The sequence below is a fragment of the Fodinicurvata halophila genome (genome assembly GCF_042651425.1).
Classification (GTDB): domain Bacteria; phylum Pseudomonadota; class Alphaproteobacteria; order Kiloniellales; family DSM-21159; genus Fodinicurvata; species Fodinicurvata halophila.
In genome coordinates, this window is record NZ_JBHSCW010000002.1 from 56,680 (window position 1) to 169,657 (window position 112,978).

At 61.8% G+C, this 112,978-nt stretch carries 110 protein-coding genes, 2 tRNA genes and 1 riboswitch (1 of these 113 cut by a window edge); of the genes, 52 read left to right on the forward strand and 60 right to left on the reverse strand.

The features are described from left to right. Together phnC and phnD are read right to left on the reverse strand one after the other, a co-directional pair. Positions 1–815, reverse strand: the 5' portion of a protein-coding gene (phnC, locus tag ACFOW6_RS04070; RefSeq protein ID WP_382421062.1) for a phosphonate ABC transporter ATP-binding protein. It extends 25 nt beyond the left edge of the window; the window shows 815 of its 840 coding nt (coding positions 1–815); the start codon lies at positions 813–815; its stop codon lies off the left edge, out of view. A 79-nt stretch (positions 816–894) separates the two neighbouring features. Further along, positions 895–1,842, reverse strand: coding sequence for a phosphate/phosphite/phosphonate ABC transporter substrate-binding protein (phnD, locus tag ACFOW6_RS04075; protein WP_382421063.1), 948 nt, complete (start codon positions 1,840–1,842; stop codon positions 895–897). 295 nt (positions 1,843–2,137) lie between these two features. Here phnD and ACFOW6_RS04080 point away from each other — a divergent pair. After that, positions 2,138–2,213, forward strand: a tRNA-Thr gene (locus ACFOW6_RS04080). A gap of 9 nt (positions 2,214–2,222) precedes the next feature. Here ACFOW6_RS04080 and ACFOW6_RS04085 read toward each other — a convergent pair. The 13 genes from ACFOW6_RS04085 to ACFOW6_RS04145 all read right to left on the reverse strand — a co-directional run bounded on the left by ACFOW6_RS04085 (position 2,223) and on the right by ACFOW6_RS04145 (position 15,292). Then, a complete protein-coding gene (locus ACFOW6_RS04085) occupies positions 2,223–3,032 on the reverse strand; it encodes an IclR family transcriptional regulator (RefSeq protein WP_382421064.1) in 810 nt (269 codons plus the stop codon). Between the two features lie 34 nt (positions 3,033–3,066). Then, a complete protein-coding gene (locus ACFOW6_RS04090) occupies positions 3,067–4,404 on the reverse strand; it encodes an NAD(P)/FAD-dependent oxidoreductase (protein WP_382421065.1) in 1,338 nt (445 codons plus the stop codon). 3 nt (positions 4,405–4,407) lie between these two features. Continuing rightward, positions 4,408–5,409, reverse strand: coding sequence for an ABC transporter ATP-binding protein (locus tag ACFOW6_RS04095; RefSeq protein ID WP_382421066.1), 1,002 nt, complete (start codon positions 5,407–5,409; stop codon positions 4,408–4,410). Further along, the gene (locus ACFOW6_RS04100; protein ID WP_382421067.1) at positions 5,406–6,419 is read right to left on the reverse strand and encodes an ABC transporter ATP-binding protein; all 1,014 of its coding nucleotides are present in this window, start codon (positions 6,417–6,419) and stop codon (positions 5,406–5,408) included. The genes ACFOW6_RS04095 and ACFOW6_RS04100 overlap by 4 nt, the downstream gene beginning before the upstream one ends. Then, on the reverse strand, positions 6,416–7,309 hold the full coding sequence (locus ACFOW6_RS04105) for an ABC transporter permease (protein WP_382421068.1): 894 nt from the start codon (positions 7,307–7,309) through the stop codon (positions 6,416–6,418). The genes ACFOW6_RS04100 and ACFOW6_RS04105 overlap by 4 nt, the downstream gene beginning before the upstream one ends. Next, entirely contained in the window at positions 7,306–8,247 is a 942-nt protein-coding gene (locus tag ACFOW6_RS04110) for an ABC transporter permease (protein ID WP_382421069.1), read from the reverse strand. The genes ACFOW6_RS04105 and ACFOW6_RS04110 overlap by 4 nt, the downstream gene beginning before the upstream one ends. Before the next feature lie 80 nt (positions 8,248–8,327). After that, positions 8,328–9,902 (reverse strand): ABC transporter substrate-binding protein, encoded by a 1,575-nt coding sequence (locus ACFOW6_RS04115; RefSeq protein ID WP_382421070.1) that lies wholly within the window; start codon positions 9,900–9,902, stop codon positions 8,328–8,330. Positions 9,903–9,905: 3 nt separating this feature from the next. Next, positions 9,906–11,099, reverse strand: a complete 1,194-nt coding sequence (locus ACFOW6_RS04120) for an NAD(P)/FAD-dependent oxidoreductase (RefSeq protein WP_382421071.1) — start codon at positions 11,097–11,099, stop codon at positions 9,906–9,908. Beyond that, a complete protein-coding gene (locus ACFOW6_RS04125) occupies positions 11,096–12,499 on the reverse strand; it encodes an FAD/NAD(P)-dependent oxidoreductase (protein WP_382421072.1) in 1,404 nt (467 codons plus the stop codon). Before ACFOW6_RS04125 ends, ACFOW6_RS04120 begins: the two co-directional genes overlap by 4 nt. A 14-nt stretch (positions 12,500–12,513) precedes the next feature. After that, complete coding sequence (locus ACFOW6_RS04130; protein WP_382421073.1) at positions 12,514–12,807, reverse strand: (2Fe-2S)-binding protein; 294 nt, start codon at positions 12,805–12,807, stop codon at positions 12,514–12,516. Next, entirely contained in the window at positions 12,807–13,514 is a 708-nt protein-coding gene (locus ACFOW6_RS04135; protein WP_382421074.1) for an SDR family NAD(P)-dependent oxidoreductase, read from the reverse strand. Before ACFOW6_RS04135 ends, ACFOW6_RS04130 begins: the two co-directional genes overlap by 1 nt. Before the next feature lie 150 nt (positions 13,515–13,664). Further along, entirely contained in the window at positions 13,665–14,618 is a 954-nt protein-coding gene (locus tag ACFOW6_RS04140) for a DMT family transporter (protein WP_382421075.1), read from the reverse strand. Positions 14,619–14,869: 251 nt separating this feature from the next. Next, positions 14,870–15,292, reverse strand: a complete 423-nt coding sequence (locus ACFOW6_RS04145) for a response regulator transcription factor (RefSeq protein WP_382421076.1) — start codon at positions 15,290–15,292, stop codon at positions 14,870–14,872. 559 nt (positions 15,293–15,851) lie between these two features. Here ACFOW6_RS04145 and ACFOW6_RS04150 point away from each other — a divergent pair. Continuing rightward, entirely contained in the window at positions 15,852–16,958 is a 1,107-nt protein-coding gene (locus tag ACFOW6_RS04150; protein ID WP_382421077.1) for a CapA family protein, read from the forward strand. A gap of 37 nt (positions 16,959–16,995) precedes the next feature. Here the strand turns inward: ACFOW6_RS04150 and ACFOW6_RS04155 are convergent, their stop codons facing one another. Next, on the reverse strand, positions 16,996–18,030 hold the full coding sequence (locus tag ACFOW6_RS04155; RefSeq protein WP_382421078.1) for an adenosine deaminase: 1,035 nt from the start codon (positions 18,028–18,030) through the stop codon (positions 16,996–16,998). A gap of 168 nt (positions 18,031–18,198) precedes the next feature. Between ACFOW6_RS04155 and ACFOW6_RS04160 the strand changes: the two genes are divergently transcribed. The 8 genes from ACFOW6_RS04160 (at position 18,199) to ACFOW6_RS04195 (ending at position 24,708) form a co-directional block, all read left to right on the forward strand. Then, complete coding sequence (locus ACFOW6_RS04160; protein ID WP_382421079.1) at positions 18,199–18,702, forward strand: hypothetical protein; 504 nt, start codon at positions 18,199–18,201, stop codon at positions 18,700–18,702. 36 nt (positions 18,703–18,738) lie between these two features. Beyond that, on the forward strand, positions 18,739–19,722 hold the full coding sequence (locus ACFOW6_RS04165) for an NAD-dependent epimerase/dehydratase family protein (protein ID WP_382421080.1): 984 nt from the start codon (positions 18,739–18,741) through the stop codon (positions 19,720–19,722). A gap of 317 nt (positions 19,723–20,039) precedes the next feature. Continuing rightward, a complete protein-coding gene (locus ACFOW6_RS04170) occupies positions 20,040–20,831 on the forward strand; it encodes a transporter substrate-binding domain-containing protein (RefSeq protein WP_382421081.1) in 792 nt (263 codons plus the stop codon). Positions 20,832–20,846: 15 nt separating this feature from the next. Further along, entirely contained in the window at positions 20,847–21,593 is a 747-nt protein-coding gene (locus tag ACFOW6_RS04175) for an amino acid ABC transporter permease (RefSeq protein ID WP_382421082.1), read from the forward strand. Between the two features lie 9 nt (positions 21,594–21,602). Then, the gene (locus ACFOW6_RS04180) at positions 21,603–22,268 is read left to right on the forward strand and encodes an amino acid ABC transporter permease (RefSeq protein WP_382421083.1); all 666 of its coding nucleotides are present in this window, start codon (positions 21,603–21,605) and stop codon (positions 22,266–22,268) included. A gap of 4 nt (positions 22,269–22,272) precedes the next feature. Beyond that, complete coding sequence (locus ACFOW6_RS04185) at positions 22,273–23,058, forward strand: amino acid ABC transporter ATP-binding protein (RefSeq protein WP_382421084.1); 786 nt, start codon at positions 22,273–22,275, stop codon at positions 23,056–23,058. Positions 23,059–23,076: 18 nt separating this feature from the next. Beyond that, complete coding sequence (locus ACFOW6_RS04190) at positions 23,077–24,009, forward strand: D-amino acid aminotransferase (RefSeq protein WP_382421085.1); 933 nt, start codon at positions 23,077–23,079, stop codon at positions 24,007–24,009. Positions 24,010–24,024: 15 nt separating this feature from the next. After that, entirely contained in the window at positions 24,025–24,708 is a 684-nt protein-coding gene (locus ACFOW6_RS04195) for a GntR family transcriptional regulator (protein WP_382421086.1), read from the forward strand. 70 nt (positions 24,709–24,778) lie between these two features. On the opposite strand, the gene ACFOW6_RS04200 is transcribed toward ACFOW6_RS04195, so the two are convergent. Continuing rightward, the gene (locus ACFOW6_RS04200) at positions 24,779–25,639 is read right to left on the reverse strand and encodes a helix-turn-helix transcriptional regulator (protein ID WP_382421087.1); all 861 of its coding nucleotides are present in this window, start codon (positions 25,637–25,639) and stop codon (positions 24,779–24,781) included. A gap of 344 nt (positions 25,640–25,983) precedes the next feature. Here ACFOW6_RS04200 and ACFOW6_RS04205 point away from each other — a divergent pair, with 344 nt between their 5' ends. The 7 genes from ACFOW6_RS04205 (at position 25,984) to ACFOW6_RS04235 (ending at position 32,699) form a co-directional block, all read left to right on the forward strand. Then, the gene (locus tag ACFOW6_RS04205) at positions 25,984–26,823 is read left to right on the forward strand and encodes a phosphoenolpyruvate hydrolase family protein (RefSeq protein ID WP_382421088.1); all 840 of its coding nucleotides are present in this window, start codon (positions 25,984–25,986) and stop codon (positions 26,821–26,823) included. A gap of 23 nt (positions 26,824–26,846) precedes the next feature. Continuing rightward, positions 26,847–28,052, forward strand: coding sequence for a Tm-1-like ATP-binding domain-containing protein (locus tag ACFOW6_RS04210; protein ID WP_382421089.1), 1,206 nt, complete (start codon positions 26,847–26,849; stop codon positions 28,050–28,052). A gap of 36 nt (positions 28,053–28,088) precedes the next feature. Beyond that, positions 28,089–28,952 carry a branched-chain amino acid ABC transporter permease gene (locus ACFOW6_RS04215; RefSeq protein WP_382421090.1) on the forward strand — a complete coding sequence of 288 codons (864 nt, stop codon included), beginning with the start codon at positions 28,089–28,091 and terminating at the stop codon, positions 28,950–28,952. 78 nt (positions 28,953–29,030) lie between these two features. Further along, positions 29,031–29,942: a branched-chain amino acid ABC transporter permease gene (locus ACFOW6_RS04220; protein WP_382421091.1), complete on the forward strand. Its 912-nt coding sequence runs from the start codon at positions 29,031–29,033 to the stop codon at positions 29,940–29,942. After that, positions 29,939–31,177 (forward strand): ABC transporter substrate-binding protein, encoded by a 1,239-nt coding sequence (locus ACFOW6_RS04225; RefSeq protein ID WP_382421092.1) that lies wholly within the window; start codon positions 29,939–29,941, stop codon positions 31,175–31,177. The genes ACFOW6_RS04220 and ACFOW6_RS04225 overlap by 4 nt, the downstream gene beginning before the upstream one ends. Positions 31,178–31,204: 27 nt before the next feature. Then, positions 31,205–31,975 carry an ABC transporter ATP-binding protein gene (locus ACFOW6_RS04230; RefSeq protein ID WP_382421093.1) on the forward strand — a complete coding sequence of 257 codons (771 nt, stop codon included), beginning with the start codon at positions 31,205–31,207 and terminating at the stop codon, positions 31,973–31,975. Continuing rightward, entirely contained in the window at positions 31,968–32,699 is a 732-nt protein-coding gene (locus ACFOW6_RS04235) for an ABC transporter ATP-binding protein (RefSeq protein WP_382421094.1), read from the forward strand. Before ACFOW6_RS04230 ends, ACFOW6_RS04235 begins: the two co-directional genes overlap by 8 nt. 83 nt (positions 32,700–32,782) lie before the next feature. Here the strand turns inward: ACFOW6_RS04235 and ACFOW6_RS04240 are convergent, their stop codons facing one another. Genes ACFOW6_RS04240 through ACFOW6_RS04250 form a run of 3 tightly spaced genes read right to left on the reverse strand, consistent with a single transcriptional unit; the run spans position 32,783 to position 36,886 of the window. Then, entirely contained in the window at positions 32,783–34,219 is a 1,437-nt protein-coding gene (locus ACFOW6_RS04240) for an FGGY family carbohydrate kinase (protein WP_382421095.1), read from the reverse strand. Further along, positions 34,216–35,469, reverse strand: coding sequence for an NAD(P)/FAD-dependent oxidoreductase (locus ACFOW6_RS04245; RefSeq protein WP_382421096.1), 1,254 nt, complete (start codon positions 35,467–35,469; stop codon positions 34,216–34,218). Before ACFOW6_RS04245 ends, ACFOW6_RS04240 begins: the two co-directional genes overlap by 4 nt. Further along, on the reverse strand, positions 35,462–36,886 hold the full coding sequence (locus ACFOW6_RS04250; RefSeq protein ID WP_382421097.1) for an NAD(P)/FAD-dependent oxidoreductase: 1,425 nt from the start codon (positions 36,884–36,886) through the stop codon (positions 35,462–35,464). The genes ACFOW6_RS04245 and ACFOW6_RS04250 overlap by 8 nt, the downstream gene beginning before the upstream one ends. 249 nt (positions 36,887–37,135) lie before the next feature. On the opposite strand from ACFOW6_RS04250, the gene ACFOW6_RS04255 reads away from it, so the two are divergent. From ACFOW6_RS04255 to ACFOW6_RS04270, 4 genes are all read left to right on the forward strand, one after another. Further along, on the forward strand, positions 37,136–37,921 hold the full coding sequence (locus ACFOW6_RS04255) for a DeoR/GlpR family DNA-binding transcription regulator (RefSeq protein ID WP_382421098.1): 786 nt from the start codon (positions 37,136–37,138) through the stop codon (positions 37,919–37,921). Between the two features lie 72 nt (positions 37,922–37,993). Continuing rightward, positions 37,994–38,569, forward strand: a complete 576-nt coding sequence (locus tag ACFOW6_RS04260; RefSeq protein ID WP_382421099.1) for a TRAP transporter small permease subunit — start codon at positions 37,994–37,996, stop codon at positions 38,567–38,569. Next, positions 38,566–39,885, forward strand: a complete 1,320-nt coding sequence (locus tag ACFOW6_RS04265) for a TRAP transporter large permease (RefSeq protein WP_382421100.1) — start codon at positions 38,566–38,568, stop codon at positions 39,883–39,885. The genes ACFOW6_RS04260 and ACFOW6_RS04265 overlap by 4 nt, the downstream gene beginning before the upstream one ends. Before the next feature lie 38 nt (positions 39,886–39,923). Beyond that, the gene (locus ACFOW6_RS04270; protein ID WP_382421101.1) at positions 39,924–41,018 is read left to right on the forward strand and encodes a TRAP transporter substrate-binding protein; all 1,095 of its coding nucleotides are present in this window, start codon (positions 39,924–39,926) and stop codon (positions 41,016–41,018) included. 81 nt (positions 41,019–41,099) lie between these two features. Here the strand turns inward: ACFOW6_RS04270 and ACFOW6_RS04275 are convergent, their stop codons facing one another. Both ACFOW6_RS04275 and ACFOW6_RS04280 read right to left on the reverse strand, forming a co-directional pair. After that, positions 41,100–44,099, reverse strand: coding sequence for an ATP-binding protein (locus ACFOW6_RS04275; RefSeq protein WP_382421102.1), 3,000 nt, complete (start codon positions 44,097–44,099; stop codon positions 41,100–41,102). A 206-nt stretch (positions 44,100–44,305) separates the two neighbouring features. After that, positions 44,306–45,499: an EAL domain-containing response regulator gene (locus tag ACFOW6_RS04280; RefSeq protein WP_382421103.1), complete on the reverse strand. Its 1,194-nt coding sequence runs from the start codon at positions 45,497–45,499 to the stop codon at positions 44,306–44,308. Positions 45,500–46,144: 645 nt separating this feature from the next. Here ACFOW6_RS04280 and hpaI point away from each other — a divergent pair. Further along, a complete protein-coding gene (gene hpaI / locus ACFOW6_RS04285) occupies positions 46,145–46,927 on the forward strand; it encodes a 4-hydroxy-2-oxoheptanedioate aldolase (protein WP_382421104.1) in 783 nt (260 codons plus the stop codon). Between the two features lie 3 nt (positions 46,928–46,930). On the opposite strand, the gene ACFOW6_RS04290 is transcribed toward hpaI, so the two are convergent. From ACFOW6_RS04290 to ACFOW6_RS04300, 3 genes are all read right to left on the reverse strand, one after another. Beyond that, positions 46,931–47,890, reverse strand: coding sequence for a calcium/sodium antiporter (locus ACFOW6_RS04290; protein ID WP_382421105.1), 960 nt, complete (start codon positions 47,888–47,890; stop codon positions 46,931–46,933). 156 nt (positions 47,891–48,046) lie between these two features. After that, positions 48,047–48,619 (reverse strand): PAS domain-containing protein, encoded by a 573-nt coding sequence (locus ACFOW6_RS04295; protein ID WP_382421106.1) that lies wholly within the window; start codon positions 48,617–48,619, stop codon positions 48,047–48,049. 93 nt (positions 48,620–48,712) lie between these two features. Beyond that, a complete protein-coding gene (locus tag ACFOW6_RS04300; protein ID WP_382421107.1) occupies positions 48,713–49,117 on the reverse strand; it encodes a hypothetical protein in 405 nt (134 codons plus the stop codon). Positions 49,118–49,270: 153 nt separating this feature from the next. On the opposite strand from ACFOW6_RS04300, the gene ACFOW6_RS04305 reads away from it, so the two are divergent. Then, positions 49,271–50,563, forward strand: a complete 1,293-nt coding sequence (locus ACFOW6_RS04305) for an NCS2 family permease (protein ID WP_382421108.1) — start codon at positions 49,271–49,273, stop codon at positions 50,561–50,563. A gap of 315 nt (positions 50,564–50,878) precedes the next feature. Here ACFOW6_RS04305 and ACFOW6_RS04310 read toward each other — a convergent pair whose 3' ends face one another. From ACFOW6_RS04310 to ACFOW6_RS04410, 21 genes are all read right to left on the reverse strand, one after another. Continuing rightward, entirely contained in the window at positions 50,879–51,133 is a 255-nt protein-coding gene (locus ACFOW6_RS04310; RefSeq protein ID WP_382421109.1) for a DUF1467 family protein, read from the reverse strand. 64 nt (positions 51,134–51,197) lie between these two features. Then, positions 51,198–51,602, reverse strand: a complete 405-nt coding sequence (mce, locus tag ACFOW6_RS04315; protein ID WP_382421110.1) for a methylmalonyl-CoA epimerase — start codon at positions 51,600–51,602, stop codon at positions 51,198–51,200. 62 nt (positions 51,603–51,664) lie between these two features. Next, entirely contained in the window at positions 51,665–53,359 is a 1,695-nt protein-coding gene (locus ACFOW6_RS04320; RefSeq protein ID WP_382421111.1) for a ribonuclease J, read from the reverse strand. After that, the gene (locus ACFOW6_RS04325; RefSeq protein WP_382421112.1) at positions 53,356–54,135 is read right to left on the reverse strand and encodes a type III pantothenate kinase; all 780 of its coding nucleotides are present in this window, start codon (positions 54,133–54,135) and stop codon (positions 53,356–53,358) included. The genes ACFOW6_RS04320 and ACFOW6_RS04325 overlap by 4 nt, the downstream gene beginning before the upstream one ends. Positions 54,136–54,138: 3 nt before the next feature. Next, positions 54,139–54,909: a biotin--[acetyl-CoA-carboxylase] ligase gene (locus tag ACFOW6_RS04330; protein ID WP_382421113.1), complete on the reverse strand. Its 771-nt coding sequence runs from the start codon at positions 54,907–54,909 to the stop codon at positions 54,139–54,141. Continuing rightward, a complete protein-coding gene (gene nuoN / locus ACFOW6_RS04335; protein ID WP_382421114.1) occupies positions 54,906–56,357 on the reverse strand; it encodes an NADH-quinone oxidoreductase subunit NuoN in 1,452 nt (483 codons plus the stop codon). Before nuoN ends, ACFOW6_RS04330 begins: the two co-directional genes overlap by 4 nt. 12 nt (positions 56,358–56,369) lie before the next feature. Then, positions 56,370–57,896, reverse strand: coding sequence for an NADH-quinone oxidoreductase subunit M (locus tag ACFOW6_RS04340; RefSeq protein ID WP_382421193.1), 1,527 nt, complete (start codon positions 57,894–57,896; stop codon positions 56,370–56,372). Between the two features lie 10 nt (positions 57,897–57,906). Next, positions 57,907–59,847: an NADH-quinone oxidoreductase subunit L gene (nuoL, locus tag ACFOW6_RS04345; protein WP_382421115.1), complete on the reverse strand. Its 1,941-nt coding sequence runs from the start codon at positions 59,845–59,847 to the stop codon at positions 57,907–57,909. Positions 59,848–59,856: 9 nt separating this feature from the next. Further along, positions 59,857–60,165, reverse strand: a complete 309-nt coding sequence (nuoK, locus tag ACFOW6_RS04350; RefSeq protein ID WP_382421194.1) for an NADH-quinone oxidoreductase subunit NuoK — start codon at positions 60,163–60,165, stop codon at positions 59,857–59,859. Between the two features lie 2 nt (positions 60,166–60,167). After that, a complete protein-coding gene (locus ACFOW6_RS04355; protein WP_382421116.1) occupies positions 60,168–60,782 on the reverse strand; it encodes an NADH-quinone oxidoreductase subunit J in 615 nt (204 codons plus the stop codon). Positions 60,783–60,890: 108 nt separating this feature from the next. Beyond that, positions 60,891–61,379 (reverse strand): NADH-quinone oxidoreductase subunit NuoI, encoded by a 489-nt coding sequence (nuoI, locus tag ACFOW6_RS04360; RefSeq protein WP_382421195.1) that lies wholly within the window; start codon positions 61,377–61,379, stop codon positions 60,891–60,893. A gap of 148 nt (positions 61,380–61,527) precedes the next feature. After that, positions 61,528–62,538 (reverse strand): NADH-quinone oxidoreductase subunit NuoH, encoded by a 1,011-nt coding sequence (gene nuoH, locus ACFOW6_RS04365; protein WP_382421117.1) that lies wholly within the window; start codon positions 62,536–62,538, stop codon positions 61,528–61,530. Positions 62,539–62,589: 51 nt separating this feature from the next. After that, the gene (gene nuoG / locus ACFOW6_RS04370) at positions 62,590–64,668 is read right to left on the reverse strand and encodes an NADH-quinone oxidoreductase subunit NuoG (protein ID WP_382421118.1); all 2,079 of its coding nucleotides are present in this window, start codon (positions 64,666–64,668) and stop codon (positions 62,590–62,592) included. A 36-nt stretch (positions 64,669–64,704) separates the two neighbouring features. After that, positions 64,705–65,994, reverse strand: a complete 1,290-nt coding sequence (gene nuoF / locus ACFOW6_RS04375) for an NADH-quinone oxidoreductase subunit NuoF (RefSeq protein ID WP_382421119.1) — start codon at positions 65,992–65,994, stop codon at positions 64,705–64,707. Continuing rightward, positions 65,994–66,620: an NADH-quinone oxidoreductase subunit NuoE gene (gene nuoE / locus ACFOW6_RS04380; RefSeq protein ID WP_382421120.1), complete on the reverse strand. Its 627-nt coding sequence runs from the start codon at positions 66,618–66,620 to the stop codon at positions 65,994–65,996. The genes nuoF and nuoE overlap by 1 nt, the downstream gene beginning before the upstream one ends. Continuing rightward, on the reverse strand, positions 66,617–67,795 hold the full coding sequence (locus ACFOW6_RS04385; protein ID WP_382421121.1) for an NADH-quinone oxidoreductase subunit D: 1,179 nt from the start codon (positions 67,793–67,795) through the stop codon (positions 66,617–66,619). The genes nuoE and ACFOW6_RS04385 overlap by 4 nt, the downstream gene beginning before the upstream one ends. Then, on the reverse strand, positions 67,795–68,421 hold the full coding sequence (locus ACFOW6_RS04390) for an NADH-quinone oxidoreductase subunit C (RefSeq protein ID WP_382421122.1): 627 nt from the start codon (positions 68,419–68,421) through the stop codon (positions 67,795–67,797). Before ACFOW6_RS04390 ends, ACFOW6_RS04385 begins: the two co-directional genes overlap by 1 nt. A gap of 30 nt (positions 68,422–68,451) precedes the next feature. Beyond that, complete coding sequence (locus ACFOW6_RS04395) at positions 68,452–69,000, reverse strand: NuoB/complex I 20 kDa subunit family protein (RefSeq protein ID WP_382421123.1); 549 nt, start codon at positions 68,998–69,000, stop codon at positions 68,452–68,454. Beyond that, a complete protein-coding gene (locus ACFOW6_RS04400) occupies positions 68,991–69,356 on the reverse strand; it encodes an NADH-quinone oxidoreductase subunit A (RefSeq protein ID WP_382421124.1) in 366 nt (121 codons plus the stop codon). The genes ACFOW6_RS04395 and ACFOW6_RS04400 overlap by 10 nt, the downstream gene beginning before the upstream one ends. A 319-nt stretch (positions 69,357–69,675) precedes the next feature. Beyond that, a tRNA-Asp gene (locus ACFOW6_RS04405) sits at positions 69,676–69,752 on the reverse strand. A 74-nt stretch (positions 69,753–69,826) separates the two neighbouring features. Further along, on the reverse strand, positions 69,827–70,822 hold the full coding sequence (locus tag ACFOW6_RS04410; protein WP_382421125.1) for a lysophospholipid acyltransferase family protein: 996 nt from the start codon (positions 70,820–70,822) through the stop codon (positions 69,827–69,829). Between the two features lie 262 nt (positions 70,823–71,084). On the opposite strand from ACFOW6_RS04410, the gene ACFOW6_RS04415 reads away from it, so the two are divergent. The 8 genes from ACFOW6_RS04415 (at position 71,085) to ACFOW6_RS04450 (ending at position 79,104) form a co-directional block, all read left to right on the forward strand. Next, on the forward strand, positions 71,085–71,846 hold the full coding sequence (locus ACFOW6_RS04415) for a sterol desaturase family protein (RefSeq protein WP_449267350.1): 762 nt from the start codon (positions 71,085–71,087) through the stop codon (positions 71,844–71,846). Between the two features lie 18 nt (positions 71,847–71,864). Continuing rightward, positions 71,865–73,034, forward strand: a complete 1,170-nt coding sequence (locus ACFOW6_RS04420) for a dATP pyrophosphohydrolase (protein WP_382421126.1) — start codon at positions 71,865–71,867, stop codon at positions 73,032–73,034. Beyond that, the gene (locus tag ACFOW6_RS04425) at positions 73,031–73,843 is read left to right on the forward strand and encodes an NTP transferase domain-containing protein (RefSeq protein ID WP_382421127.1); all 813 of its coding nucleotides are present in this window, start codon (positions 73,031–73,033) and stop codon (positions 73,841–73,843) included. Before ACFOW6_RS04420 ends, ACFOW6_RS04425 begins: the two co-directional genes overlap by 4 nt. Before the next feature lie 48 nt (positions 73,844–73,891). Next, positions 73,892–74,782 (forward strand): metallophosphoesterase family protein, encoded by an 891-nt coding sequence (locus ACFOW6_RS04430; RefSeq protein ID WP_382421197.1) that lies wholly within the window; start codon positions 73,892–73,894, stop codon positions 74,780–74,782. Between the two features lie 12 nt (positions 74,783–74,794). After that, positions 74,795–76,024 (forward strand): LPS export ABC transporter permease LptF, encoded by a 1,230-nt coding sequence (gene lptF, locus ACFOW6_RS04435; protein WP_382421128.1) that lies wholly within the window; start codon positions 74,795–74,797, stop codon positions 76,022–76,024. Next, entirely contained in the window at positions 76,021–77,145 is a 1,125-nt protein-coding gene (locus ACFOW6_RS04440) for an LptF/LptG family permease (protein ID WP_382421129.1), read from the forward strand. The genes lptF and ACFOW6_RS04440 overlap by 4 nt, the downstream gene beginning before the upstream one ends. Before the next feature lie 70 nt (positions 77,146–77,215). Beyond that, positions 77,216–78,175 (forward strand): diacylglycerol kinase family protein, encoded by a 960-nt coding sequence (locus ACFOW6_RS04445; protein WP_382421130.1) that lies wholly within the window; start codon positions 77,216–77,218, stop codon positions 78,173–78,175. An 8-nt stretch (positions 78,176–78,183) separates the two neighbouring features. Next, on the forward strand, positions 78,184–79,104 hold the full coding sequence (locus ACFOW6_RS04450) for a hypothetical protein (RefSeq protein WP_382421131.1): 921 nt from the start codon (positions 78,184–78,186) through the stop codon (positions 79,102–79,104). A gap of 10 nt (positions 79,105–79,114) precedes the next feature. Here ACFOW6_RS04450 and spt read toward each other — a convergent pair whose 3' ends face one another. Genes spt through ACFOW6_RS04470 form a run of 4 tightly spaced genes read right to left on the reverse strand, consistent with a single transcriptional unit; the run spans position 79,115 to position 83,464 of the window. Further along, positions 79,115–80,344, reverse strand: a complete 1,230-nt coding sequence (spt, locus tag ACFOW6_RS04455; RefSeq protein WP_449267351.1) for a serine palmitoyltransferase — start codon at positions 80,342–80,344, stop codon at positions 79,115–79,117. Continuing rightward, on the reverse strand, positions 80,334–80,594 hold the full coding sequence (locus ACFOW6_RS04460; protein WP_382421132.1) for an acyl carrier protein: 261 nt from the start codon (positions 80,592–80,594) through the stop codon (positions 80,334–80,336). Before ACFOW6_RS04460 ends, spt begins: the two co-directional genes overlap by 11 nt. Positions 80,595–80,639: 45 nt before the next feature. Next, positions 80,640–81,629: an NAD-dependent epimerase/dehydratase family protein gene (locus ACFOW6_RS04465; protein WP_382421133.1), complete on the reverse strand. Its 990-nt coding sequence runs from the start codon at positions 81,627–81,629 to the stop codon at positions 80,640–80,642. A 38-nt stretch (positions 81,630–81,667) separates the two neighbouring features. Next, positions 81,668–83,464, reverse strand: coding sequence for a fatty acyl-AMP ligase (locus tag ACFOW6_RS04470; RefSeq protein WP_382421134.1), 1,797 nt, complete (start codon positions 83,462–83,464; stop codon positions 81,668–81,670). A gap of 554 nt (positions 83,465–84,018) precedes the next feature. Here ACFOW6_RS04470 and ACFOW6_RS04475 point away from each other — a divergent pair. After that, positions 84,019–84,669: a DsbA family oxidoreductase gene (locus ACFOW6_RS04475; RefSeq protein WP_382421135.1), complete on the forward strand. Its 651-nt coding sequence runs from the start codon at positions 84,019–84,021 to the stop codon at positions 84,667–84,669. A 33-nt stretch (positions 84,670–84,702) separates the two neighbouring features. Here ACFOW6_RS04475 and ACFOW6_RS04480 read toward each other — a convergent pair whose 3' ends face one another. The 3 genes from ACFOW6_RS04480 to ACFOW6_RS04490 all read right to left on the reverse strand — a co-directional run bounded on the left by ACFOW6_RS04480 (position 84,703) and on the right by ACFOW6_RS04490 (position 87,623). Continuing rightward, on the reverse strand, positions 84,703–85,167 hold the full coding sequence (locus ACFOW6_RS04480) for a hypothetical protein (RefSeq protein ID WP_382421136.1): 465 nt from the start codon (positions 85,165–85,167) through the stop codon (positions 84,703–84,705). Next, positions 85,164–86,837 carry an EAL domain-containing protein gene (locus tag ACFOW6_RS04485; protein ID WP_382421137.1) on the reverse strand — a complete coding sequence of 558 codons (1,674 nt, stop codon included), beginning with the start codon at positions 86,835–86,837 and terminating at the stop codon, positions 85,164–85,166. The genes ACFOW6_RS04480 and ACFOW6_RS04485 overlap by 4 nt, the downstream gene beginning before the upstream one ends. A gap of 147 nt (positions 86,838–86,984) precedes the next feature. Next, positions 86,985–87,623, reverse strand: a complete 639-nt coding sequence (locus tag ACFOW6_RS04490; protein ID WP_382421138.1) for a TetR/AcrR family transcriptional regulator — start codon at positions 87,621–87,623, stop codon at positions 86,985–86,987. 388 nt (positions 87,624–88,011) lie between these two features. Here ACFOW6_RS04490 and ACFOW6_RS04495 point away from each other — a divergent pair, with 388 nt between their 5' ends. Continuing rightward, complete coding sequence (locus ACFOW6_RS04495; protein ID WP_382421139.1) at positions 88,012–89,175, forward strand: tetratricopeptide repeat protein; 1,164 nt, start codon at positions 88,012–88,014, stop codon at positions 89,173–89,175. Between the two features lie 12 nt (positions 89,176–89,187). Here the strand turns inward: ACFOW6_RS04495 and ACFOW6_RS04500 are convergent, their stop codons facing one another. The 3 genes from ACFOW6_RS04500 to ACFOW6_RS04510 are packed head-to-tail and all read right to left on the reverse strand — an operon-like array spanning position 89,188 to position 91,103. Next, complete coding sequence (locus tag ACFOW6_RS04500; protein WP_382421140.1) at positions 89,188–89,853, reverse strand: hypothetical protein; 666 nt, start codon at positions 89,851–89,853, stop codon at positions 89,188–89,190. Then, entirely contained in the window at positions 89,838–90,545 is a 708-nt protein-coding gene (locus tag ACFOW6_RS04505) for an RluA family pseudouridine synthase (RefSeq protein ID WP_382421141.1), read from the reverse strand. The genes ACFOW6_RS04500 and ACFOW6_RS04505 overlap by 16 nt, the downstream gene beginning before the upstream one ends. Before the next feature lie 3 nt (positions 90,546–90,548). After that, entirely contained in the window at positions 90,549–91,103 is a 555-nt protein-coding gene (locus ACFOW6_RS04510) for a PAS domain-containing protein (RefSeq protein WP_382421142.1), read from the reverse strand. A 153-nt stretch (positions 91,104–91,256) separates the two neighbouring features. Here ACFOW6_RS04510 and ACFOW6_RS04515 point away from each other — a divergent pair, with 153 nt between their 5' ends. Next, positions 91,257–91,511, forward strand: a complete 255-nt coding sequence (locus ACFOW6_RS04515) for a hypothetical protein (RefSeq protein ID WP_382421143.1) — start codon at positions 91,257–91,259, stop codon at positions 91,509–91,511. Between the two features lie 60 nt (positions 91,512–91,571). Here ACFOW6_RS04515 and ACFOW6_RS04520 read toward each other — a convergent pair whose 3' ends face one another. After that, positions 91,572–91,772 carry a hypothetical protein gene (locus tag ACFOW6_RS04520; protein ID WP_382421144.1) on the reverse strand — a complete coding sequence of 67 codons (201 nt, stop codon included), beginning with the start codon at positions 91,770–91,772 and terminating at the stop codon, positions 91,572–91,574. Between the two features lie 135 nt (positions 91,773–91,907). Between ACFOW6_RS04520 and ACFOW6_RS04525 the strand changes: the two genes are divergently transcribed. The 13 genes from ACFOW6_RS04525 (at position 91,908) to ACFOW6_RS04585 (ending at position 105,911) form a co-directional block, all read left to right on the forward strand. Next, positions 91,908–93,260, forward strand: a complete 1,353-nt coding sequence (locus ACFOW6_RS04525) for a DUF2254 domain-containing protein (protein ID WP_382421145.1) — start codon at positions 91,908–91,910, stop codon at positions 93,258–93,260. Between the two features lie 38 nt (positions 93,261–93,298). Further along, a riboswitch (yybP-ykoY riboswitch) is annotated at positions 93,299–93,416 on the forward strand. Between the two features lie 97 nt (positions 93,417–93,513). Further along, a complete protein-coding gene (locus ACFOW6_RS04530; RefSeq protein ID WP_382421146.1) occupies positions 93,514–94,080 on the forward strand; it encodes a TMEM165/GDT1 family protein in 567 nt (188 codons plus the stop codon). A gap of 93 nt (positions 94,081–94,173) precedes the next feature. After that, positions 94,174–95,628 carry a sigma-54-dependent transcriptional regulator gene (locus ACFOW6_RS04535; protein ID WP_382421147.1) on the forward strand — a complete coding sequence of 485 codons (1,455 nt, stop codon included), beginning with the start codon at positions 94,174–94,176 and terminating at the stop codon, positions 95,626–95,628. Between the two features lie 39 nt (positions 95,629–95,667). Next, a complete protein-coding gene (locus ACFOW6_RS04540; protein WP_382421148.1) occupies positions 95,668–98,082 on the forward strand; it encodes a sensor domain-containing phosphodiesterase in 2,415 nt (804 codons plus the stop codon). 121 nt (positions 98,083–98,203) lie between these two features. Further along, positions 98,204–98,518, forward strand: a complete 315-nt coding sequence (locus ACFOW6_RS04545) for an ArsR/SmtB family transcription factor (protein WP_382421149.1) — start codon at positions 98,204–98,206, stop codon at positions 98,516–98,518. Positions 98,519–98,563: 45 nt separating this feature from the next. After that, entirely contained in the window at positions 98,564–99,598 is a 1,035-nt protein-coding gene (locus ACFOW6_RS04550; RefSeq protein ID WP_382421150.1) for a permease, read from the forward strand. 75 nt (positions 99,599–99,673) lie between these two features. After that, positions 99,674–100,318 (forward strand): LysE family translocator, encoded by a 645-nt coding sequence (locus tag ACFOW6_RS04555; protein WP_382421151.1) that lies wholly within the window; start codon positions 99,674–99,676, stop codon positions 100,316–100,318. 65 nt (positions 100,319–100,383) lie between these two features. Further along, complete coding sequence (locus tag ACFOW6_RS04560) at positions 100,384–101,310, forward strand: LysR family transcriptional regulator (RefSeq protein ID WP_382421152.1); 927 nt, start codon at positions 100,384–100,386, stop codon at positions 101,308–101,310. A gap of 66 nt (positions 101,311–101,376) precedes the next feature. Then, positions 101,377–102,258 carry a putative hydro-lyase gene (locus ACFOW6_RS04565; protein WP_382421153.1) on the forward strand — a complete coding sequence of 294 codons (882 nt, stop codon included), beginning with the start codon at positions 101,377–101,379 and terminating at the stop codon, positions 102,256–102,258. Positions 102,259–102,284: 26 nt separating this feature from the next. Beyond that, a complete protein-coding gene (locus tag ACFOW6_RS04570; protein WP_382421154.1) occupies positions 102,285–103,331 on the forward strand; it encodes a TRAP transporter substrate-binding protein in 1,047 nt (348 codons plus the stop codon). Positions 103,332–103,374: 43 nt separating this feature from the next. After that, positions 103,375–103,947 carry a TRAP transporter small permease subunit gene (locus ACFOW6_RS04575; protein ID WP_382421155.1) on the forward strand — a complete coding sequence of 191 codons (573 nt, stop codon included), beginning with the start codon at positions 103,375–103,377 and terminating at the stop codon, positions 103,945–103,947. Beyond that, complete coding sequence (locus tag ACFOW6_RS04580; RefSeq protein WP_382421156.1) at positions 103,944–105,224, forward strand: TRAP transporter large permease; 1,281 nt, start codon at positions 103,944–103,946, stop codon at positions 105,222–105,224. The genes ACFOW6_RS04575 and ACFOW6_RS04580 overlap by 4 nt, the downstream gene beginning before the upstream one ends. An 18-nt stretch (positions 105,225–105,242) precedes the next feature. Continuing rightward, a complete protein-coding gene (locus ACFOW6_RS04585; protein ID WP_382421157.1) occupies positions 105,243–105,911 on the forward strand; it encodes a DUF2848 domain-containing protein in 669 nt (222 codons plus the stop codon). Between the two features lie 21 nt (positions 105,912–105,932). On the opposite strand, the gene ACFOW6_RS04590 is transcribed toward ACFOW6_RS04585, so the two are convergent. The 3 genes from ACFOW6_RS04590 to ACFOW6_RS04600 are packed head-to-tail and all read right to left on the reverse strand — an operon-like array spanning position 105,933 to position 107,797. Further along, a complete protein-coding gene (locus ACFOW6_RS04590) occupies positions 105,933–106,475 on the reverse strand; it encodes a biotin transporter BioY (protein ID WP_382421158.1) in 543 nt (180 codons plus the stop codon). 18 nt (positions 106,476–106,493) lie between these two features. Then, entirely contained in the window at positions 106,494–107,087 is a 594-nt protein-coding gene (locus ACFOW6_RS04595) for a CbiQ family ECF transporter T component (protein ID WP_382421159.1), read from the reverse strand. Beyond that, positions 107,081–107,797, reverse strand: coding sequence for an energy-coupling factor ABC transporter ATP-binding protein (locus ACFOW6_RS04600; RefSeq protein WP_382421160.1), 717 nt, complete (start codon positions 107,795–107,797; stop codon positions 107,081–107,083). Before ACFOW6_RS04600 ends, ACFOW6_RS04595 begins: the two co-directional genes overlap by 7 nt. Before the next feature lie 150 nt (positions 107,798–107,947). On the opposite strand from ACFOW6_RS04600, the gene ACFOW6_RS04605 reads away from it, so the two are divergent. From ACFOW6_RS04605 to ACFOW6_RS04625, 5 genes are all read left to right on the forward strand, one after another. Continuing rightward, positions 107,948–108,241 carry a cupin domain-containing protein gene (locus ACFOW6_RS04605; RefSeq protein ID WP_382421161.1) on the forward strand — a complete coding sequence of 98 codons (294 nt, stop codon included), beginning with the start codon at positions 107,948–107,950 and terminating at the stop codon, positions 108,239–108,241. 176 nt (positions 108,242–108,417) lie between these two features. Further along, positions 108,418–110,226: an IlvD/Edd family dehydratase gene (locus ACFOW6_RS04610; RefSeq protein ID WP_382421162.1), complete on the forward strand. Its 1,809-nt coding sequence runs from the start codon at positions 108,418–108,420 to the stop codon at positions 110,224–110,226. 11 nt (positions 110,227–110,237) lie between these two features. Next, the gene (locus ACFOW6_RS04615) at positions 110,238–110,984 is read left to right on the forward strand and encodes an SDR family oxidoreductase (protein WP_382421163.1); all 747 of its coding nucleotides are present in this window, start codon (positions 110,238–110,240) and stop codon (positions 110,982–110,984) included. A 101-nt stretch (positions 110,985–111,085) separates the two neighbouring features. Then, positions 111,086–111,829: an SDR family NAD(P)-dependent oxidoreductase gene (locus ACFOW6_RS04620; protein WP_382421164.1), complete on the forward strand. Its 744-nt coding sequence runs from the start codon at positions 111,086–111,088 to the stop codon at positions 111,827–111,829. 17 nt (positions 111,830–111,846) lie between these two features. Further along, entirely contained in the window at positions 111,847–112,689 is an 843-nt protein-coding gene (locus tag ACFOW6_RS04625) for a fumarylacetoacetate hydrolase family protein (protein WP_382421165.1), read from the forward strand. Positions 112,690–112,978: the final 289 nt, after the last annotated feature.

Sequence of the window (112,978 nt, forward strand, 5' to 3'; positions counted from 1 at the left end):
TCCTCGGCGGCCTTGAATGCGGCCGCGTCGGACGCATCTTGCGCCGCCTCGTCGGCGGCCTTGCGCATCTCGCGCCAGTCCTCCTCGCCGTAGATCCGGGTCAGCGCCGCATGATCCAGCTCGGCAGGCGGACCGTCGAACACCACCTCGCCCGCGGTCAGGCCGATGACCCGGTCGACGAACATCTGGGCCAGCATGACATCGTGGATGTTGATGATGGCGGGCAGGTCACGCTCGCGACAGATCTCGCAGATCAGGCGCATGATCTGGCGCGAGGTCTTGGGGTCCAGCGAGGCGGTGGGCTCGTCCACCAGCAGCAGTTCCGGATCCTGCTCCAGGGCCCGGGCGATGCCGACGCGCTGGCGCTGCCCGCCGGACAGCTCGTCCGCCCGCTTGTCCACGTGGTCCGACAGCCCGACCCGCTCGAGCAGCCCGAAGGCCTTGTCCACGTCCTTCTGGGCATAGCGCCGGGCCAGCGAGCGCCAGAAGGACACATAGCCCAGGCGCCCCGACAGCACGTTCTCCATGACGGTCAGGCGTTCCACCAGGGCGTATTCCTGGTAGATCATGCCGATGCGCCGGCGCATCGTCTTCAGCTGTGTACGGCCCAGCTTCGAGATATCCACGTCGGAGAGCCGGATTGCCCCCGCCGTCGGCTCGACCAGGCGGTTGATGCAGCGGATCAGCGTCGACTTGCCGGCCCCGGAGGGACCGATCAGGCCCACGACCTGTCCGCGCTCGATGGAGAAGGACACCTCCTTGAGCGCGAGATCCCCGGTCTTGTAGCGCTTGGTCAGCGCCTCGATCGACAGCATTGCAACTCCTCACTCTCCTCGATCCCGTGGGCGGGAGCCGCGCCGTGGCGGCCCCCGCCGGATCCGTTCCGGGACCGGATCAGCTGCAGGTGTAGGACACCTCGTTCGCGTCGTCGATCTGGCGGATCACCGCCCAGTCCTTCTTGAAGGAGATCTCGATGAACTGGGCTTCACCGGATTTCTTGAACTCTTCCTCCAGGGCCGAGCCTTCCCAGGGGAAGGAGAAGAAGGCCTCGCGGATATTGTCCTGCAACTCCGGCGTCAGGTTGTAGACGGTGCCATAGCCCGTGGTCGGGAAGGTCTGGGACTGATAGATCGTGCGCACCTGGTCGGCGGAGATGACCTCGCGCTCGATCATGCGTTTCATGACGGAATTGGCGATGGACGCTGCCTCGTAGTCGCCGTTGGCCACGCCCAGGACCGAGGTGTCGTGGGAGCCCGAGAACCCGGCCTCGAAATCCTCGCCGGCCTCCATGCCGAATTCCCCCTTCAGGATGGCAGAGGGCGCCTTGAAGCCGGAATTGGAGGTTTCCTGGGTGAAGGTGATCTCGCCGCCGCGCAGGTCCTCGATCTCCTGGGCCTCGGAGTCGGCCGGCACGATGATCTCCATCTCGTAGCCGTACGAGCCATCCTCGGCGGCCATCATGGCAAAGGGCCGGAAACCGGCGCAGGCCACCGCGATGGGGTTGGAGCCGGTGTTGAAGCCGGCGACATGCAGGCGCCCGGCGCGCATGGCTTCCAGCTGGGCGGCGTTGGACTGGACGGGGAAGAACTCCACCTCCTTGCCTGTCACCTCGGACATGTGCTCCATGAAGCCCTGCCAGACATCCTCGTAGACGGCCGGGTCTTCCACCGGGGTATAGGTGAAGATCAGGGTGTCGGGATCGACCAGTTCGTCTTCGTTTGTGGGGATGTCGGCAACCAGGTCGCCATCCTCGTCGGAATAGCGGCTGTCGAGGTTGAAGTCGGCATAGGCGGGTGCAGCAAACAATACCGCGAACACGGACGCGGCCAGAAGCGTTTTCATTATTGCCTCCTCGAGTTATGAAAAATCAGTGGAACCGAGTGTCAGACATCCCGCTTATGGTCGCCCTGTGTTAAGCTTTCGTGATGGCGATGTGAAACTAATATAAAGGCAAATGATGTCGCTGTCACTTTACGCTTGCAGGCAGGCAGCATTGCAATTGTGCGGCGAACAAATGACAGGGATTGCCGGAACCGGGCAAAAAACGGCGCCAAGAGAATTGACAGACGCGCCCGGATCACGCAGTTGTAACGCCAAGAGGAATGGCACCCGGCATCCAGGGCGCCAGGACAAGGTGGCCGGCTTAGCTCAGTTGGTAGAGCAACTGATTTGTAATCAGTAGGTCGCGGGTTCGACTCCTGCAGCCGGCACCATTTTTTCTTTCAGCTCAACGCATTACTGAGAAAATTGACTGAGGCCCGCCCGACCATGGGGTCAAGTGGGTTGACCCCTCGCATGATAACCATCGCCTCTTCCGCCAGCTTTGACTTCATCAATTCGCGTTTGTTTTCCGACAGCCGACTGGTCAGGACGCAGCAGCTGATGGCGGCCACAGGGTGATCGTTGCGATCACGCACGGCAACACCCAGGCCTGTATACTCCGGAAGCACGCGACTGCCGGTTCCGCGTGCAAAACCGCTCTCGGAGACCTGCTGCAACTCGGTCAGCAATCGTTCTCGCTCTATCCCGTATTCCTTTTCCAGGATGGGGAGATTATGTGAGATAATCTCGTCCTGTTCCGCCCTACTCATGTGGGCCAGAATGGCAATAGAGGCTTGGCCAAGTCCCAATGGCACTCTTCCCCCAATACCGCGGGTATAGCTTCGCACCGGGTAGTCGCCGTCACATATCTCAATACAGACCACGTCATATCCATCCGGAACGAATAGGAAGAAACTGTCGCCAAACTGGCCTGCAAGACGGAGCAGGCTCGGTCGGGCCAGCTCTCTCAGATGAGAGCGGTTGCTGGCTGTCGCGCCCCATGTAAGGAAGGTAAGTCCCAGATAATAGCTGCGCTTGTCTTCGCCCATGGCCAAAAGGCCCTGATCCACCAGGGTGCGCACGATGCGATAGGCCGTCGCCCTGTTCAGGCCGGTCCGCGCAACAATCTCGCGCAAGCGACAGGGAGCCCCCTCGGCCGCGGCCACGGTATCAAGTACCGCGACGGCCCGCTCTATTACCTGAACAGACACCTGATTTGCCCCTACAGTTTCCGGCCCTATGAACTCACCCGAAAGTCTCGCCTCCGTGCAGGCGATCCGCAAGCCAGTCTTTCGTCCGGTTCCAGGTCATGAAGGCGGCGTGCAGGGACGCAAGCCGCCCGGAGAAGCGGTTCACCCCCTTGCGTACCGGCAGGGCAATGTCATCCGCCGGAGTTCCGGTCAACAGGCGCGCCAGCTCCACCCCGGCAGCGCTTGCAGTGGGCACCCCTCGCCCTGAAAACCCGATACAGGCCCATAAGTCCTCGTCCAGCCAATGGATCTGCGGCAAGGTCAAGGGCTGGGCATCCAGCCGGCCCGACCAGGGATGCTGGAACCGGATCGACTCAATCTGCGGGAACAGCCAACTGGTACGCTCCTCCAGCCACCTTGCTGTCACCTCTGGGTCGCGGCCGATACGTCCCTTTGGGTAGGCTGTCGTGACCAGCCTGTTATCGTCTGTCCACTTGTAGAGGATCGGATCCTTGTGCGTATCAACGAGAGTCTGATCCCCTGGAAGAACGGTGTGCCGCGTTTCCGCAGGCAGCGGGGCGCTCGCAAAGCCCATGATCGGAACGGGATAGGTTGCGCCCTGCAACAACTCTTTGGCAGGCCCTACGGCATAGGCTCCCGTTGCCAGAAGGACTTTTCGTGCAACGACACCCCCATTCGGTGTCTGCAGTTTCCAACCTTCGGCCTGGCGCGCAAGATTTGTAATAGGCGAGTCCTGAAAGAGTTGCGCACCTTCCTGAAGGGCCGCACGCGCCAACCCCCGTGCATAGGCAGTGGGGTTCAGGTGTCCTGCACCTTTCAGAAGCCAGCCGCCATGTGCTCGTGGCGATCCCGACAGTTCCCGTGCTGCAGCCGCGTCAAGAATCTCGCCTTCCAGGCCCAAGGACACGTAGAGTTCCTTTTTCTCCGATAGCTCCGAAAGTCGGTGGGGGCCATGAGCGATGCGCAGATAGCCGTTGCGCTTTGCTTCACAGGATATCTGGTAACGCTCAATCAAAGAGAAGACCCGTTCCGCCCCGGATACCTGCAGGTGCGTCAACTGATCCGCCTTTGCCTTTCCCAATCGCTTTCTGAGTTTATCGGGCGAGGTGAGGTGAAAGGTTGGTGTACAATGCCCGGCATTGCGGCCTGAAGCTCCGAACCCGATATGCCTGGCTTCCAGCACGACACACTCAACACCTGTGCGCGCTAGGTCGATCGCCGTACTCAGTCCAGTATAACCACCGCCAACAATGGCAACTTCACAAGTAACTGTTTCTTGCAGGGGCTGGAGGTCCGGCCCTGTGGAAGCAGAGCGCCACCATATGCAATCTTCCTGCTCCCAAGGAATGTGCCCCAAATCATCCGCACCCATGCCTCAGTTCCCCTCCATCTGTTCACCCATCACTGAAGGATCATGCAGGTGACAGGCAACGTGCCGACCGGGTTCCACCTCTCGCATTTCGGGATAGACTTCGCGGCAATGCGGCATTGCCTTCGGGCAGCGTGGGTGGAAATGGCATCCCTTGGGTGGGTCGAGCGGAGATGGCACCTCTCCGGCAACCTTGACCGTGGCCCGCGCCGTTTTGGGATCGGGTGAGGGAGAAGCTTCCCTCAACATCTGGGTATAGGGGTGCAGCGGTCGGTCCAGCATGTCCCGGGTCGGGCCGCTCTCCACCAGGCGCCCCAGATACATGACGCTGCCGCGTTGGCAGAAGTAGCGCAGGACGCCCAGGTCATGGGTAATGAACAGGAAGCTGAGATTGCGTTCGGCCTGCAGCTTCTGGAGCAAAAGCAGAATTTGCGCCTGGATGGAAACATCCAGTGCGGAAACCGCTTCGTCGGCGACGATGAACTCGGGTTCCAGGGCCAGGGCACGTGCGATACCGATACGCTGCCTCTGCCCACCACTGAACTCATGCGGGAACTTCGTTGCCGCTTCGATTGGCAGGCCAACGCTTGTGAGGAGGCTTGCGACACGTTCGGGAATCTCGGCATCGGACACAATCCTGTGAACCTTAAGAGGCTCCGCCAGCAGGTCGCCGACCAGCTGTTTCGGATTGAGCGATGCATAGGGATCCTGGAAGATCATCTGTATATGCCGCCTCAATTCACGCAGGCGTCGCTTCGATGCGGAGATTACGGACTGGCCCTTGAACTCGACCTCGCCGGAATCGGGTTCGATCAGGCGCAGGAGCGCACGCCCAGCTGTCGACTTCCCACAACCTGACTCCCCGACAAGACCATAGGCCTCTCCAGCCTGCACCTCGAAGGAGATACCATCCAGGGCATGCAGCTTGGCCTTGCGCCCCAGGAAGCCGCTTCGACTGTCAAAGGCCTTCCGCAACTGGCTGACCTTCAGGATTGCTGGCTCACTCATTGCCCCGCCTCCACTGTATCGACATCGTAGAGCCAGCAACGCACCTCTGTGGAGCCAACCTGGAAGCGGGGTGGTGCCTCCTGGCGGCAACGGGGCATCACATGGGGACATCGATCTGCAAAACGGCAGGCTTCCGGAAAGTTGGCAATGGAGGGCACCTGTCCCGGAATGACCTGGAGTTCTTCCTTGTCGCTCTCCACAGAGGGAATGCTGTGAAGCAGGGCCTGGGTATAAGGGTGGCGCGGTTCCTCGAAGATCGTTGCCACCTGCGCAATCTCCACCACTTCACCCGCATACATGACAGCCACCCGATCCGCGACCGCCGCCACGACGCCCATACTGTGGGTAATGAAGATGACGGACATCTGGTTGCGCTCTCTAAGTTCCCGCAATTCCGAGAGAACCTGGGCCTGGATCGTCACATCCAGGGCCGTTGTCGGCTCGTCGGCCAAGAGGACGCTGGGCTGACAGGCCAAAGCCATTGCAATGACAACGCGCTGGCGCATACCGCCGCTAAACTGATGGGGATAGGCTCGATAGCGCTGCTCGGGGGCTGGTATCCTCACGGACTCCATCAGTTCCAATGTCCTGCGCCGCGCCTCGGCGCTAGAGACCTGCATGTGACTGGTGATGGCCTCGGAAATCTGGTCTCCCACCCTCATGACCGGGTTGAGTGCGGTCTGTGGTTCCTGAAAGATCATCGCAACATCCTGGCCGCGGATATGCTGGAACTTCCTGTCCGGCAGCCCAACCAGTTCCTGGCCCTTGAACTTGATGGACCCCTTTGTGCGCGCCCCCGGCCCATCCACCAGGCCAAGAATTGATCGGCAGGTGATGGACTTCCCGCAGCCGGACTCACCAACCAGGGCCAAGGTTTCATCAGCTTTGAGCTCGAAATCAATGTTCCGGGTCGCCGCCCGCCATTTCCCTCCGATGCGAAACTCAATGCGCAAGTCGTCGACTTGCAGGAGGGTTTCCCTTGAAGTGGTTTCTGCACTTTCAAGCATCATTTCTCACCCTTCAGCCGGGGATCCACAGTGTCACGCAATCCGTCGCCCAGCATGTTCAATGCAAACACGAGGATCAGGATTGCCAGGCTTGGGAAAATCGCGAGCCATGGAGAATCCAGGATGTTCTTGAAACCGTCCCTGATCATGCCGCCCCAGGTCGGCGTAGGGGGACGCACACCCAGGCCGATGAACGCCAGTGAGGCTTCGACACGAATGGCCGTGGCCAACCACAAAGACCCCATCACCAGGACTTCGGGAAAGATATTAGGCAAGACATGGCGATACATGATGCGCAGGTCCGAGTATCCAAGCGCGCGGCCTGCCTGGATGAAATCCCGTTCACGCAGTGAAAGCGTGGGCGCCCGCGCGACGCGCGCGAACTGCGGTACCGTGGTCAGCGCGATCGCAACAATCAGGTTCGGCATGGTTGGGCCCAAAATGGCAACGATCATGAGACCCAGGATCAGGGAGGGAAAGGCCAGCAGCACGTCCGTTATCTGTGTCACGAGCTGATCGATCTTTCCTCCATAGTAACCCGCCAGAACGCCCATGGCGGTTCCGACAATCATGGCCAGTCCAACGGAAACCAGTCCGATGATCAGCGAGATGCGTGCCCCGTAGAGAATCCGTGAATAGATGTCACGGCCGGCCGCATCTGTTCCCATCCAGTGCTCCCCCGATGGCCCTTGCAGGCGAAAGAGGATGTTCTGTTGTACCGGATCATGAGTTGCAAAGATCGGTGCCAGCAGTGCCGCAATCACGATCAAAAGGAATACGCTCATTCCAATCAGGGAATTGGTATTTCCCACGATAGCCCCAAGCGCACTGTTGGCGGTGTGTCGCAGGCGTGCCGCGCGGCTCGTCGCCGGATTGTAGGGCATTGAACTCATTGGTATTTCACCCTTGGATCAAGCAGTCCGTAAATCAGGTCAGTCGCCAGGTTCACCAGAATGACGAGCAGGGTATAGAGCACCATCAAGCCTTGGAGCATCGGATAGTCCCGCTGATTCATCGAACCGACGATCAACTTGCCGATCCCCGGGCGATTGAAGACGATCTCTGTCAGTACGGAATTTCCAATCAGGATTCCCACGTACAGGCCGATCACCGTGACAACCGGTATTATGGCGTTGCGCAAGGCATGGCGCCTGATGATCAGATGCCGTGCGACCCCCTTTGCCCGGGCTGTCTGGACATAATCCTCACCCAGGACTGCAAGCATCGAAGAGCGCGTCATGCGCGCGATGTAAGCAGCCATCAAGATACCAAGGTTCACGGTGGGAAGAGCAAGACTGAGCAGGCGATCCTCGAAACTGCCACCGCGCGCCGTGCTCAGCACAGGGAACCAACCGAGCCAGATCCCGAATACCAGTAGAAGCATGATCCCCGATACGAAGGCCGGAAAGGACAGCCCCAGCAAGGAGCCGATGCGCGTCGCATAGTCTATGAATCGATTCCGGTGAAGCGCCGCCCAAATACCAAAGGGAATCCCCACAACGGCACCAAACAAGAGGGAAGCGGCCGTGAGTTCAAGGGTGTAGGGTAACACCTCAAGTATGGAGTTCAGCACAGGTTCACGCGTATAAAGCGATGTTCCCCAGTCCCCTTGGGTCAAACCCGTCAGGAAATCCAGAAACTGAAGATAGAGGGGCTGATCCAGGCCCAATCGCTCACGCAATGCGTCAATGGCACTCTGGCTCGCCTGATCGCCCAACATCAACTGGGCCGGGTCTCCGGGGATAACCCTGGCAAGCATGAACACGAGCAACATCACTGAAAACAGAGTGACCATTGCATAGGATAGCTTGATCGTAACGTAGCGAAGCATGTTTGGAATCCTCCAGAACAGCCCGGGCACCTGCCTGTAAGTGCAGGTGCCCGGGTTCTGTCAATCTGGATACCTAGAGCTTAGTTGACCTGACTGTTTTCAGTCAGGGCAGGACCAAGACTGAGGGACCCCTCAAGATCTTCGTATCCAAGATCCACGCGATCGTTGATGACCCACATCTGCAAGGCTTCGTAGACAGGAACCGAGCAGACTTCATCCGCAATCAGTTCCTGTGCTTCCTGCCAAAGCTCGATCTGCCGATCTGGATCAGTTTCAACCCGAGCCTGTTCGATCTGTTCGTCAGCAACGTCACAATGGGAGAAGTTGGTAACAGCCCCTTCACGCCCGACAATGCTGTCCGAATGATAGAACTGTGTCAGGTAGACATCGGCAATCGGAAAGCGGGCAGCAGCATAGAGAACGACCTGACTGCGATCGTCACGAATCTGGCTGTGGAAGGTTGCGTGCTCGACAATATCGAGTTCCAGATTGATCCCGGCCTCGGCAAGCTGTCCCTGAATGATTTCCATGGCTTCCTGCATCGTTCCCAGGGAGGTCTGGATAGCCGTCAACTCAATTCCATCCGGATGTCCGGCTTCCTCGAGCAGCTCACGCGCACGTTCGGGGTCGTAGCTGTACTTGTCATCCAGATTGATGTGCCCGAGATACCCCTGCGGCACTGGCGAAACACCTGGCCGCACGACCTCTTCACCGCGGAACTCGACCATCAGGTCGCGCGGAATGGCATGCATGACGGCTTGCCGCACTTTCGGGTCATCCAGAGGCGGTTCGGTCATATTGAGGTGAATTGTATAGAGTTCTGCCGGCTCCATGGCGACCACCGTGGTCTCCGGCAACTCGTTCATCCTGTTGTACCACTTCTGATCGGAATTGCCGTAAGCCATATCCAGTTCGCCGGCCTCATAGGCCAGATCCCGCGAAGAAGTCTCAGGAATGAAGCGGTAGTCAATACGATCGATCTTGGGCTTGCCACGGAAATAATCCGGGTTCGCAACCAATGTGACCGATTCCTGTTCGGCGTAGTCCGAGAACATGAAAGGGCCGGTGCCGATCGGGTTCAGTGCGAAGTCTTCCCCCATTTCCTCTGCGGCATCCTTGCAAACCATGTTGCCGGCATGGACATTGATAAGCATGCCCAGAAGGCTGGGAACGGGCTCATTCAGATCAATCTGAAGCGTGTAGTCATCGAGAGCTTCTACACTTTCGAAAGCATCGAGGTCGGATGCAAAGGCAGATAAATCCGGATCCTGGGCACGACGAAGAGAATAAACCGCGTCCTCGGCGGTGAACTCACCATACTCGCCATGACACTGAACCCCTTCACGCAGATTAAAGGTCCATGTCAGTCCGTCCTCGGAACTTTCCCAGCTCTCAGCCAGGTCAGGTTCGATGAACTCCGGGTTGGCCTTTCCCGGCTGAATGCGGACAAGGCCGTTGAACATCCAGCCAAAAAGCGCTTTCTCCGGCGTACCGGTTGAGACATGTGGGTCGAGACGGCCTGCATCGGAAGTTGCCATACCGATCCGCAGGACCTTCTCGTCATCCTGTGCATTGGCCGACAGACTGGTGCCGACACCAGCCGCCAGTATGGCCGCAAGGGATGCGGCCTTCATGTATCTGGAAGAAAGTTTCATTCTTCACTCTCCCTGTTCTGAAGGATTAAGTTGATTTGAGGTTGTCCTCACGCCTGCCCCGTCCTGGGTGAAACGCGTGATGGATAGCTCCTCGATGGATGTATCCGTACGTCCATCGAGAATCAGGTCGCCGAGTACGGCGCCTATGGCGGGTCCTAGCTGGAACCCGTGACCGGAAAAACCGAAGGCATGGAAAAGACCGGCTGTCGTGCTGCTGGGGCCGACGACCGGAATCTTGTCCGGCATCAGGCCGTCTATACCGCTCCAACTGCGGATGATCCTGGCCTCCGCTAGGAAGGGCATGGCATGGATCAGGTTCCGTGTTGCCAACTGGCTGGATGAAGTCCTGGGGCGTGTGCGATTCTTCTCGAAATCGGTAATGGCGCGCGTCCCACCGCCAAAAATCACATTCCCTCGGGGTATCTGGCGCGCATAGATATCACCACCACACATCCCGAAGCTGCATTTGATGCGATAGGGCAAGGGCTCCGTCACGAGCATATTCGGGGAGAGCGGCGCCTCCGCGACACTCTCGCCGAAGCTGGCCGCAACCTCGTACCCCCAGGCTCCAGCTGTATTGACCAGGACGTCCGCAAAGGCCGTCCGGCCATCGCTGAGCTCGATACGGAAGTTGGTCCCCTCCCGTTCGGCAGCGGCCACATCGACCCCTTCACGGATGTCCGCCCCGGCACTTTCTGCGGCACGCGCAAAGTGGGGGGCCACCAACCTGGGGTTGGCCTGCCCGTCCTGGGGCATGATGGAAGCGCCGGCAAGCGATGACCCAAGGTAGTCAAAGCGATCCCGAAGCTGGTTTCCAGTCACCAGTTCAACCTCGAGACCAAAGTCCCTTGCAACGCGCGCCCAGGCTTCAAGCTCACCCATGTCATCCTGCGTGCGGGCAAGCTTCACGTGGCCGCTCGCGTCGAACTCACAGTCGTGACCAATCAAGTCGGGAAGTTCATCCCAAATTGTACGTGCCTTGATTGACAGTGGTATCTCCGCACGATGCCGCCCATGCTGACGCACGCCACCATAGTTCACACCCGAAGCCTGGCTACCGCATTGGTGCCTTTCGAACAGAACTACGGCCAGGCCCCGGAGCGCCAGGAACAGAGCTGCAGAGCAGCCTGCCGTGCCACCGCCAATCACGGCGACATCGTATCCTGACTGCAAGGGCGTACGATCCAGGTCCATCATTCCCGTGTTCCCTCTGGATCCGGCACATAGGCATCGGCCATTGCAGCCATCGGAACGGGTTTGATCGGAGGCTGAGTTCTTTGCCAACCTATGGCTTGCGGCCCCTGCTCCTTCGCACGCTCAACAATTGCCTGCACATTCAAGGCACACATGCGTCCCTGGCAACGCCCCATCCCCGCACGCGAGAAGGCCTTGGCGCGATTGACATCTTCGGCACCGGGCCTGACCAGTATGTGGCGTATCTCGCCTGCGGCAATCGCTTCGCATCGGCAAACAAGCGTGTCCTCCGCCAATTCATCGAGCAGATGCATCGGCACAGGGTACATACGGTCGAGCGCAGCACGCACGCGCCACTGCTTCTTGAGGGTTTTCTCAAGCACCTGTCGCCGACCGGAATCTACGGAGTGACCAAGGTCCTGCAGAAGGGCAAATCCTGCTAACTCCCCTCTCATCTCGGCTGCTTCGGCGCCACAGACACCGGCGCCATCTCCTGCAAGATACAGGCTGTCTACAGATGCACGGACATGATCGGTGAGAGCGGGAACCCATTGCTGCTGTATGTCGGACCAATTGAGTTGCGCACCGGCCAGTTCGGCAAGCTGCCATTCCGAGCGCACACCAAATCCCATGGCGGCCGCGACACAGGACAGCTGATGGCTGCGACCTCCGGACTCGAATGAAACGGCAGAGAGACCATCGTCCGGATCGCCTTCAAACCTGATGGCGTGAGCCCCACGGTAGATGGGCACGCCCATACGTCGCAGGGAAAGCATGAATCCGACGCCACGTACAGCTGCGTACGGTAGATGAGCCAGCCCGGATGCATGGCGAAGCTGGTTGGACCAGGATGCCGTCTCCACCACTGCCTTCACATCGGCTCCGGCTTTTGCATACTGTAGGGACACCAGATAAAGCAGGGGGCCTGTTCCCACGAAAACCACTTCCCGACCGATCAGGCTGTGATGGGCCTTCAGCGATATTTGCGCCCCGCCCAGACTGTACACTCCTGGCAGGGTCCAACCCGGCAGTGGCAGCGTGCGATCGGTAGCCCCGGTCGCCAGGACCAGATGGCTGGCCTGTAAACGTCCGGCTACATCAGCGGACTCATCATAGTAGTCGACTGTATCCCCGATCACGTTCCAGGCCAGGGTCCGCGGACGGTAGTCTATATTCGGACGTATCCTCTCGAAGGTTTCGTGCAATGCGCACGCCTTCTCCGCTTCACTGCCATAAAGGTCCTCAGGTTCGCGTCCGTCCGGCACAGGCGGCTGGCGATAAATCTGCCCACCCGCTTTGAACCCTTCATCCAGAACCACGGGTCTGAGCCCGGCCTTCACAAGGGTTTCAGCTGCACGCACTCCGGCTGGTCCTGCTCCGACGATGACAGGTTGCCTTTTCATTCCCCGTTCGTCGGTCACAGCTTTGGCTCCGGCAAGGAGACATGGATTCCCTCTTCAAGCAGGGTTGTACAGGCCCGAACCTTGCCCCCGTCACTCAACTCTACCCAACAATCCTGACAGGCCCCCATGAAGCAGAAGCCTGCACGCAGACCATCCCCGAATTCCGACTGCCGAACCGCCTTGTGATTCGCCAGGATGGCCGTCAAAAGGCTGTCGCCCTCCCGACCCACTACTTTCCGCCCATTGATCACGAATTCCACGGTCTTGCCGGGCAGCGGGGTCTGGAGATGACGCAAGCGCCCTGGCATCAATAGTGATCCTCGCACCGGCAATTGACGATCAATTCGGCGACGTTCGCCTGGTTGGGAAGTTGCAGCACCGTCCCCACCAGTTCGGCCAGGTCGTGTGGAGACGTCATATCCTCCTGAGCAACCTTGGTTACCGTGGCTGTCAGGTCCGTGCTCACGAAGCTGGGACAGATCACGCTCGCACGAACACCGTCCTCCCAACCGGCCTTCCGCAGCGCATGCGTCATGGCAACGACTGCATGTTTGGACATTGCATAGGCGACGTTGTCGTTCTTGACCCGTTTGCCTGAGAGCGAAGAGATGTTGATGATTCGCCCTGCATCGACTTGGCGAAGGTACGGCAGGCACAAGCGCGCCAGGCGAAGCGGCGCCTTGACGTTTATCTCGAGGGTGCGATCGAGATTGGTCTCGTCATCATCTTCGACTGTGAAGGGCAGCACCACGCCAGCGTTATTGACCAGGGCATCGATGCGCCCCCAGCGATCCAGGGTTTCCTCGACCCATGCTGCGTCTGAGCCTGTTTCTTCAGCATCATATCGCGCATGGAGTACATTGCTGCCAGCTTCGAGAGTTTTGCCAAGAGTCTCGGGTTGCCGGGCACCAAGACTGACCCGCCATCCATCCTCCACAAGCTTGCGTGCAATGGAAGCGCCGATTCCCCGGGATGCCCCGGACACCAACGCAACGGACCCACTTCGATCCAGCATCTCCCCTCGCCTCTCTTCTTGTTATTAGGCTGAGGGTGCGAACTTGTTTCGGCAGAGTCAGCGAAATCAACAAAACACATCACATTATGGTCATATAATTTTAACTAATTCGCATTGCGCAGTGATATTGAGCTTAGTGCTCTCCTTGCCTCACCGCGCTTTGCTCTGCGCCGCCACCACGCGCCCCCGCTGCTGCTCGCGGTAGAAGACGTAAAGGCCCGAGGCGAGGATGATCGCCGTGCCCGTCCAGGTCAGCGCGTCGGGGAAGTCGTCGAAGATCAGGAAGCCCAGCACCGTCGCGCTGATGATCTCGAGATACTGGAACGGCGCCAGGATGCTGGCCTCCGTGCGGCGGAAGGCGCCCACGATCATCATGTGCCCGACGACCGAGATTCCGCCCAGGCCGAGCAGGGGCAGCCAGAGCGAGAGATCCAGGGCGCCCCAGCCGGCCAGCGCGCCGCCGAGGCCACTCTCCGCCCCGACCAGAAGAACCAGTCCCAGGAACAGGGCGGCGAAGGCGCCGCTGTAGAACTGCAGCTGCAGGCCGCCCGTGCGGGCGCTCATGGAGCGGATCACGGTCCACATGGCCGCGTAACTGACCGCCGAGAGCAGGGGAAAGACCGCCACGATCCCGAACGCCATCCAGTTCGGCCGGATCACGATCAGGGCCCCCGCCAGTCCGACGGCGACGGCGCTATAGCGCCGGATGCCCACCTGCTCGCCCAGGAACAGGGCGGAAAAGACGGTCAGGATCAAGGGCTGCACGAAGAAGATCGCGATCGCGTTGGCCAGCGGCATGTGCACCAGCGCTGCGAACAGCAGCCCGACCGCCGCCCCCATCAGCACCCCGGCGATGGCCAGGCCCGGCAGAGCACGGAGCGCGACCCGGAAGGCCATTCCGCGGGTAAGGAGCAGCAGAATCCCCGCGAGCAGCAGACTCTGTATGAAGAATCTCAGGAAGGCCACCTGGAACGGCGAGAGGTCCGGCGTGAGGGATTTGGCAATGGCGTCGATCCCCGGCACCAGCAGCATGGCCCCGGCCATCAGCGCCATGCCCCGCCCCGGATCGTTTGCGCGTGTGGTGTGCTTTGGGTCCGCGGTCATGGCTGGGAATGGTTTTCCTTGCAGGAGCCGTCGGAACAAAGGCATGGCATTCCGAATCAACAGGGCGCAACACCGAGGGCAAGCCTTCAACACGCGGCTTGCGAGCCGCCTGACTTGACGCCAACCACTGTGGATTAGCCATGGAGGATCAGCCGCTGCCTTTCAAGTGCGATATTGCCTATCGCAGCTGCTGATCCTGGCAGGCGCCAGCAGGTCCGTGATCGAGTCCCAAGGGACCCGCCTCCAGCGCCTCACGCGACGTCTTTCCTCTGCGTGGTCTCTACCGAACCAGAGCCGGCCTGCCGCTGCCGGAAAGGGAGGGACATCAGGGCTTTCAAGAGGGCCTGAGACGTGACCGGCTTCTCCAGCACTCTGTCCGCTCCCAGCCGCAAGGCGATATCGAACGCATCGTAGCCACAGCGCTTGCAGCTTGCAGAGAGCGCAACAACCGGCACTCCTGGGAGCTGTGCCCGAACTTCTCGGATCACTTCCAAACCATCCCTGTCCGGCAGGAAGACAGACGTAACAACCAGACTGGGAGCAGTGTGACGCAAAAGCTCCAGCGCCGCTCGGCCGTTGGAGGCCTGCACGACCTCATAGCCTGCGCGACTGAGCGACCATGCCAGGTTCTTGCGGAAGTTTTCGTCTGCCTCTGCCAGAAGAATCCTGTTCATTTTCGTTGCTCCGTTCCTTGTTCCGGTCTGTGCGATTCTTGCCTGAGCACGGCCGTAACCAGGCTGTCTTGATCGGAGCCCAACAATTCCGTGCTGCAGGGAACAGCATCCTCGTTACTTAAACGGCGCACCCAATAAAGCCGCTCGTCTTCAAGGCCGCTGCGAAAGCAGAGGGTCTCGTTCCCGATCCTGTGCGGAACCTTGGGGCGGTCCAGCTTTGCCGCCAAAACACGTGCCATGGCGGCTGTGGGCGCACGCACAATGACTCGATCCCAGATTGCGCGTCCCTGCCAGCGCGGGTCTGCCGGTCCCGCCACAGGATATATCATCCACATGGGCATTCTCCCTTTCCCTCCATGCGTAGAGGGGGAGTAGGCTCAGATATAATCACGTATAATACGTACATCTTTTTGCAAGCTTTTCTCAAGGCATGCGACAAACCGCCCTGTGAAGCCCGACAGTCAATAGGATGATGCATTGCTCTTGAACGGGTCGAGTGAGCCACACAGAGTATCGAGAAGGCTCCGATCACACTTGGACGCAATGGATGCACCCCTGAATGGATGCACCCCTAAAGCTGTTCCTCTGCGGGGATGTCATGACGGGCCGGGGAGTCGACCAGATCCTGCCCCATCCCACAGACCCGACCCTCCATGAGGATTTCGTCCGTTCAGCCCACGGCTATGTGGACTTGGCCGAGCAGCGCTCAGGTCCCATCCCGCGACCGGCCCCGTTCGACTATATCTGGGGCGATGCCCTGGCGGCGCTGACGGACAGGGCGCCGGCCCTTCGCATCGCGAACCTTGAGACCGCCCTCACCGCCCGGGGCCACCCCGAGCCGAAGGGCATCAACTACCGCATGCACCCGGAGAACGCCACGTGCCTGAGCGCGGCCGGCCTCGATTGCTGTGTCCTTGCCAACAACCATGTTCTCGATTGGGGAGCTCAGGGTCTTGGCGACACGCTGGCGACCCTGAAGGGGCTCGGCATTGCCTGCTGCGGTGCCGGCGCCAATGAAGGGGCGGCCGCAGCGCCCGCCATCCTCTCAGCAGGTCAAGACCGGCGCATCCTGGTCTTCTCCTATGCCTGCCCGTCCTCCGGTGTTCCCCGCCACTGGGCCGCGGGCCCCGAGCGCGCGGGTGTCAACCTTCTGGCGAGCCTGCAGCGCGCGCAGGTGGATCGTGTTGCGTCCTGGATCGCGCGATGGCGCCAGCCTGGCGATAGCGTTGTCCTCTCGCTGCACTGGGGCCCGAACTGGGGGCATGACATACCGGCCGCGCATCGCGAATTTGCCTGCGAGTTGATCGAGCGCGGTGCAGCGGACCTGGTGCACGGGCATTCCAGCCACCATCCGCTGGGACTGGAATGTCATGAGGGCAAGCTGATCCTCTATGGCTGCGGCGATTTCATCAACGACTATGAAGGCATAGGCGGCCACACGGACTATCGCCCGGAGCTGGTGCTGGGCTATCTGGCCGAGCTCGACCCGACCCATCGCCGTCTCGAAACTCTGGAGATGCTGCCTTTTCGAACCAGGCGGTTCCGCCTGCAGCACGCAACGGGGGAAGAAGCCTCCTGGCTTGCAGGGACCCTAAACCGCAATTTGCCTGTACAGGACCAACGCGTCCTGCTGAGCGAAGAGAACAGCCTCAGACTTTCTTTCTAGCCCGCTCCGGCCACGACAGGCCGGACAGATGCACTGGCTAAACCGCGTGAGCCACCAGGTAGTCGTCCAGTTGCCGGCGCATCTCGGCCTTGCGCTCAGGCGGAACGAAGCTGGCCTCGATGCCGTTGCGGGCCAGGGTGACGATATCCTCGCGGCTGAGCCCCAGCGCCTCCGTCACGGCCAGATAGTTCTCGTTCACATAGCCGTCGAAATAGGACGGATCGTCCGAGTTCATGGTCGCCTTCAGGCCGCGATCCAGCATGATCTTCAGAGGATGCTCCTTAAGGTCATCGACGACGCAGAGCTTGTAGTTGCTCAAGGGACAGACGGTCAGCGCCATGCCGGACTCCGCCAGCCGGTCCACCAGCGCATTGTCCTCCAGCGCACGATTGCCGTGGTCGATGCGGTCGACCTGCAGCAGGTCCAGGGCTTCGTGGACATACTCGGGCGGCCCCTCCTCGCCGGCATGAGCCACGGCGACCCGGAAGCCCTGCTTGCGCGCTTCGGCGAAGACCTGCTGGAACTTCGCGGGCGGATTGCCCATCTCCCCGCTGTCCAGCCCCACGCCCAGGATCCTGTCCCTGTAGGGCAGGCTCTGACGCAGGGTTTCGAAGGCGGCCTCCTCGTCCAGGTGGCGCAGGAAGCACATGATCAGGTGCGAGGTGATCCCCAGGCGCTGTTCGGCCTCGTCCTGCGCACGGGTGATCCCGCGGATCACGGTCTCGAAGGGCACGCCACGATCGGTATGGGCCTGCGGGTCGAAGAAGATCTCGGCATGCACCACGTTCTGGGCGGCGGCCCTCTCCAGGTAGGCAAGGGTCAGCGCATGGAAATCGGCTTCGCTCCACAACACGCTCATGCCGGCATAGTACAGGTCCAGGAAGTCCTGCAGATTCTCGAAACGCGCCCCGCGCCGGAAGGCAGTCTCGATTCCGGCCACGTCGGCATAGGGCAACGCCACAGCGTTGCGCTGGGCCAGATCGAACATCATCCGGGGCTCCAGGCTGCCCTCGATGTGCAGGTGCAGCTCCACCTTCGGCATGCCCTCGATGAAATCGTCCAACACACTCATGCTTGCCCCCTTTCCCGTAAGAGGCGGAAGATAGAACAGGCCCCTCGCGCCCCTCAATGGGAAATCCCTCCCGCCTCCTGCGAAGAAACCCTCTTGCGCCGCCCTACGCCACGCGGCAAGACTGCGCCCTCAGAGGACGCAACCAGGAACGACAGGGAAGGATCCCGCGTGAGCGAAACGGACACCCCAGAGAAGAAACCGGTCACCGAGATCGTCGGGCGCTTTGCCACACGCAAGGAATTTGCGAAGGCCGTGGAAGAACTGCAGGAGGCCGGCTTCGAGCATGCCGACCTTTCGGTGCTGGATTCGCACCAATCCATAGACACGGCCCTGGAGAACGAGGAGACACCCTGGCATGAGCGGCTGTCCAGCCTGGTGGGCGAGGCCAAGTATGTCGGGCCGCTGACTGCCGCCGGCTTCATCGCCGTGGCCACGGGACCGCTCGGCGCGGCCATCGCCACGGCCGTGGGGGCGGGTGTCGCCGGCATGGCGGCAAAGGAATTCCTCGAACAGGTGGAAGCCACGCCGCGCACCGAGGAGTTCGCCCGGGCCCTGGAACAGGGCGCTGTGCTGCTCTGGGTCTACGCCGAGACGCCGGAGCGCCAGAAGACGGCGAAGGAAATCCTGACCGCCCACGGCGCCCAGGACGTGCATCGCCACGTGCGCAACTGACTTGCCCTCGAGAAACGACAGGGAAACGACAGGCAGATGACCGTCATTCTCACGGGCTGCGCCGGCTTCATCGGCAACGCGGTGGCGCTGGACCTTATGGACCGGGGGTACCAGGTCCTGGGTATCGACAACCTGAACGACTACTACGCGCCGCAGCTGAAGCAGGACCGGCTCGCCCGCCTGGATGGGCGCAGCGGCTTCACCTTTCTCCAGGCCGATATTTCCGACCGCGACGCCATCCTGGCCCTGCTGGACAGTCATCCGGGCACCCGCTGGCTCGTCCACCTGGCCGCTCAGGCCGGCGTGCGTTATTCGCTGCAGAACCCCTATGCCTATGCCCAGTCGAACCTGATGGGCCAGGTGGTCATGCAGGAACTGGCGCGCCACCTGCCGAAGCTGGAACACTTCGTCTACGCCAGCTCCTCCTCGGTCTACGGCCTGGACGCCGAGCTGCCCTTCTCGGAGGAGCAGGCTGCCGACCGTCCGGTCTCGCTCTATGCCGCCACCAAGCGCGCCGACGAGATGATGGCGCACAGCTATGCCCATCTCTATCGCATACCCTGCACGGGCCTGCGCTTCTTCACGGTCTATGGCCCTTGGGGCCGGCCCGACATGGCGCCCTGGCTGTTCACCGACGCCATCTTGCGCGGCCAGCCCATCAAGCTGTTCAACAACGGTCAGGCCCGGCGGGATTTCACCTACATCGACGACATCGTGGCCGGCGTGAGCGCCGCCATGACGCGCCCGCCGGCCGACGGCGGCGCCAAGGCGCCGCCCCATGCCCTCTACAACCTGGGCAACAACCGGCCCACCGAGCTGATGGACTTCATCGCCGAGATCGAGCGCATCACCGGCCGCAAGGCCACGCTGGATCCCCAGCCGGCCCAGCCCGGCGACATGGAGGCCACCTTCGCCGACATCGAGCGCGCCCGCCGCGACCTGGGCTTCGCCCCGCGTACCGACCTGTCCCGGGGCCTGGAGCACCACATTGCCTGGTTCCGGGACTATTACGGGCTTTAGGCATTTTTGTTCAGGATTTGTCCTTTGATTAAAGAACAGTCAGCCGTCTAAAGATAGCCTTCGCTCCGTTCCACAAGGCCCCATCGCAGTTAGGCCAACACACTGACGCTCGTACAAATCCCAAACAACTTACTGATTTTAAATATATAATATAAAAGCCTCGCTCAGAACCTACTCAGCCCTGTGAATACTTGCCATGCGTTCAAGGGAAATATACAGTGCAGTCTCGTCAGATTGTTGACAATACTACAATACATTGAACTGGATAGGGGTTAGCTATGGTTCCGTCTGGACTTCTAAGAGGCGCTGCCTTTGCCTTGGCAGCCATTTTTATGATGGCCACGTCAGCAGTGGCTCAAACTTCTACTTGGGATCAGATACAGGAACGCGAAACACTTCGGGTCGGTGTCACCCAGGCCCCACCCTGGTATTACAAGGAACCGGGAAGTGATGAGTGGACCGGCCTCGGTCCTTCCATGGGGCGCGCAATGGCTGAAGAACTGGATGTGGAATTTGAGCCTGTCGAGGTTACCTGGGGCTCAGCCGTATCGGCTCTGCAATCTGGCAAGATCGACCTGATGTTCGTTCTCGATGCGACGCCTGCGCGCGCAATGGCAGTCGATTTTCCTTCACGCCCCCTGCTTTATTATGCCCTCGCCGTACTGATCGAGGAGGACATGGAGGTCTCGACCTGGGAGGACTTGAACACTCCAGATACGAAGATCGCCGTTCCCCAGGGAACAACAATGGATCGCTATATAAGCGAGCGCCTTACCGAAGCTGAAATTCAACGCTTCCCCTCGAATGGAGAAGCTGTTGCGGCCTTCCAATCCCGGCGTGTGAACGCTGTCTCGTTGTTTCATCCACCGTTGATTTCCATGCGGAAGGAAACCGGGCGCGGCCAAATCGTGCTTCCTGAGCCGATACGCCAATCCGCATCTTCGGTTGGCGTCCGACGCGAAGAAGATAAGAGGTTTCGTGATTGGGTGAACATCGCGATCGCTTACTACTACGAGACCGGCCAAACGCAGGAGTGGTACGAAGAGTTTCTGGAATCCTTCGGCGTTGATCCGGAGACGGTTCCAGCTATTCGTCGCGAAGACTGGTAATAGGCCAACACCTGGGTGATCCACGTCACCCAGGTGTTCTCCTTCGCATCAGCGCATCTTGAGAATTCTGAAGGACCCCCATTGATTTACGAGTGGGATTTCGGCGTCATCCTCCAGGATTTCGACCTGTTGATGCTGGGCTTGGTGAATACACTCAAGATCACGGGCCTGGCATTGATCTTTGGGGTGCCCCTAGGGCTTTTTCTGGCGTTATTGCGACTGTCCAGCACAGCGCTCCTGCGTTGGCCTGCCAGCTTCATCATCGAGTTCCTGCGCACGACACCACCCATCGCACAGCTGTTCTGGTTCTATTTCGCCCTGCCCATGATGGTCGGCGTTGAGATAAATCCATTCAGTGCTTCCGTGCTGACTTTCTCGTTACAGTCCTCAGCATTCTTTGCAGAAGTCTTCCGTGGGGGGATCGTTTCTATCAGCTCGGGCCAATGGGAAGCCGCCAAAGCGATTGGCATGAGTCGCAACCAGTCTCTGCGAAGGATCATCCTGCCTCAGGCTGTTAAGAGAATGATTCCTGCTTTTCTGGAACGCGCAATTGAATTGATGAAAACCACAACGCTGGTCGGCACCATTTCATATGCAGACTTGCTATATCAGGCCAATAATATTGCTCAAGAGAGCTATCGACCGCTTGAGGTATTCACAATCGCGGCAGCTATTTACTTTGTTATCATCTTCATCTGTTCATTGGCAGTACGCAGGCTAGAACGTCGTTTAGGACGTTCTGGTGAAACGACGGTGCATTGAGGCATAAACATGGAATATGCTTGGGATTTCTCCGCCGTATTCACACACCGAGGCCTCCTTCTCCTGGGACTTCAGAATACGCTCAAACTGGCTGCCGTTTGCCTTACGCTGGGACTATTCTTCGGTCTCTTCATAGGAATGGCACGGTATTCGAGGCTCAAGATCTTGAATTGGCCCGCAACGGCGTTCGTCGAGGTGTTTCGCAACACGCCGGTGCTGGTGCAGATCATGTGGTTCTATTTTGCCCTGCCTATTCTGTTACCCTTTGACATCGGTGCATTTACCGCCGCCTCACTTGGCTTAACGCTGAACACCGTCGCTTTCTCCTCGGAAATTTACCGCGCGGGGATTCAGTCAATCTCCCGCGGACAGTGGGAAGCCGCGAAGGCATTGGGGATGAGCTACGGTGCACAGATGCGCCGGATTATCCTTCCCCAGGCTGTACGTCGAATGCTTCCGGCCTTCATGAATCGAGCCGTTGAACTCGTAAAGATGACGTCCCTAGCATCCGTGATCGCTTACGGTGAACTCATGCATCAAGCCAAGACTATTTCAACAATCGAATTCAATCCGATCGAGATGTACACGGCGGTCGCACTGATCTTCTTTGTGCTTATCGCACCACCTGCACTGCTGGTACAGCAGTATGAAAAGCGCCTCAGGAAGAGCGAGTAGGAAAATGTCAGATGAAGTCCTTCGTTTGGAGCAGCTGTGTAAATCCTTCGGAAACCTGGAAGTACTTAAGAACATCGACCTGGAGGTCCGAAGAGGGGAAACGATCGTGCTGCTTGGCGCCTCAGGGTCAGGTAAATCGACTTTATTACGCTGCGTAAACTTTCTGGAAATACCAACTTCAGGCCGTATCATATTGCAAGGTGAAGTTGTTGGCCGCCAATCGAAGGGCAGGACCGTTTATTCAGAGCAAGACCTGACCCAAATCCGAAAACGGGTCGGTATGGTGTTTCAGCATTTCAACCTCTTTCCGCACATGACTGTTGCGCAGAACGTGATGGAAGGCCCCCGCACTGTACTAGGACTAAGTCGTACCGAATGTCGGCAACGGGCGACTAAGCATCTCGACAAGGTCGGATTGGGATGGAAGGCGGATGCCTACCCAGCACATCTCTCGGGCGGACAACAACAGCGGGTTGCGATCGCGCGAGCTCTCGCGATGGAACCCGAAGTCATGCTTTTCGATGAGGTTACTTCAGCGTTGGACCCAGAGCTTGTCGGGGAAGTTCTCGAGACGATGAAGGAACTCGCCGATGAAGGCATGACAATGATGATTGTCACACACGAACTGGGCTTTGCCTACACTGTAGCGGATCGGGTTCTTTTTCTGTCCGAGGGACGGATTCTTGAGGAAGGAACGCCTACCGACGTTCTGACCAATCCCCAAGAGACTGCGACACAAAGTTTTCTCCGCAGCCACAGCAGATTCCGCATTCCTGAATCGACGCTTTAATAGAGGTTGATCTTAATAATGGATTCCCCTGAACGACATAGCCATTCCACCCATGCCTCAGAGGAGGATATTCGCAATCGCGATATCTTTATTTACATCAATGGTGAACTTGTTCCGCGAGAAGAAGCTAAGGTCTCCGTTTATGATTCGGGTTTCATGCTGGGAGACGGCATGTGGGAAGGCATGCGACTCTATAATGGTCGATGGGCCTTCTTCGACGAGCACATGGATAGGCTCTTTGAGAGCTGCAAGGCAGTTGACCTCAATATCGGCATGACCCGAAACGATATTCGGGAGGCCCTGGACCATACGGCCAAGGCCAATGGAATGCACACCGACGTGCATTGCCGTCTCATGATAACCAGGGGGGTGAAGGTTCGACCTTTTCAGCATCCGTCGCTATCCCAAAGTGGGCCGACGGTCGTCATGATCCTGGAACACTCCAAGCCTGTAGACAGTTTGCAAAAGCGTGGTATCCGGCTTGCTACGGTCCCCCAGGTCCGTGGACTGCCTATGTCACAGGATGCGAAATATAACAGTCATTCCAAGCTCAATTGCGTGATTGGATGCTTGCAAGCTGAGCAGGCGGGGGCAGACGAAGGCCTTATGCTTGACCCTCATGGTTTTGTTAACACCACCAATGCCTGCAACTTCTTTATCGTCCGTAAAGGGGAGGTCTGGACCTCCACAGGCGACTACTGCATGAACGGGGTTACTAGGCAAAACATCATAAACTTATGCCGGGATAATGGAATTCCTGTTTACGAAAAGAACTTCTCGCTGGTCGAGGCATACGGTGCCGACGAAGCTTTCTTGACAGGGACCTTTGGAGCTCAGACGCCAGTTTCCGAAATAGACGGGAAACCAATTGGTGAGAATGGTGGCCGTGGTCCAGTGCTGGAGAAGCTGCAAAAGCTTTACGCAGATCTCGTAGCGCGTAACACACGTTGAACCTCTGGTAGCTTCATGAAACTGGAACCTTTAACTGATGATACGCGACGCGGACAGATTGTCCGTCGATTGCGCGAGTTGATCGTTAGTGGACAAGTATCAGCTGGCGAACGCCTGACTGAGTCGGAACTTTCACTTCAGCTTGGGGCAAGCCGTGGGCCGTTACGTGAAGCAATACGTGAACTCGTAAGCAGCGGATTGCTCGTTAGTATTCCCTATAAGGGTTTGTTCGTGCGAAGTGTGAGCAGGAAGGATCTCGAGGAACTCTATTCACTGCGTACCGCCCTTGAACAGCTTGCCTTCCGACATTGCTGGGAGCGTCGAACTCCCGCTGCGCTCGAAGATCTGCGCTGGCGTAATGAGAATCTTGTAGCGGCAGTGGATGCAGGAACAGAACCACATAAAGCAATTGAATTGGAATTGATCCTGCACAGTTGGTGCTATGAGTTAAGTGAACACGATTTACTGAATCAAGCATGGCAAAGAATTCTACCGAACTTACAGTTCTATTTCATGCTGCATCAACGAGCTCACCAGAGACCAGGGCCTTTTCGCGATGCTCATGAGGCTTATGTGGAATATGCATGTGGCGATAATCTAGACCTCATGCTTGAGCATCTTCAGTATCACATGCGCCAAGGATTAGAGCGGACACTGAGCTTTATCGATTCCATTGAAGAATATGAGCACATAACGTAAAATTATACTTGATAGATTACTTAACTACTACCAACTTTATTTAATTCAATTTTAAATAATGGCAAAACCTTTACCCGGAATTTTCAAGCTGATTTGAGCGAATACGAAACTGTGATGGTCGAACGCCCGTCATTCTTTTGAAGGTGTTCGAGAACGCGAACGGATTCTCATAGCCCACTTCGTGGGCAATCAGGTCTACGCTGTCGTTGGTGGTTACAAGCCTGTGCGCTGCATGCTGGATACGAAGGTGAGTTACCTGCTGCATGGGCGTTCTGCCAAAGGCCTTGCGGCAACTCCGTCTCAGGTGCTCTGCGCTGATACCGGCAATCTCCGCAAGATCTTCAAGCCGCCATGGCTCGTCCAATGCGTCCAGAACCGCATTGAAGACCGCTACGATACGCTCATCCCGCCTCCAGGGATCAGCCAATCGAGCAATGTATCTCTCCATGAGATCAACCCACAGACTACAACTGCCCATGTCCTGGGTGCCATAGGTCACCTCATTGTAAAGGCCCAGAATGGCATGCCGCAAAGGCCTTGCATCAAATGGCGCAAGCACCGGAGCCATAGCGTCTGCGACCGACCTCAGTGACGAGGACATGTACCGGACCCAACAATACTGCCAGCGTGTTGAGGGAATGGCATGAAAGGCATGCAGCGCATGGGCCGGCGCAAAGGATGTCATGCCGGCTCGTACCATACGCCACCGTCCATCCAGCAGCATACGTCCCTGTCCCCCTACGGTCCCATGTACATAGGCCCCTGAAAGATCTGTCCTCACGATTCTATAGGGGATCGCCGCATCTCCAACGCCGACATGGGAGATGTGTTTCTGAGCAAGTGCCTGGCAGTCGCTCGCTTGCACAATCCATTGCCGCGTATCCTCACCAACAATGTGTGTTTCGAGTAGGTTCCCGTGTTGCGTGGACATGGCAACGGCCCCATTCCTTTCGTACCCTAATGACCATGAAAGACGATCTGGCTTCCAATTATCAACGGTAAATAGTGCTTATCGCCGATTATGGAACAGATGCGACAGAAGAACACTATGCAGACAGGCTTGCCTCCAGGGATGTAATCCTGAAATGCAGTGGATTAAGGAATGTGGAATTCAGTACTTAATCAGGAATGGGACCTCTTGCCGCGAAGCATTTCAGCCATGGTGGCCAGCTCAGTGACCCGATGAATCGCGCTTCGCAGGCACAGGATCTCACCTGAACCAAAGCGTTGGATTCCGCCCGGCAGAAGGACAAGAAACGAGAGGAAACCAATACAATGGCCCCATTTGACCGCCAATCCTTCATGAAGCGGCTCCATGAAATGGCATCCGAGCGGATTCCTATCATAGGTGGCGGCGCAGGAACTGGCCTGTCGGCAAAATGCGAAGAAGCCGGGGGTATAGACATCGTTATCGTCTATAATTCCGGCCGTTATCGCATGGCCGGACGCGCGTCTTCCGCTGGTCTGCTGGCATACGGAAACGCCAACGCCATTGTAAAGGAAATGGCAGCAGAAATACTGCCTGTCATAAAGCAAACGCCTGTCCTTGCAGGGGTCAATGCCACAGACCCTTTCGTCAACCTGCCCAACCTTCTCTCCGAGCTGAAACAACTTGGTTATGCCGGGGTGCAGAATTTCCCGACAATCGGAATCATCGACGGCGACTTCAGATTGAGCCTGGAAGAAACCGGCATCTCCTATGATCAGGAAGTCGGCATGATCGAGATTGCCAATGGCATGGATCTGCTGACCACGCCTTACGTTTTCTCTTCCGAAGAGGCGGTCGCCATGGCGCGCGCCGGGGCGGATATCATAGTCGCCCATATGGGCGTCACGGTCGGGGGCTCGATCGGGGCAAAATCGGGAAAGACGCTCGATCAGTCGATTGAGCTGATCAGCTCATGGGCAGAGGCCGCACGCAGCGTGCGGGACGATATACTCGTGCTCTGCCACGGCGGTCCTATAGCGACGCCCTCAGACGCAGAATACATCCTTTCGCATTGCCCGGCATGCAACGGCTTCTATGGCGCAAGCAGTATGGAGCGGCTTCCGGTGGAGCGAGCCATCACCCAAGAGATAGAAACCTTCAAGCGCATATCTCTCGCAACACCCTGAATTCAGGATTGAGAGTATCGGCCATGACAACGGCATACGTAATCGGAACAGCAGACACAAAGGGAGCCGAACTCTCTTTCGTTGCCGACGTGCTGCAACGTCATGGAATAACTGTCCATTCAGTTGACATCTCCACCGGCAGCACAGACCAGGGCAAGGACACGACGGCAGCGGAGGTTGCGGCGTGTCACCCCTCTGGAGCAAACGCGGTCATTGGCCTCGAGGATCGGGGCACTGCTGTAACGGCAATGGCCGAAGCCCTCTCAATTTGGCTTTCCGGACGATCCGATGTTGATGCCGTGATCGGCCTGGGCGGATCAGGCGGCTCGGCGATGATCGCCCCCGCAATGCAACAGCTGCCTATCGGGATCCCGAAGCTCCTGGTTTCCACTGTTGCCTCAGGGAATGTCTCCGCCTACGTCGGCACCTCAGATATCACGATGGTCTATCCTGTCGTTGATATCTCCGGGTTGAACAGCATTTCACGCCGTGTCCTGGCCAACGCCGCCGGGGCACTTGCCGGCATGCTGGCGGCCCAGGCAGATGGCGATAGCCCCGATGACCACAGAGGGACCATCGCCCTGACAATGTTCGGCGTAACGACGCCTTGTGTCCAAGCGGTCTCTTATGCGCTGCAATCGGATTACGAATGCCTGGTCTTTCATGCAACAGGCGTTGGCGGCCGCTCCATGGAGAAGCTTGTGGACTCCGGTGCCATCGAGGCCGTCGTGGATATCTCCACCACGGAGATACTCGATCATATCGTCGGCGGGACTTGTGACGCAGGATCAGAGCGCCTGAGTGCGATTCTACGCTGCGGCACCCCCTGGATCGGCAGTGTCGGCGCGCTCGATATGGTGAACTTTCGCGAACCCGCAAGCGTTCCGTCAAAATTCGCGGGACGGTTATTCCATCAACACAACCCGAGTGTAACGCTGATGCGCGCGAGCGCGGAAGAGATGGCAGCGGCTGGCCGCTGGCTTGCAGAGAAGATCAATCTCTCCCCTGGTCCCGTACGACTGGTCATCCCTGAAGGTGGCGTTTCAATGCTCGACGCACCGGGGCAACCGTTCCATGCGCCCGATGCAAACGAGGCAATGATCAATGCCATAGAGGAAAGCTTTCAGGAGAAGGCCGACCACAAGCTTGTGAAGGCCCCATTGCATATCAATGACCCCTCGTTTGCATCCTTGCTCGTAGAAGAAGTGCGAAGCGTGTTGAAGACATAAGCAGACTCGTCAAACAGCTATTCGCGGAAGCCACACATGGATCTGTCGATATTCACGGTACTGACCCTGAACGGCCTAACTCAAGCCGGTTTGCTGTTCATAACAGCCAGTGGGCTGACCCTGGCCTTTGGACTGATGCGCGTTGTCAATCTCGCACATGGCGCGTTCTACATGCTTGGCGGGTATACCGGGGTCGCGGCATACCAGATGAGTGGCTCATTGATCGTCGGCGTGATGGCCGGCGGCGTTATCGCTCTCCTGCTCGGAGTGTTCACCGAACGAGTGCTCCTTGTACGGATCCGCGGCATGGAGCTGTCCGAGGCGATGATGACGATCGCCATAGGCATGATCATTGCCGACACCATGCTTGCCATCTATGGGGGGCATCCAAAATCCCTGGAGGCGCCGCCCGAATTGCGTGGGGCGGTAAATCTGGACTTCGCAATGTATCCCAGGTTCCGGCTGCTGATACTCGGAGCCGCTGTGGTACTGGGCATCGTGATGTGGCTTATCCTCGGTCGTACACGCATTGGCGCAGCCATCCGCGCCGGTGTCGACGACCGGGAAACAGCCGAAAGCCAAGGCATCAACATCGGGCTTCTGTTTACCGCCGTTTTCGCCTTCGCCAGCTTTCTTGCCGGACTCGCAGGGGTGGTCGGTGCATCCTACCTGTCGCTCTCGCATGACACGGATGTCAGAATCCTCATGCTGTCTCTCGTCGTCATTATAATAGGCGGGCTTGGCTCCATTACCGGGGCAGCGGTCGGGGCGGTCATCACCGGACTGATCACGAGCTATGCCAGCGCCTTCATTCCACAGTTCTCCCTCTTTGCCCTGTTTCTGCCGATGGCACTGATTCTTGCCTTTCGGCCCCAAGGGCTTTTTGGACGGGAGGTGTAGCGAATGACCTCTTCCAGAACTGCCCTTCTCGTTGGCGCCATAGCTCTGTTGCTCTGGCCATTGCTGGCCACAGATTACATGATGGTGCTGACGAATAGATTCATGATCTATTGTCTCATTGTCCTGTCCTTCAGTCTTCTGGCTGGGCAACTGGGCCTGGTTTCACTTGTCCAGACGACGTTCTCGGGACTTGCCGGGTACTCCATAGCGATTCTTGGAGTGCGCTATGGAATTGAATTTCCCTGGGCGCCCTTGATTGCCCTGGGTGTCGTCCTCGTCACATCGATCGCTTTCGGCCTGATAACCCTCAGGGCTTATCGGATTGCCTTCATAATGTTGACGCTCGCCCTCGGACAGATGGTGTGGGCGTTGTCATTCCAATGGAGCAGCATGACACAGGGGATGGACGGGATAAGCAACATTCCGGTTCCAACCCTCGCGGGCCTGGATCTCTCTCAAACGCGTGAGTTCTATGCAGGCGCAACCATACTCGTGATTCTCGCGTTCTACGCCGCATGGAGGCTGGTCAACTCCCGCTACGGCCTGCTCCTGCGAGGTATCCAGGAGAACCAGGCCAGAATGAAGGCATTTGGACACCCCGTTCTCAGGGCGCGCCTGCTCACGTTCGTGCTCTGTGCGCTGCTTTCGGGTCTCGGCGGCATTCTTCTGGCGTATCAGGTTGGCGTCATATCACCAACTTCTCTCGATATCGGACGTGCAATCTGGGTTCTCATCGCAGCCGTGGTCGGGGGATACCGCTATCTGAGCGGTGTTCCCCTGGGCGTCCTGCTGATGGTTACGCTGGAAGCCGTTCTCAACCAGTTCACGGATCGCCATCTGATCGTGTTCGGCACGATCCTGATCCTGGTGATCCTGCTCATGCCCAACGGTCTCGCCCCCTGGGTCGAAGCCGCTTGGGTGAAAATCCGTCCAAGACTCGATTGGACGGGAAAATCTCCTGGAAATCCACTTAGAGGAGGAGAGAAATGAAAACGCTCGGAAGCTGTCTATTAGCGACCGGTGTAATGGCGGCTACCGGTCTCAGTGCCGCAACCGCCAATGCCCAGGAAGAACTTCGCATCGGTGTGATCGGAAACATGACCGGTGTGTTTGCCGCTTTCGGCGAGACAATGGTCGAAGGTGTCGAGATGGCTGTCGCCGAAGCCGATGGCACAGCTGGAGACTACGACATCGAACTCACCGTTGTTGATGACGAAGGTGATCCCGAGACCGCCATCACGCGACTGGAACGCCTGCGTACCGAGGATGAGGTGGATGTCATCATTGGCCCCGTTTCCGGCAACATCGGCGTCGCAGCGAATGATTGGGCCGGAGAGAATGGGATGCCGATGGTGGTCGCCTATTCCGCGCCAGAGGACATCACCATGCGTGACCGCAATCACAATGTGGTCCGCGCCGGCTGGACGGGAGCACAGCCCATGTTTGCCCTCGGCGAATATGCGGCCGAACAAGGCTGGAAAGACATCGTGATGGTGGGACAGGATTACTCCTTTCCGCACAATCAGATCGGTGGATTCCTGGAGACCTTCTGCCGTTCGGGAGGTGAAAGCGTAGAGAGAATATGGCACCCCGTGGGCAGTGATGACTTTTCGTCAATCCTCGCCACTCTGCCGGATGCTGATGCCGTCATGTACAACGGCGCAGGCACAGACGGGGTTTCCTTCTTCAGTCAGTACATCGAGTTCGGTCACGGGGACACGCCGCTTATGGGTGGCTCGAACTTCTACGCTCCGGGCATGCTGCCCGCCATGGGCGAAGAGACCGTGGGCGGCATATCCGCCCTGCAGTACTCCGAGGAGCTCGATACGCCTGAACATCGTGAATTCAGGAAAACCTATGAAGAGATGTTCGATCGCGTCCCCATGGCCACCTCGGAACATGGCTATGTCTCCGCAAAAATGGTCATCGACGCGGTTGAAGCCATCGACAGCAAGGAGCGCGAACCCCTGATCGATGAGCTTCGGGCGACAGAAATGCCGGATGCACCAAGAGGTCCGTTCCATTTGGACGAATACGGCAACCCGGTACAGAACATCTACATCAATGAAGTGCAGAAAGTAGATGGCAACCTCCGCAATGTGCCGGTCGCAACCTACGAAAACGTGAGCCAGTTCGGACCTTACGAGCCTGAAGAATATCTTGATACCGAACCGGATTCTCGTGACTTCCCGCCGGGCGACTGCTCGGACGAGTACTACGGCTGATCCAGACCGGATATCGGAGTAGAGGCCATGGCGCTACGCCCAGAAGAGCAATACACCGAAGGTGGGCATCTCGAGGTCAGCGGACTGAAGAAAGCCTTCAAATCCGCGCGTGTCCTGGAGAACGTCAACTTCGAGGTGAAACCGGGCGAGCGCCATGGCATGATTGGTGTGAATGGGGCCGGGAAAAGCACTCTTTTCAATCTTATCGCCGGCGACCTCAAACCCGATGAAGGATCTGTTCACCTGGACGGAGAGGAACTTACCCACCTCTCTGTCCAGGACCGGGTTTTGCGGGGACTGGGGCGTACATATCAGGTTTCCAGCCTGGCAAAACCGCTCACGGTTGGTGCAAATCTTGTACTCAGCCTGGGCGATGGACGACTGCCCTCCATGCTTCAGCCCTGGCACAGGGCTTTGGACAACCAAGCGCTGATGGAGAGTGCAAAGCAATTTGAACTCGATGAATGGCTCGACGAAACGGTGGACAATCTCTCGCACGGAATGCAGCGCCAATTGGAGCTGGCTATGGTGCTCCATCGCAAACCGCGCCTGCTTCTTCTGGATGAGCCCGCGGCAGGCCTTTCCCCTCGAGAGCGTGATCGTCTGTCTGCGACCATTCGCGAACTTCCCTCGGAAATCAGCCTTCTGATCATAGAACACGACGTCGATATGGTCCTTGATCTATGCGACCGAATCACTGTGCTGCATCAGGGATGCATACTGACGTCCGGACCTCCCTCCGTGGTCGCGAGTGATCCACAGGTGCGAGATGCCTACCTGGGGTATGCCGATGCATAATGACAATACGATCCTGCGAATTGAAGCGCTCAACGCCTATTACGGCCAAGCTCACGTGGTTCAGGACGTATCCATGGAGTTGGGAGCGGAGTGTGTTGCGCTCCTGGGGCGCAATGGCGCCGGCAAGACAACGCTCGCCCGTTCCCTGCTGGGGCTTCGCCCACCGCAGATGACTGGCCAGGTTGAACTTGAAGGCACCTCCCTGGCAGGGCTCAAACCCTATACGATCTCCCAACTGGGTGTTGGGTATGTTCCTCAAGGCCGTCGCCTCTTTCCCTCTCTTACAGTCATGGAACACCTGCAGGTCGTTGAGCGACATTCCACGACTGGAAGCAATTGGACGATTGACCAGATTTTCGATTTCTTTCCGTCCCTCGCTGAACGCCGCAAGGCATTGGGCCAACATCTTTCAGGGGGAGAGTTGTCCATGCTGGCCATTGCGCGTGCACTCATGACCAATCCACGGTGTCTGATTCTGGACGAGCCAACCGAGGGTCTTGCGCCAACAATCGTTGAGCGCGTTTGCAATGGCCTGACCAATCTTGTGAAGCAAGGAATACCGGTGCTGTTGATCGAGCAGAACTTGAAAGCAACGGAGCTTGCTGCGAACCGTGTCTATGTCATGAATGTAGGGCGGATCGTCTATGAGGCTCCTACCGAAGATTTCCTGAAGGACCCGCAGACTAGAGACCAGTATCTTGGATTGAGCGGAATCCAAGCCTGAATGGCACTTTCCATCAGAACCTGACCGGACAGACCATCAGTCAGAAAGGCGTAAGGGGCCGATCATCGCGGCAGAGACGGGCGCTACGGGCGGCTGTTTCGCTCACCCCACTCCCGGCTGAAGGTCACGGTTTTCCGGAATCCTTCCAGAAGGTAACTGCAGGGAGCCCGGGGTGGGATGGTCGTCTTGCCGCCCTGTTCGTGGACGGGATGACCAATGGCTTCGGCTGCCAGCTGCAGGGTGCCCAGCGCCGTCAGCTCCGTGCTGGCCGCCTGGACGATATCGCGCTCCAGCAGGTCGGCCAGGAACTGACGGAAATAGGGGTTCTTGGCCATGCCCCCGTCGATCGAGAGCGCCCCGCTGACCGGCCGGCGCAGCTGCATGGCCTCCAGGACCTCCGCCGCCCGGCAGGCCACCCCCTCCAGCACGGCCCGCGCCATATCCAGGCCCGTGGTTTCCAGCGACAGGCCCGCCCATAGACCGCGCGCCCCGCGGTCCCAATGGGGACAGGCCAGGCCGGCCAGGGCCGGCACGAAGACGAGACCGCTTTCCATGACCGGCGGTCCCCGGAAGTCGTTGAGCTGTTCCAGCTCATCGAAGAGGCCCAGGCCGCGTGCCCAGTTCACGGCCGCACTGGCACTGTAGATACCCCCATCCAGAGCATAGACCGGAGCCTCGCCCGCCTTCTGCCAGGCCACGGTCGGCAGCAGGCCCTCCTCCGGCGCGCGAAAGAGCTCCGTGCCGGTGACCATCAGGGCGAAGGCGCCGGTGCCGAAGGTTACCTTCGCATGCCCGGGGGCGCGACACCCATGACCGTAGAGGGCGGCCTGCTGGTCGACGATGCTGGCCGTTACGGGCACCTCACCGTGCGAGGTTTCCATGACGCCGAAATCCCCCGTCGTCGGAACGATCTCCGGCAGGCAGTCCATGGGCACGCCGAAGAGGCGGCAGAGCTCCGAATCCCAGCAGCCTTGCGCCAGGTTCATCAGGGAGGTGCGCGAGGCCGTGCTGATGTCGGTGACGAAGCGTCCTGTCAGGCGATCGAGAAAGAAGGCATCGGTGGTTCCCAGACGCAGGCGCCCCAGGCGTAGGAGTTCGCGGGCGCGCGGTACAGTCTCCAGGATCCAGGCCAGCTTGGAGGCCGAGAAATAGGAATCCAGCGGCAGGCCCGCGCGCTCCAGGACGGCCTCGGCCGCCCCCTCGGCCTGGAGGCGCTCGACCTGCGGCTGGGTGCGGTTGTCCTGCCAGACGATAACCGGCGAGATGGCCTGCTTGCTTTCGGCGTCCCAGGCAAGGCAGCTTTCCCCCTGGTTGTCGATGCCGATGGCTGAGCAGGCACCGGCCGACTCTACGCAGGACCTGAGCGCAGAGATCAGTTCCTCGGGGTCATGCTCGACCCAACCCGGGGCCGGATAGAACTGGCGATGCTCCCGGGTTGCCACGACCTTCGAGTCACCCGCGTCATCCAGGACGAGGGCGCGAGTGCTCGTGGTTCCCTGATCAAGCGCAACGACCGTCACCGTCCGTCCTCCTCCTCGAAAGAAACCTCCACCGGATGCCCCGGTACGGCATGCCGCAACACATCCAGGGGCAGCAGGATACGCCGTTCCGGCAGGGCGGACAGGCGCCGCCCCCACAACAGGCGCCCGGCCGAGCGCAGCACCAGTCTGCCCCGCACCGGACGCATCACCCGCAGCTGGATGCGCTCCAGGGCCGCCGTTTCCAGCGGCAGGGTCACCCGCTGCGGCACGACATAGCGGACAGCTTCGCCGGGCTGCAGTACGACCGTATCCTCGCTGGGCCTGGAGCGCGCCAGGCTCTCGGCCAGGCGGCCGGCCACCCGCACCCCTTCCTGCCAGCTCCAGCCGGCGGTTTCCACCGGGCGCAGCAGGTTGCCGGCCACGTAGCAATCGGGATCGGAGCTGCGCCCGTCCTGGTCCACCCGCGGTCCGCCGGTGCCGGCGTCCAGTTCAAGATGTCCCATGCGGGCCAGCGTGGCCTCGGGCGTGAAGCGCCCGGTCACGAGAACGCCGTCGCACGCCAGGTCCCGCTGATGACCCTGGTCGTCGCGCAGCACCACGCCCTCGACCCGCTCCCGCCCGAGAATCCGCTCCAGATCGCTGCCCAGATGGACCGGCACCCCCAGCAGGCGCGGCAGGCCCAGCGCAAACGCCCGCGCGGTGATCCGCGGATTGGCCTCGATCATGGCCTGGGGCCGGATCCCGGCATGGCGACAGGTCAGCAGGGCGGAGAACGAGACCAGTTCACTGCCCAGGATCACCGGTCGCTCGAAGGGTCTCACGCCCTCCAGGTAAACCATGGACTGCAGGGCTCCCGTGGGAATGACACCGAGCGGACGCTGCCCGCCGATCAGCCGCGCCGCGCGGCTGGTCTCCCGCACGCCGGTGCAGAGCAGGACCCGTTTCGCTGCGAGCTCCGCCGGTCCGTCCGGTGTCGTCAGCGAAAGCCGCGCGCCGGGCTGCAGGCCGGTCACGGTGACACCGCTGTGGATTTCGGCTCCGGCCGCCTGGGCACGTGCCACAAGGCGCTCGGCATAGTCAGGGCCGCGCAGGACGCGATGAAACTCCCGCATGCCAAAGGGGTAATGGCCGCAGTGCCGGGGAATGCCGCCGGCGGCCGGCTCCCTGTCCAGCACCAGCACGCGCCCGATGCCACGGTCCTTCAGTTCCGCGGCGGCGGCCAAACCTGCGGGGCCGCCGCCGACAATGGCCACGTCACAACTCTGGGGCAGACCCCGCGCCTCACTCATCGGGATTTCCCGGCTCGTCTACAACGGAGGCGAGCGGAACATCGAAGGCGCCCTCGGTCATGCGCGCAAGGGTTCCCATGCAGTAGAACCCTTGGCAGCGTCCCATGGTGACCCGGGTGCGCCGCTTGAGGCCCGCCAGGCTGTGAGGGGGCAAGGGGCCGCTCAGCACCTGTTCGATCTCACGGCGCGTGACCAGTTCGCAGTGACAGACGATGCCGCCATTGGCCGCTTCCTGCCAGTTCCGCGGATCATACTCCGAAAGCCCGCCGCAGGCCGGCGCCTGGAGCGGCCTCTCCAGCGCCGCGAAGCGATGGCCGAAACCGCGATGCCGTTCGAATACATGGCGGGCAACCCCGAGAGCCGAACTGAGCCCCGTCGAGCGGATACCGCCCACCGAGATATAGTTCCGTTCGGGACGTTCGTGGATCCGATAGTCCTTCTGCTCGCTGGCCGGCCGCAGCCCTGCATAGGCAGCCGTCACCGGCACCTCCGCCAGGGCCGGCAGGATCTCGGCCCCCTTGCGATGCAGCTGGACCAAGGTGTCGCGGTCGGTTGAACTGTCCGTGCGGCTTTCCTGGTCCTCGGCAGTCGGCCCGACCAGGACATTGCCATAGATGGTCCGGCAAACGACGATTCCCTTGGTCTTCTCCGTGGGAACCGGCAGGACGATGGAAGACACCAGCCGCGCCGCTGCCTTGTCGAAGACCAGGAACTGTCCCTTGCGCGGCCGTATGGAATAGAAGGTCTCGCCCAACAGCCGCTGGTCCAGAATATCCCCGTACAATCCGGCACAGTTGATGACGCTGGACGCCCGCAACGAACCCTGCGTCGTCTCCAGCACCCATTCGGCACCGTCGAACATGCCGTCCGTCACCTCGCAGCCGCGCCACACTGCTGCCCCGTTCGTCAGGGCCTGGAGCAGATAGGCATGGGGTGTGCTCCACGGATCGATCAGCGCCTCGCGCGGCACACGGAAACCGCCCTTGACCCGGGACGCAAGGTTGGGCTCCTCGGCCAGGATTGCAGCGGCCGTGAGCGGCTGCACATCCTCGATGCCATTGGCGTGGGCCTGCTCCATCAGGCTCTCCAGCTTGTCCTGTTCCTCGGGCGTCCAGGCTGCAACGATCGCGCCGCTCTGCAGCAGGGGCAGCTTGAGAGCATCACGGATTTCGAGAAACTCCGCATGGCCTTCCGCAATGCAGCGCTGTTCCAGGGAGCCGGGCGGAGCGTCGAAGCCCGTGTGCAGAATGGCACTGTTGCCCTTGCTGGCCCCGGCCAGGACATCCACGGCCTTCTCGAGCAGGACGACGCGCGCGCCTTCCAGGGTGAAGCGGCGTGCCATGGCGCAGCCCACGACACCACCGCCGACAACGGCAATGTCGAATGTTTCCGAAGGTGGGGAGTGCGATTGCGCCACGGCGCCTACGAGCCTTTCGACAGGGCACGCCCGCCGTCGATCGGGCGCGAGATTAAAGGTGATTTTTTGGTTGTGCGCACCAGCACCACTTCGTACCGTAGCTATTGTTGCCCTTTCGGTCAACTTTGATAATTCTACGCCTTTGAAAAATATAAAATAAAATCAATAAGATGAACAGGGATATGTTGATTCGGTCATTTACATGCGAACAGAACGCCGATCACGGCGAGTGAAGGCACGGACTGTGCGATGAAGGCCTCACCTCCGCGCGAAGACAGGATACGCGGTCCGCGGCTGCGTCAGTCCAGGATCGCCGAACTGGTCCGCGACCAGGGCCGGGTCAGTGTCGAGAGTCTGGCGGCGCGCTTCGGCGCCTCCCATGAAACCATCCGTCGCGACCTGAGCGCGCTGGCCGAGAACGGTATCCTGCAGAAAGTTCACGGCGGTGCGAAGCTTCCACGCCTGCGCGAGGAGGATCCCTTTCACCAGCGCATGGATCACCAGAGTGCCGCGAAACGTATCGTGGCCGGGAAGCTGGCCCAGCGAATATCGCCGGGCGAAACCCTGTTCCTCAACACGGGCACGACCACGGTGATCGCCGCCGAGGTCCTGTCCGAGATCGACCGGCTGACCGTACTCACCAATTCCTACCGCGTTGCCCGAACCTTCACGCAAAAGGCACGACAGGCCGAGGTCTTCCTGGTTGGCGGGCGTTTCGATGGCGACAACGGTGAAACCCTGGGCCCCATGGCGATCGCGGACATTCAGAGATTTCACGCCGATCACGCGATCCTGACCGTGGCCGCCGTCGATGCGAAGCAGGGTGCGATGGATGCCAATTTCGAGGAGGCGCAGGTCGCACGCAGCATGATCGAACAGGCGGACAATCTGATCATTCTTGCGGATTCCTCGAAGTTCGACCGGCGCGCCGCCTTCGCCGTCTGTCCGCTGGAGCGCATCAACTGCCTGCTCTCCGACAGCCCACCGGAGGGCGCTCTTCTAGACAGGCTGGAGAGATTAAGTGTGGCATTCTAATGGTAAGCTCTGCTATCAGGCTCTACTCTTTCGGGCAGTCGAACACCGTTCCGGTCTTCGGAACAGGGGGCAATGAACAAGGAGAACGCTGCAGCCATGCCGCGGCCAATACGGATCTACGTCAAGACGGTCGACTGGGTATCGCACAAGGTCGGGCTCATTGCGATGTACCTGATCTTCATGATGATCTTCGTCCTGCTCGCGGATACGATTTCGCGCAACATCATCCAGATGAACATCCACTGGGCCATCGAGATGGCCCAGTTCACGCTGGCGGCCTACTACATCGTCGGTGGGGCCCACTCCCTGCAGATGGGGACCCATGTGCGGATGGACCTGATCTACGGACAGCTGTCTATGAGAGGCAAGGCCTGGGTCGACGTACTGACCAGCGGCTTCATGGTGTTCTATATCGTCATCCTGCTCTATGGATCGATCTCGAGCACGATCTACGCGATCGAGACCGACCAGCGGAACTTTTCCATGTGGAACCCTTCCATGATCCCCATCAAGTTGATCATGGTCTTCGGCATCGCCCTGATGCTGCTGCAGGTCTTCTCGACTTTCTTCAAGGACCTCGCCAAAACGCAAGGACGCACGATCGACGGCGAGCCGATCCATGAGAGCAGCGAGGAGCCGGTCGTATGAGTTACGAAATGATCGCGATCACGATGTTCGCGACCATGCTGGTCATGTTGCTGACAGGCCAGCGGGTCTTCGCGGCCATCGGTGCGGTGGCTGCCGGCGCGGCCCTGCTGCTCTACGGCACCGGTTCCATGGAGATGCCCTTCAACGCGGCCTTCCAGCTGTTCAACTGGTATCCGCTGCTGACCCTGCCGCTGTTCATCTACATGGGCTACATCATGTCCGAGACAGGGATCGCAGACGATCTCTATCGCATGTTCCATGTCTGGTTCGGTCGCATCCGCGGGGGCCTTGCCATCGGTACCATCGGCCTGATGGTCGTGATCTCGGCCATGAACGGGCTCAGCGTCGCCGGCATGGCCATCGGCGCCACCATCGCCCTGCCGGAACTGCTGAAGCGCAACTACGACAAGCGCATGGTGACCGGCGTCATCCAGGCCGGCAGCTCGCTGGGCATTCTGGTGCCGCCCAGCGTGGTTCTGGTGCTCTATGGCATGATCGCGCGCCAGCCGGTCAGCCAGCTCTGGCTCGCGGGCGCCATTCCCGGCCTGATGATGGCCGCCATGTTCATCATCTACATTGCCGTGCGTTGCCGCCTGCAGCCACACCTGGCCCCTATCCTGCCCAAGGAGGAGCTGGACATTCCCCTGCGCGAGAAACTCAAGCTTCTTCGCGCCGGGATCACGCCCTTCCTGATCTTCTTCTTCATGACCGGGCTCTTCGTCCTGGGCTACACCAGCCTGGTGGAAAGCTCGGCGGTGGGGGCGACAGCGGCCACCATCGCCGCGATCACCCGCCGGCGCCTGACCTTCCGGATCCTGCACGAGACCGTGAAGAAGACGCTCGGCATCTCCTGCATGTTCCTCTGGATCATCCTGGCGGCCCTGGCCTTCGGCTCGATCTTCGACGGCATCGGCGCCTCGCGGGCCATCGAGACGCTCTTCATCACCAACTGGGAGCTCTCGCCGCTGGAAGTGCTGATCATGATGCAGCTTTCGTACATCGTGCTGGGCATGTTCCTGGACGACACCGCCATGCTGGTGATCGTGGCCCCGCTCTATGTGCCGCTGATCGTCTCGCTGGGCTACAACCCGATCTGGTACGGCGTCCTCTACACGATCACATGTCAGATCGCTTACATGACGCCGCCGTTCGGCTACAATCTGTTCCTCATGCGGTCCATGGCACCGCCTGAGGTTTCACTCTGGGACATTTATCGATCCATCGTCCCCTTCGTTCTGGTGATGACGCTGGCATTGATACTTGTGATCGCCTTCCCGGAAATCGCGCTCTGGCTACCGGAGCAGGTCTCCCGCTGAGGCGGTCGGCATAACGACAAAGCAAGGAGAACAGGACCATGAAAAAAACGAAACAGGGCCAGACCGAGACGCCTCAGCCCCAGGCGGGCCGACGCAATTTCATCAAGAATGCCGGGCTCGGCGGGGCGGCCATAGCCGCCTCGTCCTTCGCGGCCCCGGCCGTGCTATCGCAGAACGGCCCGATCCGCTGGCGCTTGCAGACCTATTCCGGTGCCCCGCTGGGCGCCCATGTGATCAAGCCGCAGATCGAGGCCTTCAATGCGGCCGCGAACGGCGAGATGGAGATCGAGCTCTATTACGCCGACCAGCTGGTGCCGACCAGCGAGCTGTTCCGTTCGCTGCAGAACGGGACGATCGACGCCGTGCAGTCCGACGACGCCACCATGGCCTCGCCGGTCGATGTTTCGGTCTTCGGCGGATACTTCCCCTTCTCCACCCGCTACAGCCTGGACCTGCCGGTCCTGTTCGACCGCTACGGCCTGAACGAGATCTGGGCCGAGGCCTATGGCGAGGTCGACGGCGTCGAATGGCTGAGCGCCGGCGCCTGGGACCCCCTGCACATCTTCACCAAGGAGCCGATCAATTCCCTGGCCGACATGGAAGGCAAGCGCGTCTTCGGCGTGCCGACCGCCGGCAGGTTCTTGTCTCGCTATGGCCTGGTGCCCGTGACCGTTCCCTGGGATGACGTGGAAGTTGCTCTGCAGACCGGCGAGCTGGACGGCGTGGCCTGGTGCGGTTTCACCGAGGCCTACGAGGTCGGCTGGGCCGATATCTGCAACTACGCGCTCAGCAACAACGTCACCGGCGCCTGGTGCGGGTCCTACTTCGCCAACAGCGACAGCTGGGCCAAGGTCCCGGACCACCTGAAGCAGCTCTTCCGCTCCACCATCGACCAGTCGCACTACTATCGCCAGGTCTGGTACTGGGGCGGCGAGGCCGACTTGCGCGTGAACGGCGAAAAGCTGGAACTGACCACCATCCCCGCCGAGGAATGGGACCAGGTGGTCAAGGACGCCGAGGAATTCTGGGAGGAGATCGCGGAGACCAGCGAGCGCACCCGTCGCGTGGTCGACACCTTCCGGGAGTACAACGCACTGATGGAGAAAGCGGGCATCCCGTACCGCTATTCCTGATCACGTTCGGGCCTGGCGGCCTGAACTGCTGGAGCACAAGGAAAGCGCCGTCCCGTTTCCCCGGGGCGGCGCTTCTTCTGCTCAGGACGCCTGATTGTCCAGGACCTCCCGCACCTTGCGGGCCAGGTCTCTCAGGCGGAAGGGCTTGCCCAGCAGCTGGACGCCGCGATCCAGTCTACCGTGATGAACGATGGCATTCTCGGTATAGCCTGACATGAAGAGGACCTTCAGCCCCGGGGCCCGCTGCAGGGACTCGTCCGCCACCTGCTTGCCCGTCATGCCCCCGGGCAGCATGACATCGGTGAGCAGCATATCGAACTGCTCACCCGCATCCAGGTAGGTCAGCGCCGCCGCTCCGTTGGCACATTCCGTCACCCTATAGCCCAGGTTGCGCAGGCTCGTGACTGCATGACGTCGGACCAGGTCATCATCCTCCACGACCAGGATATGCTCGTCCCCCGATTGGATAGGAACGGCGGCATCTTGGGTTTTCGCGGTTTCCGCTTCCCCGTCGGCACGCGGAACATAGAGCCGGACGGCCGTGCCTGCCCCCGGCTCGCTGTAGATGCGCACATGACCGCCTGTCTGACGGGCGAAGCCATAGACCATCGAGAGCCCGAGCCCCGACCCCTTGCCCTGCTCTTTTGTCGTGAAGAAGGGCTCGAAGGCCTTTTCCTGCACCTCCGACGACATGCCCTGCCCGGTGTCGGACACCGCCAGCATCACGTATTGTCCCGGGTTCATGCGATGGTCCGCTGCATAACTGTCATCCACCGAAATATTCGCGGTTTCGATGGTGAGCTTGCCGCCTTCGGGCATGGCATCACGGGCATTGATGGCCAGGTTCAGGACCGCATTCTCGAGCTCGTTGGGATCGACCACGGCTTTCCAGAGACCGCTGCCGCGGACCAGTTCGATATTGATGTTCTCGCCCAGCGTCCGGCGCAGCATCTCGCCCATCCCGGACACCAGCTGGTTCAGGTCCGTGGCGCGGGGATCGAGAGGCTGACGCCGTGCAAAGGCCAGCAGCCGATGAGTAAGCTCCGCGGCACGCTCGCCCGCCTTCTGGATTGTTTCTGCCCGCTGGCGCGGTTTCTCGTCCGCCTCCGACAACTCGTCGACGAGCATATCGCTGTTGCCCAGGATCACGGTGAGCAGGTTGTTGAAGTCATGAGCTATACCGCCGGTCAGCTGGCCGATGGCATCCATCTTCTGGGACTGGCGCAGGCGTTCCTGGGTTTCCAACTGCTGGGTGATGTCCCGCAGGTAGACGGTTAGTCCCTTTTCATGCGGATAGGCCCGGATGCTGAACCAGGCATCATAGACAGGGTAATAGTATTCCAGGCTGACGGGGACATTCTCGCGTACGGCGCGGTAATACTCGCTCTCCAGTTCGGTCCCCACGACGTCCGGAAACTCCTCCCAGAGCACCTTGTCCTGGAATGCGTCCCGGCTTCGTCCCAGGATGCGCTCGGCTTCCGGGTTCATGTAGACGAAGCGCCACTCGCGATCGAAGGCCAGAACCGCATCGGAGATGGAGTTGAAGATCGTCTCCACCTCCTCCTTCGCAGCATTGGCTTCCTGCAATGCCCTGTCGCGCTCTTGGAGGGCCATCAGGTTCTCCAGCGCCGCACCTGTAATGCTGGCCAGTTGCTTCATCTCGTTGAGGTCATCCTCGGTGAATTCGCCCTGGGCCTTGTCGGACAGCTGGATCAGCCCCAGGTTGCTGCCGTCCTGCCCGATGATCGGCACGGCCAGCCAGCCGCGCATGGGCGGATGACGCTCCTTGGCGTAGCTGAATCCCGTCCAGGCCGGATGCGCCTCCAGTTCCTCCTGGGTCATCATCATGGCCTGGTTGCTCTCGCAGACCAGATGATAGATGCCGATCCCGTCGGATTTCTCGTCGTAGTCGCGCCAGGCCGCGTACTTGTCCGACAGGGTGACGGCCATGAGCGCCTGGGCATAGGTTGTGTCCTTGATCAGACTGGCCAGGGCCTGGTGTGCCGTGGTCAGCCGGCAGGACACATCGGTCACATGCTGCAGCAGGCTTTCCACGTTATCGAACTGGGCTAGCGCCGCCGATTCCTGCGCCAGCATGCGCAGCCGTTCTGAGCGCGCTTCCTCCCACTGCTGCCGGCGGACCGTATTGCGCCAGACCAGGACCGAGGCCGTGGTGAAAAGAATCATGCCCAGGAGAGCCAACAGGCCGGCGAAGAACAGATGGTCGTACCAGTGCTCCAGCACCTCTTCGCGCCCGAGCCCGACATAGACCACGGCCTGATCCTGTCCCGTCTGTTCGTGCCCCACATGGCGAAACGCGGAAAGGCGTCTGACCCCGTCGCTCATATAGCGTCGCTCGAAACGCCCGCTTTCGTGCTGAGACATCAGGGTGCGGAAAAGGTCGGTGTCGGACAGGTCAGTACCAATCGCCTCCTCGCGAAAAGGGCTACGCGCAATCACCGTCCCCTCAGCATTGACGAGACCGACGACACCCTGCTCTCCGATCCTCAGGGCATTGTAGAAATTCAGCAGATAATCCAGGGAAACCGCCGCTGCGACAACGCCGGCGAAGCTGCCGTCGGGATGTGTCAATGGACGGGACACGTTCGAGAGCCACTGGCCCTCCGCATGTCCGACCTCACCTTTGCGTGGCGGCGCAATGAAGAGTCCACTATCGGAGGTATTCCGATGATGTGTGAACACGGGATAGTCGGAGAGATCCACCGGTTCTGGATTTTCCGCGCGTGAGGTGGCCACGGCACGGCCTTGGGAATCCAGCACGAAATAGGCCATGCTGAAAGATGACGCGGCTTGGCGATCCTCCAACAGTTCATGCAGATTGTCTGGAAGTCCCCTGCCTCCGCGGCTCTCCGTCTGAATGGTTGTACTCACCGTGGTGAGAGCCAGATCGACGCCACTCAGGGTTTGAAAGGTCTGCTCGGCCAGGGCTTCGGTCAGGTTCTCAGCATCCCGATAGGCGGCTTCGATGAAATCGTTGCGCTCAGTGACCGCCTGCAGTGCGAAAAGTGAGCTAAGAATCACGGCGACCAGGATATTGGCCAGGATGATCGCCTTCTTCATGCCGTCCCCTATAAAGCCCGAGACTAGAATTCTTTTCCGAAATCGCCGATTTTGCAAGCTTCGGCACGAGAAACTTCACTGCATCTCAACTTAAAGGGGGAGCGCCGCCGCGAAGCACACCACGACCACACCCGAAGGAGCGGATTCGGATCATGCGACTCGTGCGCGCTTCTCTCGTAAAATTCCGTACCCCTCGTCTCGGTTCCTCACCCTTGTGAGTCCTGCCGACTCGCGGTGTACTTCAGGAACTCCTCCAGGGGCAGAGGTCGCGCGAAATGAAAGCCCTGGACCAGGTCGAACCCCAGTTCCCGCAGTGTCTCCAGGTCCGCGATGTCTTCCACGCCCTCGCCCACCACCTCGGCCTCGAAATCGTGGCCCAGCTGAACGGCAGCCTGGCAGATGCTGCGCAGCTGCCGATCCCGGGAACAGCCATCGACAAGGCTGCGCTCCAGCTTCAGCTCCGAGAAGGGAATCCTGCGCAGCCGTTCGAATGTTGAATAGCCGCTCCCGAAATCATCGATTGAAATCGCGAAGCCATGCAGCACGGCGCGCATGGCGAATTCCTGGGCGGCGATGACGTCCTCGATCACATCGCTTTCCGTAACCTCCAGGATCATCTGGCTTCCACCTTCCACGATGTCGCGGATTTCTTTCAACTGAGCCAGAAGATCCGGATAATGCAGGGTATGCCCGGCGAGATTCACGGAAAGCCGCGGCTGCGGCAGCACGGCGGAAAGCCTCCGCTCAGCCAGGAATGCACTTTCCACTGCCTGCAGGGTCAAGGCATGGAGCGCATCCACACCTGCACTGGGCAGAAAGGCCGCTGGCGAGAGGACTCCGCGCTCCGGATGACGAATACGCGCTAGGCTCTCGGCACCGACGACGCGGTTCTCCTTCAGGTTGATCTTCGGCTGATACCAGAATTCCAGCCAGTTCCGGTCGATGGCGGTCTGCAGCAGCATAGGGTCGTCCTCGGCCGGCGCCGGCGCATCGCTTGAACGCACGGGCGAGGGCATGTCGACCAGGAGCGCCTGAAGGTCCTGCCTGCGAAAAGGCTTGCGCAGGATCCCGCCGATCGCGATCCCGCTGCGCTCGCCGATCCGACGGGCATGTTCCAGGATAGGCGCACCATGCCCGCTCATGAGCACGGCCCGCCCCTCGTAGCGCTGTTCGCTCAAGACCCGGAAGATCTCTATGGCATCGCTTTCCCCAAGGGAAAGGTCCAGCAGCAAGAGATCCGGATGGGCACGCTCCAGGGCGGCGACCAGTTCCGGCTTCGTGCAGATCCCTGTGGCCGAGAGTCCGATCTGTTCCAACTGGCGAACAACCAGACGGCAGACATCCGCCTGGTCATCCATGACCAGGGCGCTGGAGACTTCGATATCAGACAGGGTCGACACAGGTTCCTCGCGTTATCTGCCGTTCCAGGAATGCCTCAGTGCTCTGCTTCGCCCAGAACGATTCTGATACTATCCACGGCTGCACTTTCAAGGTCGAAGGAACGTAAGCATGCACCATGTTACGCCAGCATTTTATCCCTTCGCTCGCAAGAATAGAAACACTCGCGACTGGTACAGTTTGCCATCGTCCTCATGTGGCTGACGCTCGGGCTCAAGCCGCCTGATACCGGTGGACACCTGGTGCATACTGATCGCCCGTCAGAGCGCAACAATAAACCAGCCGTACCAGGAGCCGGACAAGCAGGTCAGCATCGCTCCCCCTCCACCTCTGCGGCGGCCTGCTGCCCGGCCTCGTTTCCATCACCCGCATACCCCTGAACCAGGGAAGCCTCGCGCTTTATGCTGAGCAGTCGTTGCCCACCTGCCGCTGGCCACGGCCAGGTTCGACCGGAAGCGCGGACAGGAGCCTCCGCGTGCGTACCCGGAGCCACACCCAGTTGGCTAGGACCTCTCAACCGGAACAATGTGCCCCTCTGTGCCAGTCGACTATCGTCGACGAACAGGTCACGATAGGGTAGGGCTTGATGACAAAGTGGCCCAAACGGCAGGAAAATTTACAATCGGGATGGAACAACAAGGAACGCCATGCTGGAAAACTCTTTCAAGACGGCCCTGAAGGAAAAGCGCCCACAGATCGGGTTGTGGATGTCGCTGGCCGATTCCTATGCGGCCGAGGTCTGCGCCGGCACCGGATTCGACTGGCTGCTGATCGATGGAGAGCATTCCCCCAACGATACTCGCTCCATCCTGCACCAATTGCAGGCGCTGGCTGCCTATCCCGTACACCCCATCGTGCGACCACCGGTCGGCCACACACACCTGATCAAGCAGATGCTGGATCTCGGCGCCCAGACCCTCCTGATCCCGATGGTGGAAACCGCCGAGCAGGCGCGCGAGCTGGTGGCCGCCATGCAGTACCCGCCTCGAGGTGTACGCGGCGTCGGCAGTGCCTTTGCCCGGGCCTCGCGCTTCAGTGCCATTCCCGATTACGCGGCCAGGGCCGACGAAGGCATCTGCCTGCTGGTCCAGGTGGAGACCATGAAGGGCCTGGAGAACATCGACTCCATTGCCGCCACCGAGGGCGTGGATGGCGTCTTCATCGGACCCGCCGATCTCTCGGCAAGCATGGGTCATCTGGGAAACGCCGATCATCCGGAGGTACGCGAGACCATTTCCAACGCCTTCTCGCGCATCCTGGCCACGGGCACGGCACCGGGCATCCTGGCCACCCATCAGGACTCGGCCTGGCAGAGCCTGCGTGAAGGTGCCCTGTTCGTCGCCGTGGGGGTCGACATCGGCCTGCTGCGCCGAGAGGCAAGCGCGCTGAGCCGCAGCTTCCGGGAAGGCCTGCCGGACCTGGAGAGTTGATGCCTATCCGCTGGTGGCGATCAGCACGCCGAGATAGGCGATATAGCCCACCAGGAAGACGCCGCCCTCACGCCGGGACAGTCGCTGCCCGCTCCAGGCCGCGGCCAGCAGCAGCAGGGTCACGCCCAGCATGACCCAGAGATCGAGCTTCAGGATTTCCGGCGGCACGGGAATCTCCCGGACCAAGGCGGTGACACCAAGTATACCCAGCAGGTTGAAGATGTTGGAGCCAACGATGTTGCCGAAGGCCACATCGGCCTGGCGGCGCAGCGCCGCCATGACCGAGGTAACCAGTTCCGGCAGCGAGGTACCCACGGCCACGATGGTCAGGCCGATCAGCGTTTCGGAAATGCCCGCCGCGGCAGCCAGGTCGATGGCGCCCGAGACCAGGAAACGGGCACCGCCCAGCGTGCAGGCCAGTCCCACCAGGGCAATGGCCAGGCTGCGCCACAACGGCGGGGACACAGAAGGCGTGAAGGCCTCGGCCTCGTGCCTGTGCATCCGGGCACCGGCGTCCTTGAGGCGGCGCTCCTGCAGGTAGCACCAGACGACATAAGTGCCCAGGACCAGCAGCATGACAATGCCCATCCAGGCATTCACTTCGCCGAAGAATACCAGGAGGCAGGCGGCCAGGCTGGTCAGGAGCAGCATGGCTCCATCCCGCTTCAGCGCCGTTGTGTCGATCAGCAATGGCGACAGCAGGGCCGCAAGACCGAGAATCAGCAGGATGTTGGCAATGTTCGATCCGACGACATTGCCCACGGCAATGCCGGGAGCTCCCATTAAGGCCGCGTCGATACTGGTGACGAGTTCCGGGGTTGAGGTTCCGAACCCCACCAGGGTCATGCCGATCAAAAGCGGGGAAATCCCCAGGCGCGTGGCACAGGCCACGGCCCCGCGCACCAGCAGCTCACCCCCGAGCAGCAGCAGGACCAAGCCTGCCAGAAGATACAACCAAGTCATTCCAGAACCCGCCATTCCCCGAAAGCGCACAATGCACGGCCATCAAATGGGCGCCCATGGTGGCGAAACAAGCGCCCCGTCGAAGAATCTTGCCAAGGTCAATTTACAAGATCCTTCTTGAGCAAATCATCGGTTAACCAAATCGCTGTCGATCCTTCAAACCTTGTGACTTTGCTCTAGACACCCCCGCAATTCCAGTAACCGAGGCATCTCCTCCTGCTCCTGGATGGCGTTTCTGAAATACGCTTCCGATTGGCGGCGCTGGGATGGGGGATGATGATCCGCCGCCAGGAAGAAGCACACGGCCCCCGACTCATCGCTGAGGGGCAGTAGGATGCGACAGTAGTGCGGCGTCCGGCTGTCCTGCCACCCGGAGATACTGTGGACGATGGCGTCCTCTCGCTGCAGCGCTTCGCAGTAATGCCGGTAGATGATCTGTCCGAACTGCGTCGGCTGGAGATCCTGGGGTCGCAGCCCCTTCATGCGGATCTGGTGAATGGACATGATCCCCTCACCCACCAGGCGGTAGATGAAGTCCGGCTGGCCATCGCTGGAACGGCGCACCTCCACGAGGAAGATCCAATCCAGCAGGTCACGCAGTTCAAGTGGATCCAGATGCCGTTTCCGGGGCAGTTCCCCACCCGAGCGCAGGCTGTTCCAATAGCAGTACAGGCGATAGAGGTCGGGAAGACCTTCCTGGCTCAGCGCGACCTCTTCCGTTCTCAGCACCTGGGGTCTCCTTCCTGTCTGCACCCGAAAAGAGGGTATCCCCCACAGCAGAAAATGCACCAAAAAATTGCTTTGCCAGGTATCTTTCTCTCGTCACTTTGAATTCTTCCGGCACTCCTGCGCCACAAGGTAGCGATCGCGCTCACTGAGCGACTTCCCGTTCCAGAAAACACGCCCATCCGAGCCGACTCGAATCCGCCCCAGGCGTATGGCCGAGCTCGAAAAGGCACTGTCGGGAAAGGGCGTGACCTCCAGCGGAAAGCTAAAGCTGTCTGGTATCCGAAAACCCGTGCCCCCATTCAGATCGGCCGGGGCCACGGGATTGCCATCGACATCCTCGCCGGGCTTGTAGGCGGGATCCTGACCGGCTTCCGCTTCATAGGGCTGCAGCAGGCGGCAGTCCTGCCGCGTGATGGTCAGGTCCAGATCTTTCGCCGCGACCGGCAGAGGCGTCAGCAGGATGAGAATTGTGCAAAATAAGCTGTAGCTTTTCACCATATTGACAGGATAGCTTAGGCGCGTTTTCCGGCAAACGGAAACACGTCAACGACAGCAGGGAAATGACTTCCTGGGGGGAAGCGCAGATTGAAAGTTCCTGCCGGTTCGATGGAAGCAAATTGACGCGGCCGGCGGAGACACAAAGGGGGCAAGATGCTGCAATCCTATTTCAAGCTCGCCGAGCACGGCACCACGGTCCGCACCGAAGTGCTGGCCGGATTCACCACCTTTCTCACCATGGCCTACATCACCTTCGTCAATCCGGCGATCCTGTCGGAGACGGGAATGGACTTCGGGGCGGTCTTCGTCGCCACCTGTGTGGCCGCGGCCATCGGTACCCTGATCATGGGGCTCTATGCCAACTACCCGATCGCCCTGGCGCCGGGCATGGGACTCAACGCCTACTTCACCTACGGCGTCGTGCTCGGCATGGGCTACGAATGGCAGGTAGCTCTGGGCGCGGTCTTCCTGTCGGGCGTCCTCTTCCTGATCCTGTCCCTGCTGCCGGTGCGGGAATGGATCATCAACGCCATACCGCGCAGTCTCAAGATGGCGATTTCGGCCGGCATCGGCCTGTTCCTGGCCATCATCGCCCTGCAGAACGCGGGCATTGTCGTTGCCAGCGAGGCGACGCTGATCACGCTCGGGGATCTCACGGCCTGGCCGGCCATCCTGGCGCTTCTCGGATTCTTCGTCATGGTGGCCCTCGACGTTCACCGCATTCCAGGCTCCGTCATCATCGGCATACTGCTGGTGACCGGAATCGGGGTCGGCCTGGGCATCTCGGAATTCGAGGGCTTCCTCGACCTGCCGCCCGACCCGTCGCCGACCTTCCTGCAGCTGGATATCGGTGGGGCCCTGCAACTCGGCCTGGTGACGATCGTCTTCACCTTCCTGCTGGTTGACCTCTTCGATACGGCCGGCACGCTGGTGGGCGTGGCCCATCGCGGAGGCCTGCTGGACGACAAGGGGCGCCTGCCACGCCTGCGCCAGGCCCTGCTGGCCGATTCCAGTGCCTCGGCCCTGGGCGCGCTTCTCGGCACGTCCACGACCACCAGCTACATCGAAAGCGCCTCGGGCATCCAGCAGGGCGGGCGCACAGGTCTGACCGCCGTGGTGGTGGCCCTGCTCTTCCTGCTCTGCCTCTTCATTTCCCCGCTGGCCTATACCATTCCCTCCTACGCCACGGCGCCGGCCCTGCTCTATGTGGCCTGCATCATGGCACGCGGCCTGGGGGAAATGGACTGGACGGATGTCACCGAATCCACGCCGGCAGTTATCACAGCCATCGCCATGCCGTTCACCTATTCCATCGCGGACGGCATCGGGATCGGCTTTATCACCTACGCCGTCATCAAGCTTCTGTCCGGTCGTCCCGCGGAATGCCCGATTGCGGTCTATCTGATCGCCGTGCTCTTCGCGATCAAGTTCGCCTTCCTGCAATAGCGGAGGGTTCCATGAAGTAAACGGCCCATCCTTATCTGGGCGGGCCGTTTCTTTTCGAAGCCATGAATGCTGCGGCGCAATATAAAATTATGGTGACTCGGCCATATCTTTCCATTATTTTCACAATCGTTCGCGCAGGGGTGCGCGAATGCCAAGTCTGCGGAGGAACGCCGCCCAGTTTCCCCTCAAGAAGGAAACGGGCAAAGGAACAGGATAAGAGGCTGCAAGGCCCCATCCATTTCAGGCAGGTCGCAACAGCGAACCTGCCTCTACTTTGTCCGGCTCACCGAACACTGTCAGCAAGCACAGATCCATTCACGAATAGATGTCGGGGGCCATCTCCCGGAAAGAGATGAGGTCGGCTTCGATGACGAAGTAGACAATCAGCCAGATAACGGCACTGATCAGCGTCGTCGCAATGGCCTTGCGCCCCAGCATGGGATTCTTCGGAGCCCCGGTCTCGTGGCCCGGTTCCGGATTGTCGTCCCGTCTGACGCCCCAGGGCAGGACGGTGAAGATCACCACCCACCAGACAACGATATAGACCATTACGCCGGTAAACCAGTTCATCTCCGGTCGACCTTGGGTTTGTCTTCCGATTCGGGATACAGCCAGAACCTCTCCACAGCGGCCATCATACCCGCTCCAGCTCGATGAGTGTGCCGAAGAAGTCCTTTGGGTGCAGGAACAGCACAGGCTTGCCATGAGCCCCGATCTTCGGTTCGCCATCGCCCAATACGCGAGCCCCCTGTTCCGTCAGATGCTCGCGTGCAGCATGGATGTCGTCGACTTCGTAACAGATATGGTGAATGCCGCCCGAGGGGGATTTCTGCAGGAAGTTCGCGATGGGCGACTCTTCGCCCAACGGATGCAGGAGCTCGATCTTGGTGTTGGGCAACTCCACGAACACGACCGTCACTCCATGATCGGGCTGCGCCAGGGGCTCTGACACCACTGCCCCCAGGGTATCGCGATAGCTGGCGGCCGCAGCCTCCAGGTCGGGGACTGCGATGGCAACATGATTCAGTCGGCCGATCATGCGGATATAAACCTCCGTTCCGGCGAATGCCCGTTTCGGCAAGGAAAGCGCATCCGGCAGCCTCAGTCCAGCCGGATCACCTGGACCTCGACAATCGGCTTCTTGCCAAGGGCTCGGGTCAGGGCCCGGCGCGCAGCGACACGCCCCGCCTCCCCGATGGCGTCGTCCTTCTTGCGGTCTTCGCGGCTGAGACGATGCAGCGCATCCTCCACGGCATCCAGGACATCGTCCTCGACCTCAGCTTCCTTCTCCATATCGAAAAGTGCATCGGCCGTCAGTACGGGATCGGCGGCAAGCTCGCCCTTGTCATCCACCACAAGGGTCAGGACGGCAGAGCCGTTGAAGACCATGCGCTTGCGCATGCGCAGCACCGGGCTGTCCAGATCCCGCAGGACAGACCCGTCCAGTACCAACCGGCCGCTGTGGACATTGTCGATTACCTCTGCCGGTCCCGGCACCAGGCGAATCATGGCTCCGTTGCGGGTGTCGATGACCTCGGGGACCTGACAGGCATGGGCAAGCTCCGCATGTGCCGCCAGATGGCGTGGCTCGCCATGGACCGGAATGGCCACACGCGGACGGACCCACTGGTACATCTGCGACAGTTCCCCGCGACAGGGATGGCCGGAGACGTGAATGTCGCGCTTGATGTCGGCGGTGATCAGATGGATGCCTCGATCGGACAGCAGGTTGTAGAGTGCCAGGATCGCCTTCTCGTTCCCCGGAATCACCCGCGAGGAAAAAACGACACTGTCTCCCTCCTGCAGTTCCACATCCGGGTGATCGCCATTGGCGATGCGCCAGAGCGCGGCCCGCGGCTCTCCCTGGGAGCCGGTACAGAGCAGGAGGACCTCCTCGCGCGGCAGGTAGTCGATATCCCGTACATCGATGAGCGGGGGCATGTCCTGCAGATAGCCGGCCTCGCGGGCCGAGGCGATGATTCGGTGCATGGAACGCCCGACCAGGGCCACGCGTCGCCCGTGGGTCTCGGCGACACGCATAACGGTTTCCAGGCGCGCCACATTGCTGGCGAAACAGGCCACCGCCACACGCCCCTTCAACCCGGCAAGCTCGCGCTCCAGGGCCGCGCGCACATCCAGTTCCGAACCGGAATCCCCCTCCACCATGGCATTCGTGGAATCGCAGATCATGGCCTGGACATTCTCGTCGGCCAGCGAAATCAAACGCTGCTTGTCATAATCATCCCCGACCAGGGGGTCGGGATCCAGCTTCCAGTCCCCGGTATGCAGGACAGTGCCGCAGGACGAGCGCAGGATCACCGCATTGGGTTCCGGTATGGAATGTGTCAGGGTCACCAGCTCGACCTCGAAGGGCCCCACACGGAACTGCCCGGATAGGGGAACCTCAATGATGTCCGGCACGTCCGTCGCCTTGTCGTCCGCGAACTTGCGGCGCAGCAGGGCGGCCGTGAAAGGGGTAGCATAGACCGGGCAGCGCAGCTTGGGCCAGATATAGCTGACGGCTCCGATATGATCCTCGTGCGCATGCGTGAGCACGAGTCCGGCCAAGCGGTCCGCCCGTTCGACGATGAAGTCCGGATCGGGCATGACCATCTCGATTCCGGGCAGCTCATGTTCACCGAACGCCACGCCCAGGTCGATCATCAACCACTGTCCGGCATGACCATAGAGGTTCATGTTCATGCCGATCTCACCCGTGCCACCCAGCGGCAAGAAGAGCAGTTCATCGTCGCCCGGCGTGTGAATCCCCGGTGCGGTCTTGCGTTTCCTGGTCACGCTGATGCCTTCCTGTAAGCCTCGTAGAGCAGACGCAGACCGATCACGGTCAGGTCCCTGTTGACGTGATGAATGGAGTCCGTCGTTTCGTGGAACAAAGGTGCCAGGCCGCCCGTACCAATCACGGTGTGCTGGATTTCCTTCTCCTGCTGGATACGGGAGACGAGCCCCTCGATCAGCCCGATATACCCCCAGAAGACGCCCGATTGCATTGCCGAGACGGTATCGTCCCCGATTACGGCCTCGGGCTTCTCCACGGCGATGCGCGGCAGACGCGCCGCGGCATTGTAGAGGGCGTCCATGGACAGGTTGATACCGGGGGCGATGATGCCGCCGCTGTAGCCACCGTCCGGATCGATCATGTCGAAGGTGGTGGCCGTGCCGAAGTCCACCACGATCAGCGATCCGCCATAGAGCTCGTGCGCGGCCACGGCGTTGGCGAGCCGGTCAGCCCCGACCTGTTCCGGTCGCGCAATCCGGATGGGGATGTTGTAGCCGGCCACTGCCTCTTCCACGGACAGTGGAATGCAGTCGAAATAGCCAGTGATCAGGCGCCTCAGTTCGCGCGTTGCCGCCGGCACCACGTTGGAAATGATGCAGCCGTCGATATCGGCTGGCGTGACGCCTTTCAGCATCATCAACTGCGTCAGCCAGACGGCATATTCGTCGGCCGTGCGCCTGGAATCCGACGAACAGCGCCACTGGGCAATCAGCTCCTCCCCATCGAAAAGAGCGAAGACGGCGTTGGTATTCCCGGAATCGATCGCCAGAAGCATGGATTATCCTGAAGGAAAGACATCTCCGCTGGAGATGCGACGGCGGGTGCCATCGTCAAGTGTCAGCAAAAGATAGCCATTCGGGTCGATATCCTCGAAGACACCAGCCAGCGTTTCCGAAGGCAGGCGCAGCTCGATGCGCTCGCCCTTGCGTTCGGCATGCTGCAGCCAGCGACTGCGCACTGACGCGAAGCCGTTATCCAGCCAGCGACTGGTCCATGCCAGCATGTGACGGCCGAAGGCTTCCAGAAGTTCGATGTCATCCACCTGGCCGGCTCCCTCGTCATGCAGGCAGGTGGCCCGGTAGGGCGTATCCAAAGGCGCGCTGACGATATTAACCCCGCATCCGAGGATAAGATGGTCGATTCCGCCGCCGGTCAGCGAACGCGATTCCAGAAGGATCCCGGCAACCTTGCCGTGATTCAGCAGCACATCGTTCGGCCACTTGTAGGTCACGTTGACCGGCGGCGAGACGGCCCCGATGGCATCGCCTATGGCAAGTGCCGCCACGAATCCCAACTGCACGGCTTCCGAGGGCTCGCATTCAGGCCGCAGCACCAGCGAGAGGTAGAGGTTGCCCGGCGGACTGGTCCATTCGCGTCCCTGCCGCCCGCGTCCTGTCGTCTGCTCGCGGGCCCAGATCAGGGTACCGTCTTCGGCTCCCGTTTCGGCCAGACGTCGCGCCTCGTCCATGGTCGAGTTCACGGACTCGTGCTGAACCAGCCTGTAAGCGGGGGGAAGCCGTACTGGCCTGTCCTCGCGCGGTTCCATCATGATCCGGCCGGGAAGAAGGATTCGGCCGCCGCCGTTGCGCTATCGAGAATGGGGGATGGCATCACGAAGAACAGCATCACGATGATTCCCGTTGCCGTCAGGACCACGGCCATCTCGCGGCCGATCGGCTGGTCGAAAGCCTCCGAGGGCTCGTCGAAATACATCACCTTGACGATACGCAGGTAATAGAAGGCCGCGACCACGCTGGTCAGGACACCGACGACAGCCAGGATATAGAGGCCTGATTCAACAGCCGCCAGGAAGACGTAGAACTTGCCGAAGAAGCCCGCCATCGGCGGAATGCCGGCCATGGAGAACATGAAGATCGCCAGCGCCAGGGCAATCAGCGGGTTGGTGCGGCTCAGCCCCTTCAGGTCGTCGATGCGTTCCACCATCCGGTCGTTCACCCGCATGCAGAGGATAACCGCGAAGGTCCCGACATTCATGAAGAGGTAGATGGCCATATAGACCGCAACGGCCCGGATACCCTCGGGCGTGCCCGCGGCCAGACCGACCAACGCATAGCCCATGTTGCCGATGGAACTGTAGGCCATCAGGCGCTTGATGTTGGTCTGGTTGATGGCCGCCAGGGCGCCCACGATCATGGACGCGATGGAGATGAAGACGATGATCTGCTGCCACTGCTCCACCAGGTCGCCGAAGGGTCCCATGAGAATCCGCACGAAGAGCGCAATGGCGGCAATCTTGGGGGCAACGGCGAAGAAGGCCGTGATGGCCGTCGGCGCGCCTTCGTAGACGTCCGGCGTCCACATGTGGAAGGGTACGGCGGACACCTTGAAGGCCATGCCTGCAGCCAGGAAGACAAGCCCCACGAGCAGGCCCAGGGAAACCTCGCCGCCCTCGGCAAAGAGGTCGGCCAGAGCCACGAAATCGGTGGTGCCCGAGAAGCCGTAGATCATGGAGAGGCCGTAGAGCAGCATGCCCGAGGACAAGGCGCCCAGCACAAAGTACTTCAGGCCGGCTTCGGAGGAACGCAGGGTATCGCGACGGATCGCGGCCACCACATAGAGCGCCAGGCTCTGCAGCTCCACGGCCATGTAGAGCGCGATCAGGTCGTTGGCCGAGATCATCATCAGCATGCCGACGGTGGCAAACAGCAGCAGCACCGGCAACTCGAAGCGCGCCATCTGTTCGCGCTCAATATAGCGCTGGGCCATGACCATGGTGAGCGCCGCCCCGATCAGCACCAGCATCTTCATGAAATCGCCGAAGCCGTCGTTCGCGAACAGGCCGTTGAAGGCCGAGGTGTGCCGGGTGGGCCCCATGAGCAGCAGGCCCAGGGTCACGATGATGGCACTGACCGCCAGGGTCATGACCAGGCGCGACGAGCCCTCGCCGCGGAACACACCGACCATCAGAAGGGCGATGGCACTACAGGCCAGGAAGATCTCCGGCAGAGCTGTCAGAATGTCGCTTCCGATATTCACGGTCCGTGCCCCCTAGCGCGTGATCAGGTTCCAGGCGAAGGAGGAGGAGCCCCCCTCGCCGAGCGCCAGCTGATAGTTTTCGATAAGGTTCTCCACAGAGGCGGACATCACGTCCAGGATCGGCATGGGATAAACCCCGAAGAAGATGGCCAGGATAATGAGAGGCGCAAAGACCGCTTTTTCCCGCCAACTGATGTCCATCAGGCCCTTGAGATCATCCTTTGTCAGTTGGCCGAAGATGACCCGGCGATAGAGCACCAGCATGTACATCGCTCCCAGCACCATGCCACTGGCGACCAGCAGGCCCAGCCAGGTGGACAGCTGGAAGGTCCCCACGATCACCAGGAACTCGCCCACGAACCCGCTGGTTCCGGGCAGGCCCACCGAGGCCAGCATGAAGACCATGAAGACCAGGGCATAGCGCGGCATCCTGCTGGCCAGGCCGCCATAGCGCGCGATCTCGCGCGTGTGCACCCGGTCATAGACCACGCCGACGCAGAGGAACAAGGCGGCCGAGACGATGCCGTGGCTGAGCATCTGGTAGATGGCCCCCTCCATGCCCTGCTGGTTCAGGGTGAAGATTCCCGCCGTCACATAACCCATGTGGGCGATGGAGGAATAGGCGATCAGCTTCTTCATGTCCTCCTGTGCCAGGGCCACGAAGGACGTGTAGATGATGGCGATCACCGACAGCGCGAAGATCAGCGGCGCGAAGAATTCGGTGGCCTGCGGCAGCATCGGCACGGAGAAGCGCAGGAAGCCATAGGCGCCCATCTTCAACAGCACGCCCGCCAGGATGACGGAGCCCGCGGTCGGCGCCTCGACGTGGGCGTCCGGCAGCCAGGTGTGAACCGGCCACATGGGCACCTTCACGGCGAAGGACGCCAGGAAGGCCAGCCAGAGCCAGATCTGCAGGGACGGATCGAAACCGTACTCCATCAACGTCGGGATATCGGTGGTCCCGGAGGTAAAGTACATCGTCAGGACGGCCAGCAGCATCAGCACGGAGCCGGCCAGGGTGAAGAGGAAGAACTTGAAGGCCGCGTAGACGCGACGCGCTCCGCCCCATACGCCGATGATCAGGAACATCGGGATCAGCACGCCCTCGAAGAAGATATAGAAGGCGACGAAGTTCAGGGCGCAGAACATGCCCACCATCAGGGTTTCCAGCACCAGGAAGGCGATCATGTATTCCTTGACCCGGCTCTGGATGGTCTCCCAGCTGGCCAGCACGCACAGCGGCGTCAGCAGCGTGGACAGCAGGACGAAGGGCATGGAAATACCGTCCACGCCCATGTGATAGGTCACACCCAGTGAGGGAATCCATTCGGCCTGTTCCACGAACTGGAACTCGGCCGTGCCGCGCTCGAACCCGAACCAGATGAACAGCGACAGCACGAAGGTGATCAGCGACGTCCAGAGCGCGACATAGCGGGCATTGCGCGCGACGACGGCATCATCTCCGCGCGCGGCGAAAATGAAGGCAGCGCCCACCAGCGGCAGGAAGGTTACCAGGGAGAGGAGGGGCCAGGAACTCATCATTGGTCGTTCACCGCACTGCCACGAAGATATACCAGGAAATCAGCAGAACGACGCCGATCAGCATGGCAAAGGCGTAGTGATAGAGATAGCCGCTCTGCAATCGGCTGACCCGACGGGAGAGGGTTTGGGTCACGGCCGACAGGCCGTCCGGCCCGAACCCGTCGATCACGGCGCCGTCACCGCCCTTCCAGAGCCCGCGCCCCAGCCAGACCGCCGGGCGTACGAAGATCGCGTCGTACAGCTCGTCGAAGTACCACTTGTTGAGCGAGAACAGATAGAAGGGCTCGGCCTGCCGGGCAAACTCGGCCGGCAGCTCCGGACGGCGAATGTACATGTACCAGGCCAGCCACAGGCCCAGCAGGGTCATGACCATGGGTGAGGCCTTGACCCAGAAAGGCACGTGGTGGGCATCCTCGATGATGTTGCTCAGGACCAGCAGGGAGTTGCCCCAGAAGGCTTCGCGTCCATCGCCCACGAAGGTCCCATAGAAGACAGCGCCCGCCAGCACGGAGCCCAGGGCCAGCACATAGAGCGGCCAGAGCATTACCCGCGGCGATTCATGTGCATGCTCGAAGGTGTGATGATCGGCCCGTGTCTCGCCGTGGAAGGTCAGGAACAGCAGACGGAAGGAATAGACCGAGGTCAGGAAGGCCGCGACCACGCCCATTATAAAGGCAAAACCCCCGGCGCTGCTCTGTGCTGCATAGGCCGCCTCGATCACCATGTCCTTGGAATAGAAGCCGGCAAACCCGGTGACGCCCGGAATCCCGAAACCGACCAGGGCCAGTGTGCCGATCCACATGAGCGCATAGGTGACGGGGATCTTCTTGTAGAGCCCGCCCATCTTGCGCATGTCCTGCTCGTGATGCATGGCGTGGATCACCGAGCCCGCCCCCAGGAACAGCAGGGCCTTGAAGAAGGCGTGGGTCATCAGGTGGAACATCGCCGCGCTGTAGGCCGACACGCCGATGGCAAAGAACATGTAGCCGAGCTGCGAGCAGGTGGAATAGGCGATCACCCGCTTGATATCGTTCTGGGTCAGTCCGACAGTCGCCGCAAAGAGCGCCGTCGCGCCTCCGACATAGGCGACCACATCCAGCGCGAGCGGCGCATATTCGAACATCGGCGAGAGACGACAGAGCATGAAAATGCCAGCCGTCACCATGGTAGCCGCATGGATCAGGGCCGAGACCGGAGTCGGGCCCTCCATGGCATCCGGCAGCCAGGTGTGCAGCCCCAACTGGGCCGACTTGCCCATGGCGCCCACGAACAGCAGCAGGCAGATGGCCGTCAGCGCGTTGGCTTCCATGCCGAAGATGTTGATCGTGGTCTCCGCCATCCCCTCGACCTGCGGAAAGACCGCATCGAACTGCACCGCGCCGAACAACAGGAAGGCTCCGGCAATACCCAGGGCAAAGCCGACGTCGCCCACGCGATTGACCAGGAAGGCCTTGATGGCGGCGGCATTGGCGCTGGGCTTCTCGTACCAGAAGCCGATCAGCAGGTAGGACGCCAGGCCGACACCCTCCCAGCCGAAGAACATCTGCACGAAGTTGTCGGCGCTCACCAGCATCAGCATGAAGAAGCTGAACAGCGACAGGTAGGCCATGAAGCGTGGGATCGACTTGTCGTCCGACATGTAGCCGACCGAATAGATGTGCACGACGCTGGATACGATCGTGACCACGCAGAACATGATGGCCGTCAGGGTATCGACCCGCAGGGCCCAGGAGAGCTCGAAGGTCCCGGAATCGATCCAGGTGAACAGCTCCGTCGTGTAGGCATTGCCCCCCAGAGCCACGTCGAAGAAGACGACAATGGACAACAGGCCGGCGAGCACCATGGGAATGCAGGTAACGAGCTGTGCTCCCCTGTCCCCCAGAGTACGCCCGAAGAAACCGGCCAGAATCGCGCCGATCAGCGGCAGAAATACAATGGCGACGTCCATGGCGTCCGCCTATCCCTTCATCGTGTTGATGTCTTCGACCGCGATGGAGCCGCGGTTGCGGAAATAGACGACCAGGATCGCCAGGCCAATCGCCGCTTCGGCAGCCGCGACTGTCAGGATGAACAGCGCGAAGACCTGTCCGACCAGATCGTTCAGGAAGGTGGAAAATGCCACCAGGTTGATGTTCACCGCCAGCAGCATGAGCTCCAGCGACATCAGGATGACGATGACGTTCTTGCGGTTCAGGAAGATCCCGAAGACCCCCAGCGTGAAGAGGATCGCCGCCAGGGTCAGGTAGTGTCCGAGTCCGATTTCCAGCATCACACGCCACTCCCGCTGGGAACGTCCTTGACCTCGATGGCGTCCTCCGTCCGGCGCGATATCTGCTGCGAGACCGACTGCTTGCGGACGCCTTCGCGACTGCGCAGGGTCAGCACGATGGCCCCGATCATGGCGATCAGCAGGATCAGGCCCGCCGCCTGGAACAGATAGACATAGCGATCATAGAGCACCGCGCCGAGCGCGGCCGTATTGGTCATCTCCTCAGGGGGCGCAATGGGAATCTGCGCCACGCTCTGGGCCTCGGGCACGCTGACCCAGGCCCCAGCGACCATGGCCAGCTCGATCAGCAGAATCAGACCAACCAGGGCCCCGACAGGAAGGTACTGCAGGACGCCATGCTTCGCCTGAGCCACATCCACATCCAGCATCATGACGACGAAGAGGAAGAGCACCGCCACGGCACCCACATAGACCACGACCAGGATCATGGCCAGGAACTCGGCCCCGAGCAGCACGAAAAGGCCGGCCGCGTTGAAGAACGCCAGGATCAGGAAGAGCACCGAATGAACCGGGTTCCGGGCCGAAATCACCATGACGGCCGACGCCACCACGATGGCGGCAAAGAGATAGAAGGCCAGCGCCTGGACTACCATTGGGCTCTCCCTTCCTGCTTGCGACCAGTGATCGGCACGTCTGTTCCCCTCTCAACACTCTCAAGCACGCGAACCCGCAGGTTCGAGTTCGCGGCGTGATCTGCCCCCTTAGCGGTAAGGCGCATCCAATGCAATGTTCTGGGCGATCTCGTATTCCCAGCGGTCCCCGTTCGCCAGCAGCTTCTCCTTGTTGTAGAAAAGCTCCTCGCGCGTTTCAGTGGAAAACTCGAAATTCGGCCCCTCGACGATGGCATCCACGGGGCAGGCCTCCTGGCAATAGCCGCAGTAGATGCACTTCGTCATGTCGATGTCGTAGCGCGTGGTGCGGCGGCTGCCGTCCTCACGCGGTTCCGCCTCGATGGTAATGGCCAGCGCCGGGCAGATTGCCTCGCACAGCTTGCAGGCAATACAGCGTTCCTCGCCGTTGGGATAACGCCTGAGCGCATGCTCGCCCCGAAAGCGCGGGCTCAGAGGCCCTTTCTCGTAAGGGTAATTCAGGGTCACCTTGGGCCTGAACATGTAGCGCAGGGTCATCCACAGCCCTGACAGGAGTTCCATCAGAAGCAGGCTGCGTGCTGTGCGGTCGACGAACGCCATCTTCGTCACTTACCTTTCTCACTCACGATGGTCACACCCCCCGCGAAAGCGATGCGCCCGGATCCCCGGCGAAAACCTGGCGACACCATAGCCGCCAGAGCTGTCGAGACAAGGCCCCTTTGCCTCGGTTCCATGGTCATCGACCTCCTCACCGCGGCAGCCAGTCGAAGGTCACCAGCACCCCCGCCGTCAGGACCAGCCAGACCAGCGTGAAGGGCAGGAAGACCTTCCACCCCAGCCGCATCAGCTGGTCGTAGCGATAGCGCGGGAAGGTCGCGCGAACCCAGAGGAAACAGAACAGCACCAGGGCCACCTTGAGCGCGAACCAGATCGGGCCCGGTATCCAGGTGAGCGGCACGATGTCCAGCGGCGGCAGCCAGCCCCCCAGGAAGAGAATGGTCGTCATCGCGCTCATGAGGATCATGTTGGCGTATTCGCCCAGGAAGAAGAGCGCGAAGCTCATCGCCGAATACTCGACGAAATAGCCGGCCACAAGTTCCGACTCCCCTTCCGGCAGGTCGAACGGCGCCCGGTTGGTTTCCGCCAGGGTTGAGATGAAGAAGATCACGAACATGGGCAACAGGGGAATGGCGAACCACACGGTCTCCTGGGCGAGGACAATATCCGTGAGGTTCAGCGAGCCCACGCAGAGCAGCACCGTGATGATGACGAAGCCCATGGAGACCTCGTAGCTCACCATCTGGGCGGCCGAGCGCAGGGCGCCCAGGAAGGGATACTTCGAATTGGAAGCCCAGCCGGCCATGATCACGCCGTAGACCCCCATCGAGGAAATCGCGAAGAGGAACAGGATCCCGACATTGATGTCGGCAATCGCCCAGCCCTCGTTCACCGGAATCACGGACCAGGCCACCATGGCCAGGCTGAAGGTCAGAATCGGAGCCAGGAGGAAGACCACGCGATTGGCGCCGGCCGGCAGGATCGTTTCCTTGAACAACAGCTTGGCGCCATCCGCCAGCGGCTGCAGAAGACCGAAGGCACCCACGATGTTGGGGCCCTGGCGCAGCTGGATGGCACCGATCACCTTGCGTTCCGCATAGGTCAGGTAGGCCACCGCCACCAGCAGCGGAACCACGATTGCCAGGATCTGCGCGAGGATGATCCCCACGGGCAGCGCGTAACCTGTCAAGAACTCTTCCACGTCTGTCTTCCCCTGTCGCCTTTCGTCGTCCCGATGGCTGCTGCTGTTCCGTTAGCCTGCCGTGGCCGCGGCCTTGTCCTGCTTCGGCAGAATGAAGGCCTCGGTGCACTCGGCCATGGTCTTGGAGGCCCGGCTGATCGGATCGGTCATGTAGAAGTTGTCGATAGGGAGGACAAAGGGCGCGCTGTCGGGCTTGCCCCGGCCTCCGAAGCCCGACCACTTCTCGGGTGTGACCTGATCCACCGCCGCGAAGACGGGATTGGTCTCGATCATGCGCTGGCGCACCTCGCCCAGGTTATCGTAAGGCAGGGTCTCGCCCACGATCTCGGAAAGTGCCCGCAGAATCGTCCAGTCCTCCCGCGCATCTCCCGGTGGGAAAACGGACAGGCGGCCCAGCTGGACGCGCCCTTCCGTGTTCACGTAGGTGGCATTCTTCTCGGTATAGGCCGCCCCCGGCAGAATCACGTCGGCCCTGTGCGCCCCGGCATCGCCATGATGGCCCTGATAGACCACGAAAGCATTGCCCAGGCGTTTCATGTCGATCTCGTCGGCGCCGTGCAGCCAGACCAGATCAATTTCACCGGCCTCACAGCCCTGCAGAATGCCCTCCAGGTCGCGCCCGCCCTCCTGCGGCAGGAAACCCAGATCCAGCCCGCCGACGCGCGAGGCCGCACGCTGCAGGACGTTGAAACCGTTCCAGTCCTCGGGAGCCTCCTTGCCGACGGCCCCGACCGCCTCGGCCAGGCGGCGGATCGTGCCCAGCAGGGCCTCACCATCGGGTCGCGCAAAGACCGCCGAACCGGCGATGACCATGGGGCGCTCGGCCTGCTTCAGGACCTCGGCAAACTCGCTCTTGCCCTCGGCCAGCTCCTTAAGGCTGTCAGGGCCGGCCCCCAGGTACTGGGTCTCGTAGGTCAGGTCCACGGGTTCCCCGATCACGCCTACCGGCATGGCGGTCTGCAGGAAGCGCTTGCGCAGGCGGGCATTGATCATCGCCGCTTCCCAGCGCGGGTTGCTGCCGATGATCAGGACGGCGTCCGCCTGCTCGATCCCGGCAATGCTGGTATTGAAGACATAGCTGGCGCGCGGTCCGCCTCCGATGCGGCTGCCGTCCTGGCGGCAATCCAGGTTGGGCACGCCCAGGCCGGTCATGAAGTCCTTGAGCGCCAGCATGGATTCGGCATCGCAGAGATCGCCGGCGATGGCGGCCATTCGTTCCGGAGACGTCCCCTTCAGACGGCTCTGTATGGCCGAGAAAGCCTGTTCCCAGCGGGCCGGCTTCAGTTTTCCGTCCTCGCCGCGCACATAGGGGCGATCCAGACGCTGACGCGCAAGCCCGTCGCAGGCATGCCGGGTCTTGTCGTTGATCCACTCCTCGTTGATGTCCTCGTGCAGCCGCGGCAGGACACGCATGACCCGGCCGCTGCGCGAGTCCACCCGGATGTTGGAGCCGACGGCATCCATCACATCCACGGACATGGTCTTCTTCAGCTCCCACGGGCGCGCTGCGAACTGATAGGGCGCCGAGGTCAGGGCGCCCACAGGGCATATATCCACCAGGTTGCCCGAAAGTTCGGAATCGATGGCCTTTTCCAGAGTCGTGATCTCGGCGTCCTCGCCGCGGTTGAGCATGCCCATTTCCTCGACGCCGGCAACCTCGGTGGCGAAGCGCACGCAGCGCGTGCACTGGATGCAGCGCGTCATGATCGTCTTGATCAGGGGCCCCATGTATTTCTCGGGTACCGCGCGCTTGTTCTCCTCGTAGCGACTACGGTCATAGCCATAGGCCATGGCCTGGTCCTGCAGGTCGCATTCGCCGCCCTGGTCGCAGATCGGGCAATCCAGGGGATGGTTGATCAGCAGGAACTCCATCACGCCCTTGCGGGCCTTCTCCACCTTTTCGCTGTCTGTGTGGATCACCATGCCGTCGCCCGCCGGCATGGCGCAGGAGGCGATCGGCTTCGGCGCTTTCTCCATCTCGACCAGGCACATGCGGCAATTGCCCGCAATGCTCAGGCGCTCGTGGTAGCAGAAGCGCGGAATCTCAAACCCGGCCAATTCGCAGGCCTGCAGCACCGTGACGCCTGCGGGCACTTCGATTTCGCGACCATTGATGGTCAGCTTAGGCATATCGACCCTTCTCCCAACCTGCTTTGCAACCCGGCGCTATTCTGCAGCGACCGCGCTGTTCTTCGCATACTCGTTGATCCGGCGCTCGATTTCCGGGCGGAAATGCCGGACCAGCCCCTGAATCGGCCAGGCCGCGGCATCCCCGAGCGCACAGATCGTGTGGCCCTCGACCTGGTAGGTCACGTCCAGCAGGCTGTCGATCTCCTCGACCGTGGCCTGCCCCTTGGCCATGCGCTTCATCACGCGATACATCCAGCCCGTCCCCTCGCGGCAGGGCGTGCACTGACCGCAGGATTCATGCATGTAGAAGTGTGAGAAGCGCCCGATGGCGCGCACGATATCCACCGACTTGTCCATGACGATCACCGCCGCGGTGCCCAGTCCGGTCTGCGCCTCGCGCAGGGAATCGAAGTCCATCAGCACGGAATCGCAGGTCGGCTTGGGAATGCAGGGCACGGACGACCCGCCCGGCACGACGGCCTGCAGATTGTCCCAGCCGCCGGTGACACCACCGGCATGCTTTTCGATCAGCTCCTTCAGCGGGATCCCGAGTTCTTCCTCGACATTGCAGGGCTTGTTCACGTTGCCCGAAATGGAAAAGATCTTGGTGCCGGTATTCTTGGGGCGCCCCAGACTGGTCCACCACTCTGTGCCGCGACGCAGAATCGTCGGCACCACGGCAATGGTCTCGACGTTGTTGACCGTGGAGGGGCAGCCGTAAAGCCCCACCGCCGCCGGGAAGGGCGGCTTCAGGCGCGGCTGACCCTTCTTACCCTCGAGCGATTCCAGCAGCGCGGTCTCCTCGCCGCAGATATAGGCCCCGGCGCCGCGCGTCACCTCGATATCGAAATCCCAATCGGAGCCGCAGGCGTTCTTGCCCAGCAGGCCGGCCTCACGCGCTTCAGCGATCGCGGCCTCCAGGCGCTGCAAGGGCTCCCAGTATTCGCCACGGATGTAGATGTGCGCCGTGTTGGCGCCCATGGCGACGCCCGAAACCACACAGCCTTCCAGCAGCATGTGCGGGTCGTTGCGCATGATCTCCCGGTCCTTGCAGGAACCGGGCTCGGATTCGTCGGCGTTGACCACCAGGTAGTGCGGGCGCCCATCGTTCTCCTTGGGCATGAAGGACCACTTCATGCCGGCCGGGAAACCGGCCCCGCCGCGGCCGCGCAACTCGGATTCCTTGATCAGCTCCAGCAGCTTCTCGCGGCCCAGCGCGATCAGGTCCTTGGTGTTGTCCCAGGTGCCGCGCTTGCGCGCGCCTTCCAGGCTCCAGTCCTGGTGTCCGTAAAGATTGAGAAAGACGCGATCCTTGTCCTGGAGCATCAGGTATTCCCTCGGCTATCGGGCTGGATTTCGGTCAACGTGGTCGGGCCGCCTTCCGGTTCCGAAGACAGGCGTCCTGTCTGGGAGCCCGGCTTCGGTGACTTTCCGGCGCGCAGTTCCTCGACGATCTCCGCCGCGCGCTCGGGCGTCAGATCCTCGAAATAATCCCCTTCGTTGAGCTGGAACATGGGCGCATTGCAGCAGGCGCCCAGGCACTCCACCTCGCTGACGGTGAACAGGCCGTCCTCGCTGGTCTCGCCAAGCTTGGAGACGCCCGCCGCATTCATGCAGGATTTCACGATGTCGTCGGAGCCGCGGACCCAGCATGTGGTCGTGCGACAGACCTGAATGTGATGCCGTCCGATCGGTTCGGTATAGAACATGGTGTAGAAGCTGACGACTTCGTGCACCCGGATCGGCGCCATGTCGAGGAACCAAGCGACGTACTCGATGGCGGGAACGCTCAGCCAGCCGCCGTTCTGGTCCTGCGCCAGATAGAGCAGCCACATCACGGCACTGGCCTGCCGGCCTTCCGGATAGCGCGCAATGTAGCTCTTCGCCCGCTCGAGGTTCTCGGGGGTGAACTCGAAATCCGTCTCGGGCACCTCGTAGCTGGTTACCTTCATCGATCGACCTCTCCGAAAACGATATCCATGGACCCCAGGATCGCCACGGAATCCGCCAGCATGTGCCCGCGGCACATGAAATCCATGGCCGAGAGATGAACAAAGCCCGGTGCCCGCAGCTTGCAGCGATAGGGCCTGTTGGTGCCATCCGAGACCAGGTAGACCGCAAACTCGCCCTTGGGCGCCTCGACGGCAGCATAGGTTTCGCCAGGCGGCACGTGATAGCCCTCGGTATAGAGCTTGAAGTGATGAATCAACGCTTCCATCGAGCGTTTCATCTCGCCCCGGCGCGGCGGCGTGATCTTCTGGTTCTCCACCATGACCGGCCCTTCCGGCAGCTTGTCGAGGCACTGCAGGACGATCTTCACCGACTGGCGCATCTCCTCCATGCGCACGAGATAGCGGTCGAAGCAGTCGCCGTTCTTGCCCACGGGAATCTGGAAGTCCAGCTGGTCGTAGACCTCGTAGGGCTGCGCGCGGCGCAGGTCCCAGGGTATGCCCGATCCGCGCAACATGGGGCCGGAAAAGCCCCAGTCCTGGGCCTCTTCGGCGGAGACAACGCCGATATCGACGGTGCGCTGGCGATAGATGCGGTTGTTGTTGAGCAGGCCTTCGTAATCGTCGATCAGCTTCGGAAAGTCCTCGCAGAACTCGCGGATATCGTCCACCAGCCCGGCCGGCAGGTCCTGGTGCACGCCGCCCGGGCGGAAATAGGCCGCATGCAGACGCGCGCCACACACCCGTTCATAGAACTCCATGATCTTCTCGCGCTCTTCGAACCCCCAGAGCATCGGTGTCATGGCGCCCACGTCCAGCGCGAAGGTGGAGATATTGAGCAGGTGGTTTGCAATGCGGGTCAGTTCGCTGAAGATCACCCGGATATACTGCGCTCTCAACGGCACTTCGATGCCCAGCAGCCTTTCCACGCCCAGCGCAAAGGCATGCTCCTGGTTCATCGGACTGACGTAGTCCAGGCGGTCGAAATAGGGAATCGCCTGAAGATAGGTCTTGTATTCGATCAGTTTCTCTGTGCCGCGATGCAGCAGACCGATATGCGGGTCGGCGCGCTCGATCACCTCGCCATCCATTTCCAGCACCAGACGCAGGACGCCGTGCGCCGCCGGATGTTGCGGTCCGAAGTTCAAGGTGAGCGGTTTGATATGTGCTTCGGCCATCAGGCTTTGCTCTCCTGCGTCGCGTCATCGGCATCCGCCTTCTCGTCACCGGGCAGATGCAACATGCCCTCCCAGGGAGAGACGAAATCGAAGTTGCGGAACTCCTGGACCAGGTTGACCGGCTCGTAGACCACGCGTTTCTGGTCCTCGTCGTAGCGCACCTCCACATAGCCTGTCAGCGGGAAATCCTTGCGCAGGGGATGCCCCTCGAAGCCGTAGTCGGTCATGATGCGCCTGAGGTCGGGGTGATCCGAGAAGAAGACCCCGAAAAGGTCCCAGACCTCGCGCTCGAACCAGATGGCGGAGCTGTAGATCTCGCAAACCGTGGGAACGGGTGTGTCCTCGGCGGCCGGCACCTTCACGCGGATGCGCAGGTTGTGCTTGAGAGACAGCAGGTTATAGACAACCTCGAAGCGCTCGGGCCGATCCGGATAATCCACGGCCGTCACGTCCATCAGTTGCTTGAACTGGGCATTGGGATCGTCCCGCAGAACGGTCATGACCTTGAGCAGGCTCTCACGGTACGTCCAGATGATCAGCTCGTCGCACACCGTCTCCGTCTCGAAGATGTCGCCGGGCAGTGACGAGGTCAGATGTTCGCTGAGATCTTTTAGCGTTGGGTTCATCTCTCCACCGATTCGGAAACGAGAAAGCAGTTAGCGCTCGATGACGGCCTGTCTCTTGATTTTCTTCTGCAGCTGCAGAATGCCGTAGAGCAGTGCCTCCGCCGTCGGCGGACAGCCGGGCACGTAAATGTCGACCGGCACGACACGGTCACAGCCGCGGACCACGGCATAGGAATAATGGTAATAGCCGCCGCCATTGGCGCAGGAGCCCATGGAGATCACCCAGCGCGGCTCGGCCATCTGGTCGTAGACCTTGCGCAGTGCCGGCGCCATCTTGTTGGTCAGCGTGCCGGCCACGATCATGACGTCCGACTGGCGCGGGCTGGGGCGGAAAACAGCCCCGTAGCGGTCCATGTCATAACGGCTGGCCGCTGTATGCATCATCTCGATGGCGCAACAGGCCAGCCCGAAGGTCATCGGCCAGAGCGACCCAGACTGTGCCCAGCCCGCCAGCTTGTCCAACTGGGCCACGACAAAGCCCTTGTGCTGAATCTCGTCGCCGACCTCGCGCAGAACGGCTTCCTGGTCTGCACCGGGGTCGAGCGGCGTCTGCCTGAACGTGCTTTCGCTCACTCCCATTCCAGTGCTCCTTTCTTCCACTCATATATAAATCCAATGGTCAACAAGCCAAGGAAGACCATCATCGACCAGAAACCGAACACGCCCAGCTCCCCGAGCGAAACCGCCCAGGGGAAGAGGAAGGCGACCTCGAGGTCGAAGATAATGAAGAGGATGGCAACCAGATAGAAGCGCACATCGAACTTGCTGCGCGCATCGTCGAAGGCCTCGAAGCCGCACTCGTAGGCCGAAACCTTCTCGGTATCGGGGCGCTGACGGGCCACGAGATAGGACGCAATGATCATCACGGTGGCCAGCCCCAAGGCCAGGCCCATGAAGATCAGGATCGGCAGGTATTCCGCCAAAAGCTCGTTCATCGCTCGATCGCTCTCTGACCTCTGCGGTGGCGCCCGTCGGAACCTCCTCTGGAGCAGGCAGGCTCCCGAAAGCGCCCCGCAGCCTTTGCTTGCCACTGCTGTTCTTGGCTTCCAGGCCGTTCCCTCAAGAAACCGCCCGGGCGTTTTCGCGGCGGACTATAGGCCGATCGGCCTGACGGGAAAAGCAAGAAACGACCGGCCCGCCCAACTCGCGCGCACCGGGATGCCCGAAACCAGGACACAGCTTGAGTGGTGCCCCGGTTACCACAGTCCGGCCGGGTTGCAAAACAGCAAAGAGAATGTCGGGAATGCAATGGGATGGCGGGAGTGACGGGACTTGAACCCGCGGCCTCCGGCGTGACAGGCCGGCGCTCTGACCAACTGAGCTACACCCCCTCGCTTTCACGGAGCCGGGCAGGCCAGCATTTCCGTGACGGGAGCGATGACTTACTCCACCGATCTGGGGAGTGTCAAGCAGCCCTGCGCTTCTTCCCGCGTTTTTCTTTCAACTCCTTGCCCGGCTTGGCCCAGCGTCGTTTCAGACAGAGCCACTCACCCGGGTTTTCACGGATCCAGCGCTCGAAGACCGCGTTCACGTTCCGGGTCATCTCCAGTGCCCGAGTGTCAGTGTCCTGCGCCTGCGAGGACGCCGACACCGGCGGTTCGATGATCACGCGGTAGCGTGCGGTTCCCGTACGCAGAATACGCACCGGAACCAGGTCTGTCCCGGTGCGCAGAGCCAGGCGGGCCGGCGCCGTTGTCGTCAGTGCATTGCGCTCGAAGAAGGGAACATGCTCGCCTTCGTCGACACGCTGGTCCATCAACAGGCCGAGGGCCTCCCCGGCGGCAAGGTCCCGCAACAGAACCCGGATGCCACCATGCTTTTCCACCAGCTTCATACCCAGGCGCTGGCGCCAGTTCTGGACCATGGCATCCACCAGCGGGTTGCTCTGCGGGGTATAGACCACGGTCAGGGATCGTCCCATTGCGGGCATCAGGCCGCCCAGGACTTCCCAGTTACCGAGATGCGCCGTGAAGAAGACGGCCGCCGCCCCCTTCCGATCCAGCTCCTCCAGATAGGCATGGTTCTCGATCTCGACCCGCGGGTCTGACGACGAAATGTCGCAGATCCTGCCCAGGTGCGGGAATTCGGCCAGTACGGCCCAGAGATTGCCCCAGCTCTTGCGGATCAAGCGCGTGATTTCTCGCTCGTCCGCTTCCGGAAAGGCGATGCGATAGTTTGCCCGCATATACCGACTGTCTCCCAGGCGCGAGACGACCCTGCGCCCGAACCAGCGCCCCATGGCCGAGGCCAGGTCGACCGGCAGCAGACGGGCCAGTGCCCAGAAAAGCAGCATGAAGACGGCCTCGATACTCCATATGCTGTAGCTGACGGGCGCCGACTGACGTATCGCCTTGCGAAGGCGGTGGAGTCTGCGGGAGAGGCGGCGAGATTTCCGGCGCAAGGCTCGGCTTCCTGCTAGGGGCGAACAGTGAACACTCCGGCCCTGTCTGTGCACGGAACACAGGCGGCAATGCCGGGGCGGGCAAGACATAATCCACGCCAGCGGATTTGAAAACCTTCAAGCGACTCCGGAAGACCGATCACAAATGGTTTCAATAGCCGTTTTGCGGCAAAGCAAAGCTTGCCGCAAAAGCAGCTTTTCATTACTTTTCCACAGTGCAAGGCGCGTGAATCACGACAATTTTCAAGAATAGAGGTCTGGTGTGGCTGTGAAGCTCGGTCCCTGGTCGGGGCGGAAATATTTCCTGAACAAGATGACCCTGCGGGACCTGGTGGGTGCCTACTTCACCCACCATGCCATCATGGCCTACCTGATCCTGGCTGTAGGCTGCATCGCCTATGTCGTTCTCAACCCGGCGAATATCTGGGGCCCCGCGCTTGCAGCTGCCCTGATTGTGCCGCTCTATCCGTTGGTCTGGTACCTGCTGCATCGCTATGTGCTGCATGGACGCTGGCTTTATCGTATGCCGCAAACGGCCGCCCTGTGGAAACGCGTCCACTTCGATCATCATCAGGATCCCAATGACCTGGGCGTCCTTTTCGGTGCGCTCTACACTACGCTGCCGACCATCCTGCTGGTCACCATTCCGCTCGGCTGGGCGATCGCCGGGCCCAGTGGTGCAGCCGCAGCCGTGGCCTCTGGACTGCTCACCACCTGCTTCTACGAATTCTGCCACTGCATCCAGCACCTCCCCTTCCAACCGCGCTGGACCTGGCTGAAGCGCATGAAGAAGCTGCACCTGGCACATCACTTCCATAACGAGCAGGGCAACTACGGTATCACCAACTTTGCAGTAGACCGCGTGCTCGGCACCTACTACAGCCACCCGCGCGAAAAGCCGCGCAGCCCAACGGTCTTCAATCTCGGCTACACGGACGAGGAAGCCTCCCGCTATCCTTGGGTGGCAGCGCTTTCGGACGACCGCCAACAGCCGGGGGCCATGCGCCCGGCCCGCAACCGCTGAGCCTGCCAGTCCGTCTTGATGAAGCACCAGAAAGCGCCGGAAAGGCCGTTATCGAGAGTCGAGATTCATCCGGTCAGCAGCCGGCGTGACCTGGAGGACTTCATTGAGGTTCCCTGGGCCATCTACCGAGACGATCCCAACTGGATACCGCCGCTGAAGCTGGAACGGCGTCTCCACCTCTCAAAAGACAAGAATCCCTATTTCGAGCACGCCGAAGCGGCTTTCTGGACGGCGTGGCGGGATGGCAGGCCGGTCGGCCGCATCTCCGCCCAGGTGGATCGGGCCTGGCTCGAGGTCCATGGCGATGCCACCGGGCATTTCGGCTTCCTGGAGGGCCTGGAGGACCCGGAGATATTCCGCAGTCTGCTGCATACAGCAGAGGACTGGGTGCGCGAACGCGGCATGACCCGTATCACTGGCCCCTACAGCCTGTCGGTCAACGACGAGTGCGGCCTGCTGGTCGACGGCTTCGACACGCCGCCGGCCCTGATGATGGGCCACGCTCGCCCTTATTATGGGCCTTCCGTGGAACAGGCCGGTTATGGCAAGGCGATGGACCTGCTGGCCTATTCGATGGATGTGGCCGACCCGCTGTCCCCCAGGGCACAAAAGCTCGTCGACAAGATGATGGACGACCCCAAACTCAAGCTTCGTCCTTTGGATATGAAGCGCTATGAGGAAGACCTGCATCTCATCGTCGACATCTTCAATGACGCCTGGTCGCAGAACTGGGGCTTCGTTCCCATGACCGAAGGCGAAATCCGGAATCTGGCAAAAAGCATCAAGCCGATCATCGAGCCCGAGTTCGTCTGCATTGCAGAATACGATGGAGAGCCTGCTGCCATGACCGTGACCTTGCCGGACGTCCATCGCATGGCAGCGGACCTGAACGGCAAACTTCTGCCCTTCGGCTGGGCCAAACTGCTCTGGCGTCTGAAATGCGGGCAATGCGACAGTGGCCGGCTGCCGCTCCTGGGCGTACGCAGGAAATTCCAGAGCTCGAGCCAAGGGGCAGCACTTGCCCTGGGTGTGATCAACAGGGTCTATAGCTATCACCGGCAGCATGGTAAAAGGCACGCGGAACTGTCCTGGGTCCTCGAAACCAACAGGCCGATCCAGCGCATGATCGAAATGGTCGGCGGTGTCGCCTACAAGACCTACAGGATCTACGAGAAGGACCTGGCGTGACCCACGGTAAAGCGGCTTTCACCGCCCTTGTCCTGGCCGGACAGCGGCCGGGGATGGACCCTCTGGCCCGGCATTGTGGTATGGACCTGAAATGCATGGTTCCTGTTGCCGGTCTTCCCATGCTCCAGAGGGTGGTCACGACGCTGGACAGGAACGATGCCATCCAGCGCATCTTCGTCAGCCTGCCCGCCCCCTCGGCGCTCGATGACCTGGAGGCACTGGCACCGCTACGGCAAAACGGGCGCCTCCAGGCGGTGCAGAGTGCCAGCAGTCCCAGTGCCAGCGTGGCAGAGTTCTGCAAGACCCATTGGCAGGCCGGCGAACCCCTCCTGGTCACCACGGCCGATCATGTCCTGCTGAATGATGAAATACTTGGACTGTTCCTTGACCAGGCTCGCAAGAACGGGGGCGACATCGCTGCCGGCCTGACACCTTCTGCGCCCCTGAAAGCCGCCTATCCCACCTCGAAACGGACCTATCTGCATTTTCGCGATGAAGCGTACAGCGGCGCCAACCTCTTTGCCCTGCTGACTCCGCGTGCCCAATCGGCTGTGGCGTTCTGGCAGGGTGTGGAGCAGGATCGCAAGAAGCCATGGCGCATAGCACGGCGTGTCGGCATGAAGGCCCTGATCGCCTATCTTGCACGGCGTCTGACCCTCGAGGAGGCCATGCAGGCGCTTTCGAAAGCGGCCGGAGCTGAGGCAAGAGCCGTCATCCTGCCGATCGCGGAAGCCGCCATCGATGTGGACAAGCCGGAAGATCTGACCCTTGTCGAGACGATCCTGGCCGAGCAGGCCGCAAACACCTGAGTCGCGGACGGCTGAGGTCAGAAAGGAACCTTGCATTACTTGTACAGATTGGCGCATATATCCGACATCCACCTTCCACCGCTGCCGAAACCCCGGCTGCGGGAGTTGATGAACAAACGCTTGCTGGGGTGGCTGTCCTGGCAGAAGCGCCGACGCCATATTCACCGGCTCGAAGTCCTGGATCGGCTGCTCGAGGACCTTGGGGACCAGGCTCCCGATCATGTCGCCGTCACCGGCGATCTCGTGAACCTTTCCCTGCCTGACGAGTTCACGGCCGCCGCGCGTTGGCTCCAAGCCGTCGGGCCTGGCGATCAAGTCAGTGTCGTCCCCGGAAATCATGATGCCTATGTCCCTCTGGATCACAGCCAAGGGCGGGCAGAGTGGGACCCCTACATGACCTCGGACGCGAGCGGACTGGCCGGCTTCCCCTACCTGCGCCGGCGCGGCCCCCTGGCGCTCATCGGTCTTTCGACGGCAGTGGCCACGGCTCCCGGCCTTGCCAGCGGGGAACTGGGCGAGACCCAATGCCGGGCCCTTGAAGAGCTGCTGCAGGACAACCGGGACAGGGCCCGCGTGGTCCTGCTCCACCACAGCCCCCTGCCCGGCGTCAGCAAGGCACGGAAGGCTCTGCGCGATGCCGTGCGTTTGCGCGAGATCCTGCAGCAACAGGGGGCGGAACTGGTCCTGCACGGACACGAGCACCGCGTCATCGCCGGGCAGCTTGAAGGTCCGGGTCAACCTGTCCCCGTGATCGGCGCTCCCTCGGCCTCCGCTCTGCCCAGCGGACGCAGGCCAGGGGCCCAGTATTACATCTACGGGGTCGAGCAGACGGAGGCGGGCTGGAGGGTCACCGTGGAGACCCGTGGCTATCAGCCGCACGAAGGGCGCTTCATTGCTGTTTCCAACGCACCAGCTATACTCGGTGCCCTGTCTGGATAATCCGGTGGCGTAATGCCCATTTTCGACCGTTACATACTACGGCAGATCTTCCCGCCGCTGGCCTTCACCCTGCTGATCGCATTGCTGGTCCTCCTGGTGGAACGGATGCTGCGCGTCCTGGATTCCGTCCTCGGATCCCAGGGCACGATGCAGGTGGTCTTCGAGCTCCTGGCCTATCTTGTCCCGCATTACCTGGGCCTGGCGCTTCCCATGGCTCTGTTCCTTGGAATCTATTTTGCCTTTCGCCGACTCAGCCGCGAAAGCGAGATGGATGCCATGCTTGCCTCCGGGACAGGTCTGCACCAGCTCCTACGCCCCGTTCTGCTCGCGGCCGGCTTGATGACCCTCGTTGCCGCACTGCTTTTCAACACGCTGCAGCCGCACAGCCGCTATGCCTATCGTTCCGTGCTGTCCTCGGTCCAGAACATGTCCATCGAAGCCCTGATTCAGCCCGGGGTCTTCGTCAGCAACGAGAACACCACGCTGATGGTCGAGGAAATCTCATCGGACCGCAGGCAGTTCAGGCGCATTTTCATCCACGAGGAAGACAAGCAGGCCGACGAGGCTGCCACGATCACGGCACGGGAAGGAATCCTGACGGAGACCGATGATGACAGCCCACCCTTCGCACAGCTCTTCAACGGCGTGCGTTTGACGACTTCGGTGGATCCGACAGAGGCCGAGGGCCCGCGCGAACCGGAATCGGGAGAGGAGCGCAGTGACGGTCTGCTGCGGTTCGAGGAAATGCAGACACGTCTGGGCGAGGATGCCTACGACGCCGTCCAGCCGCGCGGCGAGGACGAACGCGAATACACGATTCCCGAGCTCTGGGCCCTCAAGGACAGTCCGCCGGAGGGCATAGAGCGCTCCCGGTTGCTCGCCGAGATGAACGAACGGCTGGTTCGCATCGTTTCCGTTCTGGTTCTGCCCTTCGTGGCCATTCCCCTCGCCCTCAGCAACCGGCGCAGCCAGCGCTCTTCCGGGGTCGCTGTGGGCGTTGTCACGCTGCTGGCCTTCAACGAGGCACTGCAGCAAGGCGTGCGCATGGTGCGGCGAGAGCAGCTGGAGCCTTTCCTGGGGATCTGGGGCCCCCTGATCATCTTCTTCACTGGATCCATGATTCTCTTCCTCACCACGGCCTTTCGCGTCCCCCGGTATCAGGGCACCGGAATCATTGATCGGGTGACCACGGCCTTCGGAGCCTTGATGGAGAAACGACGCGCACGCAGGAGTGCGTCATGAGAACCCTCGACCGCTACATGACGCGCCTGTTCCTGTTGCGCTTCCTGCTGATCCTGCTGGCGGGCTCGGTATTCATCCTGACGCTCGATATCATGGAGGTTTCCAACGATATCGCGGAGATCGAGGCCGATAGCGAATTGAGCGCAACCCTGCAGTACGCGCTTTGGCGCTTTCCCTCTTTTCTCTCTCAGCTGCTGCCCATTGCCACCTTGCTGGCTGCGCTTCTGATGTTCGCCGAGATGCAGCGCAGCAGGGAACTGGTCTCGCTCTGGAACAGTGGCATCTCTCCCATTCGACTCATGCGCGGCCTGCTGCCGGTAGGCTGCCTGCTGGCAGCGATGCAGTTCACCCTGGATGACCAGATCCTGCCCGAGACAACCGTCCAGCTGAGGGAATGGCAGGTCGGCGAATTCAGCGAAGCGACCGACCTCGCCGGCAGTGATGGCCAGGTCTGGCTGCGCAGCGGCAGCGACTATCTGCGCATCTCGCAGGAAAGCCTGGGCGACGAGAACCTGAAGGACCTGACCCTCTTCCGTCGCGACGACCGGGGCCTGCTCTACGAGCGCCTCGATGCGGAATCGGCACAGAGAACGTCCAACGGATGGCTGCTGCGCGAGGTGACACGCCAAGGGGAAGCCCAGACTGCCCCCGAGACACTGCCGGTCTATCTCTGGGATGGCAGCATCGAGCCCGAGGGTCTGCAATTGCTGGCCCGACCGCCGCGGGAGCTCTCACTCGCCCAGCTGGCCGAACTGATCAGCCACGACAGCTATGGCCAGCGCTCGCCCCAGGTTTACCAGACCTGGATCCACGCACGCGTGACCCAGAGCCTCACGCCCATCCTGCTGCTTCTTCTGGCCGTCGCCTGGGGACAGGACTACAGGCGCTCCGGCACACTGACACGCCTGATGGTGGGAGGGGTCGCCATCGGCTTCAGTTTCTTCGTGCTCAACGGAACCTCTGTCGCGCTCAGCGAAGTCGGAGCCATGCCCAGCTGGATGGGGGCCTGGGCCCCCTTCACTGCCATGACCTGCCTGATCGCCTATCTGGTCGTGCGCAGAGAGGCTTCGGAGCCCATACAGCTGCGCTCAACACAGGAAACCACGGCCGATGCAACTTGACCCGCAGCGATACCAGGCCTAAGGCACGGGCCTGCCGCTTCTCTCTTCCCCTTCCGATTCAGTGAGCCACATGACTCCGGGTCTCGTCAGCAACCCTCTCAGCCAGCAGAACAAGCAGGGCATGGACCGGCTGGAAGCCGTGGCAGGTGACTTCCCCGGCCTTCACCACGAGCGGCTGGGGAACATCCAGGATCTGCCCGCCGCGCTCGATCGCCTGGCCGAGGCCGGCGTGAACCTGCTGATCCTCAACGGAGGGGATGGAACGGTCCAGGCCGCCATGACCGAGGTCCTGGAACGTCGTCCCTGGGGTGAGACTCCCCCCGTCTTCGCCCTTCTGCAGGGCGGCATGACCAACATGACCGCCATCGACGTGGGACTGCGCGGCCGGCCCGCGAAGGCCCTGGCGCGACTGCGGGACCGACTGGCGGACGACACCCTCGACCCTGTCCTGCGGCGGCGCAGAATCCTCCGCCTGGAAGGCGCCCTGGATGCAGCGCCGCAGCGCGGAATGTTCTTCGGCGCTGCCGCCATCTACCAGGCTATCCAGCTTTGCCGCACCAAGGTGCATCCCCTCAATATCGAGGCCGACTGGGCGGCCGGACTGACCCTGGCACGCCTGCTGGCCGGTTGGGTGTTCGGCGGCAAGAGCCGCAACGAGATCCACGGCGAGACGATAGCCACGGCCATCGACGGCGCTCCCGCTGACACCCGACACGAGCTGCTCGCCATAGCCACCACGCTGGATCGCCTTGTCCTGGGATCACAGCCCTTCTGGAACCAGAATGGCAAGCCGCTGCGCTATACGGCCATTTGCCATCCTCCGCAGTCGTTGCTGCGGCATAGCCTGAAGGTTCTCTACGGCGGCAATGAGCGGCGGCTCCCCGAGGCGTGTTATCGCAGCTGCGGGGCGGAAGCTCTGGAACTGACCCTGGAGGGTCCCTTCACGCTGGACGGCCAGTTCCACGAGCCGGACCCGCAGCGCCCCTTGCGCCTCAGTGCCCCGGACCACCTGGACTTTGTGCGGCTGTAGGATTCCCCATGAGCGAGCTTCCGAACAGCCTGCTGCACCTCATCGATCAGGAAACAAACCAGCCCGCCGACCCGGCGATCCACCGGATTGCCGAAGCTGCCTGTCAGCGCGCCACCCAGGGTCGACCGGATGCCGTGCTCTCCGTGTTGTTCTATGGCAGCTGCCTGCGCAGCGGAGTGCCGCACGACAGTCTCGTCGATCTCTATCTTCTGGTGGACAGCTATGACTCCGTTCATGCCGGTACCCTCATGCGCCACCTGAACCGGCTTTTGCCCCCCAACGTCTATTACATCGAAATCGCTCACGAAGGCCGGACCGTTCGCGCCAAGTATGCCGTCATGACTCTCGACCAGTTCGCCCGGCGCGTGGGACCTGCCGGCTTCCACCCCTACTTCTGGGCACGCTTCGCACAGCCCACCGGCATACTGGCCGCCCGTGACGAGGAGAGCCGGCAGGAAACGGTGGCAGCGCTCGCCCGCGCCACGGTAACTCTGGCACGCGCGGCCCGGGGCCTGTTTGGACAGACGCCCCCACCCGAGGTTCTTTGGACCCGCGCCTTTGCGGAAACCTACCGGACCGAACTGCGGGCCGAGGACGGCGGACGGGCGCGCCAGCTCTATGATCGCTACGGGGACCGTTACGACCGGATCTGGGAGTGCCTGCAGGCCGAAGGGTTATTGAGCGAAACCCTCTCAACTTCCGAGGGGGCGAGGCGCTGGCTCATGCGCCGTCTGGCCGGCAAGCTGCTGTCCGTGCTGCGCCTGGCCAAAGCGGCCTTCACCTTCACCGATGGCCAGGCTTACCTGCTCTGGAAGATCGAGCGGCACTCGGGCGTGCGGGTGGCCCCCACCGCCTGGCAAAAGCGACACCCCCTGCTCTCGGCACCGATCCTGGCCTGGAGACTCTACCGCCGCGGCGGCTTCCGCTGAACGAATCGCCTCAGCCGCGCAGCGAAGCCGTTGTATCCTGGGCCTGCCATTCCGCGAGAATCTTGGCGAAGCGGGTGCAAACCTCCTGGATCTGCGCCTCGCTGTGAGCCGCCGAAACCGAGCAGCGCAGCAAGCAGACCCCGTTCGGAGTGCCCGGCGGAATGGCCAGATTGACGTAGACGCCTTCCTCCACCAGCCGGTTCCAGAAATAGACCGCTGTCTGCTCGTCGGCCAGGCGCACGGCGATCACCGGACTGGCCGGAGCGCAGATCTCGAATCCCAGGGAACTCAAGCCCTCGTACAGGGCATCTGCATTGCGCCACAGCTTGCGTATCAGGTCGGGATTCTGCTCGATCTTCTCGATCGCCTTGGTCACCGTGACCACGCTGGCCGGCGAGGCAGAGGCCGTGAACATGTAGGGCCGGCTGCAGTAGCGCAGACGATCGAAGTGCGGATGGTTGGAGGCGCCGAAGCCACCGATCGCTCCCAGGCTCTTGCTGAAGGTCCCGGCCACGAAGTCCACGTCGTCCTCGACGCCGCAGGCTTCGGCAACGCCGCGCCCATGCTCGCCCATCACCCCTAGGGAATGGGCCTCGTCCACCAGGATGAAGGCGCCATGGCGTTTCTTGACCTCGATGAATTCATTCAGTGGTGCAATATCCCCCAGCATTGAATAGATACCCTCGACAATGACGAGCGCGACGCCGTCCTCGTTCTTCAGACGGGACAGGCGGCGATCCAGGTCGGCGGGATCGTTGTGGCGGAAGCGGATCAGGGTCGCACCGCTGAGGCGGCAGCCGTCATAGATGCTGGCATGGGAATCGGCATCCAGTAGGATGGTGTCCTTGGGTCCCGCCAAACCGGCAATCATGCCAAGGTTGGCCTGATAACCCGTGGGGAACACGATCGCCGACTTGCATTTCAGGTAGCGGGCGATCGCCTGCTCCAACTGCTCGTGGAGCACATAGCTGCCGTTGGCGATCCGCGAGCCCGTGGTTCCCGTCCCCTGCTCGCGCATGGCTTCGCAGCCGGCCTCAATACAATCCGGATCGAAGGTCAGGCCCAGATAGTTGTTGGTTCCCACCAGGATGGTCCGGCGTCCGTTGATCAGAGCTTCGGTGGGCGAGAGGATCTTGTCCATGCGCAGGCCGAAGGGATTGAGGCCAGCCTGCAACAGGCTGTCCCGGCGCGATGCAATCGTCTCGTACTTGTCGAAGATATCCATGACGTCAGCCAGCATCCTTCTGCTTCTGAACGGCAGACACCAGGTCATCCACGGTGCGCAGTTCCCCCACGAGATTGATGGGAATATCGATCTCGTACCTGTCCTCGATCTCCATGATGATATCCATGGCCGCCACGGAATCGATGTTCAGATCGCTGTTGAGATCGGTAGTCTCGGCGATCTTGATCTTATTGCGGTTGTATTGCTCCAGAATTCCGCAGATATCCTGGAATACGCTGTCGCTGTTGTCCTGCATCTCTTCCATGATCCGTTCGATCCTTCGGCCTTCACGCCTAGGGGCGGCGATGATCTACAGCCACCCCTGCTGTTTATACCAGTTCAAGGTCTGGGTAAAACCGTCTGAAAACATCCTGGGCGCGGGACAGTCCGGCAGCAATCGACGCCAGTTCCCCCTGCTGCGCCAGTCCGGGAAGGTCAGTTCGCGCAGCTTGCCCGGCGTGAAAACGCTTGCACGCCCCAAGGCCCGGGAGACAGTCTCGCTGCCCCAGGCAACGGGATAGACGGACGCGGGGGGCAGTTGTATCAGCCGGACCCTGCGCCCCAGCGCCTGCCCGGCAATCGCTGTCAGTTCCGGCCAACTGTAGCCCTCCGGCGCCTCGTCGTTGGGCTCCAGGCAGATGCCGCTGGGAAGCTCCGCCTCCAGCGCGGCAATCACAGCCTCCGCCAGATCCTCCGCATGAATCAGGGAAAAGCGATTGCTCCTGCGCCCCGGCACGACCAGCAGGCCGCGGTTCATCTGCTGAAACAGCGGCAGGGTCGCACGGTCCCCGGGCCCATAGACAGCCGGCGGACGGAAGGTGGCGACCTCCAGGTTGCCGGCCCAGGCTCGTACCGCCTCCTCGGCCGCGCGCTTGCTTTGCGCATAGGCGGAAATATGCGGCTCGCGTGCCGCAAGTGAGGAAATGTAGATAAAGCGTTCCACGGACCCGGACCGTCCTGCCAGTTCCGCCAGGCTTTCCGTGGCATCGGCATTGATGCGACGGAATTCCCCGGCATCGCGTGCCTTGATCAGGCCCGCACAGTGCACCACGGCCGTGGTGCCGGAGATCAGCTCTTTCAGGGCCGCCTTGTCCTCCAACCCGCCGGCAATCACCTCCACCATTCCCTCGGCAGGGGCGGACGGCAATGTTTCCACCATGGAGCGCCAGGCTTCAGGCCGGCGCAGCAAGAGGCGAATACGACAGCCCTTCTGAACAAGCCGGCGCAGCAGAAAGGATCCGACAAAGCCCGTCGCTCCGGTCAGGGCTACAGCCGGCGCGACATCGAGTCTTCCGGTCATGCCTGAACCGCTTTCCGCGGAGACTTCGGCCGCAAGCTTCAGTCCGAACCGACAGCCATGGCAAGTACGGGGGCGTCCTGCTGGCTGTCCTGCAGGTCTTCGTTCACATCGCGGATACGTCCTGCGACATAGTCCGCCTTGGCAGCAGCCCGGCTGAGCTTGCCTGAAGACGTGAAGGTCAGCGACCGCGGCGGCGCCAGCACCACATCGCACCCGACCCCGGCTGTCTTCTGAACGATGGCGGCAACATCCCGGCGCATCGTCTCCCGCGCCTCAGGATCGGGCGTGCGGCATTCGACCACCAGTACGACACGCTCGTTGTCCTCATCATCGCCAAGGGCGAAGGCGGCAATGTCGCCGGCGCGCACGCCGTCGAGCTTCTCGACGGCCCATTCCAGGTCCTGCGGCCAGATATTGCGCCCGTTGCTGATGATCAGATCCTTGCTGCGGCCCGTGATCACCAGTTCGCCATCCACGAGATAGCCGAGGTCGCCGGTGTCCAGCCAGCCATCGGGCGTGATCACGGCCCGGGTCGCCTCCAGGTCACGGTAGTAGCCCTGCATCAGGCTGGGTCCCTGCACGCAGACCCGGCCGATGGAACGTTCCGGCAGCCTCTGGTCATCGGTATCGCGAATCTCCACCGCATGGCCCGGCAGGACCCGGCCGCATTTGACGAAGGTGCGCACCGAGGCCGCGGCCCCATCCCGCCCGTGGGAGACAGGCACGGCAACGCCTCTCAACGCGGCACTTTCGCGATCCACATGGTCCAGCTGCAGGCCGGTATTCAGACGCGTGAAACTGACGGCGAGCGTGGATTCGGCCAGGCCATAGCTGGGCAGGAAGGCCTTGGGGTCGAAGCCGCTTTCTGCGAAGCGCTCGGCAAAGCCCTGGAGCACGCTGGCACGAACCATTTCACCACCGATGCCGGCCACGCGCCACTGCGACAGCTCGAACTGGGCCGGATCCACGTTCGTCGAACGCCGGAGACAGAGATCGTAGCCGAAGGTCGGGCTGAACGAGATGGTCCCCCCGTATTCCGAGAGAATCCTGAGCCACAGCATCGGCCGGCGCGCGAAGGTCGTTGTCGCCAGGTAGTCGATGGAAATCTGCGACAGGGCCGGTGTAAGGAAAAACCCGACCAGTCCCATGTCGTGATAGAGCGGCAGCCAGGAGGTGGCCCGGTCACCGGGCTGCAGGGCCAGGCCGTGCTGGCCGATGCCGCGCGCGTTGCTGGTAATCGCCTTCTGGGTCACCAGGACACCACGCGGCATGCTGGTACTGCCCGAGGAGAACTGGATGTAACAGGGATCCTGGCGCTCCAACGGGCGCAGGAAACCGTTCTTCGCGCTCATTTCGCGGAACTCGGCGTGGCTGCCGACACGGGCAACGTTGGCTTCGACCGCAGCCTCGCGCAGCATGTCGATCAGATCCTCGGAAGCAACAGCAGCGGAAACGGCGGCGCGCTTCATCATGGCGCCCAACCGCGCCACATAGGCCTCGCGCCCGCCGAGATTGACGCTGAGCGGCAGCGGCACCGGAACGATGCCTGCATACTGACAGGCAAAGAAGAACACGAAGAATTCCGGCCGCGTCTCCGCGATCAGGGCAACCCGGGAACCACGTTCCAGCCCCGATGCAACAAGGCGGGGCGCAAGATCCAGTGCTTCCTCGCGGATTTCCCGATACGTCATGCCCCGATTGAGAACGCCGCGCTCGGAGAAGAAGTTGCATCCGGTCTGTCCCCGGGCGGCATAGTCCAGACCTTCCGCCAGGGTTTCGAATTCCCCGACTCGAAGGGGCAGGGTCTCATTTGTCGTGATTGTCGAACGCGTCATACCCGGTCTGTTCCGTCCCGTTGTTCACTGGCCCGTATCTGTCTGTCAGGTTTTTTGCCGTCTGATCACCGTCTGCGTCCCCTTGCACACGGTCAACATGCTGGATAAACGAACAAAACCCCCCGGTACCTAGACCTGTCAGATTCTCACCGGAGCCCTCAAGATATCCCCTCAACATTCTCTGCCAAGTATCTGGTTCAGGCTGGATTCTGCCACAAGTCTGGCACCTCTTATGGTTATAAGGATTCAGAGGCCAGAGATGAAATGAAATCGAGTTTCAGTTCCCCATCCGGCCATCAGCCGCAGATGGCGCAATAAGGTGCTGACAATAAGGAATTTTTTCGAGATCCGAAAAGTCGCCCGTGAAAGAATATAACCGAATGTTGCAGTGCCCCCGGCTGGCATGCCCATGCCCCCAGCAGAAACCGCGCTACAGGCAGGCCGTCACCCCCCGATCCGCAGGGTCAAGTCCCCGCCCCCTCGAGGCTTGCACTTCGCCCCCGGAGGCGCGTTAACTGGAGTCGTTACGTAGGCCGAAGGAAGGCAGAGTTACCATGTATCTCGACGTCTATCTCGACACCATCTGCCCCTGGTGCTTCATCGGCAAACGCCGCCTGGAACAGGCATTCGCTCTCTGGCAGGGGAAACCCCCGGAGATCCGCTGGCGTCCCTATCAGCTCAATCCCGAAATGCCGCGCGACGGTATGGACCGCGCAAGCTATCTGCGCATGAAGTTCGGTTCGGACCGCGGGGCGGAACGTGTCTATCAGTCGATTGCCCAAGCTGGAGCGGCTGAAGACCTGAATTTCGACTTCGCGGCCATCCGACGCACGCCCAACACACTGGACTCCCATCGCCTGATTCGCTTTGCCGAGCGCGATAACCTGCAGGACAGGGTCCTGGAGCGCCTGCTGCAAGCCTACTTCATGGAAGGGGCCGACCTGGGCGACAAGCAGGTCCTCGCCTGCCTGGCGGAGGAATGCGGCCTGCCGCGCCAGAAGGTCGAAAGCTATCTCGCCGGAGAGGAGGACCGGGAAGCCATCCGGAAAGAGGACACCACTGCGCGGTTGAGCGGCGTGGTCGGGGTGCCCTGCTTCATCGGCAACGGACACTACGCCCTGCCCGGTGCACAGCCGCCCGAGGCTCTGGTCCGGCTTTTCGAACTGGCCCAACAGGATGGCACCGACGCCCCGCCGGCGGCTTAGACACGCTTTCCAAGTCCAGTTCTCTAACGGCGTTCAGGGATCTTGTGAGCGTGCGGGCGCGATCTCCACGTCGACTTCGAAAGCGCAGCTTTCCCGGTCTCGCCGGGTGGTGCGCGCAAAGCAATCCATGCGATCCCGGTTGACCGGCGTCAGTTCGATCTCGCACCCAGCAGGCCCGGGGACGGTGGCCACGCGCACCTGGCAATAACTGCCTCTATCGTTGGCAAAGGCATAGCCCAAGCTTTGCACAACGACGCCGTTATCCGGAAATTGCACCAGGGCATGCGAGGACGCCTGGGCTGGAATCTTCTCCACCGGCGAACGGTGCCAGTCTCCATATTGCGAGTGTAATTCCAGCCGTTCACCGCTGGTGTTGCGGAAGACGACCGCGCCCTCCGCCGCACCCAGCGGCTCCGTACTGATCGCAACAAATACGCCAAGAGCCGGTAGGCACCACCATCCTGGCCCACGCACTGGGCGTGCCCGACTTCCTGTCATGCCTCTTTCCCGACCGCCCTGCGCGCTGCCTGCAGCTGGCGATGGAGCTGCAGCCCGTCGCCTTCCCTGCGCTGTAAAACGGGCTTCGGCGCTGGCTTGCCGAACAGCCAGCCCTGCGCCAGGCGCAGATTGAGTTCACGCAGCCTGGCCGCCTGGGTTTCCGTTTCCACACGCTCGGCCACGATCTCGATCTCCAGATCGTCGCAGATGCGTTTCAGGCCCCGCAGCATGGCCAGGTCACGCGAAGTCCGCCCCATCTCGCGGATGTAACGCCCATCGATCTTGATCCCGTCCACCGAAAGCGCATGCAGATAACGGAACGAGGCCGCTCCCGCGCCAAAATCATCCAGAAAGACGCGATGGCCCAGCATGCGCAGCCGCTGGATGACGCGATGCGCCGCCTCCAGGTCGGTCAGCTCGGCGCTTTCCGTGACTTCGAAGATCAGCTGCCGCGAAATCGCGCTGTTGGCTTTCAGCAAGCTCTCCAGGCTCTTGATGAAAACAGAGTTCAGGATCGAGTGACCGGACAGGTTCACGGCCAGTTTCAGGCGGGAGTCGCTGCGTTCTCGGGAGAGCAGGTCCACGGCGTGATGACAGACCGCCAGGTCGAAATCGCAGATCAGTCCGAGGTTCTCCGCGAAATCCAATTTCTCTTGAGGGGACCCCCCTTCCTCGAAACGAACCAGCAGCTCGAAGTGCTCGGGCCGGCGATCGGCCAGCCGGACGATCGGCTGGTAGAGGAAGCGGAATCGCCGCTGCGCCAGGACCTGCCGGAAATCCTCCATGCGTTGCAGTGTCTCGCGCACGGAACTCTCGATGACGCTGGGCAGATCCTCACCCGGAATATGCCCGCTGCTTGCAAACCGGTCAGTGGCATAGGCGATGGCCCGGATCATGTCGGCCGACTCCAGGTCGCGATCCTGCAGCGACAATACGGCCCCGCGAACCGGCAGTCCCTCTCCATTCGGATCCGCCTTGCGCAGGGTGTCCGCGAGACGTCGGGTCAGATCCTGTGCCACCAGCGAACTCCGATGAACAAGACCGAAACGCTCCTCGGAGAGACGGGCCACCGTCTGCCCGTCGACGGCACGAGCGCGCAGGAAACCGCTGATGCGATCCAGAAGAGCGCGGCCGCCCCCTTCCGTCAGGCGAGCCCTCAGCTGACCGAGCCCTTCCAGGTCCAGCAGGGTCATGGAGACGGGCTGGTCCAGCTCGCGTGCCTGTCGCAACGCGCGGTCGACGGCACGCGGGAAGGCCGTCCCCTGCAGCAGCTGGCTTTCGGGATCGCGTGGACCGACCGGTACCGCCGGTGTCTGGACCCCGCGCATGGACAGGGTGCAGTGGACGAGCGACTCGCTGTCCGGCAGGCAACAGAGCCCCAACGTGGCCTGGCATCTTTCGCTTTCGGAAACCGCCAGCCGCACGGTCAGCGGACCGATTCGCTCTCCGCCTCCCAGGCCGGAGATCAGGCCACGCACGAAGGCTCGATCCTCCGGAGCGATCAGGTCCTCGAACGACTGTCCGATCAGCTGCGTTTCCCTCTGCCCCGTCAGGCTCTCCGCGGCACCCGCAGCAAAGCGGACGACAGCGGTGCGATCCATTTCGAGCAGCAGGTCCGCTCCTGCAAAGGAAAAGGCAAGAAGACGTGGCAGATGAGACGTTAGAGACATCAAGGCCCGAGCAGCTTTCTCGACAAGAGGCTTCGACACGCCAATGGGAAAACGCACACGCAGCGAAGCAAAGACGCTCTGGCAGTCTAGACCCCGCCCTTATAAGGAGAGGTTAACGACGGCGCACCGCGATCCGATGCGAAGCCCTCAGGAAGCTTGCTGTTGCGGCAGGAAGATCATCCGTACGAAGGTGCGGAAGAGCCGCACCTGGCGCGGCAGCGCCTGCGGGTCCTCGGTCAAGCGGGACAGCACGATCCCGCCGTCCACCAGGGCCTGTGCCATGTCGGCCAGATCGTCGAGATCAATCTCCACACTGGGCGTATAGATCGCGGCAATCGCGCTCAGTCGCGACCGGAAAAGCTCTCGCCAGCCCAGGAAGCCCTGCAGGGTCAAGTCCCGTACCTCGCGGCTGAACAGACGATCCTGATAGACATAGGACGCGACAAGGCAACCGGGATGCGTGCCCGGCAGGTCCGACATCATCTCCTCGAACAGCCGCAGGCCGACCAGGAAGCTGTGCAGGGGGTCCTCGTGCAGTTCGTCGGCCCGGCGCAGGATATCGGCGAACATTGCGTCGTGCTCGGCGATGTAGCGCTCCATCATGGCTCGCGCCAACTCGTTCTTGTCCCGAAAATGATAGAAGAAGGCGCTCTTGGTAACGCCGGCGCCCGCGATCAGTTCCTCGATGGAGGTGGCGGCAAAACCCTTTTCCAGGACGGCAGTTTCCGCCTGAACCAGGATACGCTCGCGCGCAGCGCCGCGTTTCGTCGGCAATGACAGCGTCATTGTTCTGTACCAAGAGTCCAGTTGCCGGTTGATCCCTGTTCGAGACAACCTTTCACAACCAGTGTTCATTACCTTGAGGACAGAGAGTATCTGCGGTTCCCGCGCTTCTGGCAATCACTGTACCGCATGACGGCTATTGCCCCTCCTCGAACAGCCCTACTGTCCAGCGCACACGGGGCTTCGTCCCCTCTCTCAAGAAACTGGAACAAAAGGGCAAATTCTGATGACCATTGAGGATTCCTAGAAACAGGCGGCAAGTGGAGTCTCCCGAAAGAGTCTCGACCTATACGAAATCGCACTGCAGGAGCTGCTGTGCTACCGCAATGACCCTGCGGCCACCGTTGAGGCGGCTCTGGAAGACAGTCCTGCCTTCGTAATGGGCCATGCCATGAAAGCCTGGCTTTACCTTCTGGGAACCGAGCCCGCCGGCCTGCCGGTGGCACGCGACAGCCTGAAGGCCGCCGAGGGGCTCCCGGCCACAGCGCGTGAGAAAGCCCATCTGAAGGCCGCCGGCCTGCTGGCGGAGGGCAAGTGGCACGCGAGCGGGCGGGTGCTCGAAGATCTCGTTCACGATTACCCTCACGACCTGCTGGCCCTGCAGTCCGGCCACCTGGTGGATTTCTATACCGGAAACTCCCGCATGCTGCGCGACCGGATCGCCCGTGTTCTGCCGGCATGGGACGGTCAGCAGACAGGCTATCACGGCGTCCTGGGCATGCTGGCGTTCGGCCTCGAGGAAACCGCCGACTATGCGCGGGCCGAAGCCTATGGCCGGCGCGCACTGGAACTGGAACGGCGGGATGCCTGGGCCCAGCATGCCGTGGCACATGTCATGGAGATGCAGAACCGCTACGACGATGGCATCGCCTGGATGACCGCGGACACCGAGGCCTGGTCGCAGGACAATTTCTTCGCCGTACACAACTGGTGGCATCTCTCGTTGTTCCATCTGGAGCAGGAGGACATCGATCGTGTCCTGGAACTCTATGACGGACCGATCGCCGGCAGCGGCTCCACTGTGCTTCTCGAGCTGGTGGATGCCTCTGCGCTGCTCTGGCGCCTGCACCTGCGCGGCCTGAACCTTGGCGGACGCTGGACAGCCCTGGCCGAGGTCTGGGCGCCTCTCATCAAGACCTCGGATTACGCCTTCAACGACGTTCACGCCGCCATGGCGTTCGTGGGGGCCGGCCGCGCGGACCTGATGGATGATTTGCTGGACATGCAGACTGCGGCCCTGGAGAGCGAAGCGGACAATGCGCTCTTCACCCGCGCGGTCGGCCGCCCGCTGTGTCTTGCCCTGAAAGCCTTCGGCGAAAGGGATTACACGTCGGTCCTCCGCCTGTTGCGGCCGGTGCGCAACCAGGCCGCCCGTTTCGGCGGCAGCCACGCCCAGCGGGACATCATCGATCTCACGATGATCGAAGCTGCCCTGCGCGGCGGCGAGGACACGTTGGCCAAGGCCCTGATCGCTGAACGCGCCTTCCTGCGGCCCGACAGCCCGCTGACGGCCCTCTTCCGCCAGCGCAGCGAGACCCTGCGGCAGGCTGCCTGAGCGATAGCCGTGTCAAGGTTGCGTGTCAGGGCCGGGGTCAGTCATATCTGCCCCGGCCCGCGCGCAACCCGTCAGCCTCTCCTCCCCGATACGCAATACCGCGCTGTAGGCGAAGAAGTGACCTGCCATACTGTCGCGACAGGGATTGCGACGCAACTCAAGGACGATTTCCTGGCCGTCCAACTGTCCCGGACTGTAACGCCAGAGGCGACCCTCGACTTGCGGGGAAGGAGTTGCGAAGGTCCACTCCTCGATCTCCGCAGCGACACGCGACACCCGGGTTTCCGAGAGTCCCACCCGGAACGACCAGAAGGGCTCGTTGCCCCCGGCTTTCCAGAGGAAGTCCTGGTCTTCGGCGCAACCTGCCGTTTCATGAGCGGCATGTTCCAGGCTGACGATCTCGAGTCCCTCATCCTGCTCCTTGGCCAGGATATCGACGAAGATGCGATCGGTCCCTCCCTGCCCCAAGTCGCTCATCAGACCCTCCAGCCGCTCTGTTCGCGTGACGTCGCGAAGCGGCCGCGAGGAGTCGGCCTCGCAAGCCTCAAAGACGACCCCTGCCTCCGTCCGGAAGGCATGGCCTCGAAGGCGCACCTCCTCTTCCGCCTGCTCCGGCACCTGGGTACAAGCGGCCAGCACGACGAGCATGAGCATGCCCGGGATCATGAATGGCCACATACCTCGTCTCCTTGCATATCAACACAATCGCGCAGGTTCTTCACCATGTCCGCACGCAGCGGCGCTTCCACCTCGATAGTCTCGCGCTCGGGGTAGAGCGGCAGGCTGAGCGCCCGGGCGTGGAGCTGCAAGCCCTGTCGATCGGGCTCGGTCATGCTCGTTCCATAAAGAGGATCGCCCAGGATGGGCCAGCCGCTGGCCGCGCAATGCACGCGGATCTGGTGCGTCCGGCCGGTGCGCGGAGAAAGGGCAAGCCAGGCATGGCTGGGGCCCCGCGCCAGTACGCGATAGTCGGTCACCGCCGGCTGACCCTCCGCATCGGCCTTCACGCGCCAGCCTTTGCGATCCGTGACCTTTCTGAGCGGGAGTGAGATGCGCCCGCGATCCTCGGCGGGCTGGCCCACGACCAGCGCCCAGTAGGTCTTGCGCACCTTGCCCTCGGCAAAGAGGGCATTGAGGCGCCGCAGGGCCTTGCGCTGACGCCCCAGCACCAGGCAGCCGCTGGTGTCCTGATCCAGTCGATGTGCCAATGCCGGCGGTTTCGGCAAGCCAAAACGCAGGACGTCGAAGCTGTCCTCCAGGCTCGCTCCACCGCTCGGCCCTGCATGCACTGGCAGGCCGGCCGGCTTGTCGACAACCAGCATCAACCGATCGCGATAGAGCAGACGCGCCTGGATCTCCTCCGGACTCATCCATCACCTCAAGGACAGTGCACCTCTGGAGAGCAGGGTCCAGAGGTCTGTGGCATAGGGCTCTCTGGTTTTCGAAGTCTGCGTCGTCAGGTCGCTGACCACCACCATGGCCATGGCCGGCTCTCCCTCTACACGGGTCAGGGGCAGCCCGAGACGCTTGTAGCGAACCTCGGTTCCGTCCTTCATGCGGATACGTCGCGTACCGAAGGTGGGCAGTTCCCCTTCCACCCAATTGGCAAACGTCTCGTAACGTACCTGGGCGCTCAGCGCATCCAGCTTTTCGTCGAAATAGGCGCCTGTCCAGTCATCGTGAAAAACGGAACTCAAGTGCTCCCCCACCAGACGCAGGCGCACCCGCCTGGTCTCCGGGTGCAACTCTGCCAGGACGATGCGGCGCATGACGGCACGGTAATCCAGGGGGTCGATCTCGCGCCGTGTCGGGGGACGACCATAGCTGCAAACAAAGTCACGATAGATATCCAGAACGTTCGCGAGATCCGGATGATCCTTCAGTGGCAGATCCACATCCAGGGCCGGATGGCGGCAGGTTTCGAGCATGGAAGGCAACCGTTGCAGCGCGGGCCGGAACCCGCATGAGAAAGGCTGGACGCACTCTGCTGTGCGGCTGTGCGAAAAGCAAGCCGCTGCTTGTCAGGCGGAAAGGTCGAGTCTGCGACACTCTTGTTTTGTTCTATATTATCCAAAGTTCCAATGTCCGGGCCTGTCGAACTGCAATGGCTGGTTCTCGACCTCAACAGCTATTTCGCCAGCATGGAACAGCAGCTGCACCCCGAACTGCGCGGCCCCGACCAGGCCCGTCTGGTGGCCCTCCGCCTGCGACGATTCGGCTGCAAGGCCGGCCGGGTCCACCTTGGCCTGCGCTTCAGGAACGGCCAACGCTGGCACGGGGAGCAACGGCCCAGCCCCTGCCAGGACACTCTGTTCCTGCTATCCGTGCTGGTGTAGCTCTGGGACGAGATGCAGCGAGCCACACCGCCCGCAGCGATCAAGAAGGTCTCCGTCACGCTACAAGACCTGGTAGAAACCACCCGGTCCTCCGGCGATCTCTTCGCCGCTCAGGAGATCCGCTCGCACAAGTTGGCCCTGTCCCAGGCCATGGACAATCTCAATGTCCGCTTCGGGCGGAACACCGTCAACCTCGGCCCCCCTGCCGGGAAACGCCGAGCTTTGCGCCGACACCGAGATCACCTTCACCCGCATTTCCAATCATAGGGATTTCCAGGAGTAGCCCCTGGAACAGCCCTGCGCCAGGGGCGCCTCCAGAACACCAAATGCCATTTGGTCAAGCCTTCTTTCCCGCGTATCCTGTCCAGAACACAGAGAGATTTTCGGGGGTAATTCGTGATCGAGAGGGTGCTGAACATCTGGCAGGGGATACGTTCCAGCCTCTGGTTCCTGCCGGGCGTGCTGATCCTGGCCGGGCTTCTCGGGGCCAACCTTGCTCTGATGCTCGATGCGCCGCGGTTTTCCGCGGATGATGCGCCTCGCTGGTGGTTGCACAACGGCAGCGCCAGCGATGCCCAGAACCTGCTGTCCACCCTGCTCTCGTCGCTGGTCACCATGACCACGCTGGCCATCTCCATCACCATGGTCGTGCTCAGCATCGCCGCCAGCCAGATGGGCCCGCGCCTGATTCGCGCCTTCATCGCAGACTGGCGCACGCAGGGCATTCTGGGCTACTTCCTGGGAACCATCGTCTATCTGCTGCTGGTGCTGCAGGCGATCAGCGGCGACTGGAAGATCGACCAGGTGCCGGATCTGGCGGTCAGCCTGGGCGCCTTGCTGTTCCTGATCTGCGTCCTGTTTCTGCTGATCTTCGTCCACCACCTCTCCCGCTCCGTGGTGGCGGATACGATCATTCGTCGAGTGGGCAGCACGTTCGATTCCACTATTGCGCGCCTGATCTCGCACGAAGAACGAAAGAAAAAGGCCGTTCAGGCACCCCCCTCCTTCAAGGAGGCCGCGAACGTGCCGCTGGACAAGGGCGGCTATGTCCAGACCATCAACCACGAGAGGATGGTGGCCGCTTTGAAGCATGCCGGGGCCTGTGCCGAACTGGTCTTTCGGCCTGGCCACCACGTACTGCCCCAAGGCAACCACATCCGCATCATGCCGCCGGACAGTGTCAGCGACGACCTGGTGGAACATCTGCGGGAGGCCGTCGCCACCGGGGACGAACGCACCCCGACCCAGGACCTGGAGTTCGCCGCCCGGCAGCTGGTGGACGTCGCCCTGCGCGGACTGTCCTCCAGCATCAACGACCCGAACACGGCCATTGCCGCCATCGACCGCCTGACCCTGGCGCTGGCTCGTATCATGGCCTATGGCGCCAACAGCGAAACTTACCACGATACCGAGGGCGCGCCTCGCCTCGTCGTTCCGGTTTCCGACTTTACCAGCATCCTTGGCACGGCCTTCGACCAGATTCGGCAGGATGGCGCCCAGCGCCCTGATATCCTGATCCGCATGCTGGATGCACTGACCAAGCTGGCCGTCTACATCCGCCTGCCGCTTCACCGGGACAAGCTGCTGGACCAGGCCGCCATGCTGGTCGGGGCCGGACGGCGCAATGTCGCGGAAGCAGGTGACCTTCAGCAGATAGAGGAACGTTACAGGCGCGCGGTTGCTGCCATCGAGGCGGCGGCCCAGAAGGCCGGCCTGCCGCCACACCCGCCGGTCAAGGAGCACCCCTGAAGCGGATGTTGCAAAGCCATGCGGTGCGCACTAAGGTTCCTGCCGTCATTGGGGAGTAACCGCCCTCCAACCCGAGAGGGGCCTGCATCAACAGACTTGGCCGGCGTGCAAGACGCCCATGCCGTGGTGCAGGCAGCCGGAAAGCCTTTCCGGACCTGGTGAGACCTTTGGCATTGCCGTTCCACAACCGGGGGGTCGGGTGGGAACGGCGATGTCATAGGTGTGTCCACCACCCGGCCCATAGACGCAGTCCATGGAAGCTTTCCTCGTTTCGACGCTGGCCGTCGCCGTGGCGGAGATCGGTGACAAGACCCAGTTGCTGACCTTCGTTCTGGCAACCCGCTACCGTGCCCCCGCCCATATCGTGGCCGGCATTCTGCTCGCCACCCTGGCCAATCATGCCCTGGCGGGCACCTTTGGTGTGCTGATGGCCGAATACCTGCCCGACGGCTTCCTGCACTGGCTTCTGGCTGGGTCCTTCCTGGCCATGGCCGTCTGGAGCCTGATTCCCGACAGCCTTGACGAGACGGGCAACGGCCAGGCCAACGGCCGGCGAAATGCCTTCTGGGCGGCGCTTTGCACTTTCTTCCTGGCCGAAATGGCCGACAAGACCCAAGTGGCCACGATCGCGCTCGGCGCGCAGTTCCAGAACCTCACAGCCGTGGTCGTGGGCAGCACGCTGGGCATGATGGCCGCCAACGTTCCCGTTATCTACCTGGGATGCGCGACCGGCGGGCGTATCGATCTGCGCTGGGTGCGCGCCCTTGCGGCCGCCCTGTTCACGGGACTCGGCCTGTGGGCGGCCATAAGTGCACTCTAGAAGTCCGGCCGGCCGGCAGAATGGCACGGGAGACATTCCCTCGGGCCTCCGGCTGTTCTAAGCTGCCGGAGAGTGCTCAACACCAGGAAAGCCATGCCAGCCGTGCCGGACATTCCCTCTGAACAGGACACCGTCGACACCAGCGGGGCGCAAGCTTCCATCCTGATGGTCGAGGACACCACGGCGCTTGCGGCCGTCTATCATGAGTATCTGGTCCGCGACGGCCACCAGGTAACCCTAGCCGCCACAGGCCAGGCGGCCCTGCAGGTCCTGGCAGCGGCCCCGCCTGCTCTCATTCTGCTCGACATCCGGCTGCCGGACATCGACGGCATGGAGATCCTTGATCGCGTGCGCCAGGAACACCCCCACCTGCCGGTGGTCGTCATGACCGCAGACGGTTCGGTGAATCTTGCCGTGCAGGCCATGCGCCGCGGCGCCTATGACTTCCTCGTCAAACCCTTCTCCGCCGACCGCCTGCTTGTCACGGTGGGCAACGCACTGGAACGCCTGCGCCTCCAAGAGATGGTGGAGATTTACCGGGAACGCATCGCCCGCCCGCGCTTTCATGGGTTCATCGGTGCATCGCTGCCCATGCAGACGGTCTATGAACTGATCCAGAACGCGGCATCCAGCAAGGCCACGGTGTTCATCACGGGCGAATCCGGCACCGGCAAGGAGATCTGTGCCGCCGCCCTGCATCAGGAAGGCCCGCGCAGCGGGGAGCCTTTCGTGGCCATCAACTGCGCCGCAATCCCCCATGAACTGATGGAAAGCGAGATTTTCGGCCATGTGCGCGGTGCCTTCACCGGCGCCATCGCCGATCGGGCCGGTGCCGCGGCGCGCGCCAATGGCGGAACGCTGTTTCTGGATGAAATCTGTGAACTCAGCCCGGACCTGCAGGGCAAGCTGCTGCGCTTTATCCAGACCGGCAGCTACGAACGCCTGGGCGGCACCCGGGCCGAGCAGTCGGACATCCGCATCGTCTGCGCCACCAACCGCGATCCGCTGCAGGAGGTTCGAGCCGGCCGCTTCCGTGAAGACCTCTATTACCGGCTGCATGTCATCCCCATTCATCTGCCACCCTTGCGCGAGCGTGGGGGCGATGTGCTCGAGATCGCGCGTCATTACCTGGCCCGGTTTACCGCGGAGGAGAACAAGCACCTGCTGCACTACACGGCAGAGGCCGAACAGCTGCTGCGCAGTCACGCCTGGCCGGGCAACATCCGTCAGCTGCAGAACGTGATCCGCCATGTGGTGGTTCTGAACGACGGGGACGCCGTGACCGCCGATATGCTGGAGCAGGCCCTGACGCCGGCCCCCGGCAGGGACGCCGGCGAGTCTCCTCCCCCAAGCCCCTCCGGAAGCAACGGCACAGGGCAGGCGACGACCATGCCGGAAATCCGTCCGCTGCGCATCCTGGAGCAGGAGGCAGTGCTGCGCGCCATCGAGCACTGCGATGGGAACGTCCCGCGCGCCGCTGCCCTGCTGGAGGTCAATCCCTCGACCCTCTACAGGAAACTGCAATCGTGGCGCGCGAATGCGGATTGATATATAATCTGTCAGTACAAATTCCGAAAGGCAGGGAATGTGTTCTGGCGATCGCATGTAGCTGAAAAGGCAGCGCTTCTCTACCTGGTTGTTTCCGCGGCCTGGATTGTTTTCTCGGATCAGCTGGTCGAGCTGTTCTTTCCCGAGGACAGTGCCGCTCTGCAGACCGGGAAGGGCATCTTTTTCGTCCTGGTCATGACGGCCGGCATATATCTGTTGCTGCGTCTGCTGGTGCGGCGCCGCACGGCTCTCGAGGAGCGTTATGCCGCGGAGACCATCGCCGGGCAGCTCATGGACGATGTGCTGGCCGAACGCGAGTTGCGCAGCATGCTCGCTGATCTCTCGGCCCGCCTCTGCCGGACCTACCAACTGGAGGACATCTGGATCCTGCAGCCCAGGGAAGACGGCAGCCTGCCCGTCATCGCGGAAGGCACGGGCAAGGCCCGCGATCTTCCTGTCGATCCGGAACCAGACCTTACCGACTTCGTACAGAAGGCCCTTCGCCAGGGCCAACCGGTTTTTGCGAATGCGAAGAGCAGCTCTTCCCGCCTCCTGCATGTCCTCCCCGCTCGCCTGTCTACCTCGAAGGCGGGATCGCCCGGGCTGTCCGCCGCCTTTCCCCTGATGGCCGGTGAGACCGCCGTAGGCGTCCTTGTTTGTTTCGAGCAGGATGCGGGACAACAGGCAAGGCGCTTGAGCGAGATATTCGAGGACGTTGCCCGAAGCATCGCGGTTGCCTGGCAAGCCAACGAGCAGGATCGCCAGTTGTTGCTGCAGGACAAGGCCCTGTCCGAGGTTGCCAACGCCATCCTCATCGCCGATTCGGCCGGCGCGATCCTCTGGGTCAATCGTGCCTTCGAGCGCATCACCGGATTCACGCGTGCCGAGGTGGTTGGCCAGCCCATGCACCAGCTGCGGGCCAACGATAGCGACGGGCAGTTCCAGGAGCGCTTCTGGCGCACCGTCCTCTCGGGCAAGGCTTTCAAGGGCGAGCTGTTGCATCGCCACAAGGATGGAACGCTCATAAGCGTCTACCAGACCATCACGCCGATCCATGCGGCGAGCGGGTCGATCACGCATCTGATCGCCATCCAGGAGGATATCACGGCCCGCAAGCAGGCCGAAGAACGACTGATGCATCTGGCCCGCCACGACCTGTTGACCGGCCTGCCCAACCGCGCTGCCTTCAACGAGCATGTCGATGAGCTGGCCAGCAGCAGCCGGGCCAATGGCCACAGCTTCGCCGTCCTGCTGCTGGACATCGCGCAGTTGGGGCGCGTCAACGAAAACTGGGGGCACGAAACCGGAGACAAGGTGTTGATCGAAACGGCGCGCCGGCTTCAGGACAACCTCAAGGTCGGCAGCTTCCTGGCCCGCTACGGCAATGACGAGTTCGTCATCGTTCACCCCTATGAAACAGGCCTGAACGTTCCCATGAAACTCGCGCAGGACCTGCTTGATGCGATCTCGCCGGTTTATACCTTTCCGGAGGCCGCCATTCATTGTGAGGCCAGCATCGGTATCGCGCTCTTTCCCCAGGACGCACGCCAGACCGGGCAACTGCTGCGCAATGCGGAACTGGCCCTGCGGCGTGCCGAGCAGGAGCGCGGGCTCAGCTACTGCTTCTTCTCGGCGGAGATCGACGCGGGCCTGCGCCATCGCACGCAATTGCGCGAGGAACTCTATTCCGCGCTGGACCGTGACGAGTTGCAGCTTCTCTATCAGCCCCAGCTGCACCTTGAGCGAGGCGAGATCATCGGCGCCGAGGCCCTGCTGCGCTGGCGCCATCCCTTGCGTGGCCTATTGGCTCCCGGTGCCTTCCTGGACGTGGCCGAGGAAAGCGAACTGATCCAGAAGATCGGGCGGCGAGTCATCGAAAAAGCCCTCCAGCAGGGCGCGCAATGGGAACGGGAGGGCCGCCAGCTGCGCGTTGCCATCAACCTTTCCTTCGCCCAGTTCTCCAATCCGGAGCTTGTGGACGACATAGAGCAGGAACTGCGCCAGTGCGGGCTTTCACCCTATCTCCTGGAACTGGAACTGACCGAGAGCATGCTGGCCAAGGACATGGAGCAGGCCGCCACCATGCTGGAGCGGTTGCACGCCCTGGGGCTCAGCATCGCCGTGGATGACTTCGGCACCGGTTATTCTTCGCTGTCCTACCTCTATCAGTACCGCGTGGATCGCCTGAAGATCGATCGCTCCTTCGTGCGCGGCATCGGACAGGACGAAACGTCATCGGCCATTGCCGAAGCCGTAATTGCCCTCGGCCATACGCTGGGCATGAAAGTCATTGCGGAAGGTGTCGAGAACGAGGCCCAGCTACACTACCTCAACCGCCTGGGGTGCGACGAGGCGCAGGGCTTCCTGATCTCCCCGCCCCTGCCGCCGGGGGATTTCACCCAAGCGGCTCTGCAGCAGTTCAGTGCTCCGCCAAGGCAGGCCGGGATGTCCTGAGCAGACCCACCATGCCGGAAAGAGCTTCCGATCCGATGCGCATCGATAAGTGAAGCAGATTTCGGCTTGATTATAACTATATTTCTGGTTATATGGATACTTCCATGACAAGGAGGCATTCATGCAGGACAGAGATGCCGCAGAGGCTCTTGCTGCGCTCGGCAACACCACGCGCCTGAAACTCTTCCGGCTGTTGGTTCGCGCCGGCAATGAGGGGGCGAATGTGGGCCAGCTCCAGCGCAACCTGGAGATCCCCGCTTCGACCCTCGCCCACCATCTGTCCAGTCTTGTGCGTGCCGGGCTGGTCGTCCAGGAACGACAGGGTCGGGTGGTGATTTCCCGCGTCGACTTCCGTCTGACCGTAGGCCTGGTCAGTTACCTGACCGACGAATGCTGTACCGGCCTGAAGGTCGAGCGGGAGGAGGATGCGGCCTGATATTTTTTTGTCCAAATATAACTACATATCTAGGTATTTAGAAAAATGAAACCACTCTCGCTCCCCGCTTTTCGTCCGGGTGGGCTTTATCGCATCCCGGATGCGGCACTGACTGCATCTGTCCTGACCCTGGCAGGCCTGGCCGTGCTGGTTCCGGAGCAGCTGCCCCATAGCCTGGTCTTTACCCTGACCAGCCTGCTCGACGTCCTCCCGTTCCTGCTGCTGTCGATCCTGCTGGCCGCCTGGGCAAAAGCGAGCGGCGCGGACGGCCTGATCGCCCGGGCCTTCCAGGGACACACCGGAGTGATGATCGCCTCTGCGGCTTTGATCGGCGCGGCTTCTCCTTTCTGTTCCTGCGGCGTCATCCCGCTGATCGCGGCCCTGCTGAGCATGGGGGTGCCGTTGCCCGCCGTCATGGCCTTCTGGCTGGCCTCTCCCGTCATGGATCCTTCGATGTTCATTCTGACCGCCGGCGTTCTGGGGCTGCCCTTTGCCCTGGGCAAGGCCCTCGCCGCCATGGGCATCGGACTTCTGGGCGGGATCGTGATCCACCTGCTGCAGCGCGGCGGCGCCTTGAGAACACCCTTGCGTGCAGGCTACGGGAACGGCGGTTGTGCCGGCAACCAGGTTCGACGCCCCCGGCCCATTGCCTGGACCTTCTGGAACGAGGCCGCCCGACGACAGGCTTTCGCACGCGACGGCCTGAAGAACGGCGTCTTCCTCGGTAAATGGCTTGCACTCGCTTTCCTGCTGGAGAGCCTGATGCTGGTCTATGTACCGGCAGATCTGGTGGTACACGTCGTGGGTACGGACTCCTGGCTGTCAGTGGCCGGCGCCACCCTGGTCGGCGTGCCCGCCTACCTGAACGGCTATGCGGCCTTGCCGCTGATGGGCGGCCTGGTGGACCAGGGCATGGCGCCCGGTGCCGCCATGGCCTTCCTGGTCGCCGGCGGCATCACCAGCGTCCCCGCTGCCATCGCCGTCTTCGCACTTGCCCGGCTTCCGGTCTTCCTCGCCTACGTGGCCCTGGCGCTCGCCGGATCCCTGACGGCAGGGCTTCTCTACGGCCTGATGGCGTAAGGACCTCGACACGCTTGTGCGGGGCGGGACTCGCCGACTAGATTGCACTGCCTCACATCCTGTCGGAAGTCCGCCATGGGACCCTTTGAAGCCATCCTCGCGTTCACCCTGGCCGCCACTCTGCTAACACTTACACCTGGAATCGACACGGCTCTGGTGCTGCGCACGGCAGCCGTGGAGAATGCCCGCAGCGCCATGCTGGCCGGCCTTGGGATTTCCACCGGCGTCCTGGTCTGGGGCTTTCTCGCCGCCATGGGGCTGGGCGCGGTGCTGGCCGTCTCGGAAACCGCCTACAATCTCGTACGGATTGCCGGGGCGGTCTACCTGATCTACCTCGGGGGCTTGCTGATCCGGAATGCCGTGCGCAAGCAACCGCCAGATACGGCGCCCTGGGACCGGTCCGCAGCGCCAGCCCTCAGCGGACGGCGGTGGTTTGCGCGAGGCGCGCTCACCAACCTGCTCAACCCCAAGGTGGGGGTCTTCTACGTTAGCTTCCTGCCGCAGTTCATACCGGCGGGCGGAAACGTGTTGCTGTTCAGCATCCTGCTGGCCGCCATCCATGCCGGACTGGGCGTCCTCTGGTTCGCCTTCATCACCCTTGCGACCCGCCCGGCGGCCGGATTCCTGCGGCGCACCGCCGTGGCCCGCACCCTGGACGGCATCACCGGCGGGGTGCTGATCGCCTTCGGGCTCAGGATCGCCTTTACAGGGAGCCGCTGAACAGCGTATCCATCGCAATAGATCAGTACGATCGATTATGGCGATCAATCGGGTTCGAGGACAGCATGTTCGGTTTTCGCGATGTGGAGATTGTCCGTGAAGTGGTCCGCGCCGGCGGCTTCCGTGCCGCGGCACAACGCAGCGGTCTGGCCCAGTCCGCCATATCGGCACGCATTGCCGCCCTGGAGAAACGCCTCGGGCTCACGCTCTTCGACCGGGTCGGGCGGCAGGTTCGCCTGTCCATGGCCGGGCGACGCTTCCTGGAAGAAGCGGAACGCCTGATCCAGAGCCGCGATCGCATCGTCCAGGAGCTGACCCAGAGCAGCGGCCTGAACGGCACGGTCCGCATCGGCGTGGCCGAAACCATCGTCCACACCATCCTGACCGCCATGCTGAACGCCCTGCGTCGCGATCACGGCCATGTGCGCTTCGAGCTGTCAGTTGACACCTCGGAACAACTGGCGCGCAAGCTGGTCGACGACGAACTGGATATCGCCATCCTGATGCCGGAGTATCAGCCACGCGACTCCCTGGCGACCCCCCTCAAGCCAATCACGCTCGACTGGTATGCCCGCGACGGCATGGTGCCCGCATCCCGGCCGCTTGCGATCGCGGAACTGGCCGCCTATCCCGTGGTCACCTTTCCCAAGAGCACCACCCCCTATCGCCAGCTGGAACAGCTCTTTGCCTCCTCCCAGGTTGCCGCCCCCGTCCTTCACGGCTCTGCCTCGCTGTTCACTGTGCTCCATCTGGTGGGAGACGGCTTCGGGATCGGCCTGTTACCCACGCGCATGGCCGAAGCGGTCGGGCAGGCGCGCGAACAGGAAAAACGGCTGGTTCGCCTGCCCGTTCGGGACGAGGCGCGCGTGCCCGATCTCAATTTCGTCGTCTGCTACCTGCCGGCGCGCAACCGCGAAGCGGGCGAACTGATCACCGCCGCCGCTCGCGAAGCTGATCAAAATGATCCGTATACAAGATCACAAACAGTCTGATTTGATCGATTGACAGGATCGTAAGGCTCTGGAATTCTTGCCGACGGAAAAGGGAGGCCGAACGGCATGATGGATATGCCCAGTCCGCAGGAAAGCACGCCGCGATCCAATGCCGCGGAGCTTCGCAGCCTTTCGCCCCAGGCTCTCCGCCAGGTTATACGTCGGCAGGACCATACTGGGCCGACCATGGGCCTTGCCCCGGGCTACCTGCAGGGCAACCTGGCCATTCTGCCACAGGCCCAAGCCTTCGATTTCCTGCTGTTCTGCCAGCGCAATCCCAAGCCTTGTCCCATCATCGGCCTGGCCGAGGCCGGGGCGGTGAACCTGCCCGAACTGGGTCAGGATATCGATATCCGCAGTGACCTGCCGGCCTATCGCGTATTCCGCAACGGCATCCCCCAGCAGACGGTGACTGATCTGGACGCGCTCTGGCGCGAGGATCTGGTTTCCTTCGTCATCGGCTGCTCCTTCTCCTTCGAAGAGGCGCTGGAAGAGGCCGGCATCCCCTTGCGCCACCTTCAGGCTGGCAGCAACGTGCCCATGTACCGCACCTCCATCTCGACAGTGCCGGCGGGAGCCTTCTCCGGCCCCCTGGTGGTTTCGATGCGCGCCTTCCCGTCCTGGGATGCCATCCACGCCATCCTGCTCTCGGATCGCTTCCGCCTGGCACATGGCGCACCAGTGCACATTGGCGAGCCCGCGCAGATCGGCATCAAGGATCTCGATACGCCGGACTTCGGCGATCCCCCTTATATGGAGGAAGGCGACATTCCGGTCTTCTGGGCCTGTGGAGTCACGCCGCAACTGGCTCTGCGCCATTGCGGCGCGGATCTGGCCATCACCCATGCACCGGGCCACATGCTGGTAACCGACCTTCCCTCCTCGGCGGCAGAAGCCAGGCTGTCAGGTCTCAGCAGCTTCCGCCCCTCGGACTCACCCAACCCCTGACAACAACGAACAGAGAGGACAGACCCATGAAAACATCCCTGCGTACAGGACTTCTGGCCGGTTCGGCCGTCCTGCTGATGGCATCTCCGGCCTTCGCCGAGAGCCTTTCGGTGGTCGGCAGCTGGAGCAGTCTGCCGCTTTACCAGAACTACGAGGAGCCCTACTGGACGGAAACCCTGCCCGAAGCCTCCGACGGCGAGATCGAGGTCGAGATGACGACCTTCGATCAGATGGGCGTGGCCGGCTCCGACGTCTATCGCCTGCTTGGCGACGGTGTCTTCGACGTGGGCATGACGGTCGCCGACTACACCGTCGGCGATGCCCCCGAACTCGAGGGCCTGGACGTGCCGCTCGTGGCCACCACGGCCAGCGAAGCCGAGGAGATGGTCGATGCGGCCCGCCCGATGGTCGAGGACATCATGCGCGACCGCTTCAATTCGAAGATGCTCGCCATCGCGCCCTATCCGCCGCAGGTCGTCTTCTGCGATGCCGAGGTGGCTTCCCTGGAAGACCTGGAGGGGCTTAAGATCCGCGGCTCCGGCCGCATGACCACCAAGTTCCTGGAAGCCCTGGGCGCCGAAGGCGTGAACGTCGACTTTGCCGAGGTCCCGGGTGCACTCGAGCGTGGCGTGATCGACTGTGGCGTTACCGGTGCCGGGTCGGGCTACAGTGCCGGGTGGTGGGAAGTCACCACGCACCTCATGACCCTGCCGCTCGGTGGCTGGGACTCGGTGGTGACGGCCATGAACCTGGACAAGTGGAACAGCCTCTCCGAAGAGCACCAGGAGCTGATCCAGACTACCATCAAGGAAGACTTCGAGGACAAGGTCTGGGCCGATGCGGAAGGCGCCTTCGAGGAGGACATCGCCTGCCTGACCGGCAAGGGGGAATGCAGCCGTGGCGACGCGCGTGACATGACCCTGGTCGAACCGACCGAGGAAGACAGCGAGACCGCCAGGCGCGTCCTGGAGGAAACGGTGCTTCCCGAGTGGGTTGATCGTGCCGGCGAAGACTGGGCTGAGCGCTGGAACGAAACCGTCGGCGAAACGGTCGGCGTCCAGATCCCGCTCTGATCCATAGGGCCGATATGCGCCGGAGGTGCAGGCAGGTGATGCAATGATCTTCGATCGGATCCTGGCGATCCTCCGGCGCATCAATCATGGCATAGGCCTGGCGGTCGGCGTCGCACTGGCGCTGACCGTCGCCTTCATCCTGCTGGACATCATAACGCGACAACTGGGCCGCTCGCTTGGCGGCTCCACCGAGATCTCGGGCTATGTCATGGCAGCCACCGCCAGCTGGGGCCTGCCGTTTGCCCTGATGGAGCTGGCGCATGTGCGCATCGACTTCCTGCGCCTGCGTCTGCACACTTGGGGCCGGATCGTGCTGGACCTGCTGGCCATTGCCTCTCTGGCCGTCACCGTCACGGTGGTTGCAGTGCAGACTTGGCCCGTCCTGGGCAAGAGCCTGCAAAGCAACGCCCTGGCCAACACCCCCTTGGCCACGCCCTTGTGGATTCCCCAGACCATCTGGTTCTCGGGCTGGGTATGGTTTGCAGTGACCGCGTGCCTGATGCTGCTCTGCGCCGTCGGCTTGCTGGCCTCCGGTCGTCTGCACGCCTTCGACGAGCAGTTCGGCACCTTCTCGGAAGCCGAGGCCAAGGATGACCGCAGCGAGGACGCGACATGATCTGGTTCGTCAGCCTGGCGCTGCTGGTTCTGCTCGCGCTTTCCATACCGGTGGGAGTCGTCCTCTTCCTGCTGGGCTTCGGGATCGACCAGTTCTTCTCGGGCTTTCCTCTCATGCGTGGCCTGGGCCAGGTGGTCTGGTCGTCCTCCAACAGCTCCACGCTGATCGCCATTCCCTTCTTCGTCCTGCTGGGCGAGATTCTCGTGCGCGGCGGCATCGCCGAACGCACCTATGCCGCGCTCGACAAGTGGTTCTCCTGGCTGCCGGGCGGCCTGGTCCATGCCAACATCGGCACCGCCACCATGTTCTCGGCGACCTCTGGCTCTTCGGTGGCAACCGCCGCCACGGTCGCCACGGTCGCCATGCCCCAGGCCGAAAAGCTCGGCTATGATCCGCGCCTCTTCTCCGGTGCCATCGCCGCCGGTGGCACGCTGGGCATCCTGATTCCGCCATCGATCAACCTGATCGTCTATGGCTTCCTGACCGAAACCTCGATCCCGAGCCTGTTCGTGGCCGGACTGATCCCGGGCCTGCTGATGGCTGCCATATTCGTCGTCATCACGGCCGTGATCTGCTGGTTTCGACCCAGCCTGGGCGGCCCCAGCCGCAGCTTCTCCTGGCGCGACAAGCTGACCAGCCTGACCCAGCTGGTACCTGTCATCCTGCTTTTCGTGGTGGTGGTCGGCTCGATCTATGCCGGCTGGGCAACGCCCACAGAATCCGCTGCCGTCGGCGTGGCCATGGCGCTGGCGATCGCCACCGGCAACCGCGGCGTCAACCTGGACATGCTGCGCCTCGCCCTGCTCGGCACCGTGCGCATCACCGCCATGATCATGCTGGTGATCATCGGCGCCTACTTCCTGAACTTCACCCTGGCCTCGGCCGGGCTGGGCCGCGAGCTGACCAGCCTGATCAATGCCTACAACCTCAGTCCCATGGGCACTCTGCTGCTGGTCATCTGCATTTACATCGTCCTCGGCTTTTTCATCGAGACGCTTTCGCTGATGGTGGCCACCATCCCCATCATTGTGCCGATCATGGCAGAGATGGGCTTCGACAAGCTTTGGCTGGGCATCCTGTTGATCGTGCTGATCGAGATGGCCTTGATTACCCCGCCCGTGGGGCTGAACCTCTACGTGGTCCAGGGTGCGCGGCAGAAAGGCCACTTGGGCGAGGTCATGGTCGGCGCTATACCCTATGTCCTGGTCATGCTGCTGATGGTGGCCCTGCTGGTCCTGATCCCGGATCTGGCCCTTTGGCTGCCCTCGATCATCTGACCCCCCGAAAGGAGCATCATGCACTTCACCTGCAACGGCACAGCCCTTGAGATCGACATCGCGCATTGCACCGTGGCCGGCTGGACCGGCCGCGACCGCGAAGCCATCGACCATCACATCAAGGAACTGGCCGCGCTCGGTGTTACGCCGCCGTCGAGCGTGCCGCTGTACTATCGCGTTTCGCCAGAGCTGCTGACCCAGACGTCCGAAATCCAGGTGGTGGGCGACAACACCTCCGGGGAGGTCGAGCCGCTGTTGCTGCGTGCCGGCGGACAGACCTACCTGGGCCTCGCCTCGGACCATACCGACCGCGATCTGGAAGCCTACTCCGTGGCGCACTCCAAGCAGGTCTGCGCCAAACCCTGTGCCGGCGAGCTCTGGGAACTCGCTCCCCTGGCAGCGCGCCTGGATGAGTTGCAGTTGCGCTCGTGGATTCTGGAGAACGGCGAGAAGACGCTGTACCAGGAAGGCAGCCTGGCCTCGATCCGGCCGCTGGACGAGCTGATGGATGGCGCCGGCTTCCTGGAAGCCGCCGCGGATGGCGCGGCCGCTATGCTCTGCGGCACCCTGGGCGTTCGGGGCGACGTGCGGCCGGCCGGGGAGTTCTTCATGGAACTGCATGATCCGGTGGAAGACCGCAGTATCAACCACAGCTATCGTATCAAGCCGCTTCCGATCGTCTCCTGACGACCGCTCAGGGCGCCTGTATCAATCCGCGAAGTCGGGCCGCGCCCGGCGGATCTCCCGGTTCAGCAGGGCGGCCAGCACCGCCTTGACGATATCGCCGGGAATGAAGATCAGCACCACCCCCGCAGCCTGCACCAGCGGCATCTGCGTCACCAGGGACAGTCCAATGATGCCGCAGACATAGAGCACCACGATGCCACCCAATACCGAGGCCAGCAGGCCGGCCAGGAAGACCCCACGCTCAGCCATCACGCGATAGGCCCAGCCGATGACCAGGGTCGCCAGGGCCCAGCCCAGCAGGAACCCAACCGTAGGCCCGACGAAGACTCCCAGGCCACCGCGACCGCCGGCGAGTACCGGCGCCCCCAGCGCCACCACGACGATGAGCAGCAGGACCGCCAGCGTGCCGCGCCAGGGTCCCAGCACCAGGCCGGCCAGCATCACGCCCAGGGTCTGGGCCGTGATCGGTACACCCCCGGCAAAGGGCAGCATGATCTGGGGCACCAGGCCCAGGGCGGCGATCAGGGCAGCGAACAGCGCCACCCGGGCAACGGTCTTTTCCATCTTTTTATCTCCTGTTGTTTATCTCCTGGCAAAGGCACCGCGGGCGGCCAGGGCCGTGGCGGCATGGTCGGCATCGTCCAGGGCCGTGAGAATGAAAGGGGTGACCAGACGCCAGGTCGGCCGCCGCGGTGAGCGCGCGCGCCAGGCCTCGGACAGGCCCTGCCAGCGCGCTGCCAGCAGGGGCACGAAGCGCAGGGTCATGACGATGGCCACCGAGACAGGCCGCGTGGACAGGCCGGCCCAGCGCAAGGGCGCCAGCAGGCGGTCCAGGACCACCAGCATCTCCGAGAGCGCCGTCGACGCCGTCACGATGGTGGCCAGCAGCACCAGGACTGCGACGCGCAGCACCACGACCAGTCCCAGCTGCCAGTCGCCCAGGAACAGATGGGCCGCGAAGGCCAGCAGCAGCATGATGCCAACCGGGCGCAGCGTGCGCAGCAGGAACAGCGCGCGCAGGTGGGCCAAAAGGGCCAGGGTGGCCGCCAGCACGACCGCCAGGATCAACGGATCCTGCACAAGGAAGAGTGCGATGCTGATCAGGGCCAGTGCCGCCAGCTTGGCCCCCGCCGGCATAGCCCGGATCCAGCGGCGATGAATCATCAGGCTCACCATGAGGCTGCCACCTCCGAACCTCGATGCATGACGGCCAGGAACTCGGGCATCACCTCCGTCGGGCGGCCATCCGCCTGCAGGCGCCCCTCCTCCAGCCAGAGCACCCGCTCGAAATCCTTCAGGGACTCCGGCTCGTGGCTGATCATCACCACCTGCTGCGGCAGCTCCCGGATGAAGGCGACCAGGCGCAGGCGCGTGGGAATGTCCAGTCCGGTGAAGGGCTCATCCAGAATCAGGACGCGCGGCGCCATCACCAGAACGGCCAGAAGGCAGACCAGGCGCCGCTGTCCTTCGGACAGGCTGGCCACCGCCCGGTCCCGCCAGGCTTCGATGCCATGTCGTGCCATGAGCTCCAGGCTGTGGGCCTCGGCCTCCTGGCGCGACCAGCCGTTCTCGCGCAATCCGAAGCCGATCTCTTCCAGCACCGAGGGGCAGAGGATCTGATGATCGGAATTCTGGAACAGGAAGCCGGCCACCGACAGCGCCTCGAAGGAGCGTTGCGCCGGATCGAGGCCGTGCACCCGGACACGTCCCACGTCCGGACGGATCAGGCCCTTCATCACCCGGCCCAAAGTGGACTTGCCGGAACCGTTACGCCCGATCAGGGCCACCCGCGACTGGGGAATCGTCAGGTCGATATCTCCCAGGATCGTTCGGCCTTCGCGCAGGACCGAGACTCCTTCAAGCTCTATGGCGTTGTCTGCCGTCACGCGTCTTCCATCTTCCTGACCAACGGCAGGCTCGGCCCTTGTCCCCGGCCCCGCTGGCCCCCTAAGCTCAGAAGCGATGGATAGCGCAAAGCCGCGTCCGGAACAAACCTCCAGAAGGCAGAAACCAGAACGTAGAAGGAAGATGAAGCCGTGACAGGAACCTCCCGAGAGCAGGCCGTGCCCGTGAAATTGATCGACAACGAACGCACCATCGTCACCGAATGGCGGTTTGCCGATGGCGCGGAAACCGGCTGGCATCGCCACGAACACGACTATGTCGTGCTGCCCATGGCCGACGGGACCCTGCAGCTGGAAAGCGCCGAGGGCACGCACTACGCCGAGCTGAAAAAGGGTGAACCCTACTTCAAACAGGCCGGTGTGGAGCACAACGTCATCAATGCCAGCGGCGGGGACTTCAGCTTCATCGAGGTTGAATACCGCTGAAGGCTCCTGCGGCACTGTCGGCCGAAACGGGTCGGAGCCAGGCATTCCGGGAGCCTTGTCATACCCCGCGGCTTCCGTGACTTCTCTGCGCCGCCAATTGAACCCCCCTGCCGGCAATGGTACGTTGTGGCTCGAGCGTGCCGATCAAGCGCATTGTGAACCCACCCGGAGGCACGATGACCGAAAAGACGCAACTGCGTTCGCGCGAGTGGTTCGACAACCCCGCGAACCCGGACATGACGGCGCTCTATCTGGAGCGCTATCTCAATTATGGATTGAGCCAGGAAGAGCTGCAATCGGGCAAGCCGATCATTGCCATCGCCCAGACCGGCTCGGACCTCAGCCCCTGTAATCGTCATCACATCGAGCTGGCCAAGCGCGTGCGCGACGGCATTCGCGAAGCCGGGGGAATCGCGCTCGAGGTCCCGGTCCATCCGATTCAGGAAACCGGCAAGCGCCCCACCGCGGCGCTCGACCGCAACCTGGCCTACCTGGGTCTGGTCGAACTGCTCTATGGCTATCCCATCGACGGCGTCGTGCTGACCATCGGCTGCGACAAGACCACGCCCGCCTGCCTGATGGCCGCGGCCACGGTGAACATTCCCGCCATCGCGCTGTCGGTCGGACCGATGCTGAACGGCTGGTTCCGCGGCGAACGGACAGGTTCGGGCACGATCGTGTGGAAGGCCCGCGAGCTGATGGCCGCGGGTGAGATCGACTATGAGGGCTTCATCAAGCTGGTGGCTTCGTCTGCGCCGTCGACCGGCTACTGCAACACCATGGGCACGGCCACCACCATGAACTCGCTCGCCGAGGCCATGGGCATGCAGCTGCCTGGCTCCGCGGCCATCCCGGCCCCCTATCGCGATCGGCAGGAGATCTCGTACTTCACCGGCCGGCGCATTGTCGAAATGGTGCACGAGGACCTGAAGCCTTCCGACATCATGACCCGCGAGGCCTTCCTGAACGCGATCCGGGTGAACTCGGCGATCGGCGGCTCGACCAACGCACCGATCCACCTGAACGGCATCGCCCGTCATGTCGGTGTCGAACTCTCGCTCGACGATTGGCAGGAGTACGGCGAGCACATCCCGCTGCTGGTCAACCTGCAGCCCGCCGGCGAGTACCTGGGCGAGGACTACTATCACGCCGGCGGCGTGCCGGCCGTGGTCAACCAGCTGATCGGCCAGGGCCTGATCCACGAGGACACGCTGACCGTCAACGGCCGGACGCTGGGCGAGAACTGCCGCGGGACCGAAATCGCCGATACGAACGTGATCTATCCGTACGAGCAGCCGTTCCGTGCCGATGCCGGTTTCCGGGTGCTCAGGGGCAACCTGTTCGACAGCGCGATCATGAAGATGTCGGTGATCTCGAACGATTTCCGCAAACGCTACCTCTCCGACCCCGATGATCCCATGGCCTTCGAGGCCAAGGCCGTCGTCTTCGACGGGCCGGAGGATTATCACGCGCGCATCGACGATCCGGCCCTGGAGATCGACGAGAACACGGTCCTGTTCATGCGCGGCGCCGGCCCGGTGGGCTATCCCGGGGCAGCCGAGGTGGTGAACATGCGCGCCCCGGACTACCTGATCCGACAGGGCATCACTGACCTGCCCTGTGTTGGCGATGGCCGGCAGTCCGGAACCTCGGGGTCGCCCTCGATCCTCAACGCCTCGCCTGAAGCCGCGGTTGGCGGAGGACTGGCACTGTTGCGCACCGGCGATCGCGTGCGGATCGATCTCGGTCGCGGCCGGGCTGACATGCTGATCTCGGATGCCGAACTGGAGGAGCGCCGGCAGGCGCTGGAAGCCGCGGGCGGCTATCCCTACCCGCCGCACCAGACACCGTGGCAGGAGATGCAGCGCGGCGTCGTCTCGCAAATGGACAGCGGCATGGTCCTGGAGCCGGCCGTTTCCTACCGGCGCATCGCCCAGGGAGGCGTCGAGGGCAAGGCACCCGGGGTACCACGAGACAATCACTGAGGGGGAAAACGATGCGACTGAAAGGCAAGACAGCGGTCTGCACGGCCGCGGGCCAGGGGATCGGCCGGTCGGTGGCCGAGGCCTTCCTGCGCGAGGGGGCGACAGTTCATGCTTCGGATTTGGACGCCGAAAAGCTGAGAGGGCTGGACAGTCTGGGCGATGTGCATACCACCCAACTCGATGTCACTGATGGACAGGCCGTTGCCGCCTATGTCGACTCCCTGCCGGCCCCGCAGGTTCTGTTCAACTGTGCCGGCTATGTCCACCACGGCACGGTGCTGGACTGCGACGACGAAAGCTGGGACTTCTCGTTCAACCTGAACGTGACCGCCATGCACCGGATGATCCGCGGTCTGCTGCCGAGCATGCGGGATGCCGGCGGCGGATCGATCATCAACATGTCCTCGGCCGCCTCGTCGATCAAGGCGGCACCCAACCGCTATGTCTACATGGCCAGCAAGGCGGCCGTGATCGGCATGACCCGATCGGTAGCGGTCGATTTCATCCGCCAGGGCATCCGCTGCAACGCAATCTGCCCCGGCACCGTCGAATCCCCTTCGCTGGAGGGACGGATCGCCGAGCTGGGCAGGAGCGTGGGCGGCGCCGAGAAGGCCCGCGAAATGTTCATCGAGCGCCAGCCCATGGGCCGTCTGGGCCGGCCCGAGGAAGTCGCCGCGCTCGCGGTCTGGCTGGCCTCGGACGAGAGCGACTTCGTTACCGGCACCACGCAACTGATTGACGGCGGCTGGTCGCTGTGAGCGGCTCTTCTGCCCGATCGCTGCCGCCCACTATTCCCGCGGGCATGCGCACAGCCGCTGCGCACACGTCCTGAAGCGAAGAACGACGAGAAAGGATGCCAATGAACACGATCGACCTGGAAGGCCGTACGGCGATCATCACCGGCGGGGCACAGGGTATTGGCTATGCCACGGCCGAGCGCATGATCGCCAGCGGCGCCCGCGTCATCCTCTGGGACATAAACAGGGAGGGCGTCGAGGCAGCGGTGGAAAACCTTGGCCGGGGCACCATTGGCCTGAGCCTCGATCTGACCGACGAGCATGACGTCATCGCCGCCGCCGAGGCAGCGATATCGGCCGGCAGCGTGGACGTGCTGGTCAACAATGCCGGAATCACCGGCGGCAATGCCAAGACCTGGGAACTCGAGGCCGACACCTGGCGCCAGACGGTCGAGGTGAACCTGATCGCGCCGTTCCTGACCTGCAAGGCGGTGGTGCCGCACATGATGACGAACGGCTATGGACGAATCGTCAATGTCTCATCGATCGCAGGCAAGGAAGGCAATCCCAACGCCTCGCACTACTCTGCCTCGAAGGCCGGGCTGATCGGCCTGACCAAGTCTCTGGGCAAGGAGCTGGCGCAAAGCGGCGTTCTGGTCAACTGCCTGACGCCCGCCGCCGCGCGCACCCCGATCTTCGACCAGATGAGCCAGGAGCACATCGACTTCATGCTGTCCAAGATCCCCATGGGCCGCTTCGTGGAACCTCGCGAGGTGGCGGCGATGATTGCCTGGCTGTCCTCCGAGGAATGCTCGTTCACCACGGGCGGCGTCTTCGACATATCCGGCGGACGCGCCGTCTACTGAGAGGAAAGGAAACGACCATGAAACTGCTGCGTTACGGAGACAAGGGCCGCGAGAAGCCTGGACTTCTGGACGAGAGTGGCACTCTGCGGGACCTGAGCGGCCAGGTCGACGATATCGCCGGAGAGGTCCTGTCGGACGGCGGATTGGCTCGCCTGCGCGAGCTCGACCCGGCCACCCTGCCCGCCGTCGAGGGGACGCCGCGGCTGGGACCCTGCGTGGGCGGCGTCAGCAAGATACCCGCCATCGGCCTGAATTACTCCGACCATGCCGCCGAGAGCAACCTGCCGGTGCCATCCGAACCGATTATCTTCACGAAGGCGGTTTCGTCCCTGAGCGGCCCTTATGACGACGTGGAAAGACCGCGCAATTCCCAATCCCTCGACTGGGAGGTTGAGCTGGCGATCGTGATCGGCAAACGCACGAAATACGTCACGGAAGAGGCCGCGATGGATCACATTGCGGGCTTCGCGGTCATGAACGACGTCTCGGAGCGCGAGTTCCAGGCCAAGCGCCAGGGCCAATGGACCAAGGGCAAGAGCCACGACACCTTCGCCCCACTGGGCCCTTGGCTTGTCACGCGTGACGAGGTCGGCGATCCGCATGTCCTGGACCTCTGGCTGGACGTCAACGGCGAGCGGCGCCAGACCGGCAACACGCGCACGCTGATCTTCAACGTGCCCTTCATCGTCTCCTACGTCTCGCAGTTCATGACCCTGCAGCCGGGCGACGTTATCCCCACGGGCACGCCCCCAGGCGTCGGCATGGGTATGAATCCTCAGCAGTTCCTGAACCCTGGCGACGTGATGGAATTGGGCATCACCGGGCTGGGCAGCCAGCGCCAGACGGTTATCTCTGCCTGAAATACGCGGGCAGTCCCGGCCGGGGTCGTGCCCCGGTCGGTCTCCATTCCTGTGGGGTGAACGGTGCCATGGGCCGGGCCTGGTATAGCCGGGCCCATGTCATCGCCTTTCCCATCTCCCACCCTCCGGAAGCACTTCGTCCGGACTGGTGCCACAGGATCGTACGCATCCAGTGCGGACCACCATGGCGTGTGCCTACGAGGCAAACGTTGCAATCATCTCAACAAGATCGTACGGTTCCTGATGATGGTCAGCGCATGACGTAGACCAAGAATAAGCGTGGGCCACC

What these genes read in the sequence shown, in the direction of transcription:
- phnD (WP_382421063.1), bottom strand. Translation starts at nt 1,842, where the DNA reads ATGAAAACGCTTCTGGCCGCGTCCGTGTTCGCGGTATTGTTTGCTGCA.
- ACFOW6_RS04090 (WP_382421065.1), bottom strand. Translation starts at nt 4,404, where the DNA reads ATGGGTGCGGATGATTTGGGGCACATTCCTTGGGAGCAGGAAGATTGC.
- ACFOW6_RS04095 (WP_382421066.1), bottom strand. Translation starts at nt 5,409, where the DNA reads ATGAGTGAGCCAGCAATCCTGAAGGTCAGCCAGTTGCGGAAGGCCTTT.
- ACFOW6_RS04100 (WP_382421067.1), bottom strand. Translation starts at nt 6,419, where the DNA reads ATGATGCTTGAAAGTGCAGAAACCACTTCAAGGGAAACCCTCCTGCAA.
- ACFOW6_RS04105 (WP_382421068.1), bottom strand. Translation starts at nt 7,309, where the DNA reads ATGAGTTCAATGCCCTACAATCCGGCGACGAGCCGCGCGGCACGCCTG.
- ACFOW6_RS04110 (WP_382421069.1), bottom strand. Translation starts at nt 8,247, where the DNA reads ATGCTTCGCTACGTTACGATCAAGCTATCCTATGCAATGGTCACTCTG.
- ACFOW6_RS04115 (WP_382421070.1), bottom strand. Translation starts at nt 9,902, where the DNA reads ATGAAACTTTCTTCCAGATACATGAAGGCCGCATCCCTTGCGGCCATA.
- ACFOW6_RS04120 (WP_382421071.1), bottom strand. Translation starts at nt 11,099, where the DNA reads ATGATGGACCTGGATCGTACGCCCTTGCAGTCAGGATACGATGTCGCC.
- ACFOW6_RS04125 (WP_382421072.1), bottom strand. Translation starts at nt 12,499, where the DNA reads ATGAAAAGGCAACCTGTCATCGTCGGAGCAGGACCAGCCGGAGTGCGT.
- ACFOW6_RS04130 (WP_382421073.1), bottom strand. Translation starts at nt 12,807, where the DNA reads ATGCCAGGGCGCTTGCGTCATCTCCAGACCCCGCTGCCCGGCAAGACC.
- ACFOW6_RS04135 (WP_382421074.1), bottom strand. Translation starts at nt 13,514, where the DNA reads ATGCTGGATCGAAGTGGGTCCGTTGCGTTGGTGTCCGGGGCATCCCGG.
- ACFOW6_RS04140 (WP_382421075.1), bottom strand. Translation starts at nt 14,618, where the DNA reads ATGACCGCGGACCCAAAGCACACCACACGCGCAAACGATCCGGGGCGG.
- ACFOW6_RS04145 (WP_382421076.1), bottom strand. Translation starts at nt 15,292, where the DNA reads ATGAACAGGATTCTTCTGGCAGAGGCAGACGAAAACTTCCGCAAGAAC.
- ACFOW6_RS04150 (WP_382421077.1), top strand. Translation starts at nt 15,852, where the DNA reads ATGGATGCACCCCTAAAGCTGTTCCTCTGCGGGGATGTCATGACGGGC.
- ACFOW6_RS04155 (WP_382421078.1), bottom strand. Translation starts at nt 18,030, where the DNA reads ATGAGTGTGTTGGACGATTTCATCGAGGGCATGCCGAAGGTGGAGCTG.
- ACFOW6_RS04165 (WP_382421080.1), top strand. Translation starts at nt 18,739, where the DNA reads ATGACCGTCATTCTCACGGGCTGCGCCGGCTTCATCGGCAACGCGGTG.
- ACFOW6_RS04180 (WP_382421083.1), top strand. Translation starts at nt 21,603, where the DNA reads ATGGAATATGCTTGGGATTTCTCCGCCGTATTCACACACCGAGGCCTC.
- ACFOW6_RS04185 (WP_382421084.1), top strand. Translation starts at nt 22,273, where the DNA reads ATGTCAGATGAAGTCCTTCGTTTGGAGCAGCTGTGTAAATCCTTCGGA.
- ACFOW6_RS04190 (WP_382421085.1), top strand. Translation starts at nt 23,077, where the DNA reads ATGGATTCCCCTGAACGACATAGCCATTCCACCCATGCCTCAGAGGAG.
- ACFOW6_RS04195 (WP_382421086.1), top strand. Translation starts at nt 24,025, where the DNA reads ATGAAACTGGAACCTTTAACTGATGATACGCGACGCGGACAGATTGTC.
- ACFOW6_RS04200 (WP_382421087.1), bottom strand. Translation starts at nt 25,639, where the DNA reads ATGTCCACGCAACACGGGAACCTACTCGAAACACACATTGTTGGTGAG.
- ACFOW6_RS04205 (WP_382421088.1), top strand. Translation starts at nt 25,984, where the DNA reads ATGGCCCCATTTGACCGCCAATCCTTCATGAAGCGGCTCCATGAAATG.
- ACFOW6_RS04210 (WP_382421089.1), top strand. Translation starts at nt 26,847, where the DNA reads ATGACAACGGCATACGTAATCGGAACAGCAGACACAAAGGGAGCCGAA.
- ACFOW6_RS04215 (WP_382421090.1), top strand. Translation starts at nt 28,089, where the DNA reads ATGGATCTGTCGATATTCACGGTACTGACCCTGAACGGCCTAACTCAA.
- ACFOW6_RS04220 (WP_382421091.1), top strand. Translation starts at nt 29,031, where the DNA reads ATGATGGTGCTGACGAATAGATTCATGATCTATTGTCTCATTGTCCTG.
- ACFOW6_RS04225 (WP_382421092.1), top strand. Translation starts at nt 29,939, where the DNA reads ATGAAAACGCTCGGAAGCTGTCTATTAGCGACCGGTGTAATGGCGGCT.
- ACFOW6_RS04230 (WP_382421093.1), top strand. Translation starts at nt 31,205, where the DNA reads ATGGCGCTACGCCCAGAAGAGCAATACACCGAAGGTGGGCATCTCGAG.
- ACFOW6_RS04235 (WP_382421094.1), top strand. Translation starts at nt 31,968, where the DNA reads ATGCATAATGACAATACGATCCTGCGAATTGAAGCGCTCAACGCCTAT.
- ACFOW6_RS04245 (WP_382421096.1), bottom strand. Translation starts at nt 35,469, where the DNA reads ATGAGTGAGGCGCGGGGTCTGCCCCAGAGTTGTGACGTGGCCATTGTC.
- ACFOW6_RS04255 (WP_382421098.1), top strand. Translation starts at nt 37,136, where the DNA reads ATGAAGGCCTCACCTCCGCGCGAAGACAGGATACGCGGTCCGCGGCTG.
- ACFOW6_RS04260 (WP_382421099.1), top strand. Translation starts at nt 37,994, where the DNA reads ATGAACAAGGAGAACGCTGCAGCCATGCCGCGGCCAATACGGATCTAC.
- ACFOW6_RS04265 (WP_382421100.1), top strand. Translation starts at nt 38,566, where the DNA reads ATGAGTTACGAAATGATCGCGATCACGATGTTCGCGACCATGCTGGTC.
- ACFOW6_RS04270 (WP_382421101.1), top strand. Translation starts at nt 39,924, where the DNA reads ATGAAAAAAACGAAACAGGGCCAGACCGAGACGCCTCAGCCCCAGGCG.
- ACFOW6_RS04275 (WP_382421102.1), bottom strand. Translation starts at nt 44,099, where the DNA reads ATGAAGAAGGCGATCATCCTGGCCAATATCCTGGTCGCCGTGATTCTT.
- hpaI (WP_382421104.1), top strand. Translation starts at nt 46,145, where the DNA reads ATGCTGGAAAACTCTTTCAAGACGGCCCTGAAGGAAAAGCGCCCACAG.
- ACFOW6_RS04290 (WP_382421105.1), bottom strand. Translation starts at nt 47,890, where the DNA reads ATGACTTGGTTGTATCTTCTGGCAGGCTTGGTCCTGCTGCTGCTCGGG.
- ACFOW6_RS04300 (WP_382421107.1), bottom strand. Translation starts at nt 49,117, where the DNA reads ATGGTGAAAAGCTACAGCTTATTTTGCACAATTCTCATCCTGCTGACG.
- ACFOW6_RS04305 (WP_382421108.1), top strand. Translation starts at nt 49,271, where the DNA reads ATGCTGCAATCCTATTTCAAGCTCGCCGAGCACGGCACCACGGTCCGC.
- ACFOW6_RS04310 (WP_382421109.1), bottom strand. Translation starts at nt 51,133, where the DNA reads ATGAACTGGTTTACCGGCGTAATGGTCTATATCGTTGTCTGGTGGGTG.
- mce (WP_382421110.1), bottom strand. Translation starts at nt 51,602, where the DNA reads ATGATCGGCCGACTGAATCATGTTGCCATCGCAGTCCCCGACCTGGAG.
- ACFOW6_RS04325 (WP_382421112.1), bottom strand. Translation starts at nt 54,135, where the DNA reads ATGCTTCTGGCGATCGATTCCGGGAATACCAACGCCGTCTTCGCTCTT.
- ACFOW6_RS04330 (WP_382421113.1), bottom strand. Translation starts at nt 54,909, where the DNA reads ATGATGGAACCGCGCGAGGACAGGCCAGTACGGCTTCCCCCCGCTTAC.
- ACFOW6_RS04340 (WP_382421193.1), bottom strand. Translation starts at nt 57,896, where the DNA reads ATGAGTTCCTGGCCCCTCCTCTCCCTGGTAACCTTCCTGCCGCTGGTG.
- nuoL (WP_382421115.1), bottom strand. Translation starts at nt 59,847, where the DNA reads ATGGACGTCGCCATTGTATTTCTGCCGCTGATCGGCGCGATTCTGGCC.
- ACFOW6_RS04355 (WP_382421116.1), bottom strand. Translation starts at nt 60,782, where the DNA reads ATGGTAGTCCAGGCGCTGGCCTTCTATCTCTTTGCCGCCATCGTGGTG.
- nuoI (WP_382421195.1), bottom strand. Translation starts at nt 61,379, where the DNA reads ATGGCGTTCGTCGACCGCACAGCACGCAGCCTGCTTCTGATGGAACTC.
- nuoG (WP_382421118.1), bottom strand. Translation starts at nt 64,668, where the DNA reads ATGCCTAAGCTGACCATCAATGGTCGCGAAATCGAAGTGCCCGCAGGC.
- nuoF (WP_382421119.1), bottom strand. Translation starts at nt 65,994, where the DNA reads ATGCTCCAGGACAAGGATCGCGTCTTTCTCAATCTTTACGGACACCAG.
- nuoE (WP_382421120.1), bottom strand. Translation starts at nt 66,620, where the DNA reads ATGAAGGTAACCAGCTACGAGGTGCCCGAGACGGATTTCGAGTTCACC.
- ACFOW6_RS04385 (WP_382421121.1), bottom strand. Translation starts at nt 67,795, where the DNA reads ATGGCCGAAGCACATATCAAACCGCTCACCTTGAACTTCGGACCGCAA.
- ACFOW6_RS04390 (WP_382421122.1), bottom strand. Translation starts at nt 68,421, where the DNA reads ATGAACCCAACGCTAAAAGATCTCAGCGAACATCTGACCTCGTCACTG.
- ACFOW6_RS04395 (WP_382421123.1), bottom strand. Translation starts at nt 69,000, where the DNA reads ATGGGAGTGAGCGAAAGCACGTTCAGGCAGACGCCGCTCGACCCCGGT.
- ACFOW6_RS04400 (WP_382421124.1), bottom strand. Translation starts at nt 69,356, where the DNA reads ATGAACGAGCTTTTGGCGGAATACCTGCCGATCCTGATCTTCATGGGC.
- ACFOW6_RS04420 (WP_382421126.1), top strand. Translation starts at nt 71,865, where the DNA reads ATGAAGCACCAGAAAGCGCCGGAAAGGCCGTTATCGAGAGTCGAGATT.
- lptF (WP_382421128.1), top strand. Translation starts at nt 74,795, where the DNA reads ATGCCCATTTTCGACCGTTACATACTACGGCAGATCTTCCCGCCGCTG.
- ACFOW6_RS04440 (WP_382421129.1), top strand. Translation starts at nt 76,021, where the DNA reads ATGAGAACCCTCGACCGCTACATGACGCGCCTGTTCCTGTTGCGCTTC.
- ACFOW6_RS04445 (WP_382421130.1), top strand. Translation starts at nt 77,216, where the DNA reads ATGACTCCGGGTCTCGTCAGCAACCCTCTCAGCCAGCAGAACAAGCAG.
- ACFOW6_RS04450 (WP_382421131.1), top strand. Translation starts at nt 78,184, where the DNA reads ATGAGCGAGCTTCCGAACAGCCTGCTGCACCTCATCGATCAGGAAACA.
- spt (WP_449267351.1), bottom strand. Translation starts at nt 80,344, where the DNA reads ATGCTGGCTGACGTCATGGATATCTTCGACAAGTACGAGACGATTGCA.
- ACFOW6_RS04460 (WP_382421132.1), bottom strand. Translation starts at nt 80,594, where the DNA reads ATGGAAGAGATGCAGGACAACAGCGACAGCGTATTCCAGGATATCTGC.
- ACFOW6_RS04465 (WP_382421133.1), bottom strand. Translation starts at nt 81,629, where the DNA reads ATGACCGGAAGACTCGATGTCGCGCCGGCTGTAGCCCTGACCGGAGCG.
- ACFOW6_RS04470 (WP_382421134.1), bottom strand. Translation starts at nt 83,464, where the DNA reads ATGACGCGTTCGACAATCACGACAAATGAGACCCTGCCCCTTCGAGTC.
- ACFOW6_RS04475 (WP_382421135.1), top strand. Translation starts at nt 84,019, where the DNA reads ATGTATCTCGACGTCTATCTCGACACCATCTGCCCCTGGTGCTTCATC.
- ACFOW6_RS04480 (WP_382421136.1), bottom strand. Translation starts at nt 85,167, where the DNA reads ATGACAGGAAGTCGGGCACGCCCAGTGCGTGGGCCAGGATGGTGGTGC.
- ACFOW6_RS04485 (WP_382421137.1), bottom strand. Translation starts at nt 86,837, where the DNA reads ATGTCTCTAACGTCTCATCTGCCACGTCTTCTTGCCTTTTCCTTTGCA.
- ACFOW6_RS04490 (WP_382421138.1), bottom strand. Translation starts at nt 87,623, where the DNA reads ATGACGCTGTCATTGCCGACGAAACGCGGCGCTGCGCGCGAGCGTATC.
- ACFOW6_RS04495 (WP_382421139.1), top strand. Translation starts at nt 88,012, where the DNA reads ATGAAAGCCTGGCTTTACCTTCTGGGAACCGAGCCCGCCGGCCTGCCG.
- ACFOW6_RS04500 (WP_382421140.1), bottom strand. Translation starts at nt 89,853, where the DNA reads ATGTGGCCATTCATGATCCCGGGCATGCTCATGCTCGTCGTGCTGGCC.
- ACFOW6_RS04505 (WP_382421141.1), bottom strand. Translation starts at nt 90,545, where the DNA reads ATGAGTCCGGAGGAGATCCAGGCGCGTCTGCTCTATCGCGATCGGTTG.
- ACFOW6_RS04510 (WP_382421142.1), bottom strand. Translation starts at nt 91,103, where the DNA reads ATGCTCGAAACCTGCCGCCATCCGGCCCTGGATGTGGATCTGCCACTG.
- ACFOW6_RS04515 (WP_382421143.1), top strand. Translation starts at nt 91,257, where the DNA reads ATGTCCGGGCCTGTCGAACTGCAATGGCTGGTTCTCGACCTCAACAGC.
- ACFOW6_RS04530 (WP_382421146.1), top strand. Translation starts at nt 93,514, where the DNA reads ATGGAAGCTTTCCTCGTTTCGACGCTGGCCGTCGCCGTGGCGGAGATC.
- ACFOW6_RS04535 (WP_382421147.1), top strand. Translation starts at nt 94,174, where the DNA reads ATGCCAGCCGTGCCGGACATTCCCTCTGAACAGGACACCGTCGACACC.
- ACFOW6_RS04545 (WP_382421149.1), top strand. Translation starts at nt 98,204, where the DNA reads ATGCAGGACAGAGATGCCGCAGAGGCTCTTGCTGCGCTCGGCAACACC.
- ACFOW6_RS04550 (WP_382421150.1), top strand. Translation starts at nt 98,564, where the DNA reads ATGAAACCACTCTCGCTCCCCGCTTTTCGTCCGGGTGGGCTTTATCGC.
- ACFOW6_RS04555 (WP_382421151.1), top strand. Translation starts at nt 99,674, where the DNA reads ATGGGACCCTTTGAAGCCATCCTCGCGTTCACCCTGGCCGCCACTCTG.
- ACFOW6_RS04560 (WP_382421152.1), top strand. Translation starts at nt 100,384, where the DNA reads ATGTTCGGTTTTCGCGATGTGGAGATTGTCCGTGAAGTGGTCCGCGCC.
- ACFOW6_RS04565 (WP_382421153.1), top strand. Translation starts at nt 101,377, where the DNA reads ATGATGGATATGCCCAGTCCGCAGGAAAGCACGCCGCGATCCAATGCC.
- ACFOW6_RS04570 (WP_382421154.1), top strand. Translation starts at nt 102,285, where the DNA reads ATGAAAACATCCCTGCGTACAGGACTTCTGGCCGGTTCGGCCGTCCTG.
- ACFOW6_RS04575 (WP_382421155.1), top strand. Translation starts at nt 103,375, where the DNA reads ATGATCTTCGATCGGATCCTGGCGATCCTCCGGCGCATCAATCATGGC.
- ACFOW6_RS04580 (WP_382421156.1), top strand. Translation starts at nt 103,944, where the DNA reads ATGATCTGGTTCGTCAGCCTGGCGCTGCTGGTTCTGCTCGCGCTTTCC.
- ACFOW6_RS04585 (WP_382421157.1), top strand. Translation starts at nt 105,243, where the DNA reads ATGCACTTCACCTGCAACGGCACAGCCCTTGAGATCGACATCGCGCAT.
- ACFOW6_RS04590 (WP_382421158.1), bottom strand. Translation starts at nt 106,475, where the DNA reads ATGGAAAAGACCGTTGCCCGGGTGGCGCTGTTCGCTGCCCTGATCGCC.
- ACFOW6_RS04595 (WP_382421159.1), bottom strand. Translation starts at nt 107,087, where the DNA reads ATGGTGAGCCTGATGATTCATCGCCGCTGGATCCGGGCTATGCCGGCG.
- ACFOW6_RS04610 (WP_382421162.1), top strand. Translation starts at nt 108,418, where the DNA reads ATGACCGAAAAGACGCAACTGCGTTCGCGCGAGTGGTTCGACAACCCC.
- ACFOW6_RS04615 (WP_382421163.1), top strand. Translation starts at nt 110,238, where the DNA reads ATGCGACTGAAAGGCAAGACAGCGGTCTGCACGGCCGCGGGCCAGGGG.
- ACFOW6_RS04620 (WP_382421164.1), top strand. Translation starts at nt 111,086, where the DNA reads ATGAACACGATCGACCTGGAAGGCCGTACGGCGATCATCACCGGCGGG.
- ACFOW6_RS04625 (WP_382421165.1), top strand. Translation starts at nt 111,847, where the DNA reads ATGAAACTGCTGCGTTACGGAGACAAGGGCCGCGAGAAGCCTGGACTT.